Source organism: Thioalkalivibrio sp. K90mix, assembly GCF_000025545.1.
GTDB lineage: Bacteria > Pseudomonadota > Gammaproteobacteria > Ectothiorhodospirales > Ectothiorhodospiraceae > Thioalkalivibrio.
The window spans coordinates 652,387-767,729 of the sequence record NC_013889.1 but is presented as its reverse complement, the minus strand read 5'-3'; the positions used below and the strand labels follow the sequence as shown (position 1 = coordinate 767,729).

101 protein-coding genes, 2 tRNA genes and 2 other RNA genes (2 of these 105 only partly in view) are annotated in these 115,343 nt (G+C 66.1%); 34 read left to right on the top strand and 71 right to left on the bottom strand.

What is annotated here, in order from left to right; translation table 11 throughout:
- The 14 genes from nuoG to rlmE form a co-directional block, all read right to left on the bottom strand.
- Positions 1 to 2,357, bottom strand: partial view of an NADH-quinone oxidoreductase subunit NuoG gene (gene nuoG, locus TK90_RS03595; RefSeq protein WP_012982127.1) — the 5' portion only. The gene continues 40 nt to the left of window position 1, outside the view; 2,357 of the gene's 2,397 nt are visible here — the first part of the coding sequence; it begins with the start codon at positions 2,355 to 2,357; its stop codon lies off the left edge, out of view.
- 32 nt (positions 2,358 to 2,389) lie between these two features.
- Entirely contained in the window at positions 2,390 to 3,670 is a 1,281-nt protein-coding gene (gene nuoF, locus TK90_RS03590) for an NADH-quinone oxidoreductase subunit NuoF (protein ID WP_012982126.1), read from the bottom strand.
- Position 3,671: 1 nt separating this feature from the next.
- The gene (nuoE, locus tag TK90_RS03585; protein WP_012982125.1) at positions 3,672 to 4,202 is read right to left on the bottom strand and encodes an NAD(P)H-dependent oxidoreductase subunit E; all 531 of its coding nucleotides are present in this window, start codon (positions 4,200 to 4,202) and stop codon (positions 3,672 to 3,674) included.
- Positions 4,202 to 5,455 (bottom strand): NADH-quinone oxidoreductase subunit D, encoded by a 1,254-nt coding sequence (locus TK90_RS03580; RefSeq protein WP_012982124.1) that lies wholly within the window; start codon positions 5,453 to 5,455, stop codon positions 4,202 to 4,204. Before TK90_RS03580 ends, nuoE begins: the two co-directional genes overlap by 1 nt.
- Entirely contained in the window at positions 5,448 to 6,167 is a 720-nt protein-coding gene (locus TK90_RS03575) for an NADH-quinone oxidoreductase subunit C (protein WP_012982123.1), read from the bottom strand. The genes TK90_RS03580 and TK90_RS03575 overlap by 8 nt, the downstream gene beginning before the upstream one ends.
- A 17-nt stretch (positions 6,168 to 6,184) precedes the next feature.
- Positions 6,185 to 6,661, bottom strand: coding sequence for an NADH-quinone oxidoreductase subunit B family protein (locus tag TK90_RS03570; RefSeq protein WP_012982122.1), 477 nt, complete (start codon positions 6,659 to 6,661; stop codon positions 6,185 to 6,187).
- Entirely contained in the window at positions 6,652 to 7,008 is a 357-nt protein-coding gene (locus TK90_RS03565) for an NADH-quinone oxidoreductase subunit A (RefSeq protein ID WP_012982121.1), read from the bottom strand. The genes TK90_RS03570 and TK90_RS03565 overlap by 10 nt, the downstream gene beginning before the upstream one ends.
- A gap of 264 nt (positions 7,009 to 7,272) precedes the next feature.
- Positions 7,273 to 7,357 (bottom strand) — tRNA-Leu (locus TK90_RS03560).
- 26 nt (positions 7,358 to 7,383) lie between these two features.
- Entirely contained in the window at positions 7,384 to 7,764 is a 381-nt protein-coding gene (gene secG / locus TK90_RS03555) for a preprotein translocase subunit SecG (RefSeq protein WP_012982120.1), read from the bottom strand.
- Complete coding sequence (gene tpiA / locus TK90_RS03550) at positions 7,761 to 8,528, bottom strand: triose-phosphate isomerase (RefSeq protein WP_012982119.1); 768 nt, start codon at positions 8,526 to 8,528, stop codon at positions 7,761 to 7,763. Before tpiA ends, secG begins: the two co-directional genes overlap by 4 nt.
- Positions 8,529 to 8,711: 183 nt before the next feature.
- Positions 8,712 to 10,052, bottom strand: a complete 1,341-nt coding sequence (glmM, locus tag TK90_RS03545) for a phosphoglucosamine mutase (RefSeq protein WP_012982118.1) — start codon at positions 10,050 to 10,052, stop codon at positions 8,712 to 8,714.
- A 33-nt stretch (positions 10,053 to 10,085) separates the two neighbouring features.
- Entirely contained in the window at positions 10,086 to 10,979 is an 894-nt protein-coding gene (gene folP, locus TK90_RS03540; protein ID WP_012982117.1) for a dihydropteroate synthase, read from the bottom strand.
- Positions 10,980 to 11,070: 91 nt separating this feature from the next.
- Positions 11,071 to 13,023 carry an ATP-dependent zinc metalloprotease FtsH gene (ftsH, locus tag TK90_RS03535; RefSeq protein WP_012982116.1) on the bottom strand — a complete coding sequence of 651 codons (1,953 nt, stop codon included), beginning with the start codon at positions 13,021 to 13,023 and terminating at the stop codon, positions 11,071 to 11,073.
- A gap of 45 nt (positions 13,024 to 13,068) precedes the next feature.
- Positions 13,069 to 13,695, bottom strand: a complete 627-nt coding sequence (gene rlmE / locus TK90_RS03530; RefSeq protein ID WP_012982115.1) for a 23S rRNA (uridine(2552)-2'-O)-methyltransferase RlmE — start codon at positions 13,693 to 13,695, stop codon at positions 13,069 to 13,071.
- Positions 13,696 to 13,768: 73 nt separating this feature from the next.
- Between rlmE and yhbY the strand changes: the two genes are divergently transcribed.
- On the top strand, positions 13,769 to 14,068 hold the full coding sequence (gene yhbY, locus TK90_RS03525; RefSeq protein WP_012982114.1) for a ribosome assembly RNA-binding protein YhbY: 300 nt from the start codon (positions 13,769 to 13,771) through the stop codon (positions 14,066 to 14,068).
- Positions 14,069 to 14,082: 14 nt separating this feature from the next.
- On the opposite strand, the gene greA is transcribed toward yhbY, so the two are convergent.
- The 7 genes from greA to TK90_RS03500 all read right to left on the bottom strand — a co-directional run bounded on the left by greA (position 14,083) and on the right by TK90_RS03500 (position 20,377).
- Positions 14,083 to 14,562, bottom strand: coding sequence for a transcription elongation factor GreA (greA, locus tag TK90_RS03520; RefSeq protein ID WP_012982113.1), 480 nt, complete (start codon positions 14,560 to 14,562; stop codon positions 14,083 to 14,085).
- The gene (gene carB / locus TK90_RS03515) at positions 14,559 to 17,792 is read right to left on the bottom strand and encodes a carbamoyl-phosphate synthase large subunit (RefSeq protein WP_012982112.1); all 3,234 of its coding nucleotides are present in this window, start codon (positions 17,790 to 17,792) and stop codon (positions 14,559 to 14,561) included. Before carB ends, greA begins: the two co-directional genes overlap by 4 nt.
- A 49-nt stretch (positions 17,793 to 17,841) precedes the next feature.
- Complete coding sequence (carA, locus tag TK90_RS03510; protein ID WP_012982111.1) at positions 17,842 to 18,975, bottom strand: glutamine-hydrolyzing carbamoyl-phosphate synthase small subunit; 1,134 nt, start codon at positions 18,973 to 18,975, stop codon at positions 17,842 to 17,844.
- A 506-nt stretch (positions 18,976 to 19,481) separates the two neighbouring features.
- A non-coding RNA gene (locus TK90_RS14605) (RtT sRNA) lies at positions 19,482 to 19,633 on the bottom strand.
- 33 nt (positions 19,634 to 19,666) lie between these two features.
- Positions 19,667 to 19,818: non-coding RNA, RtT sRNA (locus tag TK90_RS14600), on the bottom strand.
- Positions 19,819 to 19,851: 33 nt separating this feature from the next.
- Positions 19,852 to 19,942, bottom strand: a tRNA-Ser gene (locus TK90_RS03505).
- Positions 19,943 to 20,035: 93 nt separating this feature from the next.
- Positions 20,036 to 20,377, bottom strand: coding sequence for a DUF1820 family protein (locus TK90_RS03500; RefSeq protein ID WP_012982110.1), 342 nt, complete (start codon positions 20,375 to 20,377; stop codon positions 20,036 to 20,038).
- 119 nt (positions 20,378 to 20,496) lie between these two features.
- Between TK90_RS03500 and TK90_RS03495 the strand changes: the two genes are divergently transcribed.
- The 3 genes from TK90_RS03495 (at position 20,497) to TK90_RS03485 (ending at position 24,672) form a co-directional block, all read left to right on the top strand.
- Positions 20,497 to 21,357 carry a diiron oxygenase gene (locus TK90_RS03495; RefSeq protein WP_012982109.1) on the top strand — a complete coding sequence of 287 codons (861 nt, stop codon included), beginning with the start codon at positions 20,497 to 20,499 and terminating at the stop codon, positions 21,355 to 21,357.
- 342 nt (positions 21,358 to 21,699) lie between these two features.
- A complete protein-coding gene (gene mltF / locus TK90_RS03490) occupies positions 21,700 to 23,271 on the top strand; it encodes a membrane-bound lytic murein transglycosylase MltF (protein WP_012982108.1) in 1,572 nt (523 codons plus the stop codon).
- Between the two features lie 99 nt (positions 23,272 to 23,370).
- Positions 23,371 to 24,672: an NRAMP family divalent metal transporter gene (locus TK90_RS03485; RefSeq protein ID WP_012982107.1), complete on the top strand. Its 1,302-nt coding sequence runs from the start codon at positions 23,371 to 23,373 to the stop codon at positions 24,670 to 24,672.
- A 9-nt stretch (positions 24,673 to 24,681) separates the two neighbouring features.
- Here TK90_RS03485 and TK90_RS03480 read toward each other — a convergent pair whose 3' ends face one another.
- The gene (locus tag TK90_RS03480) at positions 24,682 to 25,599 is read right to left on the bottom strand and encodes an NAD(P)-dependent oxidoreductase (protein WP_012982106.1); all 918 of its coding nucleotides are present in this window, start codon (positions 25,597 to 25,599) and stop codon (positions 24,682 to 24,684) included.
- 493 nt (positions 25,600 to 26,092) lie between these two features.
- Here TK90_RS03480 and TK90_RS03475 point away from each other — a divergent pair, with 493 nt between their 5' ends.
- The 5 genes from TK90_RS03475 (at position 26,093) to rlmKL (ending at position 31,376) form a co-directional block, all read left to right on the top strand.
- Positions 26,093 to 26,536 (top strand): DsrE family protein, encoded by a 444-nt coding sequence (locus TK90_RS03475; RefSeq protein WP_012982105.1) that lies wholly within the window; start codon positions 26,093 to 26,095, stop codon positions 26,534 to 26,536.
- Between the two features lie 287 nt (positions 26,537 to 26,823).
- Positions 26,824 to 27,264, top strand: coding sequence for a DsrE family protein (locus TK90_RS03470; RefSeq protein ID WP_012982104.1), 441 nt, complete (start codon positions 26,824 to 26,826; stop codon positions 27,262 to 27,264).
- Between the two features lie 163 nt (positions 27,265 to 27,427).
- Positions 27,428 to 28,333: an ABC transporter ATP-binding protein gene (locus TK90_RS03465; protein WP_026148295.1), complete on the top strand. Its 906-nt coding sequence runs from the start codon at positions 27,428 to 27,430 to the stop codon at positions 28,331 to 28,333.
- The gene (locus tag TK90_RS03460) at positions 28,333 to 29,121 is read left to right on the top strand and encodes an ABC transporter permease (protein ID WP_012982102.1); all 789 of its coding nucleotides are present in this window, start codon (positions 28,333 to 28,335) and stop codon (positions 29,119 to 29,121) included. Before TK90_RS03465 ends, TK90_RS03460 begins: the two co-directional genes overlap by 1 nt.
- A 50-nt stretch (positions 29,122 to 29,171) precedes the next feature.
- Positions 29,172 to 31,376 carry a bifunctional 23S rRNA (guanine(2069)-N(7))-methyltransferase RlmK/23S rRNA (guanine(2445)-N(2))-methyltransferase RlmL gene (gene rlmKL, locus TK90_RS03455; RefSeq protein WP_012982101.1) on the top strand — a complete coding sequence of 735 codons (2,205 nt, stop codon included), beginning with the start codon at positions 29,172 to 29,174 and terminating at the stop codon, positions 31,374 to 31,376.
- Positions 31,377 to 31,535: 159 nt separating this feature from the next.
- Here rlmKL and TK90_RS03450 read toward each other — a convergent pair whose 3' ends face one another.
- Both TK90_RS03450 and TK90_RS03445 read right to left on the bottom strand, forming a co-directional pair.
- Entirely contained in the window at positions 31,536 to 31,859 is a 324-nt protein-coding gene (locus TK90_RS03450) for a cytochrome c (RefSeq protein WP_012982100.1), read from the bottom strand.
- Between the two features lie 61 nt (positions 31,860 to 31,920).
- Complete coding sequence (locus tag TK90_RS03445; RefSeq protein WP_012982099.1) at positions 31,921 to 33,282, bottom strand: sulfite oxidase; 1,362 nt, start codon at positions 33,280 to 33,282, stop codon at positions 31,921 to 31,923.
- A gap of 195 nt (positions 33,283 to 33,477) precedes the next feature.
- On the opposite strand from TK90_RS03445, the gene TK90_RS03440 reads away from it, so the two are divergent.
- From TK90_RS03440 to TK90_RS03430, 3 genes are all read left to right on the top strand, one after another.
- A complete protein-coding gene (locus tag TK90_RS03440) occupies positions 33,478 to 34,233 on the top strand; it encodes an FKBP-type peptidyl-prolyl cis-trans isomerase (RefSeq protein WP_012982098.1) in 756 nt (251 codons plus the stop codon).
- Positions 34,227 to 35,768, top strand: a complete 1,542-nt coding sequence (locus tag TK90_RS03435) for a S10 family peptidase (protein WP_012982097.1) — start codon at positions 34,227 to 34,229, stop codon at positions 35,766 to 35,768. The genes TK90_RS03440 and TK90_RS03435 overlap by 7 nt, the downstream gene beginning before the upstream one ends.
- Positions 35,769 to 35,831: 63 nt before the next feature.
- Complete coding sequence (locus TK90_RS03430; RefSeq protein ID WP_012982096.1) at positions 35,832 to 36,884, top strand: GTP-binding protein; 1,053 nt, start codon at positions 35,832 to 35,834, stop codon at positions 36,882 to 36,884.
- 71 nt (positions 36,885 to 36,955) lie between these two features.
- On the opposite strand, the gene TK90_RS03425 is transcribed toward TK90_RS03430, so the two are convergent.
- The 5 genes from TK90_RS03425 to TK90_RS03405 all read right to left on the bottom strand — a co-directional run bounded on the left by TK90_RS03425 (position 36,956) and on the right by TK90_RS03405 (position 45,243).
- Positions 36,956 to 37,735 carry a sulfite exporter TauE/SafE family protein gene (locus TK90_RS03425; RefSeq protein WP_012982095.1) on the bottom strand — a complete coding sequence of 260 codons (780 nt, stop codon included), beginning with the start codon at positions 37,733 to 37,735 and terminating at the stop codon, positions 36,956 to 36,958.
- A gap of 6 nt (positions 37,736 to 37,741) precedes the next feature.
- Positions 37,742 to 38,722: a M14 family metallopeptidase gene (locus tag TK90_RS03420; protein WP_012982094.1), complete on the bottom strand. Its 981-nt coding sequence runs from the start codon at positions 38,720 to 38,722 to the stop codon at positions 37,742 to 37,744.
- 76 nt (positions 38,723 to 38,798) lie between these two features.
- Positions 38,799 to 42,704: an EAL domain-containing protein gene (locus tag TK90_RS03415; protein WP_012982093.1), complete on the bottom strand. Its 3,906-nt coding sequence runs from the start codon at positions 42,702 to 42,704 to the stop codon at positions 38,799 to 38,801.
- Between the two features lie 20 nt (positions 42,705 to 42,724).
- Positions 42,725 to 43,159, bottom strand: a complete 435-nt coding sequence (locus TK90_RS03410) for a response regulator (protein WP_012982092.1) — start codon at positions 43,157 to 43,159, stop codon at positions 42,725 to 42,727.
- Positions 43,156 to 45,243 carry a PAS domain S-box protein gene (locus tag TK90_RS03405; protein WP_041444302.1) on the bottom strand — a complete coding sequence of 696 codons (2,088 nt, stop codon included), beginning with the start codon at positions 45,241 to 45,243 and terminating at the stop codon, positions 43,156 to 43,158. The genes TK90_RS03410 and TK90_RS03405 overlap by 4 nt, the downstream gene beginning before the upstream one ends.
- 267 nt (positions 45,244 to 45,510) lie before the next feature.
- Between TK90_RS03405 and hisI the strand changes: the two genes are divergently transcribed.
- From hisI to TK90_RS03380, 5 genes are all read left to right on the top strand, one after another.
- The gene (hisI, locus tag TK90_RS03400; protein WP_026148265.1) at positions 45,511 to 45,954 is read left to right on the top strand and encodes a phosphoribosyl-AMP cyclohydrolase; all 444 of its coding nucleotides are present in this window, start codon (positions 45,511 to 45,513) and stop codon (positions 45,952 to 45,954) included.
- Positions 45,951 to 47,375 (top strand): cysteine--tRNA ligase, encoded by a 1,425-nt coding sequence (gene cysS, locus TK90_RS03395; protein WP_012982089.1) that lies wholly within the window; start codon positions 45,951 to 45,953, stop codon positions 47,373 to 47,375. Before hisI ends, cysS begins: the two co-directional genes overlap by 4 nt.
- 2 nt (positions 47,376 to 47,377) lie before the next feature.
- Positions 47,378 to 48,034, top strand: a complete 657-nt coding sequence (locus TK90_RS03390; RefSeq protein ID WP_012982088.1) for a DUF1007 family protein — start codon at positions 47,378 to 47,380, stop codon at positions 48,032 to 48,034.
- A 70-nt stretch (positions 48,035 to 48,104) separates the two neighbouring features.
- Positions 48,105 to 49,223 carry a nickel/cobalt transporter gene (locus tag TK90_RS03385; protein WP_012982087.1) on the top strand — a complete coding sequence of 373 codons (1,119 nt, stop codon included), beginning with the start codon at positions 48,105 to 48,107 and terminating at the stop codon, positions 49,221 to 49,223.
- Positions 49,224 to 49,303: 80 nt separating this feature from the next.
- Positions 49,304 to 51,112, top strand: a complete 1,809-nt coding sequence (locus TK90_RS03380; protein ID WP_012982086.1) for a long-chain fatty acid--CoA ligase — start codon at positions 49,304 to 49,306, stop codon at positions 51,110 to 51,112.
- Positions 51,113 to 51,133: 21 nt separating this feature from the next.
- On the opposite strand, the gene TK90_RS03375 is transcribed toward TK90_RS03380, so the two are convergent.
- From TK90_RS03375 to TK90_RS03305, 15 genes are all read right to left on the bottom strand, one after another.
- Entirely contained in the window at positions 51,134 to 51,988 is an 855-nt protein-coding gene (locus tag TK90_RS03375; RefSeq protein ID WP_012982085.1) for a uroporphyrinogen-III synthase, read from the bottom strand.
- Positions 51,985 to 53,433: a siroheme synthase CysG gene (cysG, locus tag TK90_RS03370; protein WP_012982084.1), complete on the bottom strand. Its 1,449-nt coding sequence runs from the start codon at positions 53,431 to 53,433 to the stop codon at positions 51,985 to 51,987. The genes TK90_RS03375 and cysG overlap by 4 nt, the downstream gene beginning before the upstream one ends.
- 2 nt (positions 53,434 to 53,435) lie before the next feature.
- On the bottom strand, positions 53,436 to 56,126 hold the full coding sequence (locus tag TK90_RS03365; protein ID WP_012982083.1) for a nitrate reductase: 2,691 nt from the start codon (positions 56,124 to 56,126) through the stop codon (positions 53,436 to 53,438).
- Between the two features lies 1 nt (position 56,127).
- Positions 56,128 to 56,499 (bottom strand): nitrite reductase small subunit NirD, encoded by a 372-nt coding sequence (gene nirD / locus TK90_RS03360; protein WP_012982082.1) that lies wholly within the window; start codon positions 56,497 to 56,499, stop codon positions 56,128 to 56,130.
- On the bottom strand, positions 56,496 to 58,976 hold the full coding sequence (nirB, locus tag TK90_RS03355; protein WP_012982081.1) for a nitrite reductase large subunit NirB: 2,481 nt from the start codon (positions 58,974 to 58,976) through the stop codon (positions 56,496 to 56,498). Before nirB ends, nirD begins: the two co-directional genes overlap by 4 nt.
- A complete protein-coding gene (locus TK90_RS03350; protein WP_012982080.1) occupies positions 58,976 to 59,776 on the bottom strand; it encodes an ABC transporter ATP-binding protein in 801 nt (266 codons plus the stop codon). The genes nirB and TK90_RS03350 overlap by 1 nt, the downstream gene beginning before the upstream one ends.
- A gap of 25 nt (positions 59,777 to 59,801) precedes the next feature.
- The gene (ntrB, locus tag TK90_RS03345; protein ID WP_012982079.1) at positions 59,802 to 60,737 is read right to left on the bottom strand and encodes a nitrate ABC transporter permease; all 936 of its coding nucleotides are present in this window, start codon (positions 60,735 to 60,737) and stop codon (positions 59,802 to 59,804) included.
- Between the two features lie 48 nt (positions 60,738 to 60,785).
- Positions 60,786 to 62,090, bottom strand: coding sequence for a CmpA/NrtA family ABC transporter substrate-binding protein (locus TK90_RS03340; RefSeq protein ID WP_041444180.1), 1,305 nt, complete (start codon positions 62,088 to 62,090; stop codon positions 60,786 to 60,788).
- A gap of 488 nt (positions 62,091 to 62,578) precedes the next feature.
- Positions 62,579 to 63,904 carry a nitrate regulatory protein gene (locus tag TK90_RS03335; RefSeq protein ID WP_012982077.1) on the bottom strand — a complete coding sequence of 442 codons (1,326 nt, stop codon included), beginning with the start codon at positions 63,902 to 63,904 and terminating at the stop codon, positions 62,579 to 62,581.
- 126 nt (positions 63,905 to 64,030) lie between these two features.
- Positions 64,031 to 64,387, bottom strand: a complete 357-nt coding sequence (locus TK90_RS03330) for a DsrE family protein (RefSeq protein ID WP_012982076.1) — start codon at positions 64,385 to 64,387, stop codon at positions 64,031 to 64,033.
- A 91-nt stretch (positions 64,388 to 64,478) separates the two neighbouring features.
- A complete protein-coding gene (locus TK90_RS03325) occupies positions 64,479 to 64,721 on the bottom strand; it encodes a hypothetical protein (protein ID WP_012982075.1) in 243 nt (80 codons plus the stop codon).
- A 10-nt stretch (positions 64,722 to 64,731) separates the two neighbouring features.
- On the bottom strand, positions 64,732 to 65,418 hold the full coding sequence (locus tag TK90_RS03320; RefSeq protein ID WP_026296494.1) for a TIGR04282 family arsenosugar biosynthesis glycosyltransferase: 687 nt from the start codon (positions 65,416 to 65,418) through the stop codon (positions 64,732 to 64,734).
- Complete coding sequence (locus tag TK90_RS03315; RefSeq protein ID WP_012982073.1) at positions 65,411 to 66,115, bottom strand: TIGR04283 family arsenosugar biosynthesis glycosyltransferase; 705 nt, start codon at positions 66,113 to 66,115, stop codon at positions 65,411 to 65,413. The genes TK90_RS03320 and TK90_RS03315 overlap by 8 nt, the downstream gene beginning before the upstream one ends.
- 14 nt (positions 66,116 to 66,129) lie before the next feature.
- Positions 66,130 to 66,822 carry a TVP38/TMEM64 family protein gene (locus tag TK90_RS03310; RefSeq protein ID WP_012982072.1) on the bottom strand — a complete coding sequence of 231 codons (693 nt, stop codon included), beginning with the start codon at positions 66,820 to 66,822 and terminating at the stop codon, positions 66,130 to 66,132.
- Between the two features lie 6 nt (positions 66,823 to 66,828).
- Entirely contained in the window at positions 66,829 to 68,193 is a 1,365-nt protein-coding gene (locus TK90_RS03305; RefSeq protein WP_012982071.1) for a replication-associated recombination protein A, read from the bottom strand.
- Between the two features lie 133 nt (positions 68,194 to 68,326).
- On the opposite strand from TK90_RS03305, the gene TK90_RS03300 reads away from it, so the two are divergent.
- The 4 genes from TK90_RS03300 (at position 68,327) to TK90_RS03285 (ending at position 73,015) form a co-directional block, all read left to right on the top strand.
- Positions 68,327 to 69,562: a GTPase family protein gene (locus TK90_RS03300; RefSeq protein WP_012982070.1), complete on the top strand. Its 1,236-nt coding sequence runs from the start codon at positions 68,327 to 68,329 to the stop codon at positions 69,560 to 69,562.
- On the top strand, positions 69,559 to 71,097 hold the full coding sequence (locus TK90_RS03295) for a GTPase family protein (protein WP_012982069.1): 1,539 nt from the start codon (positions 69,559 to 69,561) through the stop codon (positions 71,095 to 71,097). Before TK90_RS03300 ends, TK90_RS03295 begins: the two co-directional genes overlap by 4 nt.
- On the top strand, positions 71,098 to 72,324 hold the full coding sequence (locus TK90_RS03290) for an MFS transporter (protein ID WP_012982068.1): 1,227 nt from the start codon (positions 71,098 to 71,100) through the stop codon (positions 72,322 to 72,324).
- A 130-nt stretch (positions 72,325 to 72,454) separates the two neighbouring features.
- A complete protein-coding gene (locus TK90_RS03285) occupies positions 72,455 to 73,015 on the top strand; it encodes an SRPBCC family protein (RefSeq protein WP_012982067.1) in 561 nt (186 codons plus the stop codon).
- Positions 73,016 to 73,027: 12 nt separating this feature from the next.
- Here the strand turns inward: TK90_RS03285 and TK90_RS03280 are convergent, their stop codons facing one another.
- The 3 genes from TK90_RS03280 to TK90_RS03270 are packed head-to-tail and all read right to left on the bottom strand — an operon-like array spanning position 73,028 to position 77,660.
- A complete protein-coding gene (locus TK90_RS03280) occupies positions 73,028 to 74,248 on the bottom strand; it encodes an acetoin utilization protein AcuC (protein WP_012982066.1) in 1,221 nt (406 codons plus the stop codon).
- Positions 74,245 to 76,803, bottom strand: coding sequence for a nitric oxide reductase activation protein NorD (locus tag TK90_RS03275; RefSeq protein WP_012982065.1), 2,559 nt, complete (start codon positions 76,801 to 76,803; stop codon positions 74,245 to 74,247). Before TK90_RS03275 ends, TK90_RS03280 begins: the two co-directional genes overlap by 4 nt.
- Positions 76,800 to 77,660, bottom strand: a complete 861-nt coding sequence (locus tag TK90_RS03270; protein ID WP_012982064.1) for a CbbQ/NirQ/NorQ/GpvN family protein — start codon at positions 77,658 to 77,660, stop codon at positions 76,800 to 76,802. Before TK90_RS03270 ends, TK90_RS03275 begins: the two co-directional genes overlap by 4 nt.
- 245 nt (positions 77,661 to 77,905) lie before the next feature.
- On the opposite strand from TK90_RS03270, the gene TK90_RS03265 reads away from it, so the two are divergent.
- Positions 77,906 to 78,223 (top strand): hypothetical protein, encoded by a 318-nt coding sequence (locus tag TK90_RS03265; RefSeq protein WP_012982063.1) that lies wholly within the window; start codon positions 77,906 to 77,908, stop codon positions 78,221 to 78,223.
- A 90-nt stretch (positions 78,224 to 78,313) separates the two neighbouring features.
- Here the strand turns inward: TK90_RS03265 and TK90_RS03260 are convergent, their stop codons facing one another.
- The 20 genes from TK90_RS03260 to TK90_RS03165 form a co-directional block, all read right to left on the bottom strand.
- Entirely contained in the window at positions 78,314 to 78,700 is a 387-nt protein-coding gene (locus TK90_RS03260) for a hypothetical protein (protein ID WP_012982062.1), read from the bottom strand.
- A 54-nt stretch (positions 78,701 to 78,754) separates the two neighbouring features.
- Positions 78,755 to 79,801, bottom strand: coding sequence for a lipoate--protein ligase family protein (locus TK90_RS03255; RefSeq protein WP_012982061.1), 1,047 nt, complete (start codon positions 79,799 to 79,801; stop codon positions 78,755 to 78,757).
- 3 nt (positions 79,802 to 79,804) lie between these two features.
- Complete coding sequence (locus TK90_RS03250) at positions 79,805 to 80,224, bottom strand: hypothetical protein (RefSeq protein WP_012982060.1); 420 nt, start codon at positions 80,222 to 80,224, stop codon at positions 79,805 to 79,807.
- Positions 80,225 to 80,366: 142 nt separating this feature from the next.
- Positions 80,367 to 81,338, bottom strand: a complete 972-nt coding sequence (locus tag TK90_RS03245; protein WP_012982059.1) for a hypothetical protein — start codon at positions 81,336 to 81,338, stop codon at positions 80,367 to 80,369.
- 209 nt (positions 81,339 to 81,547) lie between these two features.
- Entirely contained in the window at positions 81,548 to 82,864 is a 1,317-nt protein-coding gene (locus tag TK90_RS03240; protein ID WP_012982058.1) for an OmpP1/FadL family transporter, read from the bottom strand.
- Between the two features lie 250 nt (positions 82,865 to 83,114).
- Positions 83,115 to 84,287: a radical SAM protein gene (locus TK90_RS03235; protein WP_012982057.1), complete on the bottom strand. Its 1,173-nt coding sequence runs from the start codon at positions 84,285 to 84,287 to the stop codon at positions 83,115 to 83,117.
- Positions 84,288 to 84,337: 50 nt separating this feature from the next.
- Complete coding sequence (locus TK90_RS03230) at positions 84,338 to 85,420, bottom strand: NAD(P)/FAD-dependent oxidoreductase (RefSeq protein ID WP_012982056.1); 1,083 nt, start codon at positions 85,418 to 85,420, stop codon at positions 84,338 to 84,340.
- Between the two features lie 37 nt (positions 85,421 to 85,457).
- Positions 85,458 to 86,549: a biotin/lipoate A/B protein ligase family protein gene (locus tag TK90_RS03225; RefSeq protein WP_012982055.1), complete on the bottom strand. Its 1,092-nt coding sequence runs from the start codon at positions 86,547 to 86,549 to the stop codon at positions 85,458 to 85,460.
- Complete coding sequence (locus TK90_RS03220; protein WP_012982054.1) at positions 86,542 to 87,720, bottom strand: radical SAM protein; 1,179 nt, start codon at positions 87,718 to 87,720, stop codon at positions 86,542 to 86,544. The genes TK90_RS03225 and TK90_RS03220 overlap by 8 nt, the downstream gene beginning before the upstream one ends.
- A 77-nt stretch (positions 87,721 to 87,797) precedes the next feature.
- Positions 87,798 to 88,235 carry a glycine cleavage system protein H gene (locus TK90_RS03215; protein WP_012982053.1) on the bottom strand — a complete coding sequence of 146 codons (438 nt, stop codon included), beginning with the start codon at positions 88,233 to 88,235 and terminating at the stop codon, positions 87,798 to 87,800.
- A gap of 37 nt (positions 88,236 to 88,272) precedes the next feature.
- Positions 88,273 to 88,680, bottom strand: a complete 408-nt coding sequence (locus TK90_RS03210; protein ID WP_012982052.1) for a DsrE family protein — start codon at positions 88,678 to 88,680, stop codon at positions 88,273 to 88,275.
- 8 nt (positions 88,681 to 88,688) lie between these two features.
- Positions 88,689 to 89,135 carry a glycine cleavage system protein H gene (locus tag TK90_RS03205; protein WP_012982051.1) on the bottom strand — a complete coding sequence of 149 codons (447 nt, stop codon included), beginning with the start codon at positions 89,133 to 89,135 and terminating at the stop codon, positions 88,689 to 88,691.
- Positions 89,136 to 89,230: 95 nt separating this feature from the next.
- The gene (locus tag TK90_RS03200; RefSeq protein WP_012982050.1) at positions 89,231 to 90,142 is read right to left on the bottom strand and encodes a CoB--CoM heterodisulfide reductase iron-sulfur subunit B family protein; all 912 of its coding nucleotides are present in this window, start codon (positions 90,140 to 90,142) and stop codon (positions 89,231 to 89,233) included.
- Positions 90,135 to 90,851: a 4Fe-4S dicluster domain-containing protein gene (locus TK90_RS03195; RefSeq protein ID WP_012982049.1), complete on the bottom strand. Its 717-nt coding sequence runs from the start codon at positions 90,849 to 90,851 to the stop codon at positions 90,135 to 90,137. Before TK90_RS03195 ends, TK90_RS03200 begins: the two co-directional genes overlap by 8 nt.
- Before the next feature lie 49 nt (positions 90,852 to 90,900).
- Complete coding sequence (locus TK90_RS03190; RefSeq protein ID WP_210399562.1) at positions 90,901 to 91,773, bottom strand: hypothetical protein; 873 nt, start codon at positions 91,771 to 91,773, stop codon at positions 90,901 to 90,903.
- Positions 91,712 to 92,740 (bottom strand): FAD-dependent oxidoreductase, encoded by a 1,029-nt coding sequence (locus TK90_RS03185; RefSeq protein WP_017926707.1) that lies wholly within the window; start codon positions 92,738 to 92,740, stop codon positions 91,712 to 91,714. Before TK90_RS03185 ends, TK90_RS03190 begins: the two co-directional genes overlap by 62 nt.
- 23 nt (positions 92,741 to 92,763) lie before the next feature.
- Positions 92,764 to 94,170, bottom strand: coding sequence for a heterodisulfide reductase-related iron-sulfur binding cluster (locus tag TK90_RS03180; RefSeq protein WP_012982046.1), 1,407 nt, complete (start codon positions 94,168 to 94,170; stop codon positions 92,764 to 92,766).
- A 45-nt stretch (positions 94,171 to 94,215) separates the two neighbouring features.
- Positions 94,216 to 94,890 carry a 4Fe-4S dicluster domain-containing protein gene (locus TK90_RS03175; RefSeq protein ID WP_017941141.1) on the bottom strand — a complete coding sequence of 225 codons (675 nt, stop codon included), beginning with the start codon at positions 94,888 to 94,890 and terminating at the stop codon, positions 94,216 to 94,218.
- A 187-nt stretch (positions 94,891 to 95,077) separates the two neighbouring features.
- Positions 95,078 to 95,308 carry a sulfurtransferase TusA family protein gene (locus TK90_RS03170; protein ID WP_012982044.1) on the bottom strand — a complete coding sequence of 77 codons (231 nt, stop codon included), beginning with the start codon at positions 95,306 to 95,308 and terminating at the stop codon, positions 95,078 to 95,080.
- A gap of 140 nt (positions 95,309 to 95,448) precedes the next feature.
- Complete coding sequence (locus TK90_RS03165; RefSeq protein ID WP_012982043.1) at positions 95,449 to 95,778, bottom strand: rhodanese-like domain-containing protein; 330 nt, start codon at positions 95,776 to 95,778, stop codon at positions 95,449 to 95,451.
- Between the two features lie 268 nt (positions 95,779 to 96,046).
- Between TK90_RS03165 and TK90_RS03160 the strand changes: the two genes are divergently transcribed.
- From TK90_RS03160 to soxB, 3 genes are all read left to right on the top strand, one after another.
- Positions 96,047 to 96,358, top strand: a complete 312-nt coding sequence (locus tag TK90_RS03160; RefSeq protein ID WP_012982042.1) for a hypothetical protein — start codon at positions 96,047 to 96,049, stop codon at positions 96,356 to 96,358.
- A 58-nt stretch (positions 96,359 to 96,416) separates the two neighbouring features.
- Positions 96,417 to 97,859, top strand: a complete 1,443-nt coding sequence (locus TK90_RS03155) for a M48 family metalloprotease (RefSeq protein ID WP_012982041.1) — start codon at positions 96,417 to 96,419, stop codon at positions 97,857 to 97,859.
- Between the two features lie 253 nt (positions 97,860 to 98,112).
- Positions 98,113 to 99,924, top strand: coding sequence for a thiosulfohydrolase SoxB (soxB, locus tag TK90_RS03150; protein WP_012982040.1), 1,812 nt, complete (start codon positions 98,113 to 98,115; stop codon positions 99,922 to 99,924).
- Positions 99,925 to 99,992: 68 nt separating this feature from the next.
- On the opposite strand, the gene TK90_RS03145 is transcribed toward soxB, so the two are convergent.
- Positions 99,993 to 100,448, bottom strand: a complete 456-nt coding sequence (locus TK90_RS03145) for an RT0821/Lpp0805 family surface protein (protein WP_012982039.1) — start codon at positions 100,446 to 100,448, stop codon at positions 99,993 to 99,995.
- A 275-nt stretch (positions 100,449 to 100,723) separates the two neighbouring features.
- Here TK90_RS03145 and TK90_RS03140 point away from each other — a divergent pair, with 275 nt between their 5' ends.
- From TK90_RS03140 to TK90_RS03125, 4 genes are all read left to right on the top strand, one after another.
- Positions 100,724 to 101,032 carry a hypothetical protein gene (locus TK90_RS03140; RefSeq protein WP_012982038.1) on the top strand — a complete coding sequence of 103 codons (309 nt, stop codon included), beginning with the start codon at positions 100,724 to 100,726 and terminating at the stop codon, positions 101,030 to 101,032.
- 147 nt (positions 101,033 to 101,179) lie between these two features.
- Positions 101,180 to 101,719: a YjbF family lipoprotein gene (locus TK90_RS03135; protein WP_017925883.1), complete on the top strand. Its 540-nt coding sequence runs from the start codon at positions 101,180 to 101,182 to the stop codon at positions 101,717 to 101,719.
- Between the two features lie 38 nt (positions 101,720 to 101,757).
- Positions 101,758 to 102,501, top strand: a complete 744-nt coding sequence (locus TK90_RS03130; protein ID WP_017925882.1) for a capsule biosynthesis GfcC family protein — start codon at positions 101,758 to 101,760, stop codon at positions 102,499 to 102,501.
- A gap of 17 nt (positions 102,502 to 102,518) precedes the next feature.
- Positions 102,519 to 104,612, top strand: a complete 2,094-nt coding sequence (locus tag TK90_RS03125) for a YjbH domain-containing protein (RefSeq protein WP_041444179.1) — start codon at positions 102,519 to 102,521, stop codon at positions 104,610 to 104,612.
- Between the two features lie 694 nt (positions 104,613 to 105,306).
- On the opposite strand, the gene TK90_RS03120 is transcribed toward TK90_RS03125, so the two are convergent.
- Genes TK90_RS03120 through TK90_RS03110 form a run of 3 tightly spaced genes read right to left on the bottom strand, consistent with a single transcriptional unit; the run spans position 105,307 to position 109,086 of the window.
- A complete protein-coding gene (locus TK90_RS03120; protein WP_012982034.1) occupies positions 105,307 to 107,487 on the bottom strand; it encodes a polysaccharide biosynthesis tyrosine autokinase in 2,181 nt (726 codons plus the stop codon).
- A gap of 22 nt (positions 107,488 to 107,509) precedes the next feature.
- Positions 107,510 to 107,953, bottom strand: a complete 444-nt coding sequence (locus TK90_RS03115; protein WP_012982033.1) for a low molecular weight protein-tyrosine-phosphatase — start codon at positions 107,951 to 107,953, stop codon at positions 107,510 to 107,512.
- Positions 107,954 to 107,955: 2 nt separating this feature from the next.
- A complete protein-coding gene (locus tag TK90_RS03110) occupies positions 107,956 to 109,086 on the bottom strand; it encodes a polysaccharide export protein (RefSeq protein ID WP_012982032.1) in 1,131 nt (376 codons plus the stop codon).
- A gap of 390 nt (positions 109,087 to 109,476) precedes the next feature.
- On the opposite strand from TK90_RS03110, the gene TK90_RS03105 reads away from it, so the two are divergent.
- The 5 genes in view from TK90_RS03105 to TK90_RS03085 are tightly spaced (at most 34 nt apart) and all read left to right on the top strand, a layout consistent with a single transcriptional unit that may run on beyond the window.
- The gene (locus TK90_RS03105; protein ID WP_012982031.1) at positions 109,477 to 110,502 is read left to right on the top strand and encodes an NAD-dependent epimerase; all 1,026 of its coding nucleotides are present in this window, start codon (positions 109,477 to 109,479) and stop codon (positions 110,500 to 110,502) included.
- Positions 110,502 to 112,337, top strand: a complete 1,836-nt coding sequence (locus TK90_RS03100) for an ABC transporter ATP-binding protein (protein ID WP_012982030.1) — start codon at positions 110,502 to 110,504, stop codon at positions 112,335 to 112,337. The genes TK90_RS03105 and TK90_RS03100 overlap by 1 nt, the downstream gene beginning before the upstream one ends.
- 34 nt (positions 112,338 to 112,371) lie before the next feature.
- Positions 112,372 to 113,457: a sugar-transfer associated ATP-grasp domain-containing protein gene (locus tag TK90_RS03095; RefSeq protein WP_012982029.1), complete on the top strand. Its 1,086-nt coding sequence runs from the start codon at positions 112,372 to 112,374 to the stop codon at positions 113,455 to 113,457.
- Positions 113,458 to 113,483: 26 nt separating this feature from the next.
- Complete coding sequence (locus TK90_RS03090) at positions 113,484 to 114,203, top strand: hypothetical protein (RefSeq protein ID WP_012982028.1); 720 nt, start codon at positions 113,484 to 113,486, stop codon at positions 114,201 to 114,203.
- A gap of 12 nt (positions 114,204 to 114,215) precedes the next feature.
- Positions 114,216 to 115,343, top strand: partial view of a phenylacetate--CoA ligase family protein gene (locus TK90_RS03085; RefSeq protein WP_012982027.1) — the 5' portion only. The gene runs 210 nt beyond the window's last position; the window shows 1,128 of its 1,338 coding nt (coding positions 1-1,128); its start codon is at positions 114,216 to 114,218; the stop codon falls past the right edge of the window.

Here is a 115,343-nt window from a genome sequence, read left to right as displayed (position 1 = left end):
AACCGGCCCATGGCCGTCGAGCCCGCAAAGGTCACCGCCAGGCCCACCGGCACGGCGTCGTCCAGGATCAGGGTCAGCTCGGTCTCGGCGCCGGCCTGGCGCAGCTTCACGCGCGACCCGGTGTCAAGCCCGCCCGCGGACTCGGGATGCACGATGACGCACTCGGCCAGCTGGCCCTCGGGGCTGCTCTGGAGCGGCTCGGCGCGGCGCACGATGGCATCCGTGCTATAGAGCCCGGCCGCCTGCACGCGATACAGGTCGCCCTGCGCCGGCTCCGGAATGGAAATCTGCACCTTGTTCATGTTGACCGCGGTATCGAAATTGGCATCCGCCAGCAGCCCCTTCAGTTCGTCGCGCACCGCGCGCGAATCGAGGTAGTCCATGCCGCGCTGTTCCAGCAGGTTGCCCAGCACGCGCCAGACCTTCCAGCCGGGACGCACGTCTTCCGGCGCGCGGGCAGCGGCACGGTAACTCTGCCAGCGACCCTCGGCGTTCACGAAGGTCCCGGAATTCTCGAAGCTGGTGGCGACCGGTAGCAGTACATCGGCCACGGCTTCCAGATCGGCATTGGCATAGGCGCTCAGCGCCACTACGAAGCCAGCCTTCTCCAGCGCGGCGCGCAAGGCAACCGGATCGGCCCCGTCACGCCCAGGCTCGATGCCGGCGACCACGAAGGCGTCCCGGCCCTCGGCCAGCATCTCGGCGGCGTTCCGGCCGGCGGCCTCGACCTCGGCCCCGGCCGGGCCGCGGTGCGGCAGCACGCCGGCGAGCCAGGCACCCGCGGCACTGGCACCGGCCGGCAGGTACCCGAGACGGGCACCGGTGTGCTTGGCGATCCAGCCGGCCAGGGCCCGCAGGGTCGCAAAGGCCGGCCCATGGATCGCGACCTGGCCCAGCAGGACGTGGCCCTGCTCGGCACCCAGCAGCGACTTGGCAATGTGTTCGAACGCCGCGCGTGCATCGGCGTCATCGGCCTCGGCGGCCTTGACGATTTTTTCCAGCTTCTTGGGCAGCGACTTGCCGGCAGCGGCCAGTTGCCCGGCCACGCCCGCCAGGGCCATCACCTGATCGCGCTCGTGGCCGACCAGCTGGGCCTGCACGGGATAAGTCAGGTCCAGCAGCATGTCGTTGATCAGGCTGACCCGCGCGCCGCGCGAGGCCGCCTTGCGCAGACGGTGGGCGAGCAGCGGCTGTTCGCGGCGCGGATTGCAGCCCACGAGCAGCACGGCATCGGCCGTATCCAGGTCGCCGATGGCCGCGCCCAGGTACGGGAACAGCGGCGCGGCCGCCTCGTCGGAGAAGTCCACCTGATCGAGCCGGTGATCGATGTCGGTGACGCCCATGCCGCGCAGGACCTTCTGCGCCAGGTAGTGCTCTTCCACCGACAGCGACGGCGACAGCAGCGCGCCGATCCGCTCGGGGGCGGTCTCCTTCAGCCCCTCGACCGCATAGCTCAGCGCCGTCTCCCAGGAGACATCCTGCCACCGGCCATCCACCTTCATGCGCGGGCGAGTCAGGCGGTCCTCGGCGTACAGGCCGGTGTAGCTGAAGCGGTCGCGGTCGGAGATCCAGGTCTCGTTGACTGCCTCGTTGTCACGCGGCACCACGCGCATCGCGCGCCCATCGTGGGTATGCAGGTGGAGGTTGGAACCGACCGCGTCGTGCGGGGCGATGGTCGCGGCCTGCGACAGCTCCCAGGCGCGCGCGGTGTAGCGCGACGGCTTGGCGGTCAGTGCGCCCACCGGGCACAGGTCGATCACGTTGCCCGACAGCTCGTGGGCCACAGTCTTCTCGACATAGGTGCCGATGCGCATATGCTCGCCGCGCCCGGTCGCGCCCAGTTCACGCACGCCGGCGATCTCCTCGCCGAAGCGCACGCAGCGGGTGCAGTGGATACAGCGGGTCATCTCGGTCTCGATCAGCGGACCGATATCCTTGTCCTTCACCACGCGCTTGGCTTCGGTGTACTTGGAGACACTGTCGCCGTAGCCCATGGCCACGTCCTGCAGCTCGCACTCGCCACCCTGGTCACAGATCGGGCAGTCCAGCGGGTGGTTGATCAGCAGGAACTCCATGGTCCCCTTCTGCGCGCGCAGCGCCAGCGGAGACTGGGTGTAGACCTTCATCCCGTCCATGACCGGGGTCGCGCAGGCGGGCAGCGGCTTGGGCGCCTTCTCGACCTCGACCAGGCACATACGGCAGTTCGCCGCCACCGACAGCTTCTTGTGGTAGCAAAACCGCGGAATGCGGATATCGGCATCGTCCGCCACGTCGATCAACATCGCGCCCTTGGGCGCCTCGATCGTGCGGCCGTCAATCTCGATGCTGACCAGATCCTGCTTCTGATCCTGACTCATGCTCGATTCCTGCTGCGGATGCGCGGGGGGCGTCAGGCGGCGTCTGCCACCGGGCTCCGACCGTGCTGGATGTAGTATTCGAATTCGTGGCGGAAGTGCTTGATGAAGCTGCGCACCGGCATCGCGGCGGCATCACCCAGGGCGCAGATGGTGTGCCCCTCGATCTTGCTGGCCACGTCGTCCAGGCGTTCCAGATCCTCGGGACGGCCCTGCCCTTCCACGATGCGGGTCAGCATGCGGTAGAGCCAGCCGGTCCCCTCGCGGCAGGGCGTGCACTGCCCGCAGGACTCGGAGAAGTAGAACCGCGAGATGCGCTGCAGGGCCTTGACCATGTCGGCGGTCTCGTCCATCACGATCACCGCGCCGGAGCCCAGCATGGACCCGGCCTGGGCGATGGAGTCGAAGTCCATGTTGGCCTTCAGCATCACGTCGCCCGGGACCACCGGCACCGACGAGCCACCGGGGATCACGGCCTTCAGCTTGCGCCCGTTCAGTACGCCACCCGACATCTCCAGGAGGTCCTTGAACGGCGTGCCCAGCGGAATCTCGTAGTTCCCCGGCTTGTTCACATGGCCCGAGACGGAGAACAGCTTCTCGCCACCGGACTTGGGTACACCCAGATCGGCGAACCACTGCCCGCCGTTACGGATGATGGCCGGGATCGAGGCCAGCGACTCGGTGTTATTGATCGTGGTCGGCTTGCCGTACAGACCGTAGTTGGCCGGAAACGGCGGCTTGAAGCGCGGCTGGCCTTTCTTGCCCTCCAGGGACTCCAGCAGCGCCGTCTCCTCGCCGCAGATGTAGGCCCCGGCACCCAGCGACGGGTAGAGATCGAAATCGACCCCGGACCCGAAGATGTCCTTGCCGAGATAACCGGCGTCGTAGGCCTCTTTCAGGGCCGCCGTAAAGCGCGTGTTCACCTCGTCCATGAACTCGCCGCGCATGTAGTTGTAGCCCACCGTCGCGCCGATCGCGTAGCCGGCGATCGCCATGCCCTCGATCAGGGCATGCGGGTTGTACATCAGGATCTCGCGGTCCTTGCAGGTGCCCGGCTCGGATTCGTCCGAGTTGCACACGATGTACTTCTGCCCGGGGGTGTTGCGCGGCATGAACGACCACTTGAGCCCGGTGGGGAATCCCGCCCCGCCGCGACCGCGCAGGTTGGAGGTCTTGACCTCCTCGATCACGTCCTCGGGGGCCATCTTGCCCTTGTAGACCTTCTCCAGCGCCTGGTAGCCGCCAACGCTCTTGTAGGTCTCGAGCGAGGCGGGATCGTCCAGGTAGCGGGTCGCAAAGCAGATCTGGTTGGCCATGCTACTTCTCCAGACCGTCGAGAATCTCGTCCACCTTCTCGGGGGTGAGATTCTCGTAGTAGACGTGATCCACCTGCATCATCGGGGCACCACAGCAGGCTGCCAGGCACTCCTCTTCCATCTTCAGGTAGAACTTGCCGTCCGGCGTGCTCTCGCCAAGCTTGATGCCGAGCCGGTTCTCCAGGTGCTCGATGATCTGTTCCGAGCCGCGCAGCATGCAGGAGATGTTGTTGCACACCATGATGGTGTGCTTGCCGACCGGCTCCAGCTCGTACATCGAATAGAACGAGCCCACCTCGTAGACCGCGATCGCCGGCAGGCCGAGGTATTCGGCCACCGCGTCCATCTTGGCGGTGGAGAGATAGCCGTCCTCGTGCTGCACTGCACGCAGGGCGCCGAGCACCGCGGAGCGCTTCTGGTCTTCGGGATAGCGCGCCAGCCAGGCGTCGATCTCTTCGCGCTCGTGGTCGCTGAGTTCCACCTTCTTGCCGGCGGGCTTGTGGAAGGCGACGGTTTTCTGTTCGGCAGCCATCAGCGGTCGATCTCCCCGAATACGATGTCCTGGGTCCCGATGATGGCGACCACATCGGCCAGCATGTGGCCGCGCGCCATCTCGTCCAGCGCGGACAGGTGCACAAAGCCCGGTGGACGGACCTTCAGGCGATAGGGCTTGTTGGAACCATCCGAGACCAGATACACCCCGAACTCGCCCTTCGGATGCTCCACCGCGGCATAGGCCTCGCCTTCCGGCAGGCACATGCCCTCGGTGAACAGCTTGAAGTGGTGGATCAGGGCCTCCATGTCGGCCTTCATCTCCTCGCGCTTGGGCGGGGTGATCTTGTGATCCTCCAGCAGCACCGGGCCCGGGTTCTGGCGCAGCCAGTCCACACACTGGCGAATAATGCGGTTGGACTGGCGCATTTCCTCGATGCGTACCAGGTAGCGGTCGTAACAGTCGCCGTTGACGCCCACGGGGATATCGAAATCAAGCCGGTCATAGACCTCGTAGGGCTGCTTCTTGCGCAGGTCCCACTCGATGCCGGAGCCGCGCAGCATCGGGCCGGTAAAGCCCAGCTGCATGGCGCGTTCGGGATCGACCACGCCGATGCCCACGGTGCGCTGTTTCCAGATACGGTTGTCGGTCAGCAGGGTCTCGTACTCGTCGACGCAGCCCGGGAAGCGTTCGGTAAAGGCCTCGATGAAGTCCAGCAGCGAGCCCTGACGAATCCTGTTCAGGTCATCCACGACGTCCTGCGACTTCCACGAAGACGGCTGGTACTGCGGCATCGTGCCCGGCAGGTCGCGCGCAACACCGCCCGGACGGTAGTAGGTGGCGTGCATGCGCGCCCCCGAGACCGCCTCGTAGCAGTCCATCAGGTCTTCGCGCTCGCGGAAGGCATACAGGAACACCGCCATCGCACCGATATCCAGCGCGTGTGCGCCCAGCCACATCAGGTGATTCAGGATGCGGGTGATCTCGTCGAACATCACCCGGATGTACTGCGCGCGCAGCGGGGCCTCGATCTGGAGCAGCTTTTCCATCGCGAGCACATAGCCGTGCTCGTTGGCCATCATCGACACGTAGTCGAGGCGGTCCATGTAGCCGATCGACTGGTTGTACGGCTTGCTCTCGGCGAGCTTCTCGGTGCCGCGGTGCAGCAGACCGATATGCGGGTCGGCGCGCTGCACCACCTCGCCGTCCATCTCCAGCACCAGCCGCAGCACGCCATGGGCGGACGGATGCTGCGGTCCGAAGTTCAGGGTGAAGTTGCGAATCTCAGGCATTCTCGGCTCCTTCGCCCGGCTTCTCGCCCTCGCTGTAGCGATGGTCGTCGCGGATCACCTTGGGCACCAGCACGCGCGGCTCGATGGTCACCGGCTGGTACACCACGCGCGCCTGCTCGGCGTCGTAGCGCATCTCGACATGGCCGATCAGCGGGAAGTCCTTGCGGAACGGGTGGCCGACAAAGCCGTAGTCGGTGAGGATGCGGCGCAGGTCCGGATGTCCGGAGAACAGGATCCCGAACAGGTCGAAGGCCTCGCGCTCGAACCAGTTGGCCGAGGCCCAGACCTCCACCAGCGACTCGACCTCGGGGAATTCGTCATCCGCCAGCCAGGCGCGCATACGCAGGCGGCGATTGTGCTGGATCGACAGCAGCTGCACAGCCACGGTAAAGCGCGGCCCGTCCCAGAGGCTGTCTTCCGGGGCGTCATCGAAGGTGAATCGCCCGGAGGTGGCCGGCTCGACCCCGCGGGAGAAACCCGTGTTCGTCGCGGACTCTGTGCCCCACTCGTCCTGGCCGTATTCGAGATAGTCCACCCCACACAGGTCGATCAGCATCTCGAAGCCGAACGCATCACGCAGTTTCTCGGCGGCCTCGCGCCAGGCTTGCGGCCGGATATCGACGGTGACCTCGTCATAGGCCTCGGTGACCGTCTCCAGGGCGTCGCCCAGTTCCGCCCGCAGGGCGTCGATCCAGTTGTCTTGTTCAGCCATCTGAAACCCCGGGTGCGTTAGCGCGCGATGGTGTTCGTGCGCCGGATCTTGTTCTGCAGCTGGATGATGCCGTAGAGCAGGGCCTCGGCCGTGGGCGGACAGCCCGGCACGTAGACATCCACCGGCACGATGCGGTCACACCCGCGCACCACGGCATAGGAGTAGTGGTAGTAGCCGCCGCCGTTGGCGCAGGAGCCCATGGAGATCACCCAGCGCGGCTCGGGCATCTGGTCGTACACCTTGCGCAGCGCCGGCGCCATCTTGTTGACCAGCGTGCCGGCCACGATCATCACGTCGGACTGACGCGGACTCGGCCGGAAGATGATCCCGAAGCGGTCGAGGTCATAGCGCGCGGCACCGGCGTGCATCATCTCCACCGCGCAGCAGGCCAGACCGAAGGTCATCGGCCACAACGAGCCCGTACGGGCCCAGTTGATGAGCTTGTCAGCCGAGGTGGTGACGAAGCCCTTTTCAAGAACGCCTTCTATTCCCATTCCAGCGCCCCCTTCTTCCACTCGTAAATGAACCCAACCACCAGAATGAGCAAAAACACGGCCATCGCAAGAAGCCCGAACAGGCCAATGGCATCCAGCGATACCGCCCACGGGAAGAGAAATGCGATCTCGAGATCGAAGATGATGAAGAGGATCGCAACCAGGTAGAAGCGCACATCGAACTTCAGCCGCGAGTCCTCAAAGGCCTCAAAGCCACACTCGTAGGGCGAGTTCTTCGCGGCGTCGGGCTTGCGCGGCCCGACGGCCATCCCGACCACCAGCGGCACGATGCCAATCACGATCCCCACTGCGATGAACAGCAGGATGGGTAGATAACCTTCCAGCATGTCTCTCTCCCGTACACCGCCCTCGGGCGGGTCGGTTCGCAGGGTGCCGCGTGGATCCGGCGCGTCCGCGAGCCGTTCTAGCGTTGCTGGTTGAATGCACCGGTTGGTGGCCACCTCGATGGACGAGGCCGGGGCGCATACCGGGCACGGAGTCTAGGTGAACCGTGAAAACGGTGTCAAGTCTTTGTGATTTTATAAGTTACTGATTTTATTTTGTTTTGACTCCAAGCGCCGATTCTCGAACGTCGCCAGGGGCCTTTGAAATGGTGCAGATGGTGGGACTCGAACCCACACGGCTTTCGCCACTACCCCCTCAAGATAGCGTGTCTACCAATTCCACCACATCTGCCTGTCTAGGAGGCCGCGGTCGCCGGCCTATTCGGGTACGTCGGCCGGGCGATCCGAGGCCGGGGCGTCCGATTCGTCGTCCCGGGGTACTGTACCGGGAATGCCTTCCGGAATATCGCCCTCCTCGCGCATCTCTTCCGCCTCGAGCTGATCCATCAGGCTTTCGGCCTGGGGTGTCGAGGAGGCGAGATAGGCCAGCGTCAGGCTGTTCACGAAGAACACCACAGCCAGAAACGCGGTCGAGCGGCTCAGAAAGTTGGCTGAACCGCGCGCACCGAACACGGTCGCGGACGCACCACTGCCAAAGGCCGCACCCGCGTCGGCACCCTTGCCATGCTGCATCAGCACGAGGGCGATCAGGGCGATCGAGACCGCGACCTGAACGACCAGGAGCAACCCGTAGATCATGCCGCGACCCGCTCGGCCGCCGCACGGGCGATCGCGGCAAAGGCATCGGCGTCCAGCGAGGCGCCACCGATCAGCCCGCCGTCGATGTCTTCCAGCGCCAGCAGGCCCGCGGCGTTGTCCGCCTTCATGCTGCCGCCGTAGAGGACGCGCAGATCCGCAGCGATGCGCGGATCACGACCCGCCACCCGGTTGCGGATAAAGGCATGCACTTCCTGCGCCTGCTCGGGCGTGGCGGTCAGACCGGTGCCGATCGCCCAGACGGGCTCGTAGGCAATCACGGCGCGATCGAAGGCCTCGACGCCGGCGGCATCCAGTACCGCATCCAGCTGCTCGGCCACCACGGATTCGGTGCGTCCGCCTTCGCGGTCACTCTTCTGCTCGCCGACACACAGGATCGGCGTCAGCCCGGCGGCCTGGGCGGCGATGAACTTGGCTGCCACCCACTCGCTGGACTCGTTCTGGCGCTCGCGGCGCTCGGAGTGGCCAACGATCACGTAACGACAGCCCGCCTCGGCCAGCATGGAACCGGCCAATTCACCGGTATAGGCGCCCTTTTCCTGATCCGAGCAGTCCTGCGCACCGACCTCGATCACGCTGCCCGACAGGGTCTCGGCGATCTCGGACAGGTAGACGGCGGGCGGACACACCGCAACGTCGACATCCTGCAGGTCGCCCAGACTGTCCTTCAGGGCCGACAGGAGGGCGCGGTTCGCCTCGCGCGAACCGTTCATCTTCCAGTTACCGGCGACCAGCGGCTTGCGCATGCGGATCTTCCTCCTGCGAGAACGGTCGGACCCGCGCGGATACACGGAGTCCGATCATGATGATTGGAGCGGCGGGATGTTACCGGCGCACCCGGTGCAAATCAACCGAGCCCGACACTGGGCAAACGGGCGGCCAATCCCCTGAGGAACGACCAATGGGCCGGTATCGCCCCCAGACCGGGATCAAACAGCCGCGCGGATGCTGTCGGCGATGCGCTCGGCGGCCTGGCGGGTAATGACTTCGTCCTGGGCCTCGACCATCACGCGGACCAGGGGCTCGGTACCGGACGGGCGTAGCAGGACACGTCCGTGCACACCCAGCTCGGCCTCGACCGCGGCGACCTCGGAGCGCACGGCAGGTGCCTCCAGACAGCCATTGGCCTTGCCCGAGATCGGGACGTTCACGAGGCACTGCGGCAGCTTCGGGATCTTCGCCGCGAGCTCCGCGAGCGAGCAGCCTGTGCGGTGCATCAGGTGGGCGACCTGCAGTGCCGCAACGGTCCCGTCGCCGGTCGTCGTGTGCTCCAAACATACGATATGCCCGGATCCTTCTCCGCCCAGCATCCAGTCGCGCTGACGCAGCTCCTCGAGGACATAGCGGTCGCCGACCTTCGCCCGCACGAACGGGATTCCGTGCTCACTCAGGGCATTCTCGAGCCCAAGGTTGGTCATCAGGGTACCGACCACCCCACCCTGGAGCAGACCCGAGTGCTGGCGATCCAGGGCGAGAATCCCCAGAATCTGGTCACCATCGACCACATGGCCGTTCGCATCCGCCAGGATCACGCGGTCGCCGTCACCATCGAGGGCGATGCCGAGGTCGGCCCCGGAGGCCTTCACCTGCTCGGCCACGACCTCCGGGTACAGCGCACCCACGCCGGCGTTGATGTTGTAGCCATCCGGTCGGGCACCCAGCACCTCCACCTCTGCCCCCAGCTCTTCGAATACCGGCGGGGCGACGTTGTAGGTCGCGCCGTGAGCGCAATCGACCACGACGCGCAGGCCACGCAACTCGGAGCGCGCCGGGATGGCGCTCTTGCAGAACTCGATATAACGGCCGGCGGCATCGGCGATACGCACGGCCTTGCCCAAGTGCGCTCCGTCCACCGAACGCTGCGGCTCCTCCAGACGCGCCTCGATGGCCTCTTCCACCGCATCCGCGAGTTTGTCGCCCTCCGGGGTGAAGAACTTGAAACCGTTATCGTGGAACGGGTTGTGCGAGGCGCTGATCACGACCCCGGCGGTCGCACGGAAGGTCCGCGTGAGATAGGCTACCGCGGGCGTCGGCATCGGCCCCAGCAGGGCCACATCCAGGCCTGCGGCCGACAACCCGGCCTGTAGCGCCGACTCGAACATGTAGCCCGAGACCCGGGTGTCCTTCCCCACGAGCACCGGACCCTGACGCTTGGACCGCGCGCCCAGCACCTCGCCCACCGCATACCCCAGACGCAGCGCGAACTCGGGCGTCATCGGCCAGTCGCCTGTACGCCCACGAATCCCGTCGGTGCCGAAATAACGCCCCATGCCGCTTGCTTCTCCCTTGATACAGAAAACGGATCACGGCTGGCGGGAGCCCCGCCATGCCTGTAGTGTCAGTGCAAAGTATAGCGCCAGCGCATCGTGTGTCCCTGCGACATCGTGCACACGCAGGACACGCGCGCCGGCCTGCGCCGCCAGTAACGCCGCAATCGCGGAACCGGTGTCACGTTCCTGGACCGGACGATCCCCCAGCAGGGCACCGATCATCGACTTGCGCGAGACCCCCACCAGCAGCGGCGACCCCAAATCGGCCAGCGCGGGCAGCGCATGGAAAAGTGCCAGGTTGTGCTCCAGCGTCTTGCCAAATCCGAAGCCCGGGTCCAGCAGCAACTGCTCGGCTGGCACGCCTTCGCGCGCAAACGCCTCGCGCCGATCACGCAGGAACGCGCCCACCTCCCGTGCGACGTCGTCGTAGTGCGGGGCCTGCTGCATGGACTGCGGCTCCCCCTGCATGTGCATCGCGCACAGGGCCACACCCTGCTCGCGGGCGGCAGTAACGGCGGCTTCCCAGGCCCCCTCGGCGCGAAACCCGTTGACGTCATTCAGCAGCGTGGCCCCCGCCGCCACGGCCTCGCGCATCAGCTCAGGCTTCATCGTGTCCACCGACAGCGGGACCTCCAGTTCCGCGGCAAGGGCCTCGATCACGGGCAACACCCGCCGCCGTTCCTCCTCCAGTGCGACTGGCTCAGCCCCCGGACGCGTCGACTCGCCCCCGATATCGATCAGGTCGGCGCCCTGCTCCACCATCCTGCGGGCGTGCTCCAGGGCCTGTTCCACACGCTGATGCGAGCCACCGTCGGAGAACGAATCGGGCGTGACATTCAGGATGCCCATGATTCGGGGGCGATCCAGCGCCAGCCGGTGCCTTCCGCAGCGCAGGACCGCAGTCGCGCCTTCCGTATCCATGCCCATGCTTTTGTGTCCTCCCCGCCAAATGAAAAGGCCGCCAGAGAAACCCTGGCGGCCCATGGCGGCCTGTCGCCACCCTGTTGAGATACCCCGGTCAGGACTGCGGGGCAGGCCCGCCGACAACACCCTTGCTGTCGTCGTCCTCGCGGCCGTCGTCGGAATCGGCGGCGGGCTCGTCGCCCGCCTGCGCCGATCCACCGGAACCACTGTCGCTGTCCCAATCCGCCGGCTCACGCGGTTCGCGCCCGGCCATGATGTCCTCGATTTGCTTGTCGTCGATGGTCTCGTACTTCATCAACGCCTTGGCCATCGCGTGCAGCTTGTCGAGGTTGTCCAGCAGGATCTGCTTGGCGTGCTGGTAGTTCGTGTCGATGATCCGACGCACCTCGGCGTCGATCTGGCGCGCGGTCTCGTCGGACATCGGCTTGGACTTCGCCCCCATCTGCCCGCCAAGGAACGGGTGCCCTTCCTCTTCGCCGTAGTCCAGCGGGCCCAGCTTCTCGGAAAGACCCCACTTGGTCACCATGTTGCGAGCGATCTGGGTGGCACGCTCGATGTCGTTGGAAGCGCCAGTGGTCACCTTGTCGTCGCCGAAGATGATTTCTTCCGCCAGACGCCCCCCAAACAGGCTCGCCAACTGGCTCTCCAGCCGGGTCTTGGAGTGGCTGTAGCGATCTTCCTCGGGCAGGAACATGGTCACGCCCAGGGCCCGTCCACGCGGGATGATGCTGACCTTGTAGACCGGGTCGTGCTCGGGGACCGTGAGCCCGACGATCGCGTGCCCCGCCTCGTGGTAGGCCGTCAGCTTCTTCTCGTCCTCGGACATCACCATGGACTTGCGCTCGGCGCCCATCATGATCTTGTCCTTGGCGCGCTCGAAGTCGCTCATGTCGACCAGGCGCTTGCCGGCCCGGGCCGCAAACAGAGCCGCCTCGTTGACCAGGTTCGCCAGGTCCGCACCGGAGAAGCCCGGCGTGCCGCGCGCGATCAGGTCCGGACGCACGTCGTCGGCGATCGGCGTCTTCTTCATGTGGACCTTGAGGATCTGCTCGCGGCCACGCACGTCCGGCGGCGGGACCACCACCTGGCGGTCAAAACGGCCCGGACGCAGCAGCGCCGGGTCGAGCACGTCCGGGCGGTTGGTCGCGGCGATCACAATGATGCCCTCGGTGCCCTCGAAGCCGTCCATCTCGACCAGCAGCTGGTTCAGGGTCTGCTCGCGCTCGTCGTGACCGCCACCCATGCCGGCGCCACGCTGGCGACCGACCGCATCGATCTCGTCGATAAAGATGATGCAGGGGGCGTGCTTCTTGGCCTCGGAGAACATGTCACGTACACGCGAGGCGCCCACACCCACGAACATCTCCACGAAGTCGGAACCGGAGATACTGAAGAACGGCACCTTGGCCTCGCCGGCAATGGCCTTGGCCAGCAGGGTCTTGCCGGTACCCGGCGAGCCGACCATCAGCACGCCACGCGGGATCTGGCCACCCAGCTTCTGGAACTTGGACGGGTCGCGCAGGAAGTCGACCAGCTCGGAGACCTCTTCCTTCGCTTCGTCGCAGCCGGCCACGTCACCGAAGGTGACCTTCACCTGGTCCTCGGACATCAGCTTGGCCTTGGACTTGCCGAAGGACATCGCCCCGCGTCCAGCGCCACCGCCACCCTGCATCTGGCGCATGAAATAGATCCACACGGCGATCAGCAGCAGCATCGGGAACCAGGAGATCAGGATGCTCATCAGCAGCGAGCGCTCGGCATCCTCCTGCGCATTGATCTCCACATTGTTCTGCAGCAGATCACCGATCAGGCCGGTGTCATTGGGATTGACCGTGGTGAAGCGCTGACCCTCAATGGTCTGGCCGCGGATCTTGTCGCCCTCGATGGTGACGCTGTCGATACGGCCGCCCTGCACATCCCGGATGAACTCGGAATAGGTAATACTCCGCACATCCTGCTGCTGTTGCGGGCTGAAGTTGTTGAATACCGACATCAGGACGATCGCGATGACCGCCCAGATGATCAAATTCTTGGCCAGACCGTTCAAAACGCCACCTCGAAAAACTTTTACCTACGTGGATTCTCGCGAGCTTTACACATCCCGAGGGCCACGCGCCAATACGTACACTTCGCGTGACCGTGGGCGCGAGGCTTGCGGTTTGCGCACCTGCACCTTCTCGAACCGGCGCCGCACCTCGGCCAGATAGGCGTCCGATCCCTCGCCCTGAAACAACTTGACCAGCATCGCACCCCGAGGGTTCAGCACATCGCAGGCCAACTCCAGCGCCAGCTCGCACAGATGGATCGAGCGCGGCTGATCGATCGCATCCGTACCCGTAAGGTTGGGGGCCATATCGGAAAGCACAAGGTCGGCGCGCTGCCCGTCCAGCGCCTCCAGGATCGCCTGCAGGACTGCATCCTCGCGAAAGTCGCCGGTAATGATCGTGGCACCGGGCACAGGATCCATCGGCAGGATATCGGAGGCCACGAGCCCCCCCTTGCGACCGATCTTCTGTGCGGCGTACTGCGTCCAGCCACCCGGCGCCGCCCCCAGATCGACCACGCGCATGCCCGGTTTGAGCAGCCGGTCACGTTCGTCGATCTCCTGCAGCTTGTAGACAGCGCGACCACGATAGCCCTCCTGCTGCGCCCGCTGCACGTACGGATCGTCGAAGTGCTCCTTCAGCCAGCGCTGACTGGAACGGCTACGCTTGGGCACCGTGGTTCTCCTGGCTCAGGCACGCGATCCGCGTGCTACAATTTGCGTGTTCCAATACCGAATCAAATCCCACGTGAATCTGACCGACGCGCAACGCCGCCACCTGCGCAGCCTCGCCCACCCGCGCAAGCCCATCGTGACCATCGGCCGCAATGGCCTGACGGACGCCGTGGTCAAGGAGCTGGAACAGGCACTGGCGCATCACGAGCTGGTCAAGATCAAGGTCAATATCGGCGACCGCGAGGCCCGCAATGGTACGGTCGAGGACCTGTGCGAACGCACGGGTGGGGCCCTGGTCCAGCGAATCGGCTACGTGGCGACCCTGTTCCGGCGCAATCCGGACGAGCCCAAGGTTACCCTCGACCCGGCCTGATCCCGCCCGCTACGTCAGTTGACGTAGCGCACCTCGAGGATCTCGTATTCCGTCTCGCCACCCGGCGCCTGGACGGTCACGACATCGCCCTCTTCCTTGCCAATCAGCGCGCGCGCAATCGGCGAGGACACCGAGATCATGTTCTGCTTGATGTCGGCCTCGTCCTCGCCCACGATCTTGTAGGTCACCTGGCGCCCGTCTTCGGTCGCCTCGAGCACCACGGTCACACCGAACACGACCTTGCCCGTCTGTGGCAGGGCTGTGACGTCGATGATCTGGGCGTTGGAGAGCTTGCCCTCCAGCTCGCGGATGCGCCCCTCGATAAAGCTCTGCTGCTCGCGCGCAGCGTGGTATTCGGCGTTTTCCTTCAGATCGCCGTGTTCGCGCGCCTCGGCAATCGCATTCACCACCCGCGGGCGATCCTCGCCTTTCAGCTTCTTCAGCTCCGCCTTCATCTTCTCGGCGCCGGTTACGGTCAGCGGGGTCTTGTTCATGCGCTTTTCCCTCCGAGATTCTCCTGATGGAGGTCCTGCAGCCGGAACACGTCGTTCGCCCCCAGGTGATCCAGGGCCTGCACCGTGGCACGGGCGCCGGCGATGGTCGTGGTGTACCCCACCTTGTGCATCAGCGCCTCGCGGCGAATGGTGTAGGAGTCGGAGGTCGACTGCTTGCCCTCCACCGTGTTGATAATGAAGCTGATCTCGTCGTTCTTGATCATGTCGACGATGTGCGGGCGACCCTCGGTCACCTTATTCACACGCGTGACCGCGATGTCGGCCTCATCCAGGATCTTCGCCGTACCGCGCGTCGCCAGGACCTCGAAGCCCAGCTCGACCAGACGCCGGGCCACCTCGGCCACATGCGGCTTGTCGATCTCGCGCACGGACACGAAGGCCTTGCCGGTGGACGGCAGCAGCACGCCCGCCCCCAGCTGGCTCTTGGCGAAGGCCTCGGCGAAGCTGCGCCCGACCCCCATCACCTCGCCGGTGGACTTCATCTCCGGCCCCAGGATCGGATCCACGCCCTGGAACTTGGCAAACGGGAACACGGATTCCTTCACCGAGTAGTACTCGGGGTACACCGCATCGCCCACACCCTGTTCGGCCAGGGTCTGGCCGGCCATGCAGCGCGCGGCGATCTTGGCCAGCGGACGCCCGACGGCCTTGGACACGTACGGCACCGTGCGCGAGGCGCGCGGATTCACCTCCAGCACGTAGATGTCGTCGCCCTTGATCGCGAACTGGGTATTCATCAGGCCCACGACCTTGAGCCCCAGCGCCATCTTGCGCACCTGCTCGACCATCGCGTCCTGCAGTTCAAGGGACAGCGAGAACGGCGGCAGCGAGCAGGCCGAGTCGCCCGAGTGCACGCCGGCCTGCTCGATGTGCTCCATGATCCCGCCGATAATCACGTTCTCGCCATCACAGATGGCATCCACATCGACCTCGATCGCGTCGTCCAGGAAGCGGTCCAGCAGCACCGGCGCATCATTGGAGACGGACACCGCGTTCTGCATGTAGCTGCGCAGATCCTCGCGGTCACGCACGATCTCCATCGCACGGCCACCGAGCACGTAGGACGGGCGCACCACCAGGGGGTAGCCGATCTCGTCGGCCAGCTTCTCCGCCTCTTCCTCGCTGCGCGCGGTGCGGTTGGGCGGCTGTTTGAGACCCAGCTTGTGCAACAGGGCCTGGAAGCGCTCGCGGTCCTCGGCCAGATCGATCGAGTCCGGGCTGGTGCCAATGATCGGCACACCGGCCGCCTCGAGATCCCGCGCGAGCTTGAGCGGTGTCTGGCCGCCGTACTGCACGATCACGCCCACCGGCTTCTCGGTCTCGACGACTTCCAGCACGTCCTCCAGGGTCAGCGGCTCGAAATAAAGCCGGTCGGAGGTGTCGTAGTCAGTGGAGACGGTCTCCGGGTTGCAGTTGACCATGATGGTCTCGTACTTGTCCTCACGCATGGCCAGTGCGGCGTGTACGCAGCAGTAGTCGAATTCGATACCCTGGCCAATACGGTTCGGCCCGCCGCCGAGGACCATGATCTTCTGCTTGTCGGTCGGCTCCGCCTCGTTTTCCTCCTCGTAGGAGGAATACATATAGGCCGTGGTGGTCGCGAACTCGGCCGCGCAGGTATCCACCCGCTTGTACACGGGGCGCACGCCCAGCTTGTGGCGGTGCTTGCGCACGGCCTTCTCGGTCTCGTTGAGAAGCTTCGCCAGGCGCAGGTCGGAGAAACCGCGCTGCTTCAGGCGATACATCTCCTCGGCGGCGATGTCGCCCAGGATGCGATCCTTCAGGCCCTTCTCGACATCCACCAGCTCCTGGATCTGCGCCAGAAACCAGGGATCGATCGCGGTCAGGTCGAAGATGTCCTTGATCGAGAAGCCGGCACGGAAGGCATCGGCCACGTACAGCACCTGGTCGGGACTGGGGTTGGCGAGCTTCGTGCGCAATTGATCGACGACATCTTCGGCCGCCAGGTCGATCCGCTCGTCGAGGCCGTCCATGCCCGTTTCCATCGAGCGCAGCGCCTTCTGGAACGACTCCTGGAAGGTGCGGCCGATGGCCATCGCTTCGCCCACGGCCTTCATCTGCGTGGTCAGCCGCGCCTCCGCCTGCGGGAACTTCTCGAAGGTGAAGCGCGGGATCTTGGTGACCACGTAGTCGATGGACGGCTCGAACGAAGCCGGGGTCAGCCCGCCGGTGATCTCGTTCTTCAGTTCGTCCAGGGTGTAGCCCACCGCCAGCTTGGCCGCGACCTTGGCGATCGGGAAGCCGGTCGCCTTGGAGGCCAGCGCGGAGGAACGCGACACCCGCGGGTTCATCTCGATCACGATCATGCGCCCGTTCTCCGGGTTGATCGCGAACTGCACGTTGGAGCCGCCGGTCTCCACACCGATCTTGCGCAGCACCGCCAGCGAGGCGTCGCGCATGATCTGGTATTCCTTGTCGGTCAGGGTCTGCGCCGGGGCCACGGTGATCGAGTCCCCGGTGTGGATGCCCATCGGGTCCAGGTTTTCGATGGAGCAGATGATGATGCAGTTGTCCGCCTTGTCGCGGACCACCTCCATCTCGAACTCCTTCCAGCCGAGCGCGGATTCCTCCAGCAGCACCTGGTTCACCGGCGAGAGATCGAGCCCGTTCTTGACGATGTATTCGAACTCCTCGCGGTTGTAGGCGATGCCGCCGCCCGAACCGCCGAGGGTGAACGACGGCCGGATGATCACCGGGAAGCCGATCTTCGGCTGGATCTCCTGCGCCTCCTCCCAGGAGTGCGCGAGCATCGCGGTCGGTGTATCCAGGCCGATGTCGGCCATCGCCGCCTTGAAGTGGTCGCGGTCCTCGGCCATGTCGATCGCCGCCTCGTTGGCGCCGATCATCTCCACGCCATACTTCTCGAGCACGCCCTCGCGCGACAGGTCCAGCGCACAGTTCAGCGCCGTCTGCCCGCCCATGGTCGGCAGCACCGCATCCGGGCGCTCCTTCTCGATGATCTTGGCGACCGTCTCCCACTCCACCGGCTCGATGTAGGTGGCATCCGCCATCTCCGGGTCGGTCATGATGGTCGCCGGGTTGGAGTTCACCAGGATCACCCGGTAACCCTCCTCGCGCAGGGCCTTGCAGGCCTGGGCGCCGGAGTAGTCGAACTCGCAGGCCTGACCGATCACGATCGGGCCGGCCCCGAGGATCAGGATGCTCTGGATGTCGGTACGCTTGGGCATGTGACGGCTCTCGCAGGCTGTCGAAATCGGGAAATCGGTAGGAGGGGCTTTAGCGACGCGCGGCGCGCATCATCTCGACGAAGTCGTCGAACGCCGGGGACACATCGTGCGGGCCCGGACTGGCCTCCGGATGCCCCTGCAGGCTGAAGGCCGGGCAGTCGGTGCGCGCGATCCCCTGCAGCGTGCCATCGAACAGCGACCGGTAGGTCGGCGTCAGGGTGTCGGGCAGGTTGTCCTCGTCGATCGCAAAACCGTGGTTCTGTGACGAGATCATCACGCGCCCGCTGGCCTCGTGCCGGATCGGGTGGTTCGCCCCGTGGTGGCCGAACTTCATCTTCACGCTCTTGCCGCCGCTGGCGATGCCCAGCAGCTGATGCCCCAGGCAGATCCCGAACAGCGGCAGTTTGCGCTCGCAGAAGTCGCGGATCGCGTCGATCGCGTAGGTGCAGGGCTCGGGGTCGCCCGGGCCGTTGGACAGGAACACACCGTCGGGCTTGAGCTCCATCACCTCGTCCACCGGCGTCTCGGCCGGGACCACGGTCACGCGGCAGCCACGATCCGCCAGCATGCGCAGGATGTTCTGCTTCATGCCAAAGTCGTAGGCCACCACGTGGAATTCGGCCTGCTCCGGGTCCACCCGGGCCGACTCTTCGCCCAGCTGCCAGGTCCCTTCCAGCCACTCGTAGCGGTTGCGCGTGGTGACCTCGCGCGCCAGATCCATCCCCTTGATGCCGGGGAACTCGCGCGCCGCGGCCAGGGCCGCTTGCTCGTCCACCTCACCGGCCTGGATGCAGCCGTTCAGCGCACCCTTCTCGCGCAGGATGCGGGTCAGCTTGCGGGTATCGATCCCGCTGATCGCCACGATGCCGTGGCGCAGCAAGTAATCCGGCAGCGACTCGCGCGAGCGCCAGTTGGACACCAGCGGCGGCAGGTCGCGGATGATCAGACCGGCGGCATGGGCGCGCGCGGACTCATCGTCCTCCGGAGTGGTCCCGGTATTGCCGATATGCGGATAAGTCAGCGTGACCATCTGCCGGTGGTAGGAGGGATCCGTCAGGATCTCCTGATAACCGGTCATCGCGGTGTTGAACACCACCTCGCCGACCGTCTGGCCCTGGGCGCCAATCGCCTGACCATGAAACACAGTGCCATCTTCCAGGACGAGCAGAGCGGGCGCGGACACAGGGGACCTCCGGATGGTCTGGGTCGAAGCCGCCAGGCCATATGCCGGCGGCGATACTGCGATACATTCGGGATCTTTGACCCGACCTCGCCCGCACCGTCTACCGGGGCTGGACCCCGCATTCGGACAACGGTTCGGCGGCTGAGTGACGGGTGCGGTTACGCCTGCAAGTGTACGCGAGCGCCGCGCACGACGTCCAACGAGCATGGCCACTGCGCCCTCGTGGAACACCTTCAAATGCGGCCCTGCCGGGGAGCATCAGATCACACCATCTCGGGGCCAGACATGCGAAAGGGGCCCACTCGGGCCCCTTTACTGAATCTGGCGGAGAGGAAGGGATGACTCGGCGCGCGCGCCTCGCCCTTCGGGCCGTCGCCTGCGGCGACGTTCGGGTGCCGCTGCGCGTCACCCGTCGAACCCGGCTTTCTCATGTATCGAGGGTTCGAATCCCTGTGTCTCCGGGGCCGTACATGCGAAAGGGGCCACTCGAGCCCCTTTGCTAAATCTGGCGGAGAGGGAGGGATTACGCGGCACTGCGTGCCTCGCCCTTCGGGTCGTCGCCTGCGGCGACGTTCGGGTGCCGCTGCGCGTCACCCGTCGAACCCGGCTTTCTCATGTATCGAGGGTTCGAATCCCTGTGTCTCCGGGGCCGTACATGCGAAAGGGGCCACTCGAGCCCCTTTGCTGAATCTGGCGGAGAGGGAGGGATTACGCGGCACTGCGTGCCTCGCCCTTCGGGTCGTCGCCTGCGGCGACGTTCGGGTGCCGCTGCGCGTCACCCGTCGAACCCGGCTTTCTCATGTATCGAGGGTTCGAATCCCTGTGTCTCCGGGGCCGTACATGCGAAAGGGGCCACTCGAGCCCCTTTGCTGAATCTGGCGGAGAGGGAGGGATTCGAACCCTCGATACGGGGTTACCGTATACACACTTTCCAGGCGTGCGCCTTCGACCGCTCGGCCACCTCTCCGGTTTGTCCCGCGAAGGCACTGGCCGACGCGAAGCGCGAAAGGTTAAACCAGCGGCGATCGGTTAGCAATGCAGAACCCTGCCGCGGGCACCATCAGCTGTCCGAGGGCCTGCCCGGGCCGCGGCCTGGCAGCGACGGGAAGGCGTGGACATTACCACTGTCCTGACTGGCATCGCGGATGCGCGGGGTGCCCACAGCGGCCACTTCGTCAATCCGGATCAGCGCGTGCATCGGCACATGGAAGCGCTCAACCCCCTCGAACTCGGTACGCAGGCGCTCCTCGGAGGGGTCGACAACGACCTGCGAGCGCTCGCCAAACAGCAGGCCCTCGACGGTGACAAAGCCGTAGAGCTCGTCCTGATAGACCTCACGGGCAAAGATCTCGTAGACCTTGCCCTGGTTGAGGAAGCTGACGCGATAGCGTGTGGTGGGCATATTCACTTGACTCATATTGGGGTAGCAACCGCAGATTGCAACGGGTTGGCGTTGGTCCGGACCGACAATGCCGGTATGATTCGGTCGTTTAACCGCCCAGCGCCTTCGGTACGCCTTCGATGAATTCCTCGCAGGAGCTGCTCGATCACTTGAGCCGCAACAGCCAGCCGTACGAGGACCCGCTCACTCACGTGCGCTGGGATGCGCTGTCGCTGGACGATTTCTGGATCCCGGAGGAGGCCGTATCACTCTTCGGCACCCCGGAATACTCGGCGCTGGACGATGCCCGCAAACGGCGTCTGTCGCAATACGAGTTTCTGTATTTCATCAGCGGGGCGCTGTGGCTGGAAGGCCTGTTCATGGAGCGCATCTCGCGGATCTCCATGCACTCGACCGGTCGCCTGGACCGGCTGAATTATCGCCTGCACGAGCTGCGCGAGGAAGCCGGCCACAGCCTGATGTTTATCGAGTTCATGCGCCGCAGCGGGCTGCCCCTGCCGGAGCGCCGTTTCCCCAAGCCGAAGCTGGCCACCCTGGTCGGGCGTTTCTCGCCGTTTGAATCCTCGATCTTCTGGATCGCGGTGATGATCGGCGAGGAGGTCCCGGACCGCATGAACCGGCTGATCCGCCAGCACAAGGACTCGATCAGCCCGACGGTAGACGACATCGTGACCCGGCACATGATCGACGAGGCCCGCCACATGGCGCATGCCCGCGACACGCTGGAGTCCTGTCTCGACACGCTCCCGTCCTGGCAGAAATGGGCCTATCGCCCGCTGATGCGGCGCGTATTCCGCCAGTTCGTGCATGCGTTTTACTACCCCACCCGCGACATCTACGAACTGGCCGGCCTGCCCGAGGGGCCAGACTATCGCCGCATCGCCCGCGAAAACCCGCGCCGTGCCTCCTTCATCGACACCTGCGTCGACCCCGCGCTCAAGATCCTGCGCGACCAGGGTCTGGTGCTGAACTGGCGCTAGGAAACACGGATGAATGTACACACTCGCGTTGGCACCCCAGGTTTTCCGAGACCAGGCGCGTCGTGCAGCGGGTAGTGGTTCTACCCGCCCGTTTTTGATCGATTCGGGGCGCAACGCCGGATCGGGGAACCTGGGGTGCCAACCCCGAAGGGGCTCGGCCGCCCGTTGTGATCAAAAATGGGCATGCGCACGGCATTGCGGCTCCCTTGTGCAGAATGACTGCACGGCAGTCGCCGCGCCTTGTTCGCACGCAAAAGCTTTGAGGCAGCGAGCGGGTACATTCATCCGTGTTTCCCTACCATCCCCGGTGACCACCGGGGCAATTGGATATGATCCAGTGCCATGGGCACGCATCTGAAACTCCGCCCCCCGAGCAGCACCTGGCGCCAGATCGAACTGGGGCTCTTCATCGTGTTGCTGACCGCCATCGTGCTGCGGGTGTACTACAACCCGCCAGCGGCACTGGAGCAGCTCACCTTCCGTGACGAGCTGCGAGTGGCCCTGGTCGAGAGCCCCCTGGGCCGCTCCGAGCTCGCCTCCACTGCGGGGCAAGACCAACTCGAGCTGGAGTTGCTGCACGGTCTGGCCGAGGAACTCGGCACGCGCCTGCGCGTGACCCGCGTGGACGACGCCGCCACAGCCCATCGCCTTCTGCGCCAACGCCGCATCGACATCGCCGCCGGCCTGCTCGTACCGCCACACGACCCGTTGATTGAAGCCGGTCCGGAAATCCTGAACGTGAAGCACGTCTTGGTCTTCTGGAACGAAAACGAGCGGGCATCTCCGTTGCTCTCGCTGACCGACGTACCGGCCGGGGCGCGCGTCGGCATGACCGCTCAGGCTCCCGTACCCGAAAGCCTGAGCCAGCCCTTGCTGGCCGAGGTCAGCATGGAACCGGAAACCCCACCGGATGCGGCAACCGAGGCCGAGCCAGCGCCCGAGGAGGGGCCGGTCGACCTGATTTCGACACCCCCGGACCGCGAAGCCGAACCGGATCCGAACAATGGCGAACTCATCCTCTACGCCAATGCCGAGGCCCTGCGCGAAGCCCTGGAGCGTGGCGAGATCGACTACGCAGTGATGAATTCCCTGGAGTACCGTCGCCTGCGGCGCATACACCCGAACCTGCGCCAGGCACACGAGCTGGAACGCAGCGCCGAGGTCCGCTGGCTATTCCCGGCAGGCTTTGATCGTAGCCTGATTGACGCAGCGGAAGCGTATATCGCGCGGCTGCGTGACAACCGCGAGCTGGAGTTGCTGCTCGATCGCTACCTCGGCCATCTGGAGACCCACGATCTGGTCGATGCCCTGACCTTCGCGCGCCGCGTCGAGCATCGCCTGGAACAGTTCCGCCCGCTGTTCGAGGAGGCCGGAGAGACCTACGATCTCGACTGGCGGTTCATCGCCGCGGTGGCCTACCAGGAATCGCACTGGAATCCCGATGCGGTTTCCCCCACCGGCGTGCGCGGACTGATGATGCTGACCCAGGTAACCGCCGAAGGACTGGGCGTCGACGACCGCACCGACCCGGCAGCCAGCGTGGACGGTGGCACGCGCTACCTGATCGACCTGCGCGAGCGGCTGCCGGATTCCATTCCCGAGCCCGACCGCACCTGGATGACGCTGGCCGCCTACAACGTGGGGCTCGGGCACCTCCACGACGCTCGGCGCCTGACGGCTGCCAACGGCGACGACCCGGATCGCTGGCTGGATGTGATGCAATGGCTGCCGCGTCTGGCCCAGTCTGAATGGTACGAACAGACCCGCTACGGCTACGCCCGCGGTTGGGAGCCGGTCCACTACGTGCGGAACATCCGCAGTTACTACGACAAGCTGGTGCAGCGCTTCCCGGAATCCGAAGAACTCAAGCCACCCGCCCCCGAGCTCTACCGCCGCACCCCGCTGGCGCTGTAACGACGTAACAGCGGGCTCACGGGCATGGCCTCTGCCGGATGGCGGACGCGGGCTATTCCCCTATAATCGCGGGCCGAATTCCCGATGAAAGGAATCTGGATGAGTCCGTCCACTCGCGCCTCGCTGCGGGCCGCCATCGGCCCGGGGCTGCTGATGGCCGGTGCGGCCGTCGGGGTCTCACATCTGGTCCAGGCCACGCGGGGCGGGGCGGAGTACGGGCTTCTGCTGATCCCGATCGTACTGCTGGCCTGCCTGTTCAAGTACCCGTTTCTGGAGTTCGGCCCGCGCTATGCCGCCGCCACCGGGCATCACCTGCTGACCGGCTACCACCGCCTCGGCAACTGGGCCCTGGGCCTGTACATCGCGGTGACCGTAGGAACGCTGTTCACCATACAGGCGGTGGTCACACTGACCACCGCCGGGCTGGTCACGCTGGTGTTCGACCTGGATCTCTCGGTCACACTGGTCTCGGCGCTGGTGCTCGCCGCCTGCATCGCCTTCCTGATGATCGGCGCCTACCGCGGCCTGGACCTCGGCATGAAGATCATCATGGCCGCGCTGAGTGTATCCACCGTGGCCGCGGTCGCGCTGGCCTTTCGCGAGGCCCCGGACCTGGCCACCCTGTCCGGGGCCCAGGAGTGGTCGAACCTCTGGACGCTGGCCGGCTTCGCCTTCATCCTCGCGCTTCTGGGCTGGATGCCCATCCCGCTGGACGTCGCCGCCTGGCACTCGATCTGGACCCAGGAGCGCGCCCGCCAGACCGGTCACGCCCCGACCGTTCGCGAGGCCATCTTCGACTTCCGCCTGGGGTATCTGGGGGCGGTAGTCATTGCCGTGGCGTTCATGCTGCTGGGTGCGGTCCTGATGTACGGCAGCGGCATTGGCTTTGCCGCCGGGGCCGCCGCATTCTCGGCCCAGCTGGTGGACCTGTACGCCCAGAGCCTGGGCGAATGGAGCCGCACCCTGATCGCCGTGGCGGCCCTGACCACGATGTTCTCGACCACCCTGGCCGTCACCGATGCCTATCCCCGCGTGATCGTGGCGATCATCCGTACCCTGCGCGAGGACGGCCACGCGCCGCAGACCATGGACCCGTCGCGCAAGGGCGAGCGTGGACTGGAGTGGTGGGGCTACCGGATTGCGTTGCTGGCCGTCGCCAGTGGTGCGCTGCTGCTGATCTCGCAGGCCGGGGAGCACTTCACACGGCTGGTGGATATCGCCACGCTGTTGTCCTTCCTATCAGCGCCGGTGCTGGCATGGATCACCTTCAAGGTGGTCATGTCACCGGACATGCCGGAGGCGGCCCGCCCGGGGCGTGGCCTGCGCGGTCTGGCCTGGGCCGGTATCGCGTTCAGCCTGGTCTTTTCGCTGCTGTATATCCTCTGGCGTCTGTTCGGCTGACCTCGCGCGTCAATCCCTGGTGCCCTCGCCGCGGGCATGGAGGCAGAAACGCGCCAGGATCGCGACATCGTGGTCAGCCTGCCCGGCCTCCAGCGCCTTGCCTACCGCGTGCCGCACCGGCTCCAACCCGCGCAGGCTCAGGCCCACCTGCTCGCCCAGACCGGCCACGATGCCCAGATCCTTGTGGTAGAGCCCAGCCTGAAACCCGGGCTCGAAGTCGCCATCCAGCAGGCGTTGACCGTGCACCTCGAGGATGCGCGAGGCGGCGAAGCCACCCATCAGCGCCTCGCGCAGCCGCGCCGGATCAACCCCGGTCTGCTCCGCCAGCGCGAAGGCCTCGCCAATAGCGACCAGGGTCTCGCCGACCACCAGCTGGTTACAGGCCTTGGTGATCTGACCGGCCCCACTGGCCCCGACATGCGTCAGTGTCGAACCCACGATGTCGAAGATCGGCCGCAGCCGATCGACTGCCTCCTCCGGACCACCAACCATCAGGCTGAGCGTGCCGCTGCGCGCCCCCGGCTCTCCGCCGGACACAGGCGCATCCACAAAGGTCACCTCCCGCTCCGCTGCCGCCTGCGCAATCGCGCGCGTGCGGATCGGGTCGATCGTACTGTGATCGATCACCAGCAGCCCCGGGCGGGCATGTTCGAGAACCCCGTCCGGGCCCAGCATCAGCTGCTCCACATCCGGGGTATCGGAGACGTTGAGTACCAGCACGCGCACGCTGGGGACCAACTCCGCCAGACTGGAGGCAGCCCCGGCCCCCTCCGCCACCAGGGCCTCGGCCGCCTCCGGCCGACGTGCCCAGACCCGGATATCCGCCCCGGCACGCAGCAGATTGCGGGTCATCGGGGCCCCCATGATACCCAGGCCCACGCAGCCGATCGGCTGCAGTGCTTCGGGGAGGTTGGATGCAGTGGTCATGGCGAGGGCTCCTGGCGAGGGACGTGTATCGAACATCCGTCCCGTTGATTTAAAAACCCCACACTCTAGCAATCCACACCGCGAGAGGGTGAGGACGCGACCGATCGCAAACGCCAGCCGGATCGGCTCGCCCCTGGCGCTATCAGCGTCATCGCGGGGTCTCGCCTTTGCCCAGCAGACTCACATCGACCGCACTCCGCCTCGTCTTTGCGCCCTACCTCCGCCACACCGTTGCGACCTCCCGGAAACGAAAATCCCCGCCATATGGCCCCACCGAAATCAACGAATACAGTTAATCATAATGTTGTTATTTACCGTATTTCGTAATTCAATTATCTCTATTTGGATCGGAATAATTACCCCGCGTTCCCGTCCTACCCACAACTGGATTCAAAAAGCCACGGAAGAAAAAGAGTCCAGTGTGCTTCCTGGAAGCGCGGCATACGCCATACCGCATATTTCAAAGAACATAAAAACCGCGAGGAGCCAATCAATGAAGAAAGCCTTTATCCTGCCTCTGGCCCTGACCGCCGCCGCCATGCTCACCCTTCCCGGCGCCGCCATGGCCGACTACGGCGAACAAAAAGTCGTCTATCACGTGAACTACAACGACATGGACCGCCACATGGCCGCCATGGGCAACATCCAGAACCACATCAATGCCGTGGGCGCGGAAAACATGGAGATCCGCGTGGTCATGCATGGCCCGGGTCTGCACCTTCTGCGTAACGCCAAGGAGAACGAAGACCTGGCCGCCCGCATCGAAGAACTGAAAATGCAAGACGTTGATTTCAATATCTGCAATGTCACCGTCACCCGGGGCAACGTGGACATCTCGGAAGAGCTGTTCGATGCCACCGAAGACGACCTGGTACCCAGCGGGGTCGGCGAGATCGGCCACCTTCAGACGCAGGGCTTCGTCTACCTGCGCCCGTAAGTACCACATTTCCTCCAGGCCACCGAGTGTTCTCCCTGTGGCCCTTTGGGCTCAGCCTTGGCCGGGCCCTTTTTCTTGAGCGGAACCCGGTTTCCCGAAGGAAATACGCAACCAAAGTTCCAGTCTTTATTTGAATATAGAACTACTCACAAAAATCAGCCGGATCAGCCGGAATAAGCACCCCGTTAACGCGTCATATCAAAGGGGCCAAGCAGCCCCAAAGGGCAGCACCGGCTGCAAAATAAAAGGAAAATCCCAACCGGGACCTTGAACGAGGAAAACGCGTCATGAAGCACCTGCATATTATCGCGCTGGCACTGGTCTCCTTCCTGCTGATCGCCCCGGCGACCGCGCTGGCGGAATACGGCGACCAGAAGGTGGTCTATCACGTGAACTACAACGACATGGACCGCCACATGGCTGCCATGGGCAACATCCAGAACCACATCAATGCCGTGGGCGCCGACAAGATGGACATCCGCGTGGTCATGCATGGCCCCGGCCTGGGCCTTCTGCGCAATGCCAAGGAGAATGATGACCTGGCCGGCCGCATCGACGAACTGAAGCTGCAGGGGGTTGATTTCAACATCTGCAACGTCACCGTCACCCGCGGCAACATCAGCATCGCCGACGAGCTCTACGATGCCTCCGAGGACGACATCGTCCCCAGCGGGGTGGCCGAGATCGCCCATCTGCAGCACAAGGGCTTCGTCTACCTTCGCCCGTAAAACGACACCTGCCATCACACGCACGTTTGTCGTCAGAAGGCCCGGCAGCTCTGCCGGGCCTTTTTTGTGCCCACGCCAGAACCCCGGCGTACGCGCGAATCATATTGGGCTATCCGCGGCAAACCGGTAAGGTATGCACTCCTTTCTTCCGCGAGCCGCCTGCTTGCCCGCAATCCGCATCCAGTCCCTGTGCAAACGATACGATGGCACAGCCGTTGTCGATGGCGTGAACCTGGAGATCCCGCGCGGTGAATTCTTCGGGCTGCTGGGACCCAACGGCGCAGGCAAGACGACGACCCTGCGCATGTTGCTGGGATTGACCCCGATCGACAGCGGTCAGGTGGAGGTACTGGGCCTGCCGATGCCGGAGGGCGAGCGCGAGGTACGCAAGCGCTTGGGCATCGTGCCGCAATTCGACACGCTGGACCCGGACTTCACCGTGATCGAGAACATGCGCACCTATGCCGCGTATTTCGGTCTTTCCGGCGCTATGGTCCAGGCGCGCATCGATCACCTGCTGGAGCAGGTCAACCTGAACGACAAGCGCGGTGCGCGCATCAATGCCCTGTCCGGTGGCATGAAGCGCCGGCTGACCCTCGCACGCGCCCTGATCAACGAACCCGAGGTCGTCGTCCTCGACGAGCCGACCACCGGGCTGGACCCACAGGCGCGCCACCACCTCTGGCGCCAACTCCGGCAGCTGCGCGCCTCCGGCGTCACCCTGGTGCTGACCACGCATTACATGGAAGAGGCCCAGGAGCTGTGCGATCGCATCGCGATCATCGACCACGGCCGCATCATCGCCTGTGACCGACCCAGCCGCCTGATTGCCGAGCACATCGAACCCTGGGTAGTCACTGTCGGTGGTTCCGAGGCCGGCACCGCGATCGAACAGGAAATCGGCCCCCGGGATCGCGCCCATCAGGTGGCGGATACCTGGCTGGTGTACACGGCCGAGCCGGACCGGCTGCGCGAACGCCTGCGCGCACGGGGCCTCGAACCCACGCTGCGCGAGGCGGACCTGGAAGACGTGTTCTTGAAACTCACCGGCCACGAGCTGCGCGACTGATGCCCGACCCGACCTCGACCTGGCTCCCCCGCCCCAGCCTGCGCTGTGTCGCGGTCTGGCGGCGCAACCTGCTGGTCTGGCGCAAGCTGCTGGTGCCATCGATGCTCGGCAACTTCGGCGAACCCATCCTCTACCTGCTCGCGTTCGGCTACGGCTTCGGCCGTCTGGTGGGCGACCTCGACGGCATGAGCTACATGGTGTTCATCGCCTCCGGGATCATCTGCTCCTCGGCGATGTTCACCGCCAGCTTCGAGGGCATGTATTCCGCCTACACGCGCATGGCGGAGCAGAACACCTGGCTCGGGATGCTGGCCACACCGCTGACGCTGGACGACATCGTGTTCGCCGAGGCGATCTGGGCCGCCAGCAAGGGCCTGATCAGCGCCACCACCATCCTCGTCGTCGCCTCCGTCCTGGGGCTGGTGAGCGACGCTCGCGCCCTGCTCGCCTTGCCGGTGATCTTTCTCGCCGCGTTCACCTTCGGCGCGCTGGCCCTGGTCATCACCGCGCTGGCGCGCAGCTACGACTTCTTCCTGTACTACTTCACCCTCGCGGTGACCCCGATGCTCCTGCTCTCCGGGGTGTTCTTCCCGCTGCAGGAGCTGCCCGACTGGGTGCAGACCCTGGCGCTGGCCCTGCCGCTGGCACACGTGGTCGAGATCGTGCGCCCGCTGATGACCGGCAGCTGGCCGACCAGCGTCTGGCCACACCTGGCCGTGATCGTGGGCTACGGCGCGGCCGCCATCATCCTGGCGACCGCGCTGATCCGGCGCCGCCTGCTGCGCTGACCCCAACGGCGGCTGTGGCAAGATAGGCCCCCGTCCCAGGAAGACACCGCATGGCCACGCCCGAGAACGAACCCAGCACCCCGCAGGAATACCGCGCCACCGTCGCCCGCGGGCTCGGCCCCCTGCTGGCCGAGGAACTGGCCACACTCGGCGCCACCGACGCGCGCGAAGAAGGTGGCGCGGTGCATTTCTCGGCCGATCTCGAGATGCTGTACCGCGTACTGCTGGGCAGCCGCATCGCCAGCCGTATCCTGCTGCCGCTGGCGCGCTTTGATCAGCCCGACGGCGACGGCTGCTACACCGCCGCCCGCGCGATCGACTGGCCCGCGCTGCTGGACCCCGGCGCGACCTTCGCGGTCGAGGTCGGCGGCAAGAGCCACCACATCCGCCACACCCACTTCGCCGGGGTTCGCATCAAGGACGCGGTGGCCGACGCCTTCCGCGAGGCGACCGGCGCCCGCCCGGACGTGGACCCGAAACACCCGGATGTGCGCATCCTGCTGCAGTTGCAGGGCGATCACGCCCGCCTCTCCGTGGATATCGGCAATGGCGGCCTGCACCGGCGCGGCTACCGCGGCGCCGGCGGGGCCGCCCCGCTGCGCGAGAACCTCGCCGCGGCCCTGCTCGCCCGCGCCGGCTGGCCCGCGCGCGTCGAGGGCGACCCGCAACAGGCACAGCTGCTGGACCCGTTCTGCGGCAGCGGCACCGTGGTGATCGAGGCCGCCCTGATCGCCACGCGGACCGCGCCCGGACTGCTGCGCCACGACTTCCGCCCGCAGGGCTGGGCCGGGCACGACGCCGCCCTGTGGCAGCGCTGTGTGGACACAGCCCGGGCGGCGGTTCGCCCCTGGCAAGGCCCGACGCTGCTGGGGTCGGATCGCGACCCGCGCGCGGTGCAAGCCGCTCGCCAGGCGGCCCGGACGGCCGGGGTCGCCGCCTGCACCCGGTTCGAGGTCGCGGACGTACTGACCCTGACACCCCCCGCACCGAATGGGCTCCTGATCAGCAACCCGCCTTACGGCGAGCGCATCGGCGACCAGCCTGAACTGATCAAGCTCTACAGCCTGCTGGGCGAACACCTGAAACAGGCCTTTGGCGGCTGGCAGGTGGCCCTGCTGGTCGCGGACACGACTGACTCGCGCCGCCTCGGGCTGAGGGCCACGCGCAAATACCGCGTGCACAACGGCCCGATTGACTGCCAGCTGCTGGAGTTCGACATCCATGCCCGCGAGGGGCAGGCCGAGGCGGCACCCCCGGCACCCGAGTTCGCCAACCGCCTGCGCAAGAACCTGAAGCACCTGGATCGCTGGGCGCGGCGCCAGGGGGTCACCTGCTACCGCATCTACAGCGCCGACCTGGACGAATACCCACTACTGATCGACCGCTACCAGGCCACCGATGGCTCCGTGCACCTGCACCTGCAGGAGTTCGCGGCTCCGGCGTCGGTCGAACCCGCACGCGCCGAGGCGCGCCTGCGCGGGGCGCTGGCCGCGACCCTGGAAGTCACCGGCGTCGCGCCCGCCCACCTGCACTACAAGCAGCGGCGCGCCCAGAAAGGTCGCTCGCAGTATCAGCGTGCCGAGACCGCACAACCCGCCCCCTTCTGGGTTGAGGAACATGGCTGCCGGCTCAAGGTGGAGCTGGATGCCTACCTGGACAGCGGACTGTTCCTGGATCACCGCCCGATGCGGCGCCGCCTGCAGGAAGAATGCCGCGGGCTACGATTGCTGAACCTGTTCTGCTACACCGCCGCGGTCAGTGCCCATGCCGCCGTGGGGGGTGCCCGCCAGACCGTCTCGGTGGACCTGTCCAATACCTACCTCGACTGGGCCGCCGACAACCTCGCGGCCAACGGTTTCGAGGCCACCGTGCGCGACGGGCGCAGTCGGCGCCGACCGGATACCCACGCCCTGCTGCGCGCCGACTGCATCACCTGGGTGCGGGAGGCCGCCGACGACCCGGCGCTGCGCTTCGAACGGATCTTCCTCGATCCCCCGACCTTCTCGAACTCGAAACGCACCGAGGCGGACTTCGAGGTCCAGCGCGACCATGTCGAACTGATCCGGGATGCCGCGCGCCTGCTGACCGAGGACGGCATCCTGTACTTCTCGACCAACCGCCGCCGTTTCGAACTGGATACCGAGGCACTTGCGGGGCTCGAGGCCCGTGACATCACGCGCGATACGCTGGACGAGGACTTCCGCCGCCCACCGCCACCCCATCGCTGCTGGGCCATCTCGAACGCAACGGACTGATCCACCACGAGACCCGGCCACACCCACGGGTAATGTGCTGGCAACGGGCAGGCTCGTGAAGCGGACGCGGGTCGCCCGGCTACACCGGGGCGCCATAAAAAAGGCGCCCCGCAGGGCGCCTGAAGATACTGCTCCTGACAGCGGAGCATCCGCTACGGCCTAGTCGCCGTAGCCGTGGTTCTCCACCAGGTAGTCCACGATCTGATCCCGCTGTTCATCGGTCAGCCAGGTCATGCCGTAGTCTTCCATGTCGTCCATGACCCAGTTCCAATCGTCGCGTGACAGGTTCTGGTTGGTCGCCTGACGGATGCCGTGGCAGGCCGCACAGGTCTGTTCAAACAATTCCTTGGTCGCCGAGACCTCGTCGGCCTTCTCTTCCTGGGCTTGTTGTTCTTCCTCGGAAATCGCCTCCTCGGCAACAACGGGCGAAGCCAGGGCCGCGAACGCCAACCCCAGTAGCGACAGCATTACAAAACGCTTCATGCGTACTCCATTCTGTTCAAAAGAAACCCGGGGCAAATAATGCCCCGGGTATGGAGGTTTGTCACGCAGCGACGGTGACCGGGATCTTGTGGACGATGTTGCCGTCGTAGCCACGCGGGTTCCATGGCTGGACGATGGGCTGGGTATTGCCCTTGTCGTCCACGGCGCGGGCCCAGATCTCGTAGTAGCCGCGATTCTCGAAGGACAGCTCCTTCTCGAAGTGCACCCAAGCGTACTTGTTGACCGGGTCGCCCTTGAGGTCGGCCTTCTCCCAGTTGAGACCAAAGTCGGTGGAGATCCAGACTTCCGCGACCTCGTCCTCGCCCGCCCAGGCATGACCGGTGACTTTGACGGTCTCGCCACGCTCCAGACCGGTATCCTTCTTCGGACCGGTAATCACGGACTTGATCAGCCACGGGCCGCCGACCTTCATGTCCTCTTCCGGCGGACGCTCGCCCGGGGCCACCGGGTACTTCGGCATACGGTAGGAGTAGCCGGTCATGCCGCGGCCATCGTGTTCCTGATCACGCAGGGTGATGTTGGTCAGCCACTTGTGCGAGCAGGAGCCGTACCAGCCCGGCACGACCAGGCGCACCGGGAAGCCATGGGCGGCCGGGATGTCTTCGCCGTTCATCTGATACGCCACGATGGTGTGCTCTTCCATGGCCTTGTCGATTGGCACGCCACGGGAAAACGGGCCGCGATCGCCCAGGATCGGCTCGTAGCCCTCGTGCGCGGTGTACACGGCGCTGTCTTTCACACCGGCCCGCTCGAGGATGTCCTTCAGCGGCACGCCGGTCCACTTGGCGTTGCCCACTGCACCGCGGTCCCAGGGGTTGCCACGCGGCTGCGGGTCGAAGTTGGCGCGACCGTTGCCACCGCACTCGATGTGCAGGACCAGGTCCTTGCTGTCCATGCTCTTCAGGTCGTCGAGACCGATCTCGAGCTCTTCGTGCACTTCGCCGTCGATCTTCAGCGACCAGCCATTCGGGTCGCGATCCAGCGCCTGCTGCGGGATCAGGTCGTTGTTACGCACAAAATGGCGGCTGGCCGGGGTGACCTCGTCCACCAGCAGGTGCGGCGGGGTCTCAACGTTCAGCGGGCGATCGTTGTGCACGATCAGGCCGTCTTCCTTGCCGGAGTCGGACATCGCAGCCTTGGCCTGCTCGTCCTCAAGGCCGTTCGCCTCGTCCGCCCAGGCAGCCGGGATCAGGCCACGCCCAAACAGGCCGCGCATCGCCGCGTCAGTGCCAGCACCAAAGCCGAACAGCGTCAGGGCAGCGCCGCCCACGCCCATGCGGCCCATGAAACGACGCCGGGAGACGGCTTCGTCAAAGATCTCGAGGGTCTGAGGGTCCGCCCCGGCGTCTTCCGTTACGCCACGCAGTCGGTCCCAGAACTGGTTTTCTTGTTTCTTGGTCATTATTGCTCCTCCGTCGCACGGATCCTTGCGGTTAAGATCCCTTCAACAAGGCCTTGTCGAACCGGGATCCATCACCCTTTTAGACCAAGTTCAAATACATTTCAAAGCGTTTTTTAGGGAATTTTGGAAGCAATTTTCTGGTCCTGTAAAAGCCCTCCTGTAAAACAAAAACTTGCACTTTATAAGGATAAAATGATGAAAGCGTGGTTTCTGTTCGCCCTGTTCCTGTTCCCAGCCTTCGCACTGGCCGACAGCCTCGAGATTCGCGACATCGAGGAGGGCGAGGGCCCCGAACTCGTACGGCACGACACCGCCCTGGTCCACTACGTTGGACGGCTCGAGGAAGACGGCTCCGAGTTCGACTCCAGCCGCGGCGGCCAGCCCTTGTCCGTGACCATCGGCTCCGGCCAGACGATCCCCGGCTTCGAGCAGGCGGTCAAAGGTATGCGCGAGGGCGGCAAACGCGAGGCGATCATCCCGCCGGAGCTGGCCTACGGCGAGCGCGGCGCCGGCAACATCATCCCGCCGAACGCCACGCTGCGTTTTGAATTGGAGGTCGTCGAGGTCCAGCGCGCCCCGTTCATCGGCCTGGACAACGAGGAACTGGCCGAGAAGCTCGACGAGGGGGTTACCATCGTCGATATCCGCCGCCCGGACGAGTGGGCCGAGACGGGCGTGGTGGAAGGCAGCCATCGCATCACCGCGTTCGAGGAAGACGGCAGCCTCAACCCGGAGTTCGGCCGCCAGTTCACCGCGCTGGTCGACTCCGACGACGAGGTGATCCTGATCTGCCGCGTCGGTAACCGCACGAGCGCGCTCGCCCAGGCCCTGTCGGAGGGGCTCGGCTACGACAAGATCTACAACGTGACCGACGGGATCATGGAATGGCTGGACGATGACCGTGTCGTACGCCATGACTGCCCCGATCACGAGGAGACCGCTCAATGCTGATAACGGCGCCGCCACGACGCCCGCTCAAACCCGTACCTGTATCGCATACCGCCGCCAGCCCGCTCTACGGGCTGGCGTTCGGCCTGCTGATCGGCCCCGGGATGTCCGCCCCGCTGCTGGCGGACGAGACCGAACCGACGCCGCCCCTGCCCGACCCCGTGACCACCGAGCACTCGCTGGAATTGCTCGACGGCAACACGCTCGACTACCAGGCCACGGTCGGCTATGTCCCGCTGGGCGAGTCGATGGACGAACCCGACGCCCGGGTCTTTACCGTCAGCTACACGGTGGACAGCGACGAAGATCGTCCGGTCACCTTCATGGTCAACGGCGGCCCCGGCGCGGCCTCGGCCTACCTGAACGTGGGCGGCCTGGGCCCGCGGGTGCTGGAAACCGACGACCAGGGGCTCGCCGCCTCCACCCCGCCCCGGCTGGTCGACAACCCCAAGACCTGGCTCGCGTTCACCGATCTGGTCTTCATCGACCCGGTCGGGACCGGCTTCTCGCGCGTGATGGGTGGCGAAGCCGATCAGTACTACTCCCGTGACGGCGATCTGGCCGCGATGGAGGAGACACTGGAGCGCTGGCTGGACGAGTACGGCCGGCGTGGCGACCCGGTGTACCTGGCAGGCGAAAGCTACGGGGGCTACCGCGCCGCCGCGTTGCCGGCCCGCATCGCCAAGGGCTCCGGCATCAGCCTGAGCGGGACGGTGCTGATCTCGCCCGCGCTGGACTACGGCATGCTGGAACACGGTACTGCCCGCCCGATCGGCTGGGCCCTGAGCCTGCCGGCGATCACCGCCGCCGCGAAGGCACAAGGCCGCCTGGGCGACGATCCGCCCAGCCTGGACGAGGCCGAGGCCTTCGCCCTGGGCGACTACCTGCAGGGCCTGATCCACCCCGGGCAGATCGACGACGACTGGATCGACGAGGTGGCCCGCTTTACAGGACTGTCGCGCGACCGCCTGAAGGCCACGCGCGGGCGCATCACGCTGGACATGACCCAGCGCGGCCTGCTGATGGACGAAGGCCGACTGGTCAGCCTGTACGACGGCGGCATCGACAACCTCGACCCGGTACCCACGCACCTGCAGCCGCAAGCGGACGCCATCCTCGATGGCCTGACCGCCCCGCTTTCCACCGCGATGCTGGACCACCTGCGCAACACCCTGGACTGGGAACACGGGCACCAGTACCGCCTGCTCAGCCGCAACGTGTTCCGCGCCTGGGACTGGGAAGCCAGCGGCCGCGAGGGGCACTTCACCGCAATGGACGAACTGGCCACTGCCCTCTCACTCAACCGCGACTTCCGCATCTTCAGCGTGCACGGCGAGGCGGACCTGATCACGCCCTACTTCACCACCGAGTGGCTGCTGGGCCAGATCGCGTTCGCCGCCGGCGACGAGGCCGACTCGCGCATCATCCCGCGCGCCTACCCCGGCGGGCACATGCTGTACATGCGGGCGGACACCAACGAGGCCCTGTTCGACGATGCCGCGGCGTTCTATCAGGGCGAACTGCGCGCCGACGACTAAACCGAAACCGATCGCGTGGTGGACCCATGATCCGGGTCCGCCCGCCAACCAGGCCGACACCACATGACCACCCACCATGACATCCCCACCCACCTGGTGACTGGCTTTCTGGGGGTAGGCAAGACCACCACCATCCGCCAGTTGCTCGCGCTGCGCCCCGAGGGCGAGCACTGGGCCGTGCTGGTCAACGAGTTCGGCGAGATCGGGGTAGACGGCGGCCTGCTCGCGGATACCGGCGTCGCGCTGGAGGAGATCCCCGGCGGCTGTCTTTGCTGCGTCTCCGCGCAGATGTTCACCGTCGGCCTGAACCGGCTGATCCGCTCGCAGCACCCCGACCGCATCCTGATCGAGCCCACCGGGCTCGGGCACCCGGCCGAGATCATCCGCACCCTCACCCAGCCCCCCTACGATGGCGTGCTGGACCTGCGTGCCACGATCACGGTCATGGACGCCCGCCACCTGTCTTCGCCACGCCACCGCGAGCACCCGAACTGGAACGACCAGATCGCACTGGCCGATGTCCTGCTGGCCAACAAGGCCGACCTCTACAGCGAGGCGGATCGCGAGGCCCTGCAGGCGTTTGTGGCCGCTATGCCACCACCGCGACCGCTAGTGATCGAGACGACCCAGGGGCGCGTGGAATCGGCGTGGCTGGACCGCCCCCGGCTGGAACGCGGCGGGGCCCTGTTCCCGGAGGCCCGGGCCTTTCTGTCCACCGGTGACCAGCACGATCATGCCCACGATCACGACCATGGGCACGATCATGCGCCACACGAGCACGCGGACGAGCCCGTGACCATCGACACCCGGGGCGATGGCTATGTTGGCCGCAGCTGGCTGCTGCCCGAGGCACAGGCGCTCGATCACGCGGCGCTTGAGGCACTGGTGAGCGGCTTCACCGGGGAACGCCTCAAGGGCCTCGTGCGGACCGATCAGGGCTGGCAGCGCATCAACCGCGTGGACGACGATGGCGGTCTCGAAGCCATGGAAACGCCCGCCGCCGGGACCCGTCCCCGTATCGAGGCCATCCTTCCGGAGACCGATGCCCGGGCGCTGGATACCCTTGACCACGCCCTGCAACAGGCGCGCACCGGCCCTCAGCACACCACGCAATAAGCGTCCTCGGGGGTGGTCTGGTAAAACGATGCGATTCGCTATGCTCATTGCATCAACCCAACGCCAGAGAACTACCCCAGCCAGACCGGATCGACGAAGAAGAGCACCGTGGTACCGGCACCCACCAGCGTAACCAGGTGCCGATACCACGGTTCGGGCAGTACCCCCAGTAGCCCGATCCCGACCCGTGCACCGAGAATAGCCCCAGCCCCGACGGCCAATAGCCCGGTCGCAACCACCTGCCCGCCCGCCACAAACACCACGACGGCAATCAGCGTCAGCACCGTGGAGAGCAGGTTCTTCAGGGCATTGGCCTGCGCCAGATCGCTCATCCCCTGGCCCCGCAGGATCGCCAGCAGCAGGATGCCGACCCCGCCGTTGAAATAGCCACCGTAGACACAGCCGAGCCCCGCGCCCGCCACCCGGACCAGTGCCGGGTGGGCCACATGGGCCGCACGACGTTGCAGCCACGGACCCAGCGCGAACAGCAGTGTCGCCAGCAACAGCAGCCAGGGGACGAAGGCCCGAAAACGCGCGTCGCCCGTCAGCAGGAGCAGGGCCGCGCCCAGCGCCCCGCCTAGCGCACCCACGACCAGGAACAGCGCCAGCAGGCGCATGCCCAGATCCCGCCAGAGAATGCGCAGGCGCCGGTGATCGACGAGCAGGCTGGCCGCATACCCGGGCAGCAATGCGGCGGTCCCGGTGGCATTGGCCGCCACCGGCGGGACACCCACGGCCATCAGGGCCGGCAGCGTAAGAAAGCTGCCGCCCCCGGCCAGGGCATTCAAGGCACCGGCGAAAAACCCGGCCGCAAACAGTAGTGCAGCAACGCCGGAAAGGGCGAACTCCACGAAGCGTCAGACCACGCGACGGTCACTGAACTCGGCGCGATAGAACCACTCGTTACCCGGCAGAGAGCCGGGGTTGGGGAACACGATGAAGCCGTCGGCCGGCGCCTTCACCTCGGTCCCGTCCGCTCGAACACCGATCACATCACCCTCGTGCAGGGGATCGAAGCTCTTCCACTCGCGAACGAACCGGTCATCGGGGTGGTCGCGGTCGATCACCTCAACCAGGCGCAGGACCTCCGGATCGTCCTGCCCCGGCGTGGCCGGGGCCTCGATCATGCCGAGATGAGCCAGCGTATTGAGGATCGCGTTGTAGGCGATCACAGGGGCCTGCGGGTCGTCGTGCTGGCCGCATTCCAGCGTCACCCCGTAACCGCCCTGCGAACGCATGTACTCGGTGGTGCCGATGCCGTAGCTGGGATCGGTGGAGAGCATCTGTGCGCGGTGGCTGGCATTCGGGTTCTTCATGCGCCGGGCGACCCCGCGCGCGTAGGTATCCAGCCAGCCCTCGACCATGCGCCGCGGGCCCAGGCAGGCGGCCAGGGCTTCCTCCTCGCCGGCGCGGGTGAAACCCTCCAGCCCGCCCTCGTTGTTCCGCGGGCCGAGCATGATGAACGGCTGACCGCCGGTATGAAACGAGTGCAGATCCAGCAGGACGTCGTGGGCCGCGAGCAACGGGCACAGTACATTGGCAATGCGGTCCTCGAAGTCCTGCGGGTCCTCGGTCACGCGCAGGTTGCGGTTCAGGTTGCGTTCGCCCATGCGCTGCCCCAACTGGTAGGCCAGCGGGTTCGTACGCGGAACCAGCGTCAGCGTCCCGCACTGCAGGCGGCGCGCGCCGCTCTCCAGCTCGTCATGCAGCCGCTCGGCCGCCTGCGTGCCGCAGGTCTCGTTGCCATGCACCGCGCCCAGCACGATCAGTCGCGGCCCCGGGGTCAGGCCGTGGAAGGTCAGGGAACGCATGGCGGTAGGATGCGGTTGGGACGACATAACGACAGCTCCGGCGAACGGGGAAACAGCCCGCCATTGTACGCACGCACCCCGCGAGCGCGAGCCTGACGTCGCCTCAAACGGGCGAGGTCACTCGCCGTGCGGCCCACTCCAGCAGTTGCTCGGGCGGCAGTGCGGGGCTGTACAGGTAGCCCTGGCCGAACTCGCAGCCATGCTCGATTAGAAAGCGGGCCTGCGCCTCGTTCTCCACGCCCTCGGCGATGACCTCCAGCTGCAGGTTGCGCGCCATCGCGATGATGGTGGATGCAATCAGCCGATCGGTCCCCTCTTCGTCCATCCGATCCACACCGTCGACGAAACTGCGGTCAATCTTCAGCACATCCAGCGGGAAGGTCTGCAGCACGGCGAGCGACGAATACCCGGTACCAAAGTCATCGATGGCCACCCGCACGCCCAGCGACTTCAATGCCTTGAGTCGCGTGACGGCCTGATCCCCCTGCTGCATCAGACCGGTCTCGGTGATCTCGAACTCCAGCTGACGAGCAGGAAACCCTGTCTCCCCAAGTATCGCACGCACCTGTTCCACCAGGTTGCCGCGCCGCAACTGCACCGGGGACAGATTGACCGACATCACCAGGTCCGGACTCACCTGGTCGAGCAGTTCGCGACCCTGGCGGCAGGCCTCGCGCAGCACCCATTCGCCAAGCGGGACCACCAGCCCTGTCTCCTCCGCGATCGGAATAAAGCGATCCGGACGGATACTCTCGCCCGACCCGGTACGCCAGCGCACCAGGGCCTCCACCCCCGTGAATCGGCCATCGACCAGCCGGACCTGCGGCTGAAAATGCACCGCCAGCTCGTCATTCTCCTGGTTCAGGGCATGACGCAGGCGGTTCTCCAGATCCAGCCGCTCGGCCGCCGCCTGGGTCAGATCCTCGGTATAGAAACTCCAGGTCTCGCGGCCCAGTGCCTTGGCGTGGTACATCGCCGCGTCGGCATGCTGTATGAGATCCACCACCGTATCGCCATCCGCCGGGAAGCGGCTGACGCCGATACTGGCGTTGACATAAACCACCTGCCCATCGTCCAGAACGAAGGGGCGCTGCAGCACCTCAAGCAGTGCCCGGGCTCTTTCCTCTGCCAATTCGTGCGTGTCGGCGGACTCGAGGACGGCTAGAAACTCGTCCCCGCCCAGCCGTCCGAGCAGGTCCGGGCTTTCCAGCACATCGGCCAGGCGCCGCGCGACCTCCAGCAACACCCGGTCGCCGACCGAATGCCCGAGGCTGTCGTTCAGGGTCTTGAACCGGTCCAGGTCCAGACAGAGAACGGCCAGACCGCGGCGCTCCGCACGCGCCCGCTCGAGCGCTCGCCCCAGCAATGTCTGCAACTGGCTGCGGTTGGGCAGATCGGTCAGCGAGTCATGCTGGGCGAGATACTCCAGCTCGTTCTGAGAGCGCTTGAGCGCGGACAGGTCCGTCAGCACCCCCGCGTAGTACTGCGGCTCGCCCCCCTCGTCACGCACCACATCCAGACTCAGCCACTGCGGATGGGTCTCGCCGGTGTACCGGCGATTCCAGACCTCGCCCTGCCAGTGCCCGGTGGCCCCCAGGGTCGCCCACATCTCGCGGTAGAACTCGGCGTCGTGCCGCCCCGACTTCAGGAACCGCGGGTTTCGGCCCAGGGCGTCGTGCTCGGAAAAGCCGCTAATCTCGGTAAACGCGGGATTGACCGCGACGATGCGGGCCGACAGGTCAGTGATCAGGATCCCGTCGCGGGTACTCTGGAACACGGCCGCCAGACGGCGCAGCCCCGTCAGCGCACGCCGGCGTTCCAGCGCAGCCCCGAGGTTCGCAGCGACGATACGGGCCATGTGCTCGTCCGCCGCACCCCAGGTCCGTCCCTGGCGCACCCGGTCCAGCCCGACGAACCCCCGATACTCCCCGCGCACGTACAACGGCGCCAGGAGCAGCGCGCGGGTCTGGACCGACTCGAACAGTTCCCTCTCGCCATCCGGCAAGTCAGCGATCCGGGTCTGGATCACCTCCCCCGCCCGCAGGCGTTCATCCCAGTGTGGCAGCACGGACTCGAGGCTCAGGTGGCGCAGGCTGGGTGGACGGATCGGAGGCTCCCCCTCGGGGTTTACCCAGAAGAACCGGTGCTGCTCCAGGGTCTCACGCTCGGAATCAGGCCCGGCATCCATCAGCACGTAAGTGCGATCAGCGCCCGTGACCCGCCCCAGCTCGCCCAGCAAGCGATTCATCACAATGGCCGGGTTTTCATTGCGCAGCAGGTTCAGGCTCAGGCCCGCAGCCGCCTCCAGTGACCGCTCGCGCTGTTCCAGCGCCTGCCAGGCGCGCAGTTTCTGCACCGCCAGTGCCGCCAGACGCGCGAACTCCTCGAGCTGCTCGCGTTCCTCCGGACGCGGCAGTCGCGCATCAGCCAGGTAGACCGCAAACGTCCCCAGCACATGTCCGTCAGCGTCGCGAAAGGGGAACGACCAGCAGGCTCGAAACCCGGCCTGCGCCGTCGCCTCTTCCAGCCCGGACCAGTAGGGGTGTGACTGCGTATCCTCGACCAGCACCGGCTGGCCGGACCAGGCCGCCGTACCACAGGACCCGACCCCGTCGGCCACCGGAATCGGGCTGGTCACCGACCGCAGGGCCTCCGGTATGCGCGGGCCGGCCGCGCCCACCAGTTGGTCTCCATCTGCGTCCACCAGCATCACACAGCCATGCAGGTCCGGATTCAGGGACTCCAGCCCCAGCACCAGATCCTCCAGCAGTGCGGGATCACGCTCGCCCGTGGCGATCCGGTCCAGGATGTTCGCCCGGATCTCCTGAATACGCTGGTTGCGCACGCGTTCGGTAACGTCAATCAGGGTCCCGGTGAAAGGCCGCTGGTCCCGCTCGGACTGCCGGGCGCGCAGTCGCAGTTCGCACCAGCGAATCCCACCTTCACGACTTTGCAGACGCACCTCGCCAATGCCGCGTGTCTCGCCGGTCTCCAGTACCTCGCGAACAAGCTCGCCGACGCGTCCCCGGTCTTCCGCCACCACGAAATCGACCAGCGGCCGCCCGAGGGTCTGTTCCAGCACAAACCCGGTGATTTCGGACCAGGCGGGATTGGCAAAGACCCAGCGCCCCTGCTGATCCAGATGAAAAAAGACATTGCCCGCCTGATCAATCACCTCGCGGTAGCGGCGCTCACTCGCCGCCAGGGCGGCACGCTCGCGGCGCAGGCGGGCGTGTACATGGACCTGGTCGAGTACGGCGGGCAGGCCCTTGAGGTACCCCTCGCTTTTCAGCACGTAATCGTCCACGCCCATACGCAGGGCCCGGGCGGCCAGCTCCTCGGTGCCCTGCCCGGTCAGCAGCACGACGGGCAGATCCAGTCCGCGTTCATGGCGGACGATACGCGCCAGCTCCAGACCATCCATCGCGGGCAGACGATAGTCGACCAGCAGCAGGTCCAGCGCCAGGGGTTCCTCCGGCGAACTCGGCAGGACCTCCAGGGCGGCCTCCGCCGTACGTTGCACCGTGAGGTGGATATTCGGGGCGCGCCGCGCCAGCTCGCGACGCGCCAGGCCGATATCGAACTCGTTGTGCTCGACATACAGGACCGCCAGCGGCTCGCGCGCGTCCGCCACACGCAGATTTCGGTACGACCGCGCATCGACGATCCGCGCGGGAAGCCGTTCGAGATACCCTTCGGCCTTGGTCAGGTAGTCGTCCGCCCCGGAGCGGAAGGCCGCGATGACCGTCTCCTGCTCGCCATGCCCGGTCAGGACGATCACCGCCTCGGGGCGCCCCTGGTCGCGCAGCTCGGCCACCAGATCCAGCCCGTTGCCATCCGGCAGACGCAGGTCCACCAGCACACAATCGAACGTCTGGTCTGCCAGTGCTTCGCGCGCCCCTGCGAGGGTGTCCGCCACGGCGACCTGAGCCGAAGGGACGCCGCGCTCGATGGAACGGCGCTGCAGATCGGCATCGGCCGCCTGGTCTTCGACCACGAGTACATGCATAGGGGGATTCCGTCAGGGCGTCAGCGTGGGTGCTGGTTCAGCAGACACCAGTACAGTTCGACGTGTTCGGCGACCTCCATGAACTTTGTGAAGTCGACCGGCTTCACAATGTAGGAGTTGGCCCCGGCATCGTAGGCGGTATGGATATCGCGATCCTCACTGGACGAGGTCAGCATTACCACCGGGATACGCCCGAACTCCGGGTGTGCCCGCACCGCGCGCAACACCTCCAGGCCACTGATCTTCGGGAGCTTGATATCCAGCAGTATCACGGCGGGTGGTTCCTGCTCGCCGGACTCCCAGCGCTGCAGACAAGCCAGGGCCTCCTCGCCGTCGCGGGCGATCTCCAGCGGGTTGGCCAGGTTCCGGCGGTCAAAGGCCCGCTGCATCAGATCGATGTCCACGGGGTTGTCTTCGACCACCAGGATGGCCGGCTGACGGGCGTTCGGACTCATAGGGGAAGCTCCAGTCGGAAGGTGGCGCCGGCATCGGGGCGCCCTTCGCACTCGATGCGGCCCCCAAGACGCTGCAATGCCCGGCGCACCAGGGCCAGGCCCACCCCGGTACCCGGGTAGTCCTCGGCCCGGTTCAGGCGCTGGAAGATCTCGAAGATGCGTTCCTGAAATGCCATGTCGAATCCAATCCCGTTGTCGCTCACGGCCACGTGGAGCATCTCGCCCCGGGGTTCGGCCGTCACCGCAATGCGCGGATCTTCGCGCGGAGCGCTGAACTTCAGGGCATTGTCGATCAGGTTGCGCAAGGCCAGCGAAAGCCCGTCCGGATCGGTCTGCAGTTCGAGGTCCGGTGGCACATCGACGGCAATCTCGGCACGTTCACGCAGTGCGGGATCAAGGCCGTCGAGCACCTCCTCGATCAGCGGTTGCAGACGCACACCGCGTTGTTCCAGGGGACGGCGTTCCATCCTCGAGTAGTCGAGCAGGTCACCGATCAGCTCGTTCATCTGCGCGACCCCGGCCCGGATGTTGCGGATGAACATCTGGCCTTCCGCATCCAGCACATTGCCGTAATCGGACTCCAGCAGCTGGCTGTAGCCGTCGATGCCTCGCAGAGGTGCCTTGAGGTCGTGCGAGACGGCATAGGAAAACGATTCCAGCTCCTGGTTCGCTGCCTCCAGGGCTGCTGTACGCTCGCGTACCCGGGCCTCCAGCTCGGCATTGAACTGCCGCAGCTCGCCCTCCGCCTGCTGCAGGTCCGTGATGTCCAGCATGGTCCCCTGTACGGCGTGCAGACCATCGTCACGCTCGACCACGGAATCCACCGTCAGACTGAACCAGCACTCGCTCCCGCGCGAAGGGTGGCGGCGCAGCCGGAACCGCTGACCGGTGCCCTCGTGGCCCGGCGAAAGGTGACGCAGCACGTCCTGCAGCGGTTCCACGTCGCCGGCATCGGGGTCGAACTGTACCTCCCAGACATCGCCCAGGCTCGGCGTATAGCGTTGCGGGTCCAGGCCCATCAATTCATACAAATAATCGGACCACCACAACTGCCCGGTCTCGATGACGTAGTCCCAGGAACCCAGACCCGCATGGCGCTCGGCATGGGTCAGGCGGTCCATCTGCCGGTTCAGGGCCTGCTCGGCCTTCTTGCGCGGTTCGATGTTACGCAGGGTCACCAGCAGCAGGCGCTCGTCGGCGATCTCGGTCGCCTGCAGGTTCGCCTCCACCCAGAAAGCGTGGCCGTCGCGGTGGCGCGCGCGCCATTCGAACACGATCTGCTCGCCCCGCCGTGCACGGTCAATCAGGGCCTGCTGGCGCTCGACCTCGTATCCGGGCTCGCGGGCGCTGAGATCCGTGACGGTGCAGCGCAGGATCTCCTCACGCTCGTAGCCATACATGGCCAGCGCCGCGGCGTTCGCTCCGACAAAGGCGCCCGTCTCGAAGTCCTGCAGCAGGATGCCCTCCTGCACATTGTCGAAGATGGCGCGAAAGCGCTTCTCACTGTCGCGGAGATTGCGCTCGGCCTGCACCCGTTCGGTCACGTCCATCAGCAGGCCGTGAAAGCGGCGAACCTCGCCAGTCGGATCTCGCTCCAGCCAGGTCCGGTCCTCGACCCAGATCCAGTGCCCACCGCCCACATCCAGGCGGTAGTACTGCAGATACTCGTCCGGCCCGCGCTCCATGTGCCGGGACACGTCCTCGACGATGGCCTCGCGGTCTTCGGGATGAATCCTCTGGGAATAGTCGGCCGCACCGGACAATAGCGCCTCCGGCTCGATCCCCCAGCGCCGCACGTTCGGGGAGACATACACCACGGGCCAGCCCGGACGCGCAGCCCACTCGATGGTGACCACCGGCGAGCGATTGACCACCTCGGTCAGATAGCGCGCTTCGGCCGAGGCCCGGTCACGGGCCGCGAGCACCCAGTACAGCAGCAGGAACAGCACGACCGCGGTCACGCTGACATAGAGAAAACCCTTGACCGTCTGCAGCCAGCCCAGCATCTGGACGTCATCCACCAGCCACAACAACGCCTGATCGGACAGCCCGATCCAGAGCAGTCCGGCCGCCAGATAGACCAGCGCCACCCAGCTGGCCGTGCGCCAGGCGCTGAGCGCCTTGCCGGTGGATGGGCCCCTATCCCGTGCCTCGCGCTCCAACCCATTCCCCTGCCCGCGCGGAAACCCGCTTGTGTATTGCTACTTTAGTCTGAGAATCCGCCACCCGCGCCGGGGTTGCAAGAACGATCGACGCACGCGCCTGACGGGCCCTTTCACCACGCGCGTTGATGTGCTCATCACGAGCGCAGGATGGTACCCTTGGCGCTGGTTTCCGCTATGCCGGCGTACATGTTCAAGACACTGGAAAAAGCCTCGCTCAACACCCGCCAGCCAGCCGCCGAGGTGCTGGAAAACCTCAAGCTGAATCCGGACGGCCTGATCCCCGCGATCGCCCAGCAGTTCGACAGCGGCGAGGTCCTGATGATGGCCTGGATGAACCGCGAGGCGCTGGACGAGACCCTGCGCACCGGGCGCGTGTGCTACTACTCGCGCTCGCGCCAGGCGCTGTGGCGCAAGGGCGAGCAGTCGGGTCAGGTGCAGCAGCTGCAGTCCCTGCACCTGGACTGCGACGGCGACACCATCCTGCTGAAGGTCGACCAGACCGGTCCCGCTTGCCATACCGGCCGGCGCAGCTGCTTCTACGTGCAGGTGGACAACGACGAGGTCGTGATCACCAGCGACCCGGAGATCGCCCCCGAGACCCTGTACGGCCACAAGGACGACCCGCAATGAGCACCACCCCCGGTCGCGAGCTGATCCTGCACAACACGCTCGGCGGGCGTGACGAGCCCTTTCGTCCGCAGGACCCCGAGCGCGTCACGCTCTATGTCTGCGGCCCTACCGTCTACAACCGGGTGCACGTGGGCAATGGCCGCCCGGTGGTGGTGTTCGACGTGCTCTTTCGCGTACTGCGCGAGCTCTACGGCCCGGAGCACGTAATTTACGCGCGCAACATCACCGACGTCGACGACAAGATCAACAAGGCCGCGGCGGAGAACGGCGAGCCGATCGCCGCGCTGACCGAACGCTACACCCGGGCCTTTCACGAGGACATCGCCGAGCTGGGCACGCTGCCACCGACCCTCGAGCCGCGCGCCACCGATCACATCCAGCCGATGATCGAGCTGATCGAACGGCTGATCGAGCGCGGCCATGCCTACCCGGCCGAGGGACACGTGCTGTTCGACGTCACCTCCTACCCGGACTATGGCGCGCTGTCCGGGCGCACGCTGGAAGACATGCAGGCCGGCGCCCGGGTCGAGGTCGCCCGCTACAAGCGCCACCCCGGCGACTTCGTGCTGTGGAAGCCGGCCGCCGAGGGCGAACCGGGCTGGGACAGCCTTTGGGGCTATGGCCGCCCCGGCTGGCACCTCGAATGCACCGCGATGATCCGCAGCCACCTGGGCGCAATGATCGACATCCACGGCGGCGGGCACGATCTCGTGTTCCCCCACCACGAGAACGAGATCGCCCAGGGCTGCGCGGCGGAGGGCTGCACCGAGCACGGCACGTACTACGCCCGTTACTGGGTGCACAACGGGCACGTGACCATCGACGGCGAGAAGATGTCCAAGTCGCTGGGCAACTTCCAGCTGCTGCATGACCTGCTGCAGGCCTGGCCAGGCGAAGTACTGCGCATGGCGCTGCTGTCGCGCCACTACCGCGCGCCACTGAATTTCTCCGAAGACACCCTGACCCAGTCGCGCAATGCCCTGAACGGGCTCTATCGCGTCCTGCGCGATCACGCCGATGTCGAACCAGCACCCGTAAACGCCGCCGACACGCCGGTGTTCACCGCCCTGCTCGACGACCTGAACACCCCCGGGGGCATCACCGCCCTGCACCGCCTGGCCGATGCCCTGGCCGCGGCCGGCGACCCGGCCGAACGCGCCCGCCTGAAAGGCGAACTGACAGCCGGCGCCGGGCTTCTCGGGTTGCTGCAGCAGGACCCGACGGCCTGGTTCCAGGGGGATGGCGAGGACCCCGGGCTTGCCGCCTGGGTGGAGGAACGCATCGCCGCGCGGCAGGCCGCGCGCAAGAACCGCGACTTTGCCACCGCCGACGCCATCCGCGACGAGCTCACCGCCCGCGGGATCGAACTCGAGGACACCCCGGAGGGGACACGCTGGCAGCGCAGCGGGAGCGTCGCCTGAACATGGGCCGCCGCCTCATCCGGCGACTCCTGCTGGGCCTGGCACTGCTGATCCCGGGCCTTGCCCTGGCACACCCCCACGCCTGGATCGACCTGCGCGTGGGGCTGGTGTTCGACGACAACGGCCAGCTGGAGCGCATGCAGCAAGCCTGGCTGATCGATCCGACCTACAGCCACATGCTGCTGGAAGAGATGACCCGGGACCTGGAAGGTGATATCGGGATCGAGGAGGCGCTGGATCGGGTGGCCGAGCGCATGCTGGAAAACCTGGCTGCCTACGACTACTTCACCGAACTGCACCACGACGACGCGGAGATCGCGGTCCCCCGGGCGGAAAACGCCCGGCTCTCGCTGGAGGATCGACGGCTTTATCTGCGCTTCGACCTGCCGCTGGCCGAACATGACCTGGAAGACGCCAACGGCTTCACGTATCGCGTGTTCGACCCGACCTACTGGATCGAGGTCCTGCATGATGCGGACGACGTGGTGCATATCGAAAATCGCCAGGGCTGCGAGGTGCAGATCGAAGAGGCGCGCCCGGACCCGCAGTTGATGCGCTATGCCGCCACCCTGGAACGCCAGGACCGCAGTCCTGTCGACAATCTCGGACGCTACTTCGCCGAGACCGCCACCCTGCAATGCCGGAACCGCTCGGACTGAGCGCGACCACACAGGATTAGAACGAAAAACCGTTCGATGAATCCGCAGGACAGCGTTATAGTGTAACGATATGATCGTCGCCCCCGCCCATCGACTGAACGGCCTCGCTGCTGCCCTGATTCTCCTGACCCTGGGGCTCTCCCTGTTGCTGGGTGCTTTCAGCGCCCACGCCGGCGAATCGGCCCATCCGCTGGGTGGCGGCGCCCCCGCGGGCGAGGCCGAGGAAAGCCCGTCCCCGCCGGATGCCACCACCGGACCCATGCCCGAAACGCTGGCCAAGCCCCCCGGAGCGCTCGAGCGCGTCACCGCCTGGATGCTCCAGACCCAGCGCCAGTTGCATCGCGACCTGACCCAGGGACTGCATGCCCTGCGCGACGCCCCCACCGCCCAGACGGCCGGCGCCCTGATCCTGATCAGCCTGCTGTACGGCATCTTCCACGCGGCCGGCCCGGGACATGGCAAGGCCGTGATCAGCGCCTATCTGCTGACCCAACCCCAGAACCTGAAGCGCGGCATCCTTCTCTCCACCGTCTCGGCGCTGGCCCAGGGGGTCACGGCCATCGTGCTGGTCGGGGTGCTAATCGGCCTGCTCGGCTGGCTGGCACGCGATACGCTGGGCCAGGTGCGCACCCTGGAGATCGCCAGTTTTGCGCTGGTCGCCCTGCTGGGCATCTGGCTGATGCTGCGCGCCCTGCGCCATGCCTGGCGCCTGCACAAGGCCCATGCCCAGGCCCGCGCTGAGGCCCGGCACAACCACGGGCACACAGACCACCACCATGATCACCATCACACTCACGACGACCACTGCGGTTGCGGCACCCCGCATCATGTCGACCCGAACCACAGCGGGACCTGGTGGGGCACGGTCGCGGCCGTGGGCATCCGCCCCTGTTCCGGCGCGGTGCTGATCATGGCGGTCTCGGCGGCCCTGGGCCTGGCCTGGGCCGGCGTGCTGGCCGTACTCGCCATGTCGCTGGGGACCGCAGCCACGGTATCCGTTCTGGCCACGCTGGCCGTCTCCGCACGCGACTGGACCCGCCGCTGGCTGGGCCCGACCCGCGTCGGCCGCCTGACCTACGTGGGCCCGGCCTTCGGGCTCGCCGGCGGCGGCATCATCGCACTGATCGGCATCAGCCTGGTGATCGGGGCCGCCGCCTACCGGCCCGCCGCCCACCCGCTGGGACTGTAGAACGCCACAGACGCCAAGGTTGCCGCACGGGTCCGGGTCCTCTAACGTCCCGAACATACTCCAAGCTGCGAGACGCGCCGATGTCCGATTCCGCGATCCGTCCCGACCAGGCCCCGACCCTCCCCTCGCTGTTCCGTGTCCGTGTCGAACAGACACCGGATGCCCCGGCCTACCGCCACTACAACACCGCGCGCGAGGCGTGGCAGCAGACCTCCTGGCGCGAGATGGGCGCGATGGTGGATCGCTGGCAGGCCGCACTGGCCGCGGAGGGCCTCAAGCCCGGCGAGCGTGTCGCATTGATGCTCGGCAACTCGCGCGAGTGGGTCGCGTTCGACCAGGCGGCGATGGGGCTGGGGCTGGTCCCGGTCCCGCTGTACACCGACGATCGTCCGGACAACGTCGCCTACATCATCGGCCAGACGCAGGCACGCATCCTGCTGCTGGGCGAGAGCGCCCACAGCCGCCGGCTGTCCGAGCACTTCGAGAACATGCCGTCGCTGCGGCGCATCGTGAACATCGGCGGCGAGGACACGGAGCCGGACGACGACCGCGTGACCGAGCTGGAAGACTGGCTCACGCGGCACGAAGCCACCGAATTCCACCACCCGGACCTCGATCCGGAGGCCATGGCCACGATCGTCTATACGTCCGGCACCACCGGGCGCCCCAAGGGCGTAATCCTCTCGCACCGCAACATCCTGGAGAACGCCTGGGCCTCCTCGCAGGCCGGCCCGCTGTCGCCCGCCGACCGGTTTCTGTCGTTCCTGCCGCTGTCGCACATGCTGGAACGCACCGCCGGGCTGTACATGCCCATGCTGATCGGTGCCGAGGTCGCCTTCGCGCGCTCCATTCAGGCCCTGGGAGAGGACCTGGTCAACGTGCGCCCCACCGTGCTGATCTCGGTGCCGCGCATCTACGAACGCGTACATGGCCGCATCCAGGCGGGGCTAAAACAGAAATCGGGCCTCGGCCGCGCCCTGTTCAAGGCAACCGTCAGCATCGGCTGGAAGCGCTTCGAGCACCAGCAGGGCCGGGGCGGCTGGTCCCCCGGTTTCCTGCTCTGGCCCGTACTGGAGCGCATTGTCGCGCGCAAGGTGCTGGACCGCCTGGGCGGCGAGCTACGCTTCGCGGTCTGCGGCGGCGCTCCCCTGCCCCCACCAATCGCCCAGTTCTTCATCGGCCTGGGCCTGCCGGTACTGCACGGATACGGAATGACCGAGGCCAGCCCGGTGGTCACCGTGAACACCCCGGACGACAACCTCCCCGCCTCGATCGGCAAGCCGCTGCCCGGAGTGGAAATCAGGATCGGCGAGATGGACGAACTGCTCACCCGCAGCCCTTGCGTGATGCTCGGCTACTGGAAGAACGAGGAGGCCACCCGCGAGACCATCGACGAAGACGGCTGGCTGCACAGTGGCGACCAGGCCCGCATCGACGACAGCGGGCATGTATTCATCACCGGGCGCATCAAGGACATCCTGGTGCTGACCAACGGCGAGAAGGTCCCGCCGGCCGACATGGAGATGGCGATCGCGCTGGATGCGCTGTTCGACCAGGTGATGATCGTGGGCGACAACCGCTCCTTCCTGACCGCGCTGGTCGTGCCGGAGCCGGAGGCCTGGGCCTCTTTTGCCAGCGACCATGACCTCGACGCCGAGACCGAGGGCCGGCTGCCACGCAAGGCCGAACGCGCCCTGCTGCAGCGCATCCAGTATCAGCTACGCGACTTCCCCGGCTACGCCAAGATCCGCCATGTGCATGTGACCCACGAGGCCTGGTCCGTGGACAACGGCATGCTGACCCCGACCATGAAGCTCAAGCGCCCGGTGATCGTCGAGCACTACAGCGAGGCCATCGAGGCGATGTACGCCGGCCACGACGGTCGCTAAGACCCGCGTCGGGCTCGTGATTCAGCGGCCATGTGCATCCAGGTGGCGCGCGAGCGCCGAGACCAGGGGTTTCATGAAGTACTGACTGTCGGGGACCACCGTCGGATGCACCCCGTGGGCGCGCAGCTCGTCGGCCACCACCGGGCCGATCGCGGCGACGACGGTGCGGCCGAGCGCCGCCAGCAGCGAATCCTGATACCCCGAGTCACGGGCAACGCGCAGCAGGCGCCGCACCTGGGCCTGGCTGGTGAAGGCGATCGCATCCACATCCCCCGCGATCATGGCCTCGATCAATCCAGTCACTCGCCCGGCCTCGGCGGCATCCGCATAGCGATAGGGCCAGACGGGAAAGTCCTCGGCACCGGCCTGCTCCAGAAACCCGAGCAGGCGCCGGTTGGGCTCCGCGCCGTAGAGCTGTAGCCCGATACGCCGCCCGGCCAGATCCTGTCCAGAAAGGGTTTCGATAATGCCCTCGGTCGTCGGGGCCACCGCGACCGCATCCGGCCGCACGCCGAAGGGCTTCATCACCCGCCCCGGCTTGGGGCCGCGCACCAGGGTCGGCGTCCGCCTCACGGCCGCCAGCCAGTCGTCCTCGCATCCGGCACGCTGCGCAAAGCCGGTCAGGCGGGTGAAGCCCTCGCCGGTCAGGAAGATCAGGCAATCGAACGGCGCCGCGATGGCCTTGTCCAGCCAGGTCTCGATCGCCACGCGGTCGGGGCTGTCGTGGATCGCGATCAGCGGGCAGCGCCAGACCTCGGCCCCGCGCCGCTCCAGCAGGCCGGCGAAGACCTCCAGCGCCCGGCTCTCCGGGAGCGCGACCCGGCAGCCGGCAAGCTCGCCGGAGACCGCACGCGCACGGATCGCCGGTCCGCTCACGCCGCGCTCGCGGACGCGGACCCCGGCATCGGCTGCGGGAACGTCGCAGCGGCACCGGCATCCGGCCGGAACCAGGCCAGGCGCTGATGACAGGCGGCGACCTCGCCGATCACGACCAGACTGGGCGAACCGACCTGTTCGCGTTCGGCCCGGGCCGCCAGGGTGTCCAGCGTGCCGGTCACGACGCGCTGATGCGCGGTGGTGCCGTTCTCGATGATCGCGGCCGGGGTCCGCCCGGCCCGGCCCGCACCCTTGAGCCCGCGGCAGATCTCCCCCAGCCCCTTGCGGCCCATATAGAACACCAGCGTCTCGCGGGTGTTCGTCAACTGCGACCAGTCCACGTCCAGCCGGCCCTCGCGGGTATGGCCGGTAATGAAGCGCACGGACTGGGCATGATCACGGTGGGTTAGCGGGATGCCCGAATAGGCGGAACAGCCACTGGCCGCGGTGATGCCGGGCACCACCTGGTAGGCCACGCCGTCGCGGGCGAGCACGTCCAGCTCCTCGCCGCCGCGGCCGAACACAAACGGGTCGCCGCCCTTCAGCCGTGCCACGCGCTTGCCCTCGCGCGCCAGCCGGGAGAGCAGCGCGCTGATCGCCTCCTGCGGCACGCAGTGGTGGTCACGCTCCTTGCCGACATAGAAGCGCTCGGCCTCGCGCCGGGCCAGGTTCACCACCTCGGAGGACACCAGGCGATCGTAGACGACCACGTCGGCCTGCTGCAGCAGACGCAACGCGCGGAAGGTCAGCAGGTCCGGATCACCCGGACCGGCACCGATCAGGTAGACCTCGCCCGGCGTGGCGGCATCCGCTTCATTCAATTCTTGCTCCAAGCGCTCTGCCGCCGCGTCCATGCGCCCGGCCAGGGCCAGCTCGGTGGCCGGCCCGGCAAAGGCCCGCTCCCAGAAGGCGCGCCGCGCGTTCACACTGTCGAAATGGGCGCGCACCCGGTCGCGCAGGCAACCGGCGAGATCCGCCAGGCGCCCGTAGCCGGTCGGGATCAGGCTCTCGATCTTCGCGCGCAGCAGACGCACCAGCACCGGTGCCCGGCCACCGGAGCCGATCGCGATGGTCAGCGGGCCGCGCTCGACGATGGCCGGCAGGATGAAGCTGCAAAGCTCCGGCTGGTCGGCCACGTTCACCGGGATCGCACGCGCGATGCAGTCCTCGGAGACCTGGCGGTTCACCGCCGCGTCATCGGTGGCGGCGATCACGATCGCCGCTTCACCCAGGCATTCGGTGTCATAGATACCCGGCTCGCGGGTGATCGGCTCCGGGTGCTCGCGCAGCAGACGCTCGGCGGCCTCGCTGTACGCAGGGGCCCGAAGGCGCACCCGCGCCCCGGCCTCCAGCAGCAGCGCTGCCTTGCGCGTTGCCACCGGGCCGGCCCCGACCACCAGGGCCTCACGGCCGTGCAACTGCATATAGATCGGCAGGTGTTCCATGCTCATCCCTCCCGCGCCACGGGATCCGTGGGCGCCTCGGATTCTTCATTCAACAGGGTCTGGATCTCGGGGCGGCAGGAGCCGCAGTTGGTACCGGCCTCGAGACAGGCACCCACGGCCTCGCAGGTCGCCAGCCCCTGCTCACGGATCGCCGTGCGGATGCGCGTCTCGTCCACGCCGAAGCAGGCGCAGACCAGGCGCCCGCGCGCGACCTGGCCGTTCGGCGGACGCCCCGTGAGCAGGGCCATGCGTTCGTCATCCGTGATCGACTCGGCTGCGAACAGACCGCCCAGCCATTCGCGCTCGGGCAGGCCCCGATCGGGCCCCGCGAACAGCACGCAGGCGAGCCGGCCCCCATGAATGCGCGCGACGCGGTAGCGACCACCCGCCGGGTCGGCGAACTCCAGCCACTCGCCGGGGCCATCCAGCCGTGCCCGCCAGTCGGCGATCTCGGGTGGCGCGCCACGTCCGGCCAGTTCGACGCGCAGATGCCGCGGGCCGCGCGCGGTCACCGCGTAGTCGGCCTCCGGCAGGGCCACGGGTTCGCGGCTCAGTACGAAGCCGTGCCAGTCCATCGCCGCCGGGCGCACCGAGACGGCGGTGTGCTTGAACGCCGGCTGCCCGGAGACCGGATCGACATGCGCGGGCACCAGGGCATCCACCCGCGCCAGCCGCGCGATCGGGCGGCTCCAGTGCATCGGCACAAACACGCTGCCGGGGCGTTGCTCACGGCTCACCTGCACCCGCGCCAGCAAACGCCCATGTCGGCTGGTCACCTCGGCCAGATCGCCCGCCTGCACACGGAACAGGCCGGCATCCACCGGATGGATCTCGACGAACGGTTCCGGCTGATGGGCACTCAGGCGCGGGGTACTCGCAGTGCGGGTCATGCTGTGCCACTGGTCACGGATGCGGCCGGTGTTCAGGCGCAGCGGGTACTCGGCATCGACTGGATCGGTTGGCGATTGCGGACTGACCGCCGCGAGCCGCGCACGACCGTTGGCCGTAAAGAAGCGGCCATCGGCGTAGAGCTGCGCCGTACCCGCCTCGGCTCCGGCGGGCAGCGGCCACTGCACCGGTTCGAGGGCCTCAAAGGCGGCCGCGTCGGTCGTGGCCAGTGCGCCGATGTCGAAGTCGCGCGTGCCGTCGTTTTCGAACGCGGACAGGGCCGCATGCTCGCGGAAAATCTCCACCGGCTGCGTATAGGGGAAGGCCTCGGCAAAGCCCAGGCGGCGGGCGACCTCGGCCAGCGCCCACCAGTCGTGACGCGCCTCGCCCGGGGGTTCCCGGAACGGGCGCTGGCGCGAGATGCGCCGCTCGGAATTGGTCACCGTGCCGTCCTTCTCGCCCCAGGTGGTCGCTGGCAACAGCACGTCGGCCACGCGGGTTGTCTCGGTCTCGCGCACGCAGTCGGAGACCACGACCAGCGGGCAGTCGCGCAGGGCCCGCTCGAAGCGTTCGGCTTCGGGCAGGCTGAACAAGGGATTGGTGCCGATAATCCAGATCGCCTTCACCTGCCCCGACTCGACCGCGCGGAACAGATCCAGCGCCTTGAGCCCCGGCTTGCGGGCGAGATTCGGTGCATTCCAGAAGCGACTTACGCGATCCAAAGACACTTCGTCGAAGCCCATGTGCGCGGCCAACTGGCTGGCCAGTCCGCCGACCTCGCGCCCACCCATCGCATTGGGCTGACCGGTCAGCGAGAACGGGCCCATGCCCGGGCGGCCGATGCGGCCGGTGGCCAGGTGCACGTTGAGGATCGTCCCGGCCTTGTCCACACCGCTGTCGGACTGGTTGATGCCCTGACAGAACGCGGTCACGGCCCGCTCCGTTCGAGCAAACCAACGGAAGAAGGTGGCCACCGCTTCGGGGTCCAGTTCGCAGGTCTCGGCGGTCACGGCAATCGACGGGCTGGAGGCGCGGGCCGCCGCCAGGGCGTCGGCAAAGCCGTCGACATGGCGTTCCAGGAATGCCGGGTCCAGGGCATCCTCGCGGCGCAGGTGATCCAGCAGGCCGTTGAACAACCAGGCATCCGTGCCCGGCGCCAGCGGCAGGTGCAGATCGGCCGCCTGGGCGGTGGCCGTGCGCCGCGGGTCGATCACCACCAGCTTCATCTCCGGGCGCGCCGCGCGGGCGGCCTGCAGGCACTGGAACAGGACCGGGTGCGCCCAGGCCATGTTGGAGCCCGTCACCACGACCAGATCGGCCTGCTCGAGATCGGTATAGCTCCCCGGCACGCCGTCCACGCCGAAGGCACGGGTATGGGCGGCCACGGCCGTGGACATGCAAAGCCGGGAGTTGGTGTCGATATTGGCCGAGCCGACAAAGCCCTTCATCAGCTTGTTGGCGACGTAGTAATCCTCGGTCAGGATCTGCCCGGAGACATACAGGGCAACCGCATCCGGCCCGTGCACCGCGATGGTCTCGCGAAAGCCGTCCGCCACATGATCCAGCGCGGTCTCCCAATCGACACGCCGCCCGCCGATCTCCGGGTGCAGCAGCCGGGCCTCGTCGCCGAGGGTCTCGGCCAGTGCCGCGCCCTTGGAGCACAGGCGCCCGGCATTCGCCGGATGGGCGGGGTCGCCGCGCACCGCGACCGGAAACTCGCCGTCCGGCGTCGCGGTCACCGCCACGCCGCAGCCCACTCCGCAATAGGGGCAGGTGGTGCGGGTCACCGACTCGGGCGCGGCCATCTCAGCCCGCCTCGCGGCAGGCGACCGGCACCTCAGCGGTATCATCCGCGGCGTCGCCCGTGGCGCCGGAGAAATCCAGCCACACCTGACCGTCGGTCACCCGTATCGGGAAGGCATGGGTACAGCCACTGTCCGCCCCGGTGGCCTCGCCGGACTGCAGGTCGATCACCCAGTTGTGCAGCGGGCAGGTCACGCGCTCGCCGTGGACGATGCCCTGCGACAGCGGCCCGCCCTTGTGCGGGCACTGGTCGCGCAGGGCAAACACGCGGTCATCCGCGGCGCGGAACACGGCGATGTCGCCGTTCGGACTCGCCACTACGCGCGCACCCAGCGGCGGGATGTCCTCGAGCGGACAGATCGCAAGCCAGCTCATGCCGACACCCCCTGGCGCGGGGGCGCGTCCACCGGCGTGATCGGAATGAACTCGTGCGCCGCATGCCCGGCGGCCCGCTCGGCCCAGGGGTCCACCTGCGCCACCTCCTGCGACTCCAGGAAGCGGGCGTACAGTGCCGCGCGGTTCTCGGCGTCGTCCACCAGGCGTTCCTTCACCCGGGTCAGCCCGACGCGCTCGATCCACGGGGCGGTGCGTTCCAGGTAGCGCGCGTCTTCGCGGTAGAACTGCATGAAGGCCCCGGCATATTCCAGCACCTCGGCCTCGGTCTCCACCTTGCAGAGGAAGTCGGTGGCGCGCACCTTCACCCCGCCGTTGCCGCCCACGTGCAGCTCGTAGCCCGAGTCCACGCAGACCACGCCCAGGTCCTTGATCGTGGCCTCGGCGCAGTTACGCGGACAGCCAGAGACCGCCATCTTGAACTTGTGCGGGGTCCAGGAGCCCCAGCTCATCCGTTCCAGCTGGATGCCGAGTCCGGTCGAGTCCTGGGTGCCAAAGCGGCACCACTCGGAGCCGACACAGGTCTTCACCGTACGCAGGGCCTTGCCGTAGGCATGGCCGGAGACAAACCCGGCGTCGCCGAGATCGCGCCACATCGCCGGCAGGTCGGCCTTCTTCACCCCCAGCAGGTCGATGCGCTGGCCGCCGGTGAACTTGACCGTGGGCACCTGGTAGCGCTCGGCCACCTCGGCGATCGCGCGCAGCTCGGCCGGGGTGGTCACCCCGCCCCAGATGCGCGGCACGACGGAATAGGTACCGTCCTTCTGGATGTTGCCGTGGGCGCGCTCGTTGATGAAGCGCGACTGGGCGTCGTCCTGGTAGTCCTTCGGCCAGGCCGCCAGCAGGTAGTAGTTGAGCGCCGGACGGCAGACATGGCAGCCGTTCGGGGTCTTCCAGTCGAGGGCCTCGAACACCGCGTCCATGGTCTTCAGGCCGTCGCGGGTGATCGCCGCGCGAACCTCGTCGTGACTGTGATCGGTGCAGGCGCAGACGGGCTTTTTCGCCGGGGCATCGGAGTAGTCACCGCCCAGCGTGGTCGCCAGCAGCGACTCGACCAGTCCGGTGCAGGAACCGCAGGAGTTCGAGGCCTTGGTGTGGGCACGCACGTCCTCCAGCGTGAACAGCTTGTGCTCGCTGATCGCCTGGACGATCTCGCCCTTGCACACGCCATTGCAGCCGCAGATCTCGGCGTTGTCCGGCATCGCCGCCACGCGCGAGGCCTCGTCGCCATGACCGGAGTCGCCGATATGCGCCTGGCCGAACAGCAGGTTCTCGCGGATGTCGGCCACTGGCGTTCCGTCCCGCATCAGCTGGAAGTACCAGGAGCCGTCCAGGGTATCGCCGTACAGCACGGCCCCCTGGATGCGGTTGTCCTTCAGCACCAGGCGCTTGTAGACGCCGCGCGCGGCATCCTTGAACACCAGGTCCTCGGTGGTCTCGTCGCCGGTGAAGTCGCCGGCGGAGAACAGGTCGATCCCGGTCACCTTCAGCTTGGTGGAGGTCATCGAGCCCTCGTAGCGCCCAATGCCGTACTCGGCCAGGTGGTTGGCGCAGACCTTCGCCTGCTCCCACAGGGGCGCGACCAGGCCGTAGGTGGCGCCGCGGTGCTGCACACACTCGCCGACCGCGTAGATCGACGGGTCATAGGTCTGCATCGTGTCGTTCACCACCACGCCGCGCTCGCAGTGCAGCCCGGCGGACTCGGCCAGCGCGGTGTTCGGACGGATGCCGACCGCCATCACCACCAGATCCGCCTCGACCTCGCTGCCGTCGGTGAAGCGCACGCCGGTGACGCGGTCCTCGCCCAGGATCGCCTCGGTCTGGTGCGCCATGCGAAAACGCATGCCGCGCTCCTCCAGCGAGCCGCGCAGCATCCCGGCGGCCTCGGCATCCAGCTGGCGCTCCATCAGGTGATCCATCAGGTGCACCACGGTGACCTCCATGCCCTGGCGCATCAGGCCGTTGGCAGCCTCCAGGCCCAGCAGGCCGCCGCCGATCACCACCGCATGCTGGTGTGCGCGGCTGGCCGCGAGCATCGCGTCCACGTCGTGGATGTCGCGGAAGGCAACCACGCCCTCCAGTTCGTGCCCCGGCACCGGGATCATCACCGGGTCGGAGCCGGTCGCCAGCAGCAGGCGGTCATAGGGCGCCTCGGTGCCGTCCTCGGCGATCACCCGCCGGTTCACGCGGTCGATCCGCTCGATGCGTCGGCCCTTGTGCAGGGTGATGCCGCGTTCGGCATACCAGGCATCGTCGTTCAGCATGATCTCGTCGACGGTCTTCTCCGAGGCCAGCACCGGCGAGAGCATGATGCGGTTGTAGTTGCCCCAGGGCTCGGCGCCGAACACGGTGATGTCGTACATGTCCGGCGTGAGCTTCAAGAGCTCCTCGACCGTGCGCATGCCGGCCATGCCGTTGCCGATCAGGACCAGCCGCGGCTTGTCGTTCGCGGTATCCATCACGCGGCCTCCGACTCGGGGTTCTTGTGGCGCTCGTGGAGAAAGCGCAGCACCTCGGCCCGGTAGTGGTTGTACTGGGGGTTGTCGGCCATCACCAGGCGCTCGCGCGGCTTCGGCAGGTCGATCTCCAGGATCTCGCCGATGGTCGCCGCCGGGCCGTTGGTCATCATCACGATGCGGTCGGACAGCAGCACCGCCTCGTCCACGTCGTGGGTGACCATCAGCACGGTGTTGCCCAGCTCCGACTGGATGCGCATCACCTCGTCCTGCAGGTGCGCCCGGGTCAACGCATCCAGCGCGCCGAAGGGCTCGTCCATCAGCAGGACCTTCGGCTCCATCGCCAGCGCCCGGGCGATGCCCACGCGCTGCTTCATGCCGCCGGAGATCTCGTCCGGGCGCTTGTCCAGCGCGTGGCTCATGCCGACCATATCCAGCGTCTGCAGGATCCACTCGCGGCGCTCGGCGGCGGATTTCTTGCCCTTGAAGGTCTTGTCCACCGCCAGTGCCACGTTGTCGCGCACGGTCAGCCAGGGCAGCAGGGAGTGGTTCTGGAACACGACGCTGCGATCCGGACCCGGCTTGCTGACCTCCTTGCCGTCCAGGATCACCGCGCCGGTGCTGGTCTCCAGCAGCCCGGCGACGATGTTGAGCACCGTCGACTTGCCGCAGCCGGAGTGGCCGATAATGGAGAGGAACTCGCCGCGGTCCACGTGCAGGTCGACGTCGCGCAGCACCTCGCTGGCCGTCGGTCCTTCGCCAAAGGTCTTGTGGACGTGTTCGATGGAGAGATAGCTGGTCATGATGATTCTCCTGTGAGGGGCCGGATCAGCCGGCCTGCGTGCCGCGGGTGACCCATTTGCCGACGGTCGCGACCAGACGGTCGAGGAAGAACCCGACCAGGCCGACGTAGACCAGGGCCAGCACGATGTCGCTGAGCATGGAGGCGTTCCAGGCATCCCAGATAAAGAAGCCGATGCCGACCCCGCCGATCAGCATCTCGGCGGCGACGATCGCCAGCCAGGCGAGGCCGATGCCGATGCGCAGACCGGAGAAGACATACGGCGCGGCGGCCGGGAGCATGATCTTGGTGAAGTACTCGAAGCCGTTCAGGCGCAGCACGCGGGCCACGTTCACGTAGTCCTGCGAGATATTCCGGATGCCGACCGAGGTGTTGATGATGATCGGCCAGATCGCGGTGATGAAGATCACGAAGATGGCCGACGGGTTGCTCGCCTGGAACGCGGCCAGGGAGATCGGCAGCCAGGCCAGCGGCGGCACGGTGCGCAGCACCTGGAACAGCGGGTCCAGCCCGCGCATCGCCCAGGTGGACTGGCCGACCAGCACGCCGAGACCGATCCCGGCGACCACCGCCAGGGCGTAGCCGTAGGCCACGCGTTCCAGGCTGGCGAGCAGCTGCCAGGCCATGCCCACGTCGTTGCCGCCGTAGTCATAGAACGGGTTGACGATCAGTTCCCAGGTGTCGGTGATCACCTGACTCGGGCCGGGCAGTACGGCTCCCTGGGAGGACGTCATCATTTCCCAAAGGAGCAAAAAAATCGCGGTCACGATCACCGGGGGCAGGACCACGGTAGCCGCGTTGCGCATACGCCGGGCCCAGGCCCCGGGGTCGGGCGGCGGGGCACCGCCGGACCGGGCCGACGGCGCCGCCGGCCGGGCCACCGCGGCCGTGGAGGTCTCCGCGGCCGCCGGGCGTTCGCGCCCGGCGCCGAAGGTCATGTTGCGATCGAGAATGGCACTCATCGTCGAATCCTCTTGAATCGTCTGTGCAGGGGGCGTCGGGCCGTCGCGTCAGGACGCGAGCGCCTTGATCTCCAGGCTGTCGAGATAGGCCTGTGGGTCTTCCGGGTCGAAGACCTTGCCGTCGAAGAACTCTTCCTTGCCGCGCGAGGTGGACTCGGGGATGTCGGCCGAATCGATGCCGAGCGTGTCGGCCGCCTCGCGCCAGATGTCCTCGCGGTTGACCTCGTCCACCAGGGCCTGCATGTCGAGATCCGGCGGCAGGTAGCCCCAGCGGATGTCCTCGGTGAGGAACCACAGGTCGTGGCTCTTGAAGGGATAGGAGGCCTGGTCGTTCCAGTAGCGCATGCGGTCGGGATGGTCCTCGACCACGCGGCCGGTGCCGTAGTCGAAGTGCCCCTGCATGCGGTCGATGATGTCGCCGTACGGGGCATGGATGTAGCGCCGGCGCGAGCAGATCTCGGCGACCTCCTCGATATTCGCCGGGTCCTCGCAGTACATCTGCGCCTCCATCACCGCCATGGTCAGGGCGCGGGCCGCGTTCGGGTTCGCCTCCACCCAGTCCGCGCGCATGCCCAGCGCCTTCTCGGGATGGTTGTGCCAGAGCTCGCCGGTGGTGTTCGCGGTATAGCCGATGCCCTGGTTGATCAGCTGCATGTTCCAGGGCTCGCAGACACAGAAGGTGTCCATGGACCCGACGCGCATGTTGGCGACCATCTGCGCCGGCGGCACGACGATGGTGGAGATGTCGCGGTTCGGGTCGATCCCGCCGGCCGCCATCCAGTAGCGAATCCACAGGTCATGGGTGCCGCCGGGGAAGGTCATCGCCGCGCGTACCTCGTCGCCGCCGGCGCGCTTCTCCGCCAGCGCCTCCTTGAACTCCCCGGTCTCCAGGCCGACCTTCAGATCGGCGTATTCATCGCCCACCGAGATACACTGTCCGGCCAGGTTCAGCCGCGCGAGGATGCTCATCGGCGTACCGCGACGATGGATCAGGTAGGGCATCGGCGTCAGAATGTGCGAGCCGTCGATGCCGCCGCGGCGCGAGCCCAGTTCCAGGTTGTCGCGCACCGTGCCCCAGGAGGACTGCTTCAGCACCTGTACGTCCGGCATGCCGTGGGCGGCGAAGAACCCCTTCTCCAGCGCGACGAACAGCGGTGCGGCATCCGTCAGGGCAATAAAGCCCAGCTTCGCCTCGGTGGTCTCCGGCTTGCCGTTGCCGGCCTTCGCATACCCCCAGGGCGCGGCCCCGGAAACGCCCAGCGCGGTCGCGCCGATCCCGGCGGCCATGCCGCCCAGGAAACGCCGGCGCGACAGGCCGGGGGTCTTCTTCGTGTCGTTCGTGTGATCGGTCATTGCGGGTTCACTCCCCTTGTCAGGCAACTCGTCCAAAAACGAAAAAAGGCGTCGCATCAGCCCGGCCGCTTGTGCAGCCGGGTGATGGACGCCTTTGTCCAGTCCCGTGGGAGGCCCGGTCATCGGGTCTCCCTGTTGTCAGGCGACGAACCGCCATTGGCTCGTCTTGCCGATACTCCTGCAGGAGGTGTGCCAATTAGCCGTTGCTAATCGACCTCGCCGGAAACAATCGCGCCATGGCGCGGGAAAATCGGATGGTTCGCCGTATGGAGTTGAACGCTGTCGGAAAACCCGGCGTCCGGGAGACGATCCGCAAGGCACCAGACTGGGGCGCGCTTGCGGTGCAGATGAACCGCGCTGGTGCACAACCTGTAGGAGCCGCCTTGGCGGCGAAGCCCCTGCCAGTGGCAGACACTGGCAGGGGCTTCGCGGGCAAGCCCGCGCCCACAGAGGCGCCGCCCACCGGCATCCCTTTCCCGGGGAATGGGCTACAGACCGCCCTTGCCCAGCAGGTCGGACATCGCGACGGTCGCCTCGGCGACCTCGGCCAGGCGCCGGTTCTGGTTCATCGCGGTCTGGCGCAGGAGCTTGTAGGCCTGATCCTCGCTGAGGCCGCGGTGCTGGATCAGCAGCGCCTTGGCGCGCTCGATGGTCTTGCGTTCGTCCAGGGCCTGGCGTGCCGCATGCAATTCGTCCTCCACCGACTGCAGCCGGGTCGCCTGGCGCTGCACCAGGTCCATCACCGAGTGCCCGACGATCGGGACGTTGAGTACGGTCTCGCCCTCCTCCTGCGTGCTCTCCAGGCCCTCCGGCGCGCCGAAAAACACCGCATACGGCACGCTGTCGCGCAGCTCCGACTCGGCGAGTTGCTCCACCCGATCACGCACAGCGCCCAGGTCCGCGCGATCCGCCGTGATGCGTGCCGAACAGCACTCGTTCAGGTGCATCTCCAGCAGGTCCTCGATCTCCTTCATCGCGTCGATGCGCGCGGTGGTGCAGGCAAACCAGGTCTCGGCGCGGGCCGGGTCCGGCAGGGGATCGCCCCGGAGATCGCCGTGGGTACAGGCCTGACGGCGCAGCCGCTCGACCTCCGCCGCGAAGCCCGCGCCCTGCAGTTCCTGCCAGGCCGCGCAGGCGGGCTTCGGGGCAAACTCGGAGAAGATCCGAAACGAGCGTTCCTGGGCATCGATCCGGTGCAACAGGGACTGGCGCAGTTCGCCATCGAACACGCCCTGACCAAAGCCGGCGGCCCCGATCGCGCGTTCCTGGCCCGCCAGCTCCTTGCCCTGCATGAAGTTCAGCAGGGCCACCAGGGCCCGCGAGACCTCCGGGTCCGTGGCGGAGTCAGCGGCCTCGAACACCACTGCCAGCAGCGACCGGATCAGCTCGCTGAAGCCGCGCATCGCCTCCATCGGCGAGAGCGTGCGTTCGCTGACCTCCGCCCGCAGGCTGGGCAGACCCGACAGGCCATGCAGCGCCAGCGCCATGCGCCCCAGCAGACGGCTGCGCGCGTGGGCACAGGCCCCGGGCTCCAGCCAGCCATCAAGGTGTTCACGAAACGCCTGTGCGGTGGTGTCGGATTCAGCTCGGTACTGCGCTAGTTCGTCCGCATAGCGCTGGCCACCGGAGCCGATCCAGAGGCTGGAGGCACCGCGTTCGCGCTGGAGCTGATGCACCAGCGCGCGGATGCGCCCGACCAGCTGTACCGCCTCCAGCAGGCGCTCCAGGCTCACCACCTCGCACTTGCGCGAGGCGACCAGGAAGTCGCCAATGGCCTCTTCGAAGGAAAAACTCGGGGATGGGGTCTGGGTCATGCTCGTCGTCCGTGGATCACTCCCGGAACAAACAAGCATGCGATGTGCCAGTTCGAGGGGCTGACACAGGAGACACGGGCAAAACGGGCGGGGGATCACACCCCACCCGCGGACCGGCCCGCTCGATCAGAAGCTCATGGAGCGGTCGAAATCGGCAACGGCCTGGACGTACTGACCCATGCCGGCCATCTCGGCGTTCGGCAGGAAGTTGTGCTCGCCGACGTCGCGGCCCTTGGCGCAGGCCTCGCAGGCCCAGAACGGGACGCCTTCCTCGACCAGCGAATCCACGATGTCCTTCATCGCCGGCATGTTGTGGCCGACGATCTTGTCGTAGACATTCCGGTTGGCGATGTTCACGGCCTCGCCCTGCAGCCAGACGGTCACGTCATGGCCCTGCTGCTTGGCCACGTTCGCGGCAATCATGCCGAGAGTGGCGCGGGTCGGGTCGTCAGTACCGGCGGTAACAGCAACAATAAAACGCATGGGACTCTCCTTGGTCACGTCAAAGTGGCAGGCACCGTAGCGACCCAAGTCGGGACCGTCGAGTTCCCACAAGCCTCAAGGAGACGCCGAGTCAGGAAGCGCCTTTCGACGTAATGCTCATGCGATAGAGCTTGAAGGCCATCAGCAGCCAGGGAATGGCGTGCATGATCAGGTCGAGGATATCGATCGGACGGGTCAGCTCGCCCTGGAAGAGCCAGCGGATCTTCTCGACGATGTGCGGTTCGGGGACATAGGGCGACAGCCCCAGGGTGGCCACGAACAGTGCAAACAACCACAGTGGGGAACGGTCGACCCAGGCAACAAAGGCTTTCATGGCGCGCATCCTACCCGAAGCCTGGGCCGACTTGCGACTGCTCTGGGATCGGGGACTCTCGAGGTGCCCCAATGCCACGCAGGAGCACCGGCGGACAGTGCACCAGGTCCTCCGGTCGGTCGATGTCCGCCCGCGCTTCCAGCTCCGCCCAGACAAGACCCTGCGCCTGGGCCCGCTCACGGGTCTGTTCCAGCACCCGATCGCTGCCCCACTCGACGGCCTCGAACAGCCCGGGGACGGGCCGCGCGGCGGCCAGCAGCACATAGCCACCATCCAGCGCCGGGATCAGTGCCACATCCGCCCCTTCAGCCAGCGCCTTACGTGCAGCGACCAGGTCCCCGACACCCAGCGTCGGGGCATCGGACCCCATCACCAGTGCCGGAAACGGCCCCACCTCCAGTGCATGGCGCATGCGGGCCCCGAGGTCATCACCCACCTGGCTGTGCAGGGAACAGCCAAAGCGTTCCGCACAACGCTCGAGGAACGGATGATCGGTATCCGGGGTGCACCACAGCTCCACATGGTCCGGTGCCACCTGACGGGCCACGTCCAGCGCGTGCTCCAGCAGCCGTTCGTGCAGCCGTGCGGCGCCCTTGGCACCCAGCGCGGGAATCAGCCGCGTCTTGGTCCGGCCCGGCTCGGGCGCGCGGGCAAAGACCAGCACGCGCGGCGCATCCGTCGGCCGACGTTCAGGCATCACCACGATAAAGTCGCGCCAGCCCGTCCGGGTTTGCACCCAGCCAGTAGGCCAGGCGCAACCGCCACATCAGCCAGATCGTGCGCCAAGCGCCCTGCCGCTCCCAGCGCCGGGACGACGTGACCAGCCACGTGCGCAGGCACCTTGGGCGCCCCACCGATCGCTTCAGCCGCCGCGAGAGCTCGATGTCCTCCATCAGCGGCTGGTCCGGCCAGCCGCCTACGGCATCGAACGCCGAGCGTGTAATGAATATGCCCTGATCCCCGGTCGCGATCCCGCTCAGACGCGAGCGCAGGTTCATCATCGCGGCGATCAGCGCGAATATTCCGCGACCGCCCGACAGGCGGACGTCGAAACGTCCCCAGGCGCGATCGTCCCGGGCCACCGCGTCGCGCAGGGCATGCACCGCCACCCCGGCTCCGTCCGGAAACGTGGTGTCGGCATGCAGAAACCAGAGCGCCTCGCCTCGGGCGCGCTCGGCGCCGGCATTCATCTGCCGTGCGCGCCCCGGGGCGCTGGACAGCACACTCACACCGCATTGCCCTGCCTGCTGGACAGTCCCGTCCGTGCTCCCGCCGTCGACCACGATCACCTCGCAGTCGAGGATCTCGCCCAGGGTATCCAGCAAGGGCGGGAGAGATTCGGCTTCGTTCAGTACCGGGATGATCACGGACAGGAAGGGTGACTCCCGCGACATGGTTGCTACGGGACTCAGGCTGGCGACTGGACGGCTTTCTGCCCCTGCCAGATCCGGCGCAACAGCCGAGGCAGCAACAGCAGCAGGGCCAGCACGGCGAGAATCGCCAGCCCCAGCTGGACCCGGTTGTCCGTATCACCCGCCACCATCTCGCGCGTAGCGTGGCCCAGCCAGGCATAGGCGAACAGGCTGGGGATCAATGCGACCAGGGTCGTGATCGTGAACACGGTCAGCGGCATACGCACCAGGCCCAGGGCGTAGTTGGTCGGGGCGAACGGGAAGACCGGCACCAGCCGTGTCAGTGCGACCACGCGCCAGCCCTCGGCCTCCACATCCTCGCGCAGCCGTGCGCTGCGCGGACCCAGACGCGGTTCCAGCCAGGGTTGCAGCAGGGTGCGCGCCAGCATGAACGCGATAATCGCAGCGATGGTCGCCGCCAGCAGGCTCAGGGCCCCGCCGGTGAACGGCCCGAACAGCGCCCCTCCCAGCAGGATCCAGAAGGTGCTGGGCAACGGAAACAGCGCAAGGACGACAAAGGCCAGCACAAACATCATGTAGGCGCCCATCCCCCAGCTGGCGAGCCACGCCTCGACGTCCTGCAGCGGCAGCAGATCAGGCCACTCGGTGGTCAGTGCTACCCAGACCAGCGACCCTGCCAGCAGGACCGCGGCCAACAGCCACCAGCGTTCGGGATGATGTATCTGCATATGTCTCTATTCTTTGCCGTCGCCGCGCAGTCGCTCCAGCCGTTCGGCCAGCGCGCGCTCCGTGCCCTCGCGTTTCGCCCGATAGAAGCGCTGGTCCTCGAGCCCCTCGGGCAGATAGACCTGTCCGCGCGCGAAACCGTCCGGTTCATCATGATCATAGCGATATCCGGCGCCGAACCCCTCCTCGCGCATCAACTCCGTGGGGGCATTGCGAAGATGCAGGGGCACGCCGGGGCTGCCCGTCTCCCGGATGCTGGCGCGGACCTCGTTCAACGCGGTGTAGGCGCTGTTGCTCTTGGGGGCGGCGGCCAGCTCGATCGCCGCCTGGATCAGCGCGAGATCGCCTTCCGGCCGCCCAAGCCGCTCCATCGTCTGCCAGGCCGCCAGCACCCGAGCACCCAGCCCTACGGCCGCCAGCCCGATGTCCTCGTAGGCCATGCGCAGCAGGCGCCGGCCGAGATAATCCGGGTCACAGCCGGCATCCAGCATGCGCGTCAGCCAGTACACCGCCGCACCAGGATCGGATCCGCGCACCGACTTGTGCAGGGCGGAGATCTGGTCATAGAAGGCATCGCCCTGGCGATCGAAGGCCAGGCTCTGCGCCCCCATCACCGCGCGCAGGGCGTCGGCGGTGATCTCGCCGTCACGTGCCAGATCCGAGGCGGTCTCCAGCCAGTTCAGTGCCCGCCGGGCATCGCCGTCCGCCGCACGGGCCACCCGCTGGCGTTCGGTGGGCTCCAGCCGCAGCCCGCGCCCCCCGAGTCCGCGCTCGGGATCGCTCAGCGCCCGGTCAATCAGCGCCTCGATCGCCTCGGCGCCGACGGACTCCATGCGATAGACACGCGCCCGCGACAGCAACGCACTGTTGAGCGCAAATGAGGGGTTCTCGGTCGTGGCCCCCACGAAGGTCAGTGTCCCGTCCTCGATGTGCGGCAGCAGGGCATCCTGCTGCCCCTTGTTGAAGCGATGGATCTCGTCGATGAACAGCAGCGTGCCGACCCCGTTGCGTCGCCGGGCCTTGGCCGCGTCCACCACCGCGCGCACGTCCTTGACCCCGGCCAGCACCGCCGACAGCGTCACCAGACGCTGTGCCCCGGCCGCCGCCACCAGGCGGGCCAGCGTGGTCTTGCCGCAACCCGGCGGGCCCCACAGGATCATCGACGGGGTCTGCCCCTGCTCGATCGCCTGGCGCAGGGCGGCATCCGGGCCGACCAGGTGATCCTGGCCCACCATCTCGTCCAGCCGCGCCGGGCGCATGCGCTCGGCCAGCGGTGCATTCGGGTCCGGGCCCTGTGCGGCCGGTTCGGGCTCGGGGGGCAGTCCACCCGCATCCGGGCCGAACAGGTCGCCTTCGGAGATATCGCTCATCATTTCAGTGTACCGCGCCCGCCGCGAACATTGGCCGAGACATGGCACACTGAGCGGCGGGCTGGCTCACAAGCCCTGCACAGTTGCGCCTTCTTCACTGATGAAAGGTTTCCATGCCGCGAAACGGAATCACAGCATGAAGCTGCCCTGGCAATCCCTGCGCCTGCCGAAGGGCCTCGGCTGGCGCAAAGTCATGCAGGCCGTCCTGCGACCCGAGGCCGAGGCACCCGACGCCGACATCGTGGCCGAGCGAGCGCGCGAGCAGGCCCCCGTGCTGTGGCTGCTGGGCAAGGTGCAGTCCGGCAAGAGCACGCTGGTGCGCGCGATCACCGGCGACTCCGACGTGGCGATCGGGACCGGTTTCAGGAGCTGCACCCGGACGGCACGCGCCTATGACTTCCCGGCCGAAGCGCCGGTGCTGCGCTTTCTGGACACGCGGGGACTGGGCGAGGTCGCCTACGACCCCAGCGAGGATCTCGCCGAGCTCGCGGGCCACGCGCACATGGTGGTCGCCGTGGCGCGCGCGATGGATCTGCAGCAGGAACCCGTGCTGAATGCCCTGCGGGACATTCGCCGCCGGCATCCGAACTGGCCGGTCCTGCTGGTCCAGACCTGCCTGCACGACGGCTATCCCGACGGGCGCGATCATCCGCCCTACGCCGAACTGGACCGCAGCCCCGGGCTGGAGGAACTGGCCCGCGCGCGGCGTACCCAGGCCGAGGCCTTTCGCAACCTGCCCGGGACCGGCCCGGTGCAGGTCGTGCCCGTCGATATCACGCCCGAGGACGAGGGCTTCACCCCGACCCACTACGGCCTGGACGCCCTGCTCGATGCCCTGGAGAAGCTGGCTCCGGAACGCATGGGGGTGATCCTGCAGGGGCTGCGCCAGTCCGCAGGCGGTGATGCCCGTCGGCTGCGCGCCCGATCACACATCCTCGGCTACGCCAGCGTCGCCGCGACCACCGATGCCGTCCCCCTGCTGGGCCTGTTCTCCGTTCCGGCGGTCCAGGGGAAACTGCTGCACAGTCTGGCCAGCATCTACGGGGTCACCTGGGATTCTCGCAGTATGAGCGAGTTCTCCGCGGCGCTCGGTTCCAGCACCCTGCTCGGCCTCGGCCTCAGCCACGGGGCCCGGCAGGTCGGCAAGCTGGTCCCCGTCTACGGTCAGACTGCAGGTGCTGCAGCGGCGGCCGCCACCAGCTTTGCCACCACCTATGCGCTGGGCTATGCCGCACGCCACTACCTGGCCCGGCGACATGACGGGCGCGAGGCCACGGCCGGGGTGGAGCAGGCCTATCGCGACGCCCTGCGCGAGGCCCTGAACCTCGCCCGGCACCGCCAGACCGAGCCCTCGGGGAACGACACGCGATGAAACGCCGCTGGCTCACCCGTCTGCAGGTCACGGGCGTGACCTTCGCTGCGTTCCTGCTGCTGTCGCCCTTTGTGGTGGCCTTCGTCCTGGGTCTGCTCTGGCTCTACGAACACAATGCCCTGCTGATCTGGATCGCCGCGGCCGCCATCGCCGCCGGAAGCGTATGGGGCATGACGCTGTGGGCGCGCCACCGGATCAAGGTCCACACCCGCGAACGGACGACCGAGCCCGTGCGCCCCGCCGATGGCGACTGGGCGCCACTGGAACACGCCGCCTGGGCCGAGGTGATGCGCCTGAGCGAGCAGGCCAGCGGCGAGATCGTCACCGACTACGACCGCCTGCGGGAAGCGGGCGAAGAGACCCTGCGTACCGTGGCCGCGCACTATCACCCGGAACAGGAAGACCCCACCTGGGAGTTCACCGTGCCCGAGGCCCTGCTGCTCAGCGAGCGGGTCAGCGCCCGGCTGCGCAAGATCCTGCTGGAGGAGGTACCGCTGTCGGATCGCCTGCGCATGGGCCAGATCCTGCGCGTCTGGGGCTACCGGCCCATGGTGGCATCGGGGCTGTCCTACGGGCGCACGGCCTACAAGGCCTACCGTATCGCGCGCCTGGCCAATCCCCTCCACGCCCTGGCCGCGGAGCTGCGTGATCGCTTCTTCAACGAGCTCTCCGGCAGCGCACGCGAATACCTGCTGCGACGGGTCGCACGCATCTGGATCGAGGAAGTCGGCCGCGCCGCGATCGAGCTCTACTCCGGCCGCCTGCAGCACGATGCCGACGCCCTGGCCGAGATCGCCGACCAGGAAGCACAGGCGAGCGGCCCCACGGAGGAGGCATTCCCGGGCCGGCCGAAGATACTGGTCGTGGGCCAGCCACAGGCCGGGAAATCCACGCTGGTCAACGCGCTGCTGGGGGAATACCGCGCAGCCACGGACGTGCTGCCGCTGACCGCCGAGCAGGAGGGCTACCTGCTGACCCTCGCGGACGGCCAGGAACTGCTTTTGGTGGACACCCCGGGGCTTGGTGACCGCATGGACGTGGATACCCTGGTTGATGCCGCCCAGACGGCGGATCTGGTGCTATGGGTCGCGCCGGCGCACCAGGCCGACCGCTCCCCGGACCACGAGGCGCTGCAAGCCGTACGGCGCTTCTTTGCAGAGCGCCCGGATCGACGCCAGCCGCCCATTCGCATCGTGGCCAGCCACATCGATCGCCTGTCGCCCGCCCGCGAATGGGAGCCGCCGTATACGCTCGACCCGCCGGAAGAACGGCCCAAGGCGCAGAACATCGCCGCCGCCCGCCAGGCGATCGCCGCGGACTTCGGCCTGCCCGAACAGGAGGTGATTCCCGCCCGGCTCGATGGCGCAACGCCCTACAACATCGACGCCCTGACGGCCGAACTGGAGACGCTGATCCCGGCCATGCAGCAAACCCGCAAGACCCGGCTGCTGCGCCACCCGTCATCCCGAAGCCTGCGCCAGATCTGGCGTCAGACCCGCAAGGGGGCCGGTCGCCTGCTGGGTCGACCGCGCTAGATGACCCTGCGTCCACGCCAGCACCAGGACGCCCCCTCCCTGGACTCCCCGACCGCCTGGCTCGCCTGCGGGCTCTCCCTTGTGGCGCTGTTCGTGGCCTTTGGCATCGCGTACAGCTACGGGGCGTTCTTCTCCTCCATGGCGCAGGAGTTCGGTACACGGCACGGCGGGTCCGCGCTGTTCTTTTCCGCCACCGCTCTGTTGTTCTTCGGCCTGAGCGGTGTGACCGGCCCCCTGTCCGACCGCATCGGCCCAGGGCCGCTGCTCGTTGCGGGTGGCCTGTTCATCGCGGCGGGGCTGGTCGGGACGGCGCGTGCCGGCGAACTCTGGCAGGCCTACCTGGCCTATGGCCTGGGCGTGGGTATCGGGGCGAGCTGCGTATTCGTGCCCGTCGTGGCCGCGGTCGGGCGCTGGTTTGCCCGCAGACGCTCCATGGCCCTGGGCATCGCGGTATCCGGGATCGGGTTGGGCGTACTTGGCTTCGCGCCGCTGTCCGCCTGGCTGATCGAGCTCCACGGCTGGCGCTCGACGTACTATTTCTACGCGCTCGCGGCAGCCGTCATCCTGCCGCTCGCCGGCATCCTGTTTCCACGGCCCGGGCGCGCCCCGGATGGCACCCACGCCACCACCACCCGCTGGGGTGGACGCCGCTTCGCCCAGCTTTATCTGGCGACCTTTCTGCTGAATACGATCCTGTACGTACCGTTCGTCCACCTGCCGCCCGCGGCCGAGGCGGGCGGCATCGATCCGCTGCGCGCGGCGGGCCTGGTCGGGATTATCGGGCTGGCGAGCGTGGTCGGGCGGCTGGCGATCGGCATGCTGGGCGATCGCTATTCCCTGATGCATCTCTATCGCGGGTGCTTCGCCCTGATCACGCTGAGCTTTCTGATCTGGGGCACCGCAGGCAGCTACGCCGCCCTTATGCTGTTCGCGGTGGTACTTGGTTTCGGGTACGGCGGGTACATCGCCCTGACACCGGCGATCCTGGCCCGCCTGTTCGGCCTGTACAGCCTGGGCCGCCTGCTGGGCATGACCTACACCGCCGTGGCCCTCGGCGCCGCGCTGGGTCCGGTCCTCACCGGCCTCGGGGTCGACCTGACAGGCGGCTATCTCATGATCCTGATCGCGCTCCACCTCGTCGGCCTTCTGGCCGTTCTCGCCACCCTGCCGATCCGCGACGAGCCCGTCACGGGGACCACGCATCCCCAGCGCGACAGTGACCCCTGAGGTCTTTGTCTATCATCACAGTCCAACCGCCCGTCGTAGGGCAACCTGAACCCCGGCCGCATCCGGGGATCGAATTCTTCATAAAGCTGCAGCAGCCAGGCCCCGAACCGAAGCCCAGGAGGTACCCGCGATGCGAACGTTGCCCGCCCTCCTCCTGGCTGCCTTGGTCGGCTGGGCCCCCGGTGCCGCACTCGCGGTGGAGGTGGTCGAGCGGCATTTTGATACCGACGGTGACCAGCACGAGCTGGAGGTGACCTTCCGGGTCGAAGTCCCACCCGAGGCCCTGTGGTCATACCTGACCGATTACGAGGCGCTGAACCGTTACTCGGAATCCATCCGCGAGAGCCGGATCGTCTCCCGATCGGATGACGAGGTGGAGGTCGCAAGCGTCGTGCACAGCTGCGTGTTCGTGTTCTGCCGGACCATCCGCAGGCACGAACGGGTGACCGAGTACTACCCCGAACGCATTGATGCCGAGGTCGATCCGGAGCACAGCAATCTGCGTGCAGGCTCGACCCGCTGGGAGCTGCAGCCCGATGCCGGCGGCACGCACCTGACGATCCAGATGCATGTGGAACCGGACTTCTGGGTACCCGGCTTTATCGGCAAGACCCGCATCCAGCGCGCGACCCTGCGAGAGACGACCGAGCTGCTGCGCTACATCGAACGCGACTACCGCGCCAGCCGCTGACGCTCAGGCTCTCTACGAGCAACTGAACAACGGGTGCCCTGCCAGCAGCCGTTCAAGGCGATTGCGCAGTTCGTCGCGCACCGGACCGGCGCGATCCGCATCGAGACGGGAGGTAAAGAGGGACTCGTACCATTCCTCTTCTTCGTCCATGTCCCAGTCAACCTCGCGCAGCAGGGCCTGGCCGGCCTCCGGGATCGCAGCGGGGAGCTCGCGACCGGTCAGCAGGGCCCAGACCCCGGTCCAGCAGCGTGCCAGCGCCAGCGGGTGATAGCCGCCACCGCCCAGGACCAGCAGCCTCGGTGTGCCGTCGGCGTGCCGCGGGCTGGTCTCGATCACGTCGTCGACGCAGGCGAGGAAGCACTGGGTGGAGATGCCGAACTTGCCGAGCGGGTCCGGCAGCAGCGCATCGGTACCGGCCTGAACGACGACCGCATCCGGCTGCCAGCGGGTGCGCACGGCCTCCCAGACGGCCGCGAAGGCGGCGCGAAACTCGCTGTCGTTGGTCTCCTTGGGCAGCGGCAGGTTCACGGCGTTGCCAAGCGGTCCGGTGTCCTCGATGCGCCCGCCCTCGAAGGGGTAGCCGTACTCGGTGTCCATGTGCAGGGAGACGGTGAGCACGTCCGGGTCGTCGCTGAACGCGGCCTCGACCCCGTCGCCATGGTGGGCGTCGATATCCAGATAGAGCACGCGCTGCCCGGCCTGACGCAGGCGCAGGATCGCCAGCGCCGGGTCGTTGAAGTAGCAGAATCCACGGGCCTGGTCGGGGGCGGCGTGGTGCATGCCACCGGCCGGGTTGAAGGCCATGCGCCCGTCCAGCACCACCTCGGCGCCCTGGATGGAGCCCCAGGTGGCGGTCGCCGGGGTCGCGAAGAACCCGGCGAAGAACGGGTTCTCGAAGTTGCCGATGTTGTGGCGGTCGCGGTAGCGCTGGAAGACCTTGCCCAGCGCCTCGGCGCGCTGCATCGCGGCCACGTACTCGCGGGTGTGGAACCACTCGAGCTCGGCCGGCTGTGCCTTGCGCGATACGGCCATCTCCTGCGGCGTGATCGCGTCATAGGCCTCGATCAGGTCGATGGTCAGCGAGACGCGCGGGATCCCGAGCGGGTGGTTGTCGCCGTAGCTGTGCCCGCGATAGCGCGGGGCATGCAGCAGCGTGGCATGTCGGCGGGCCGGCTCCGGGTGCCGGTCCGCGGCCCCGGTGGAGGCATCGATGGCTTCGGGGGTGGCACTCACTGGCGCAGCCTCAGATAGATCTCGGGCAGACGGCGCGGCAGCTCGTCCACGTGGTCGATGATGGTGTAGTGACCGGGACCGAAGATCGCCGGCAGGTATTCCGAACCGGACGGGTCCAGGGTGATGCAGAACGGGTGCACGCCGGCGTCCACCGCCTCCTTCATCGCCATGCGCGTGTCCTCGTGCAGGTAGCGCTGGTCACCGCCGTCGTCGTAGTCGGCCGGGCGGCCGTCGGACAGGATCAGCAGCAGCCGGCGCTGGGCCGAACAGCGCTTGAATGCCTCCAGCGAGTGGCGGATGCCCGCGCCCATACGCGAGGCCAGGCGCCCGGAGACCCCGGCGATGCGGGCGCGGACGGTGTCGTTCAGGTCCTCGTTGAAATCCTTCAGCCAGTAGTAGTTGACCTGGTCGCGCTGCTTGGAGGCGAAGCCGGAGATCGCGTAGGGATCGCCGACCTTCTCGATCGCCTCGGCGAACAGCATCATCCCCTCGCGCACGCGGTCGACGATCTTGCCCTGCCCGCCCGGGTGACGCGCCATGATCGAGGTAGACATGTCCGCCAGCATCATGACGCCGGTATCGCGGTGCTGCACCGCACGGCGGCGGTAGATGAAGGCCTTCGGCGACAGCCCCGCCTTCTTGTCGGCGATGAAGTCGATCACCGCCTCGGTGTCGAGCTCGTCGCCGTCCATCTGCTTGCGCTGCGGCGCCAGGCGCATCGGGCGCTGCATCTCCAGGCCGCGGGTCAGGCGCTTCAGGGTGTCGGCGTTCTCCGACAGGATCGTGGCCGCCAGCTCCGGGTTTTCGTCGTCCAGCACGCGCTCGTAGAGATTCACCCAGTCGGAGATATAGCGCTGCTCGCGGTAGTCCCACTCGGGATACGGGATGCCGTCCTTCTTCGGGGTGTAGGGAGCGGCGCGCTTGGCCACCTGGGCCGGCTGCGGGATACCCGTGCCGATGCGCCCGCCGGTGCCAGAGGTCTCCTGCTGCGGGGTCTGGATGTCGGCGTCCGGGTCTTTCTGCGCCTGCTCCGGGGCCTGCTGCGGCTGCTCTTCCTGCTTCTCGCGCTCGAACTTGTGTTCGTCGTGCGCCTCGTGGTCGCGGAAGTCGGCCAGGCTGCCGTCGCGTTTGCGCTGCGGATACACCGGCAGCGACTGGTTCAGCGACAGCCCGGGCAGATAGGCCTCGGCGCGCTCCTCGATGGTGATCTCGGGGAAGGCCTCGTCGGCGAACAGCTCCTCGCCGATGGCCCAGGCGGTGACCACATCCGCGTCCGGCTCCAGCACGCGCGCCAGACGCGGGTCCTGCGCCTCGTCGCGCAGCAGGGCCTGGTGGGCCTTCAGCGCGAAATCGAAGTAGACGCCGGCCGCGCCCTCCGGGCGCTCATGGTCCTCGGCCAGCGCCACCAGGCGCGGCAGGAAGTTCGGGATGCGCGGGGCCAGGCGCGCGTTCACGCGCAGGTCCTCGGCCAGGTCGAACAGCACCTGGAAGCGGAACATGCGCGCCTCGAATGGCGCGAACAGCGGGCGCCAGGTGATGCGCGAGCGGTCATCCAGCGGCGGGTGCTCGACCCCGGCACGCTCGAACAGCCGCTCGACATCGGACTGCGCATACGTATCGAAGGCCAGATGCGCGGCCGCGTGCTGGGTGGCGACGATCGCCTCCTCGCGCGAGTCCATCACCGCCGGCATAAACAGCCGCCGGCCGTCGGTCTCGAGCATCGGGCGGCCCTCGCCCGGCTTCCAGCTGGAATCGGCCAGCGGGATATCGGCATCCAGCCAGGCCAGCAGCACCAGGCGCAGGAAGCGCCCGTGCATGCGCGGGCGAAAGCCCGGCAGCGCCTCCAGGAGCAGCTTCAGGCTCTCGTCGCTCTCCAGGCGAAAATAGGCCTCACCGCGCGAGCGCCCGGCCTTCAGCAGGTCCGCTCCGCGCCGGGCCCAGGACAGCAGGCCCTGGTCGCCGACCAGGTTGCGGGCGATCGGGGCACCCTCAAGATAGGCATCCAGGGTCAGGCCGCGTTCGTCGAACAGCGTCTCGGCCGGCTCGATCAGCGCGCGCAGGCCCTCGATACCTCGGCCGGCGGAGAGCTTGTCGAACGGCGTCTCGAAATAGGCGCGGGCATCGGGCAGGCTGCGTTCGCACCAGCGCAGGCCGATCTCGGCCCAATCGCGCTCGCCGGCCTCGCCCCAGGCGTCATACACGCGATCAGCCTGGGCCATGAAGCCCTCCAGCGCATCGGCCGAGTTGACCCACTGCTTGAACTGCGCGGCCTGCTCCAGCCACAGGTCCACCGTCTGCATATGCTCCGCGAGCCGCGCGGAATTGCGCATGAAGCTCTTGCCGGCCTCGCGGTCGTGGAAGAACAGCTCGCGTACGGTCTCGATCCAGCGCCGCGCGGTGGCGGCACCGAACGCGCGGATGGCCGGGAGGGCTTCCTTGGTGTCGCGGTGGGCGACGAAGCTGATGTCCTCGAGATGCTGGAGGACCTCCTCGATCTCGACGAGATCTTCGGCTTCCGTGTTCGCCCCGCCGCTGTTGCGGGCCTGGTCGCTCACGCGGCTTCGGACTCGGGGAAGTGGGCGTCGAAGATCTCTTCCAGCGCCTGGATCAGCTCGGGGTCATCGGTGATCGGGGCGATCATCGCGGCGCGGCAGGCCACGCGCGGGCTCAGACCCGCCTGCATCAGCTCGCCGGCATAGGCGAGCGCCCGGGTGGAGGTCGCCTCTTCCAGTCCGTGGTCCTTCAGGGCCCGCGCCTTGCGCCCGGCAGCCACCAGCTTCTCGACGCGATCGGCATCCAGGCCGCCGGATTCCTTGGCCACGATCTCGCGCTCGACATCCTCGGCCGGATAGTCGAAGTGGATACCGACAAAGCGCTGCTTGGTCGAGGGCTTCAGGTCCTTCAGCACCGTTTGGTAGCCGGGGTTGTAGGAGATCACCAGCATGAAGTCCTCGTGCGCATCGATGATCTGGGACTTCTTGTCCAGCGGCAGCTGGCGACGGTGGTCGGTCAGCGGGTGAATGACCACGGTGGTGTCGGTACGCGCCTCGACGATCTCGTCGAGGTAGCAGATCGCGCCCTCCTTGACCGAACGGGTCAGCGGGCCGTCCTGCCAGACGGTTTCCTCGCCCTCCAGCAGGAAGCGGCCGACCAGGTCCGAGCTGGTCAGGTCCTCGTGGCAGGATACGGTGACCAGCGGCTGGCCGAGGGTGTGCGCGACATGTTCCAGGAAGCGGGTCTTGCCGCAGCCGGTCGGGCCCTTGAGCATCACCGGCAGGCGCTTCGAGTACGCGGCCTGAAAGATCTCGATCTCGTCGCCCTGGGCCTTGTAGAACGGGGCATCACCCGCGTCACCGGGCTTCTCAATCACGTCGCGTTCCACGCCGCGGATACGGTTAATCAGGTTCTTCATGGGGTCTCCGATGCCGACCGCGGGGGCCGGGACTGGTGTATGCGCGGGAGCGGCGTTACCCTCCGCCGGGCTGGCGGCATGCCCCGTGGCATCCCGTCGTGTTCCCGCAGGCTTTGTTGTATCATTGGCTGTTTATATTCTATCGAACCTGCGCACTTCCATGAACCAAACGCCCTTCCCGGTACGGGATCGGGCAGGTGAAGGCGCCCGCAACTCGGATTCAGCGCGTCAATAGAGGACCCGGTATGAAACTTGTCAAACTCGTCAAGCTGAACAACCTGCAGTACAACCCGAATCGCGATCCGGAAGTCTACCGGCGCCCGATCAACGAGGAATTCCGGGTGCAGGCCCTGCTGAACGGCTCCGGCACCGCCCAGTGCAAGTTCTCGGTGGAAGGCGAGGCCCTGTGCGAGAGCAGCGTGTCCCTGCCGGGCACCTTCGACTGCAAATTCAGCTTTGATACCGCCGGCACCCGCGTGGGCGACCTGGTGATCGAGGCCAACGGCGAGACCTACCACGAGAAGATCCGCATCGACGTGCTGGAGCACGCCTGGATCGGCTAAGGCCGTGCGATGCCCCGCGATCCGCATCATGCGGATCCGCGAATCAAAAAGGCCCCGTGGCTAACGCCCGGGGCCTTTTTGATGGGGCGCTCAGCCCCAGTCGTACATGCGGATGAACTCGGGGAGCTTTTCGACCATCTCCTCGCGATTGAAGAAGCGATCGGCCCGCGCCAGGCGCATCTCGTCGCGGATGTCCTGGTCCCCGCCAAAACAGAACACGGGCAGGTTTATCTGATACTCCATGCGCAGGATGCGGATTACGTCCAGCGGGTCGAACACCTCGATCTCGTCCAGATCCAGCAGCAGGAAGCGGTAGAGCAGCACCTCGTTCCAGGCGCCCAATTCTTCCAGATCGGTCACCGGGTGCAGATGCCAGTCATCCGGCAATGCGGTGCGAATCTGCTCGATCATCGCCTGATCCTGGCTCATCAGGATCAGGCGTTTCTCCAGCCGGCGCTGAATGGTCGGTTCGGACATCGGTTCGCCTCGTAAAGCTTTTTGGGGAAGTATCCAGCGGCGTGCAAAGCAGGATCAGGCGGCGGCGATCCCTCGGTAGAGACCGTCGATGCGCGCGCTGACCTCGTCGACGATCACCGCGTCGAGCTGGCCGTTCAGGCGCGAGCGCACACGCAGGCGCTCCGGCGACTCGCCCACCAGGGTCTCGCGCAGCACGCGATCCACGCTCGGGTCCTCGCACCAAATGCGTGCAATGTGTGTCCCGGCGATATGCAAGCGCAGGCGGCCACAGTGGCCGCGCGTCTCGAAGACATGGTTCTCCCGATTCACACGGATACCGTCGCGCACGGCCGGCCCGCCCTGGCTGTCGGCCAGGTCGGCGAGTTCCTCGCGCCCGGCCGCCAGCCACTCGTCCCATTCTGCGGAACTCGGACGGTAACACCGCGCGGGGGTACTGAAGCGGCGCTCCAGCACCTCGCTCAGGGCCGCCTCCAGACGTTCCGGCGTCGGCGCCGCCTCGGGGCACTGCTCCGCACAATCGGTCATGCCCTCTTCCAGTGCCGGGCGCAGCCATTCGCGGTAGCCGTCGCTTGGGGCATTTACACACGATAGAAAGCGTTCCACCGGGAAGCGGCGCAGGAAGCTAGCGCCGAACACACAACCCTCGTTCAGCGTGGCCGCACCAGTACCCATGATCTTGCGCCCCTGAACCCAGACGTCCTGACCGCGCGCCTCGACGCCTTCCAGCCCCAGCTCGCGCAGCACATCCATCGCGATGCCCAGCCCCAGCGCGAACAGGTGGCGATGGCCACGGGCGAGGACCTGGCGGGGCTGAATCAGGAAGAAACAGGCCTGGTCGGCATCCACCCAGACGGAGCCGCCCCCGAGCGGGCGGCGCACGACCGGCACGCTATTGGCCTTGCAGGCGACCAGGTCCAGATCCATGGCCGGGTCCTGGCTGGCGCCCACGGAGATGTGCGCCTCTCGCGAATGCACCCACAGCACGCGCAACGGCGATTCCGGCGGCGTGCTGCTCGCCAGACCGGTATAGAGGGCGTGGAGTTCTTCCGCGGAGCGGGCCCCGGCATCAATCCATTCCGGGGTGACCGTGGATGCGACCAAGGATCAGTCCTCGGGTTTGTCCTGCTCGGACGGGGCCTCGTCGTCCTTGCCGGGCTTGTAGAAGTAGCGGAAGTAGAAGTCGCTGCGCGAGAGGTCCTCGTACAGCTTGGCACGTTCCTCGACACCCCCGCGCATGATCTCGACCATGGCCATGGCCTGCTCGCCGTCGATGATGTGGATCCCGCCGGTCAGCTCCTGATCGGTGTTCAGGAAATGCGCGGCCAGCTCTTCCGGCTCCTGGATATACACCAGGAACGACTGGCAATCGGGGTCCTCGAGATCCAGGGGCTGCATCACGATCTTGCCCAGCCAGGCCAGGCGCGCGACCTGGTTGAACTGGTGAATATCGAGCTTCTTGCCCTTCTTGTACTTGTTGAGTTCGTTACGGATCTCGCCGATGTTGGCGATCTTCATCGATTTCATGGGGCGTGCGTCCTGCCGCGAATGAACCGGGAGCATAAACAAGTCCAGCCCCCGGCCGTAAAAAAACCCCGGCGGACCGGGGTTCTTGAGTGGAACCCGGGGCTATTGCCCGGGCCCGTTCGCCATCCCTGGCGTTGTGTTTCTACCAGTCGAAACCGTCGTCTTCGGGCTCCTCAAAGCCGGCCACCTCGCGCAGCGTCTCTTCCAGCGCCCCGGGCACGCGACGCAGCTGCATGAAGCTGTGGTCGCCAAGCATGCGCAGGTCCGGCCAGTGCAATGCCGCCCGGAAACGCATGTGCAACGCCTCGATATCGCCCCCCTCCACCAGGATCTCGTACGGCACGTAGGCGGTGTGGCGCCGTTCACGCACGTCGATCGTTTCCAGCGTGTTGAGGTCCGTGGCCTCGGACTCGGCCCCATCATCGGCGCGGATCGCGACACCGATCAGCGTGGCGTCCGTACCGGGGATATCCAGCCGATAGATCTCCGATACCCCGGCACGACGTTCATCCAGCCCGCGATCGAGTTCGGCCAGGGCCGCATCGCGCGAGGTATGGCTGCCCAGGTCGTACGGGGCATTGAAACGCTCCATGCCGAAGGTGTAACGGTAGCGCTGTAGCTCCCGCGGCGTCATGCCGTCTTCCGAGCCAAAGTGCTGCTCGTCGCCCAGCACATCGGCCAGCCGCGTGCTGACATCGCTCACGGAGGCGTCGATACGATAGGCATGCCGGAAGTACTCGAGGTTATTGTAGCTGACCTGCACCTCGCCGTTGGTCGCGGTCAGGGCTACCCGGATGGGTGCGATGTACGCCGCCCGATCCTGGGAGCCCGCCACGGCCAACAGGTCATCGTGGGTCACCACGATCACATGCCGGCCGTCACTGACCGGATACTCGCCCAGGGTCTGGAACTCGGCTTCTTCCAGACGCTCGCGGACGGCCTCCGCTTCACTGCGTACATCGGAGCCGGACGTGGTGTAGGCCAGTACCAGCGGCCGATAGACATCGTCCGCCACTGCCGTGGCGGCCGTGCCCAGGGTCAACAGACACGCGCCGAAAAACGCGAGAACGGCAGGCACGCGAATGCCTCCGCGCAATGCGTGGATTGCTCGCATGGGATCCTCCTTTGGATTTTGCTGGTTCGAGCACAGGCTCGATCAGTATGCCTTCCGACGAAAGGGCCCGGCCCCACCCCCCGATGGGTCCCGGTGTCCGACACCGTCCGCCTTCCCTGGCGGTACCGGCCCCTCCAGGGCCGGCAGCTCATCCCGAAGCCCGCGCCGGGCACCAGTGCGGCCGACAATGGCCGGCCGGGCCCAACCGATCAGAAGCGGTACGCGTACCCGATCTCGAGCTCGTACTGGCGCATTTCGATCTCGATATCCTGACCCGCCATACCCGTAATATCCTGACCACGCACACGTTGAGTCGGCGCATACATCGCCGCGAAGTTGATCTCGTGCTGGCCGAACTCGCGGGTGAAACCGGCAGTGAAGTGATCGGTCATTACGGCCGGAGCCAGGATGTTCAACATCACATCTTCAGAACTGATCGGGTTTTCGCCACGGTTATAACCGACCCGCCAGGTCCAGCCGTTGCCCCCATCGATCTGGGCACCGAACTTGAAGATGTTCACGTCGTCCCAGCCAAATCCGGGACCACCATCAGCCCCAAACTGAGCCTGATTGGTACTAGGATTCGCAATCGCATCAATCTCCGAGTATCGAATCTTCTGATAATCGGCAGAGAGTGTCACACGGGGACTAACATCCACCGAGAAGCCGAGGCCATAGGTCGATGGGATATCGAACTCACCTCCGTTGGCGAACAAACCCGAGTAACGATCGAAGTCACCGGCACGGATCTTCGAACGATAACTCGCACCCACGCGCGCCCCTTCCGCTAGCTCGGCCTGAAAGCCAATCTGGGCCCCGTATCCCCAGCTCGAATCAGTACGACCGCTGGTAACGTTACCGGGATCTGCGGACATCATTTCGTTATCGAACGCATCCAGGCCCTCGGCGCTAAAACGCTGATAGCTGATAATCGGGCTGAACCCAACGCTCACGCGACCATCGGCGAACTTCTGGGCATAGGTGGGAATGATAGCAAGCTGCTCGAGGTTCACGCCGGCAGTGCCGCCACAAAAGGCTCCACCCTGGTTCCCTTGGCCCATCATTGCGCATTGCTCGCGACCGTAAGCCGGGTAATCCGTATTCATGCCCCCGTTCCCAAGCAATGCGAGCCCCCAGGAACGGTTTTCATCGATCTGCTGGACGAATGCCAGAGAAGGGATAAAGAAGTTCTCACTGTCACTATCCACGCTACCTGGATTCACAGCTGGGGCACCCGCTACAACCGCGGCCGGGTTGCTGGGCATGCCGGCCTCGAATGATCGTTCCGGGCGGAAGTAGGTGAGCGAGCCATCAATGCGGGATTCCATGCCGGCGATACCGGCGGGGTTGATTCCGGGCGCGTAGGCGTCCTGGGAGATGGCCATGCCGACCCCACCCATGCCCTTGGCCTTGGTGCCATAGCCGTGCGCGAAATAGCCGTTGGTGGCATTGGCGACGCCGGCGCTGCCCATTGCAAGGCCGACCGCGACCGTCACCAGACTGCGGCGAATGATGCGTGCTTCCATGTTGTTCTCCTTTGGTGGTCTTCTTGTTGTATGGCCCGGCACCTCCGGCTACCTGCGGCCCCCTTGTCTGCCGCCGGTCCGGTTATGTGGTGCAGTGACCGCTCGCGGGTGGACGACCCATCCCCCCGGGAGTTCTTTCGGCGGGGCCCCTGAAATATCCCCGCTCGAAACCTGAATATTCAAAACGTCTAATCAACCCCCCTGACGCGCGAAAGCCCCGGAGACCGGGGCTTTCAGACTACATCGAGTTTTATGCGGACTTCTCGTCCTCAGCCTCGTCGGCGTCAAAGTCGAAGGTGCCGACATCCTCCCCGGCCATTTGCCGCTGGACGAACCCGACGTCCGTCGAGTTGAGGGCGAACGGGAAGGAAAGGATGTCCGTCGGGCTGGAGTCGCCGTAGGGGCGGTTACAGGCCGATACTTCCTCGTCCGACTTGCCGGGGCAGCCGGAGGTCTGGAACGGTTTGCCTGAAGCGATCAGCTCGTCGACCTCGGACTGCGGCAGACCGAAGTCCACCACCTGGCCGTCGGCGTTGAACTTCATGTCGTCGATGCGGCCACCGGCGTAGTCGATCACGAAGCGGCCCAGCTGCACACGGCGCCACTGGTCGCGCGGGACCGGGTTCCAGTCTTCCATCAGCGAGCCCTCTTCCGGGAAGAAGGCAAACATGTGGTTGTGCCCGCCCAGGTCGCGGATGCGCTGGCAGACCTGCAGGATCTCTTCCTCGGTCTCGCCCATGCCGCAGATCAGGTGGGCACCGAACTTCTCCGGGCCAAATATTTCGGCGGCCCATTCGATGGCCTGCCAGTACTTGTCCCAGCTATGCGGGCTTTCGACGGACTTGCCACGTGTGCGCTCGAAGATCTCCGGGGTCACCGCGTCCAGCGCGACGGTGAAGATGTCCGCGCCCTTGTCGCGCAGGAGCTGGAGATCTTCATAGCTCATGGTAGTCGGGTTGGACAGGATCGACACCGGGATGTGGTTGACCTCGGCGACCCAGCGCTCCAGTAGCTCGACGGTATCGGCGTCGGAGTTCGGGTGCGTGATCATGGAGATGCACATGCGCTCGAACTGGCCGCCGTCGGCGTGGTTCTTGACGCGCTCGATCACCTCGTCGTACTTGGCGGTCGGCCAGTCGACGCGGATGAAGTTGCGGTCGGCGTAGTCACGCGACTCCTCGCGGTGGCGCGCCAGGCCGCAGTAGGAGCAGTTCGCGCGACAGCCTTCCGGATACGTGACCAGCAGGTTCAGGCAGTGGGTGCAGGCGGTACGGTGCATGGTGCCCGGCACCAGGCCCAGCGTGATCGCGGCCGCCGTGGACATCTGCACGTACTCCGGCGAACGCATGTCCGGGGTCTTGATGTGATAGTCGGGCCGATAAAAGTTGATCGGCGCGACCATCTCCTCTGCACTTGCACTCATGGAATTCCTCCAGCGTTGTTCACCGGGTGCGGGGCACCCGCCAACCGGGCCTACGCGGCCTGGTCACCATCGTTGAAATACTCGGAAAAAGCAATCCATCCGCGGCGCTGCGTGGCGTCTTCCTGCGCCCGCGGCGTCCGCCAGTGTTCATTCAGGAACGCGCGGCGCTTGCAGGCGCGCTCCAGGGCCGGACCGTACTGATCGCGCATGTCCTCATCGTAATCGTCAAAGGCCTCGGCGTCACCCTCGAGATGGCCAATCGCGGCCTCCCCTGCCGCCTCGCCCGACACCACCGCCGCGGCAATCCCGGCCCCGGTGATTGGATGGGTAAACCCACCGGCATCGCCCACGAACAGGACATCGCCCTGGTACAGCGAGTCGCGCAGGCCACCGACCGGGATCGCGCCGCCTGTGCGGTGACGGATCTCCTCGCCCAGCAGCCCCTGCTCGACGAGCTGGACATGCAAGGATTCCAGCGGGGTCTTCATATCGTTGTCGATGCGCTTGTCCGCGCCCAGTCCCAGGTTCGCCCACTCCCCCTTGGGGAACAGCCAGGCGTATCCACCCGGGTAATCGTCCGACAGCCAGACATCGGTCGCGGTATACGGCTTTTTCAGCGGCACCGTGTACTGCCGCGTCTGTACGACCGGCAACGCGGGCAGGCCCAGGGACTCGGCCACCGGGGAATGCGGGCCATCGGCGGCGATCAGCACACGGTACTCGACCCTGTGCTCCTGTCCCTGGTGCTTCACGGTCGCCACATGCCGCTCGGCATCCACACGTTGCAGCGGGGTCGAAGTCACCAGCTGCGCGCCATTGGCCTGCGCGGCCTGGATGATCGCCCGGTCGAATTCCCCACGATCCACCATCAGGCCGGGGAAATCGGAATGCTCCACGGTGCCGGAGGGCAGGAAGCTCTGCATCGAGTCGATGCGCTGCAGCAAGACCCCCTCCGCCCGGGCATAGGCGCCCATCGGGTTCGGGATGAACTCGGCACACTGTACCGGCTCGCCGAAGGCCTTGTTACGCTCGACCGCCAGGACCGACAGGCCGGCCGCCGCGCATACACGCGCCGCCGAGGCACCGCCCGGCCCCAGACCGACGACCAAGACATCGACCTTCTCGGGGAGCATTACTGCTGCCTCCCGGCAAGCACCGCGCAAAGGGCCTTCATCCCGCTGATTCCTCGGTCTCGGCCATGGCCAGAGCCGACTGAATCGCCGCGATCACGTCATCGACCGTCAACTGCAGCATCTCGACGTCGCGTTCGGCAAAGAAAGCCCGCACGCGCTCTTCCATCTCGGCCTGCGGCGTGTCGCGCAGGGCCGCTTCCAGATCGGCGATGGTACGCGCAGGCTTCACGAAGATGTCGCCCGTCAGCCAGAGCTGCTTCAGACGCTTGCGCTCCGGGTCCAGGGCCACACCGACGCGCATCAGACCGCCGTCAGACTTGAAGATGCTTTCGAACATCGGGGCATCGGTGGCCGGGCGGTTGCGCTGGTACACCCATTCTTCGGTGTCGATCTCGGCCAGGGCCTGTTCGAAGGACTTCTGCTCCTCGGGCAGCAGATCCGATGGGGCCAGCTCGACCGCAAACTCTTCCGCGAAGGCCTCGGCAATCGCATCCTTCACATGGTCCAGATTGGGTCGTTCGCCCAGCAGGGTCGCCAGGTTGACCACGCGATCGCGGGCCGACTCGATCGCCTTGTTGGAGAGCTTCTCGGCCGGAATCCGCAGAATGCGCAACATGTCCTCGACATCGAACTCGATCAGCAGCGTGCCCTGATACATGATCGAGTCGCCGTCGAATGCGCCACCCGTGCCGGAGATCTTGCGGCCTTCGACCTCGATGTCGTTGCGCGGGCGGAACTGCGCGTCGACGCCCAGCGTGCGAATCCCGGCGGCCGCGGCATTGCAGATGCGCGCGGCGATCTGCCCCATGTCGGCCGTACCGAGGAAGCGCTTGTCGAGGTACAGCTCCCAGCCGAGCTGGGTGGAATCAAAGTAGATCGCGCCGCCGCCGGTAATCCGGCGCTGAATCGCGATACCGTGTTCCTTGCAGTACTCGGTGTTGATCTCCTGGTCCACGTTCTGGTGAAAGCCCACCAGCGCGCAGGGCTCGAACTGCAGGAAACGCAGGGTGTGCGGCGATACGCCTTCCTGGTGGCACTCGAGCAGGGCCCGGTTGAAGGCCATGTTCTCCGCCGCCGGCCGCAGCCCGGTGTCCAGGACGCGCAGCGTCTTCTGATCGCGTTCAGACATGGCAGCCGCCTCCGGCTGCGACATTGCCCTCGGTCACGATGCGGATGCCACCCAGGCCCTGGCGCGCCTTGCGTTCCTGCTCGCGACGCCGGGCCTCCTCGGCCACGATCGTATCCAGGTCGATCTCGACACCGCTCTCGACCGCCGTACCGTCCGCCATCACCTCGTCGCCCACCGCGATCGAGCAACAGGCCGGTGTCACGCGGACCTTCTTGCCCAGGCGCGCGGCGAGTTCGACCACGCCCTCCGCCGGGTGCGCAATCCCGGACAGGCCGGCCATCACCGCATAGCTGTCGATCTGGCTCTTGGCCTCGCCCGGTGGACGCGCGCAACCGAGCAGCAGCGGGGTATCACCCAGGCGCTCGCGGGCGTCGTGGAAGAAGCGCCCGACCGCATGCACGTCCGGGGTCTCGAAGGGGCGACTGGCCGGGGCGTAAAACGGCATCACGACCACCAGCACCACGGCATCGGGCAGGTGGCGCGCAAGCATCTCCAGCGCGTTCCACTCACCCAGCAGCTTGCCGTAGTGCAGTCCGATCACGATGTGCGGGACCACCTTCATATTGGTGTTCACCAGGCTCTCGAGGGTCTGCTCGAAGTCCTCCACGCTGCGGCGCAGATGGTAGACCTGCGTGATCGTGTCCTGGGCACCGATCACGTCCATCATCGCTGCGTCGATGCCGGCCTGCTCCATCGACGTCGCGATGTTGTCATCGACCAGCGCCGTGTGCAGCGCAATGCGAAATTCGGGGAATTCGTCCTTGATGCGACGAATCGTGGAGTAGTACGGGTCGTACTCAACCTCGTTACGGTGGTTCGAGCCACCGGTCAGGAGCATGCCCTGGGCACCGGACTCGATCACGTTGTTCACCTGAGCCCAGAGGTCCTCCGGCGTACGCACCGGGATCATCGGGTCCAGGATCTTCGCCTTGCAATGGTCACAGGCGAGTTTGCAGTCGCCACCGGTGATCGACATCGCCGGCCAGGCGCTCTTGCCGCAGTCCGCCAGTTCGCTGGACTGGTACGACTTGAACGTCGGGGTATAGAAATGCACCGATCCTGGATCGGAGCCCCGCTGAACGCTGTGCTGAAGGTCATTCACCAACGCCGCATCGACAGCGATGTCTTCCAGGGGTTCCACCCGCTGGATCACCTCGTTCCAGGTCGTCATCAGCTTGCTCCGGATACCACAGAATCAAAAAAGGCCGCCGAACACTGGGGAACGGCGGCCCGAGGCTCGGTAGGGGCTTAGCAGCCGCCGAAACCGTCCGCTTCCATCTTGGCCTCGAACGCCGCCAGGGCGTCGGAGCCGGTCTTCAGGTCGCCAACTTCGCCGTCCCAGTCTTCCGGCTTCAGCTTGATCAGCCAGCCTTCACCGTAGGGGTCTTCGTTGATCAGACCCGGGTTGGCCGCGACCTTGTCGTTGGTTTCGGTCACTTCACCGGTCACCGGGGTCTTCGCCGGACCCACCCACTTGCCGGATTCGACGGTGGTGCAGGACTTGTCCTTCTTGACGGTCTTGCCGACTTTCTTGGGGGTGTAGGACACGATGGTGCCGGCCAGCGAGCACGCGTAGGAGGTCAGGCCCACGGTCGCGGTGCCGTCGCTTTCCTTGCGCACCCACACGTTGTTTTCAACGTTGTACATCAGATCTTCCGGAATATCACAACCCCGTACTGCGCCCATGTTTTCCTCCAAGCGTGAAAGTAATAATGCGGGAAAATTAAAACGTTATCGTTTTATCGCTACGCAGAATCAGGTCCGCCAGCTCGCTCGCCCGATTCACTTCATCGACCTCGTCGATGAGATCCGAAGACGCGTCGATTCTATACCCCGGCAAAGCGGGCTGGCAAACGTGCAGGCGCACGCCTGCGCGTTTTGCGTCCTGGATAAAATCCTTGATCAGCTTGCCATCTTCCATGGCTCGCAGGTCGTCGGCTACCCCCTTCTCCATCAGGCGAACGCCCTCCATGGTGAAGAAGATATAGACGTCTACATCCATCGAGGCCATCACCGCCCCAAGATAGAACGGCGTCGCACAACGATGCGGCGTCGACGGACCCGAGGTCATGATGATCACGACCGTCTGCTCGTCGTTGTCCAGATAGTAATCGTTGCCCAGTTCAGCCATCGTTCTCTCTATCGCAGCTTGCGCTGACACTCGATGTCTTCATCTTTGGCGCGCTTGCAGTAGCCTTCTTCAGCCTTGTCGCCGGTCAGAAACTGCTCCAGCGCCGCGTCGACACCGTCGGTGGCTTCGACGCGCGCAATCCATGCATTATAGGGATCCGAGTTCAGCAGCACCGGGTTTTCCAGCACTTCCTCGTTGCCCTCCACGATCTTGCAGTCGATGAAGTTCGGGATCGGTCCGGCCCATTTCCCGCTCTCGATCGTGGCGACCGGCTTCCCGGGCGGACGACGGGTACCCGGGCGACGCACTCGTACGTGAATGATCTTTCCCGCGATAGTCTGCGAAAGGTCGGTCATCCCCACGGTCAGGGTGTCGTCATCCTCGCGGCGCAGCCAGATCTGAAACTCGTCGTCGTAGAACAGTTCGGGATGAAACTCGCAACCGTTGCAGTCCATGTTTCGCCTCGTTCCTGGCATCGACACAAAAAACGGGCGCCTGGCGCCCGTTTTTCGAAGATACTACTGGGCCATTCGGGCCTCGAATCAGGGGATCAGATGACCCCCTTCTCCTTCAGAAGCCCGATGGAGTCACTCACGTTCTCGTGGATACCCAGCTTGCGCGGGGACAGCCCCATTGCCAGACCCAGCAGCTGCGTGAAGTACAGGACCTTCACGTCAGTCTTGATGCCGAACTCGGTTTCGGCACGGACCTGGTGCATCTCCAGACCGGAATGGCAGGTCGGGCACTCGGTGGCGATCACCTCGGCACCGGAATCTTCCGCCGACTGCAGCAGGTTCAGCACCAGCTGGGTCGAGGTGTCGGAATCCGACAGCGTATGCGCACCACCGCAGCAGGAGGTCTTCAGCGGAAAGTCCACATTAACCGCACCGGCGGCACCCAGCAGGTCATCCATGAAGTGCGGCTGATAGCTGGAATCCGAACCCGGGCCGTTGTCCTTCTCGGGAAAGATCTGGCGGGGACGGGTGTACATGCAGCCGTAGTAGTTGGCGATCTTGATGCCGTTCAGGCTCTTGGTCATCTTCTGCTTGATGCCCTCGGGCCCCAGCTCTTCCATCAGCCACTCGAGCAGATGCAGGGTGCGGACGTCACCGGTGTAGACCGGGTCGTCGGACTTGCGCGCCAGATCCTGGACGGTGTCCATGGCATCCTGGGAGGTCGCGGTCTCGTACTCGGCCTTCTTCAGGTTGTGGTAACAGCCGTTGCACGGCGCCATCACAGTGTCCATGCCCATCTGCTCGGAGGCAATGGCCATGTTCCGCGCGGACAGGTAGGTCTGCAGCATCGGGTGGACGTTCTTCACTTCCATCGCGCCGCAGCAGTTGTAGTCGCGCAGGTTTTCCATCTCGAGCCCAAGCGCCTTCACCAGCACGCGGGTGGAGCGGTCGTACGGCCCACCGGAGCCCTCGAGCGCGCAGCCCGGATAGTAAGCAACCTTAGCCATGAGCGGCCTCCTTCTGTTCGCGCACGTAGTTCTTCAGCACGTCCCCGGTCTTGCCCCAGGACTTGGTGCGCGGCGTATGTACGGTGTTGATGCCCATCCGCATCAGGTGCTTCACCGGCAGGTGCTTCATCATGCGGAAGATGAACACCTTCAGCCACTCCTGCAGCAGCGGCTGGCCGGTCTTCTTGAAAAAGTTCTGTGCGACCTTGCCGTCTTCGATACGGCCGGTTTTGTAGATCTGGTCGGCGAACTCTTCATCGAAGATGGTGGACGGGGACTTCTCGGTAATCCCTTCCACTTCCATCCAGTGCGCCAGTGCCTTCATCACGCCTTCCGGCTTCACGTCCTTCGGACAGATGTTGGTGCACTTGTTGCACGAGACGCACTGCCAGATGATGTCCTGGTCCTTGACCAGCTCTTCCTTCATGCCGAGCCGGGTCAGGTAGATCCAGTAGCGCGGATTGAACTGCACGTTCTGCGCGTACATGGTGCAGGAGTTGGTGCAGGACCCGCACTGCCAGCAGCGGTGCACGTACTCGCCACCCGCAAAGCTCTGAATCTTCGCTTCGAAATCGTCGTCGTAGTCGCGGACCGTGCGCGGGGCGATCATGGTGTTCCAGTGACCGGACACATCCACCCCGTCGACCACCAGCTCGTCGTGCTGCTGCAGTCGTTCGTCCTCGATCAGTGCCTTTTCATGTATTGCCATGACGTCTCTCCGAAAACCTGTGTAGCCAGGCTCAAGTTCGTTCCGTTATTCAATGCAGCGACGCATCGTGACCTTTCAGGCGGCCTTCCGAAGAATCGATCCCCAGAAGCTTCACCCCCAACTCCAGCGGGTCCTGCTTGGCCCCGAACTGGTTGTCGATCATGCCCAGACTCATCGACAGGGAACGCGCGTAATCCGAGTAGGCCTGCACCCAGACCAGATCCGTCACGAACGGCAGGTCGCGGTAAAAGCCTTCCTCGGCCAGCGCCTCATAGAACCAGCGTCTGGCCCCCTCGATCGCTCCGACGGTCTCGCCAATCGGAATCGACCGCAGGGTGTCGTTGCCACGGATAAACTCGCGCAACGCCCCAGTCGTCGTCCCCGTATCCCAGACCCAGCGCGTCGCCAGCGGGACCGTCTCGGGATCGGCGAAATGCAGGATCTCGGCACCGAAGTCCCAGATCCCGCGTCGCAGCTTCTTGTCGTCCCCGGCCAGATCGGCAAATGCCGTCAGCCGTGAGGCCAGATCCGTATCCGGGCGCACCAGTGCGCGCATCCCGTCTACCAGCGCGCCCTGGCGTTCAGCCATCACCCCCGCCAGCTTGCGGCGAACCGCGAAGACCAACCCCCCCAGGATGCGCAGATCCTCGGCATCCATCTCGTCGCCCTTGGCGACGGTCGCGGCGAAGACTTCATGCTTCGCCCGCAATGCCTCGATGAAGGTTTCCAGCCCATCGACCCCGCCGGCTTCGGCGATGGCCTCGTTCAGACTGTTGAGCTTCGTCGCGAGGATCTCCTGATCAAAGGTCACCTGTAGCGGCTCCGGGTTCACACCCGAAGCCGCCTCGTCGCTGACGACCTCAGCCGGCTTTCGAAACCAGCGCATGCAGGTCCGCAACCGCGCGGCCACCGGCAGCGGCACCCTGCGCGATCGAGTCATCGATCGTCTCGGGGCCATAGGCCGCACCGCAGGAGTAGATGCCCTTGCGGGTGGTGCCACAGGTGTTGGTGTACTGCTCGGCCTTCTCAATGAAGCCGTGCTTCTCGAGGCCGACACCGAAGACCTGGGAGATTTCCGGGTTGTCGGCGTTCGGATCCATGCCGATGGCGTGCACGACGATATCGAACGGGATCACGATCGGGCGCTTGACCAGGGTGTCCTCACCCTTGACCAGCAGACGACCATCGCCGGAGGCCGTCACTTCCGCGATACGGGCCTTGACGAACTTGGTTTTGAACTCTTCCTGGGACTTCCAGTAGAACTTGTCTTCGTACAGGCCGAAGGTACGGATGTCCATGTAGTAGATGAACACATCCGTTTCCGGCGACAGTTCCTTGATCTCCATGGCCAGGTTGGCGGAGACGGTGCAGCAGATCTTGGAGCACCACTCACGACCGATCTGGCGATCACGCGAACCCACGCACAGCAGGATGCAGACCCGTTCCGGCACGCGGCCGTCGGACGGGCAGGCGATCTTGCCAGAGGCGACCATCTGTTCCATCTGGGTGGTGGTCAGCACGTCTTCGTACGTACCAAAGCCCCACTCCGGCTTGTTGATGGAATCGAAATGGGTGAAGCCCGTGGCCAGCACGACGGCACCGGCCTGGACGGATTCGCCGTTGGTCAGCGTGGCAGTGAAGTTACCGGCCTCGCCTTCCAGCTTCTCGACCTTCGCACCCTTGTGCACCGTCGAGTTGGAATCGTCTTCTACGCGCTTGACCATGCGGCCAATGGCGTCCTTTGCCCACTCGCCGGAGGGGACCAGCTTGGCGTAACCCGACAGGATCGGGGCGCCACCCAGGACGTCTTCCTTCTCGACCATCACGGCCTTGAAACCGGCCGAGGTGACATTCGCGGCGGCGGCCAGCCCAGCCGGGCCCCCACCCACTACTAGAACAGTATCTTGCTGCATCAGACTTTGCCCCCGTAAGCGAGCTCAGGATTGTAGAGGTATTCGATATTGCCGGCCTCGACTTCCTTCAGGTATTCCTGGAAGGTCTTCTTGGCCTCGTCCCAGGAGATCCCCATCTTCTCGACCAGGTCTTCGCAGGGCGATGCGTGCCACTGCAGCTGGACGATCTTGAACGGATCCGCGCCGCAGGCCAGGGCCGCGAACTGGACTTCCGCCATGATCGGAATCTGGAAGTTCTGGTTGTGGGCCTTACCGATCCACTGGTTCTTGTCCATGGTCGTGACGCAGCCGGTGTCGTTGGCCAGCATCACGTCGGCGTTGGCTTCCTCGCGGGCCACGCGGATCTTGCGATCCATCGTGAACGAGCGGGTGAACTCGCGCTCGGAGATGATGTGGCGGAAGCCGAAGCCGCAGCAGTCGTACCACGTGGAGTAGTCGATCACCTGCGCACCCAGGGCCTGGGCGGTGGAGGTGATGATCGCGGTACGGTTGCCACCCAGCACGGACGGGTCGTACACCGCGTCCTCGTGCACCATCTTGTAGTAATGGCAGGCCACGTGGGCAGTGGTACGGATATTGGAGACGTCGATGGTCTGCAGCTCGGAGGCGATGCGGTTGCGCATCACGTGCACCCACTCGGAGTAGTGGATGACCTCTTCCGGGATGACCAGCTTGCCGTCGACCAGGCGACCCAGCTTGCCGAGGATCTTGGTGACCTTCTCGCGCAGCTCGGCGGACTCGACCAGATACTTGCGGATCTCCTTGTAGTTCCCGAAGGAGGTGCCGCAATGGACCAGCGGGTAGAAGTGACCCAGCTCATGGCCGTGCTGCTTGCCGGAGACGTAGGCCTGGTGGAAGTTGCGCAGGAACACCGCGGCCAGCGACTCGACGTTCCCGATACCGGAACCGTGGTAGTTCCACGCGGTGCAGGAGGTCTGGTCGGTCTCGTCGAGGTAGTCCTTGCCCGGCTCGAAGCCGAACTTGTTCATGAACCACAGCAGCGAGGTCGGGTAGCCCGGGATGTTCCCGCACTGGCCACAGGACTTGTGGTGCCAGAGCTGCTTGGTCGGGACCTTCTTGTCCCAGCCGAACAGGGTTTTCACCGACATCGGCTCGTGCTGGTCCTCGATGCGGTGGATGATGATCTGACCGTCTTTTTCGAGCTCGTACATGTGCTCGCGGACGTCGTCCATACGGTCACCAAGGTCGACCGTACGGCGGTCGACGTGCTTGCGCACCCAGTCGGTCGCCTTGATCGCGTCTTCCTTGGACAGGTCGGTCGCCTGGAAGAAGGAACCGTGACCGGCGATGCCCTGACCGTCGGTATTGTGGTAGCCGGGCTTCATGGTGCCGGCACCGGCACCTTCGCCGTTCTGGTTGTGATTGCCTGGGGTCTGTTCACTCATAACGCTTCTCCTGATGTCCTGGAGTGGAGTCGGAAACGGGACGACTTACTCGTCGTCTTCCTCTTCCTGCTCCTCGAGCCAGTCTTCGTAGTCCTCGCGCTTCTCGTCGATGAAGTCTTCGATCACGTCGAAGAGGTTCTCGTCCATCAGCTCGAGGGACTTGAGCACCCCGGTCATTTCCCAGATGGTGTACATCTCGACCGAGGTCTTCAGGGACACTTCCCAGGCGGTCTCGACCGTCTGCAGCGTCTTCACCGGAATCGCCTTGCGCAGGATGCGCAGGTCACCTTCCACCTTCTGGATGTTCGGGCCCCAGTCGGGGAAGTGGTCGGGCTGGATCATGTCGGGCGACAGCTGGTTACCCGTGGTGATCAGCTTCAGCATCACGCGACCGAACGGGCGGAGCACGTCCTTCGCGGATTGCATTTCGTGCTTGATGGCCACTTCGCGCATGATCGCGACCAGGCCACCAGGGGAATTCTTGAACGGGCAGCGAGCGGCACAGGTCATGCACTGAGCGCAGGCCCAGATCTTTTCCTGCATCGCGTCGTAGATCTGCTCGACGTTTTCGGTCCACAGCAGCTGGACGATCTCGCGCGGGGAGTAGTCGTAGAACTGAGCAGAGGGGCACGTTGCCGTGCAGATGCCGCAGTTCAGACAGCCGTTGAGTTCGTGGTCGTAGCGAAAATCTCCGCGGATGTCGTCGAAGATTTGCTGCATCTCAGCGTATGTCGCCATATGTCACCTCTTCGCTGTTGGCGATGCAGGTTTCTTGAGAACCTTGCTCAGCCAGCCTAGACCTCGTCCAGGCACCTATCCAGTTACCGCATGGCAACCGTCGTTTTTCAGGAATCGGGGCGGTCGATCCTTGCGGATCGCCGCCCCGTTTCAGGCACTTAGAGACGCCTTAGGACTTCTTCACGAGGAAGTAGAACTTGCCGCCTTCTTCCTTGTGCTCCATCAGCTCGTTGCCGGTCTGCTTGGCGAAGGCCTGGAAGTCCTTCACGGCACCCGGATCGGTGGCGATGATGTGCAGAACCTGACCGGATTCCATGGCCGCCAGGGCCTTCTTGGCGCGCAGGATCGGCAGCGGGCAGTTCAGGCCGGAAGCGTCGAGTTCTTGGTCAAAGTTGGCCATGGTGTGTCTCCTTTAGTGCGTTACCAAAATCAGTTGGGTGCTGAGGTACCAATCGGGGCGGTTTGGGGACCACAACGATCGAACCCTTGCCAGCCGAATTCACCCTTATAGGGGAAACGGGATCGGAATACAACCGAATTCTAATCCGGGGTGACGACCGATTTGCCGGCCTGAGCCCAGCCCACGATACCGCCGCGCAGGCTGTTCGCGGTCTCCAGCCCTTGTTGCGCAAGGAACGCGCAGGCCTGGGCGGAACGCGCGCCACTCTGGCAATACAAGACCAGCGGTATATCGCCTCCCAGGAACTCGTCCTTGCGCAATGGCAGGACCGTCAGCGGCACCAGCTCTGCACCGGGAATGACGCCGCGGGACGTCTCGCCGGGGGAGCGTACATCGACAAGCCGAAAGGCCTTGCCTTCCGTTCGCCACTGTTCGAGCTCGTCGGCGGTGATCTCCGAGAATCCGTACATGCGCTCCACTCCAAGTGTGCCGAACCGCACCTGCCTGCCTCGCTCGCGAGACTCCGAAACATGCCCCGGTCGCGAAGGATGGGCGCGGAGGATAGCGAAACAGGCCGCAAATGCAAACTTGTCCGCCCGTGAACGGTTGGTTTGTTCTCTCGCGGACAGAAGTCGTGCTATCGTTCCGAGTTGAAGGAAATACTGATGGACGCAACCGGCTCTCGGGCGGGCGCGTCCGGACGATCAACCCCCTGATTCATTCGCGGAGGACTTTGCGGTGGACAAGAGCGAATTCCAGGTCAACGGCCACTACGCCGTGACCATGAAGGACGAAAACGGCAAGCTGCGCCCGGCCAACATCTACGTGCACAGCATGGAAGACGAGTACATGATCGTGCGCCGCACCTCCGGTGGTGACGTGGGTCTCCTGTTCAAGCTGAAGTACGACGACGTGGTCAAGATCGTGCGCACCCACAAGGTGCTGGACCGCAAGAAGTTCATGATCCCGGAAGCGATGCTCAAGCCGAAGCTCTGGGAAACCCGTGACAGCATGCGCACCTACTCTTCGGCTCCGGGCCTCGGCAAGTAACCGACCCCACGATGCCAAGACCCTTCGGAGGCCGGCCCCAACGGCCGGCCTCCGTCGTATGAAGACACGGCTTCTCACGCTACTTTCAACCCTGCTCCTGGTACTCACGCTGGGGGCGCCAACGGTTTCGGCCTCCGGGACCGCCCTGCCCGACCTGGGCGAGGCCTCGGGTGGCGTACTGACCCCTGCGGAAGAGCGCGAGCTCGGTCGCTCCCTGCTTCGAGAGATCCGGCGGTCCCTGCCACTGGTCACCGACCCGGAGGTCTCCTTTTATGTCGACTCCCTCGGTCGGCAGCTGCTCGCCAACGCCCCCGACGCGGATGGCCCGTTCTATTTCCTGACCATCGACAACGGCCAGGTCAACGCCTTTGCGATGCCCGGCGGCATCATCGGGGTACACTCGGGATTGATACTCGAGGTCCGCGACGAGGCCGAACTGGCCGCCGTCATGGCCCACGAAATCGCGCACGTCACCCAACGCCACCTGGCCCGGATGTTCGCGCGCGGGCGCGAGGTCAACTTCACCACCGGGCTCGCCATTCTCGCCGGGGTCCTGGCATCGATGGCGGATCCCACCCTGGGCTCGGCCATCATCACGGGCGGTGTCGCGGGCGGCATCCAGCAGCAGATCAACTTTACCCGCGCCAACGAGGCCGAAGCCGACCGCGCCGGCATGCGTATCCTGGCCAGCGCGGACTTTGACCCGAATGCGATGGCGGATTTTTTCGAACGTCTGCAGGAGCTCTCGCGCGGCGTTGGCGACGCGGTACCCGAGTATTTGCGCACCCACCCGGTCACGCTCGACCGCATCACCGACGCCCGCAATCGCGCGGCCGGCATGCCGGCGGTGGATACGCGCAACCGGGGCCCCGAGTTCCAGTGGATGCAGGCCCGCACCCGGGCCCTGAAGGATCCGCGCCGTGCGATCGAGATCCATCGCGGGGCCTCGGACCCAGCGCCGCACCAGATCTACGGCGCCATGGTCGCACACCTGGAGCGCGGCGAACTGGACCGCGCCGCCGAGCGGCTGGAGGAAATCCCGGTCGAGGAGGCCCCCGGGATGACGCTGGAACTTGCGCGCGGCGCACTGGAGCGGGAACGTGGCAACCACGAAGCGGCCCTCGAGATCCTGAATGACCTGGACGCGGTCTACCCCGGACACCCGGTCATCCGCGAAGTGCTGGCCCGTGCGCACCGCGATCTCGACAACCCCGACCGCGCCATCCGCATCGTGAACGAAATGATCCGCAATGAACGCGCACCCAACCCCGAGTTGCTGCGACTGAAGGCAGACATCGCGGACGGGGCCGGCTATATTGCGATCAGCCGCGAGGCCATGGCGGAGTATTTTTTCCACCGCGCGCAGTACGAAGAATCGGTACGCCAGTTCGAGGCCGCCATCGACGCACGCGATGCCAGCGAACGCGATATCCAGCGGATCGAAGACAAGCGAGACACGGCCAAGGAAACCGCGCGGCAGGCGCGCGAACAGCGTCGCTAGGGAGACGCCGCGCCCCACGAAGACTCGGGGCACGTCCAAGGGCAGACATCAGCATCCGTCAAAGCCAGAACCCGGGGAATCCGGTTCTGGAGGCACTGCGGGCTGAATACGGCTTCAGACCAGCCAGGCGTCGCGCCAGTCGGCAAGGAAGCTCCGCACCCAGGGAATGTTCCACAAAGAAGCAGCGTCTAGATTGCTGCTTCGAGAAACCAAAAAATCACAATAAACGACAGTAGAGAGAGGTAGGACCCTCATGCATATCTCACGCCGCGAATTCATGCAGCTGCTGGCCGCCGCCAGCGTGGCCGGCTTCCCTCTGGCGGGCTGCGCCAAGGCCACCAATGGCAAGTACGGCACCTCGGGAGACCCGTACGACATGCTGGATCGTTTCGGCAATGTGCACCTGCTGCACTACACCGACTGCCATGCGCAGCTCAAGCCGATCTATTTCCGCGAGCCCAACGTGAACCTGGGCGTAGCCGATATGCGCAACCGCCCGCCGCACATCGTTGGCGAGCACTTCCTCAAGCACTATGACATCGAACGCGACAGCATCTTTGCCCACGCCTACACCAACCTGAACTTCATGGAGGCGGCCGAACAGTACGGTCGCGTCGGCGGCTTCCCGCAGCTGAAGACGCTGGTCAAGAAGCTGCGCGACTCGCGCCCCAACTCGCTGCTGCTGGACGGTGGCGACACCTGGGGTGGTGGCTCGGGTACCGCGCTGTGGACCAATGCCCAGGACATGGTCGATGCACAGAAGCTGCTGGGCATCGACATCATGACCGGCCACTGGGAATTCACCTACGGCGCCGACCGCGTGGAAGAGGTCGTCAACGGCGATTTCGCCGATGCCGGGATCGACTTCGTCGCCCAGAACGTGCGCGACGTGGACTGGGGCGACCTGATCTTCAAGCCGTACGTGATCCGCGAGTTGAATGGTGTCAACGTTGCCGTGATCGGCCAGGCCTTCCCCTACACCCCGATCGCCAACCCGCGCTGGATGATCGAGCAGTGGTCGTTTGGCATTCGCCCGGACGACATGCAGCAGCAGGTCAACGCCGCGCGCGAAGAGGGCGCGGAGATCGTGGTCGCGCTGTCGCATAACGGCATGGACGTGGACATCAAGATGGCCGGCATGGTCGAGGGTCTCGACGCGATCATGGGCGGTCACACGCACGATGCCGTCCCGCAGCCGCTGCCGGTGGAGCGCCCCGATGGCGGCACCTGCCTGGTCACCAACGCGGGCTCTAACGCCAAGTTCGTCGGTGTCCTGGATTTCGATTTCCGCGACGGCGAGATCAAGGACTGGGAATACCGCCTGGTCCCGGTGTTCGCCAACCTCTTGGACGAAGATCCCGAGATGGCCGAGTTCGTCGACAACATGCGCAGCCAGGACGTCACCTATGACGGCGACACCTTCAACATGGAGGAGAAGCTCTCCGAAGAGCTGGCCGTCGCCGAGGACCTGCTGTTCCGCCGTGGCAACTTCAACGGCACTTTCGACCAGCTAATCTGTGATGCGCTGATGGAGGTCCACGATGCCCAGATCGCGTTCTCGCCGGGCTTCCGCTGGGGCACGACCGTACTCCCGGGCATGCCGATCACCTTCGAGCACATCATGGACCAGACCGGCCTGACCTATCCGGAGACCACCCGCAACGCCATGACCGGTGCGCAGATCAAGGACATCCTGGAAGACGTCGCCGACAACCTGTTCAATGCCGACCCGTTCTACCAGCAGGGTGGCGACATGGTCCGCGTGGGCGGCCTTCGGTATGCGATCGATCCGGAAGCCGAGATCGGCAACCGAATCTCCGAGATGGAACTGGGCGGCGAGAAGGTCGACCCGGACAAGGAATACGTCGTCGCCGGCTGGGCCAGCGTCCAGCAGGAGCCGGCGGGCGGTACCGGCACGATGATCTGGGACAACGTCGCCGAGTACCTGCGCAACCAGTCCAATGGTGTTCGCATCAGCGAACTCAACGAGCCCAAGGTCAAGGGTATTGGCGAGGACAACCTCGGCTATGTCCCGACAACCGAGGACATGTACCGACCCTCCTGATCCTGCCGCAGGTCCAGGAACGAGAAAGCCCCGCGATTGCGGGGCTTTTTTGTAGGAGATGACCGTTCCTACTGATTGACCCAGCGTCCCTGCGCATCCCTGCAGGCCGTACCGTTTACTGTTTCCGGCTGGCCGTTCATCGTCGTCTGCACCTGGTACTCGCGGCAGTCCTGCCCGTGCGCCTGATAGGTACGCGTGGGGGTAGCCTGATACTGGTATCCGGTATTGGGGTTCTGCCAGGTGGATGCCCGGTGATCCGGGTTGTGCTCCAGGGTATGCGAAACCTGCTGGCGATCGACCTGGTCCATAGTGCGCCCAACGGAGCCGCCGATCGCTGCGCCGGCCAGCGTACCGGCGATGATCGCCGCGGTCCGCCCCCGGCCACCGCCGATCTGGGAACCGATGACCCCACCGGCCGCACCGCCAATCACCGCTCCGGTCTGCTGTTTGGTGGGCGGCGTCTGGCAACCGGCGAGCAGAAAGGCCACGCTCGCCACCGCCGCTAACAACACTGTCTTCTTCATCTCTGCCTCCGTTGCGCGGCCACGGGACCGCACTGCACAACTGCATCATTCAAGTTAGCGGCGAAGACCTGAACGTTGCGTGAAAATCCGGGGGCGCAAGGTTGCGCGGCTGAATGTGACCTCCAGGCCGCAAAACTTCCAAGCCGTTCAAAACACGTACGAGAAACCTCGTATTCATGTCTCAGAATTGCTCCCCTCCACTGTCACCTTCGGACATCACTTCCTAGACTGGCCTCCGGTAAAAGACACCCCCCGGTGAAGTGAGGAACGTGACCATGATCAAGAAGATATTCGCCACAGCCATTGTTGCCAGTGTGTTCGTAACCGGCCCGGTAATGGCGCAGTCCGCCGGCGCGGGCGCCACCGGTGGTGCCAGCGCAGGCGCCAGCGCCAGTGCCCCGCAGGGGAATCCCAGCTCGCCGGTCGCCGGCGGCACCCCCTCCGGTGGCATCTCCGCCGCCGCGCGTTCGGAACCGGGCGCGGTGTCGCGTATTGCGACCCGCTCCGGTCGCCTGGTGGGCCTGATTGCTTCCACCGGGACGACCCCGGGCACGGGTACCACCCCCGCTACGGGCACGCGGTAACGAGCACCCATGCGAACCAATTCGCACTTCCTTCGCGAAGGCCGCCTCCGGGCGGCTTTCGCATGTCTGGGCCTTGGGGTTTTCGTGAGCCTGGTCACGGGCTGCGGTAGCGGGGGTCCCACGCCGCTGGGGGCATCCCTGCAAAGCATGGTCACGGGCGGGCCGGAGGTGAGTTCCCGGGCAGAAGAGATTCCCTATGCCTCGCTCGCGGTTCGCACCGAGCACCATCAGGGGTTACTGATCCTCGGAGCCATCTCCGATGAACACACCTTCTGGCCGAGCGCCGAGGGCCTTTCGCTGCAACTGCGTGACGGGGGGCTGTTTGCCACGTCCGGTCTCGAACAGGACCTGCTGGGAACACACCATCCCGAAACCGATGCACCCCCCTGGCGCCAGGCAAGCCCCGACACCTACCGGGTCGAACGCCATGTCCGCGCACCCTCCGGCGCCATCGTCCGCCATGTCGGCGAGGGCACCCTGGACTGCGGGACAAGCACATCGCGGGACCTCCCACTCGCGACCCTGGAACTCGAGCGCTGCCGCGAGCGTATCGACTGGGAAGGTGCCGGAACGACTCGCGCCGACCTCTGGCGCGACCCCGAAACCCGCGATCTATGGGCATACGACGGCCAGGCCTGGCCGGATGGTCCCTCGATCGCCTGGCAGGTGGCTCGCCCCTGGTGGTAGCCCTCGCAGGAGGCCTGATGCAAAACCATTTTCGTCCCATGTGGCTGGCCCTGGGCTTGCTGGCCCTCGCCCCTGCGGTGGGCTCGACCGACGACACGCCGGTCGAACCCTCGCTCGCCGAGACCTGGGTGGCCTGGCAGGAAGAACTGTCCGAACCCATCGACTGGGCCTACAGCTTCGCCCTGCGCAGCCGCGATGTACGGCCCATCGACCACGAGCGCAGACGGCTCCTGGCCGAGATCGAACTGATCGGACAGACGATGGACATCGGCGGACGCCCCGAGGTAGCCCGGGCACTCGGTGTCTGGAGCGAGACCGTCGACGCGATGGAGAAGGCGCCCAATGTACGCAGCGCCGAGCGCCTCGACCTGCCCTGGCTTCTGGCCAATCTGCGCCAAGCGCCCGACCCGACCGGCATGGAGCACATCGGCTACTGCACCCCGCCTGACTGGGTGGAACTGTGGTCCCTGGATGGCGTGGACCGCCATGAATGGACCCCGGGGATGACCCTGCAGGACCTGCTGGCCAAGCCCTCGCGCGCCGCGTTGCGCGGGACCGACACGGCTGCCGTGGTTTCGCCGATCGGCGAGGTCCACGTATTCGGCGCCGCGCCCTGGAACCGCGAGGACACCGCGATCGCGCCCGGAACCCGGGTGATGACCCACCTCCATGTCCGTGACCTGGGGGGATCGGTAGAGGGCGATCTGCTCAACCAGCGCCTGCCCCGTTTTCTTGCGACCCGCTTGCCGGGCGACAACTGCACACTTCGGAAACTGCCATGAACGCTACACCTTTGCGCATGCGCCGCCGCAGCCTGGTGGTCGCCGTGCTCCTCGGCCTGGGCCTGCCCACGGCACAGGCCGAGGAGTTCGGACTCGGCCAGGGCCAGCGGGATACCGGCGGTATTGGTCTGATGCAGACCCCCACGGCCCGCACCGGTGATGCCGGTCACTTCGCCGCGGGCTGGAATCGCACCTACCCCTACCGCCGCTGGAGCGTCTTCGTACAGCCGCTCGACTGGATGGAGCTCGGCTTTCGCTATGTACAGGTCGAGAACCGGCCCTACCTGGCCGCCGGCGATGACGACCGTTACAACATCGACAAAGGCGCGGACATCAAACTCCGTCTGGTCGAGGAGAGCCGCTATATCCCGGAAGTGGCCGTCGGGTTCCAGGACCTGGGCGGCACTACCCTGTTCGGGGGCGAGTATCTGGTTGCCAGCAAGCGCTGGAACAACTTCGACTTTTCCCTGGGGCTGGGCTGGGGTTATCTCGGCAACCATGGCGATATCGAATCGCCGCTTGGCTGGATTGACGACAGTTTTGACGAACGGCCACGTTCCGCCGGCGGCGGTCAGGGCGGCGAAATCGCGACGCACCAGATGTTTCGTGGCCCGGCGGCCCTGTTCGGTGGGGTCGAGTACCAGACGCCCTGGGACCGCCTGCTGCTGCAGGTCGAGTACGAGGGCAACACCTATCAGCACGAGCCGCAGGACAACGCCCAGGAACAGGATTCCCGCTTCAATTTCGGGGCGCGCCTGAAACTGACCAACAGCATCGAACTGCATACCGGCTGGCAGCGCGGCAATACCGCGATGGTGGGCCTGCATTTCACGACCAACCTGGCACGGCTCTCGCAGCCCAAGGCCGACGACCCGCCTCCGGTAGACCCCGCCCATGTAGAGCGCCGCGACTGGGATGCGGTGGCCACGGACCTCAACACCAATGCCGGGATCTACGTGACCGAGATCCGCCAGGTCGGCGACACCATCGAGGTCACGGGCGAACCGGCTCGCTACCGCAACCTGAAGCAGTCCGAAGGGCGGGCCAACCGTCTGCTCGAGGCACAGGCCGATGCCGGCATCCACACCTTCCAGTACCGCTGGCAGACACTGGGCCTCGATCTGCGTGAGAGCCTGCATGATCGCGAGGCCTTCGGCCGCGCCCTGGCCTCCGCGGATCACGAGACCGACTACCGGCACAGTGTGCGGGTGCGCGATATCGAACCCACGACCAACCATGATCGTGGCGAGGTCCTCTACGAGGCCGAACCCCGGCGCTTCGAGTGGGGCGCGGGTCCTTCGCTGGAACAGAACTTTGGTGGCCCCGACGGCTATCTGTACCGGCTGTCCGCCTATCTTGACGCCAGCTATCACCTCGCCCAGGGCACCTGGATCTCGTCGATGCTATCGACGACCCTGGCGGACAACCTCGAGAACTACGAATACATCGCCGATTCCGACCTTCCTCGCGTGCGCACGCACATTGGCGACTACCTCGCCGAGACCAGCGTCGGCATCACCAACCTGCAGGCCACCCATACCAAGCGCCTGGGCAAGAACTGGTATGCGATGGGCTATGGCGGCATTCTTGAAACAATGTACGCAGGTGTCGGTGCCGAGGTCTTGTACCGCCCGTTCAACAGCCGCTGGGCCATCGGCGTGGATGCCAACTGGGTACGTCAGCGCGAGTTCAACCAGCAGTTCGGCCTGCGGGACTACGAGCAGGTGACCGGGCATGTGACCACTTACATCGACACCGGTGTACAGGACATCCATGCACGGGTAAGCGTGGGCCGCTATCTGGCCGGCGACCTCGGGACCACCCTCGACTTCTCGCGCGAGTTCGCCAATGGCGTGCGGGTCGGCGCCTGGTCGACCTTCACCGACGCCGGTGACGATTTCGGCGAAGGCAGCTTCGACAAGGGCCTGTACCTGTCGGTCCCCTACGACTCCTTCTTCTCCACCTCCAGCCGCAACCGGGCCAACATCGCCTGGCAGCCGCTGACCCGCGACGGTGGTGCCCGCCTGAACCGGCGTCATCAGCTGTTCGACATCACCGAAGAACGTCAGGTCGGCCGCTACTGGGACGAGCCCGACGCCACCTGGCGTTAATCCCCCGGTGTCCGGGGCATCGCGTCCCGGACACCCTTCCCTCCGGTTGACAAGACGCCGAGTCAGGCGCGTGTGCGTTCGCGTTCGCACTCGCGCCCCAGGCTTCCCTCCCCCTTGCCACCTCCGACGCAGTCGGGAAAATCCCGGCACACCGGCGCATACGCGCTGGTCGCGAATCCATGACAGGGCAGCCCGGCACCAGCCGCTCCTTCCAGGGAACACCAGGACTGTCGATGGCGACTTATTCGTTACGCTCTCTCGCCTCGGCGCCCCACCACCCTCCGCAGGCAGACGCGTGTGTTCTGATCGTCCGACGACCCTCAGTCACACCCGCCTGTTCGGTCTCCTGCCAGGCGAGGCGCTAATTGAATCGCGAGTCTGCGCTCGACTCGCGTTTGCGTGCGAACAAGCCGTGGTGACGGCCGTGCAGTCATTCTGCACAAGGGAGCCGCAACGCCGTGCCCGGGGGCACGGCGTTGCCTGCCCCAAACCGGACCGGCAACCGGCAACCGGCACCACCACGTTCGCTGTACTAGCTCCGCCGCGCCTGCGGCCATCGCGACCACGAACACCCAAGGCTCGCGATCCGCGCCGCATTCCCCGGTGGGCGATGTTCGACAAACAAAAAACCCCGGCAATCGCCGGGGCCACGGGGTAATCCATCGGGGCCGCCGCTTCGCGGCCCCGCGATCCGCTACTTGTAGGAGTAGTGATAATAACCGTAGCCGTAGCTGGTCGAGGCCTTGTACTCGATCGAGTTCAGGATACAGCCACGCACGTCGACTCCCGCCGCATCGAGACGGCGCCGTGCCGACTCGATCTCGCGCAGCGGGTTCAGCTGGAAGCGCACCACCATCAAGGTGGTCGAGCACTGGCGTGCGACCACGGCGGCATCGGTCACCGCCAGGATCGGCGGCGTGTCGATCAGCACCAGATCGTAGTCGCGGCTGAGCTGCTCCAGCATGCGGCTGAAACGGTCGCTCATCAGCAACTCCGACGGGTTCGGCGGCGCGCTGCCACGGGCGATGTAGTCCAGCCCCTGGATATCCGTGCGGCGCAGCACCCCTTCCAGGGATTCCTGGCCCGCCAGAAACTCCGAGAGTCCCCCGTCGCTGCGCTGACCGAAGGCGTGGTGGACATGCCCCTTGCGCAGGTCGGCGTCAATGATCAGCACGCGCTGTCCCGCCTGCGCACAAACGGTCGCCAGGTTAACCGAAACAAAACTCTTGCCCACATCCGGGCTCGGACCGGTAATCACCAGCCGGTTGTCCTCGGCCTCCAGCATCGCGAAATGCAGGCTGCTGCGCAGGCCACGCAGGGCCTCGATGGCGTCGTCGGCCGGGTCGATCGAGGCCAGTACATCCCCTGGAACGTCATGCCCCCGCGACTGGTGGCGCCGTTTCACCCGGCGCAGCAGATTCTCCTGCGCCCTGGAACGCGGCACGCTGGCATACACCGGGAGGTCGATCCCCTCGATCTCCTCCTGTGATTCCACCCCGCGGTTGAACATCCCGCGCACCAGCACCAGCGCAATCGCCAGGCCACCGCCAAATACCGTGGACAGCATCACGATCATGTTGCGCTGCGGTTCGACCGGGGACAGCCCCGCCTGGGCATCGTCCAGGATACGGACGTTGCCCACCGTACTGGCGCGGGCAATATCCATCTCCTGCATGCGATTGAGCAGCTGCACGTAGATGTCCTGGTTGACCTCCACATCCCGGTTGAGACGCAGGATCTGCTGCTGGGTCTCCGGCAGCGCGCTGACCTCCTGGTTCAGCCGGTTGCGCTCCTCCTGCAGCTTCTGGCGCTTGTCGATCAGGGCCGCATAGGTCGGATGGCTGGGCGTGTACCGCCGGGAGATCTCGGCCTCCTCGAACTCCAGCTCGTTGAGCTGACGTTCCAGGTTGACCAGGCGGTCCAGCACGGCACGGGTCTCCTGCGAGAGGTCCACGCTGTCGCGCTCTGTGCGGTACTCGTTCAGCGCATCCTCGGCCGTTTGCAGCTGATCGCGCACATCCGGCACCTTCTCCTCCAGGAATTCGAGGCTCTTCTCGGCTTCGGCGGCCTTGCGCTGGACGTTCTGGGTCAGATAGATCTGGCTGATGGTGTTCAGGATGCGCTGGGCTTGCTGCGGGTCCGGATCGGTCAGGGTCAGGCTGAACACGCCACTCTCGCGGCCCTGCTGCCCCGCCTCGAACTGACCACGCAAGCTGTTGATCGCCGCCAGGCGCGAGCGCCGCTGGATATCAAAACGCGCCCCCGGCCCCGCATCCATTTCGGCCACACGCAGGCGTACATCACCCTCAAAGAACTCCACGTCCTCGCCAATACGCCCCTCGCCCAGTTCATGATCCCCGTTGATCAGGCGATAACGATCGTCATCCAGAACCTCCAGCGTAAAGGTGCGCCCCTCGTAGGCTCGGGCCACCTGGAACTCGCCCACGTTGATCGATTCGCCCGCCCAGACACTGGACTGAGCAAAGGCGGGGCGCTCCACGCCCCGGCGAACGAGGTAATCGCCCACCACCGGCATACGGTGCGGGCGTACCACCAGATCCAGCGCCTCCTGATCGACCGTGCGGCCGAGGACCATGCGTGAACGCAGGATCTGCAGCTCGGCCTCGACGCGCGGCTCCTGCCCCAGCATCTCGCGCACACTGGACAACGGGCTGCTGAAGCGTCCCATGTCCTCCACCTGCACCAGCGCATCCGCCCGGTAGATCGGGGTGGACAGCGTCGCGTATACCGCGCCCGCAATAGCAAACAGCGCCGTGATAAAAATGATCAGCCACTTGTGGTCCAGCAACTGGCCAAGCAGTCGGCCAATATCCAGTTCGCCTTCCGGCACCCCGGGGGAATGGTTCTTTGTCATCGGGATTTACCTGTGTCGGAGATCATCGGTTCAGCCGCCGTGCCCAGGCATCGGCAGCCTCCACAAGTAGGGCATGAGCCTGCACGAAGACCTCGGGGCTCTTGCCATAGGGATCGGGGATGTCTCGGCCACGGCCACCTTCCAGCCAGTGGCCAAATCGCATCGTCTTGCCGAGCACCTCGGGGTGGCGCCCGCCGACGGCCTGGCGCTGGCCCTCGCTCATGACCAGCACCAGATCGGCGTGATGCAGCCAGTCCGCCTCGATCTGCCGGGCCTTGTGTGCCGAGACATCCAGACCATCGGCCTCGGCCAGACGCCGCGCCTCGGGGTGGACGCCCTCCCCGACCACAGCCCCAAGGCCCGCGGATTCCACGGAGCGATCAGGCAGGCGCTCGCGCAGCAGTGCCTCGCCCACGGGACTGCGGCAGATATTGCCGGTACAAACGACCAGAATCCGGTTAAACATGGCTAGAAGTCATCCGACAGGCGGCGCACGTCGCGCGTGGTACGGGAGGATTGGTAAACCGCGCTGACCGTGGGCAGCAGCTGACTGATCACGCGGTTCCAGCGGCCCAGCGACGTCGTCGTCACATACACGATGTCCAGCGGCTCCAGCTCGAACTCGGCCCCCAGCATCAGCGCTGCGGAATTGCGCGCATCCAGCTGGTAGACGGTCGCGAGCTTGTCGCTGTCCGGTGGTGCACGGCGGATCACGAAGATGCCGCTGGCGTCCGCCCGAGTCTCGTTAAACCCTCCGGCCTGGCTGAGCGCATCCATCAGCGTGAGCTGACCGCGGCCCAGGGGCAGCCGTTGCGGGTCGCCCACTTCGCCCATCACGTAGATCTGCTGGCCGGCAGTATCCGGGACGTGCAGCACGTCGCCATCGCGCAGGAGCCGGTTCTGCGACATGTCGCCGTAGCGCAACATGTCGTAGAGCGAGATCACGACCTCTTCGCCTTCCCGTGTCAGGATCACCTCGTGCCAGTTGGCATCGTCGGACAGCCCGCCCGCGTGGTGGATCGCATCGAGCACGGTCAGCGGCACATTGGTCACTGGCTGCACGCCGGGTTCGCGTACCGAGCCTGTCACCTGGACCTTCTGCGAGTTGAAGGCCGCCACGCGCACCTCGACCTGGGGCTCGTTCACGAAGGTCGCGAGATCGCGCGCGATCCGGTCACGCACCTGCGACACGGTGTACCCCTCGACTTCGACGCGCCCGATATAGGGATAAAAGATGGTCCCGTCGGGGTGCACGGTATTCCCCGATTCCACAGCGGACCGCTCGCTGCCGGCCGGAATGGTCAGCTCGGGGTGTTCGTACACGATGACCGCCAGCACGTCGCCGCGACCGATGCGGTAATCGTATTCATCGACGTCCTGTGCCATCTCGTCGCTTACACGGCGCAAGTCTGGCGGTACCGAGCGGGTCTCCTGGGCCCGGATCAGGCCAAAGGTTATGGGCTCGATATCGACCAGGTCCTCGACCGGGGCACTGGAGGTGCGTTCGGCAATGTGCCCGCCAGGGGCCCAGGCACACCCACCCAATATCACCAGCAGGCTCAGCAACAGGACCCAGCGTACGGGGGGGATCACGTTCATGGATCTTCCTCTTTTGCGCATGGCCGCAGCGCCCCTGGCGCCCACGGCCGCGTCGTCACCTTGCGATTCATCCTGGCGAGCCCCACCGGGTCCGCCTCAAGCGGGCCGACCATGTCACGAATAGGCCGGATCGTCGTCGAACTGGCGCAAAATATCGGCAGCCAACCCCCTGCGGGCAATGCCGCGATCCGAAACTTACGGGGCGAGTCACAGCTTCGACGGATCGACCTCACGTTTCCCGGAACCGGCGTTGCGGGGCCATTCCGGCCGATGCTTGAATCCATCGCGTTCACCCCATGAACGAGTGACCCGGACCCTCGTCACAACGCCCCTGGGCAAGCGAAACGTCCGGACACGTCAGTCCCATCCATCCGACAAGGAAGAGGCGACATGAAAGTCTTGATCACCGGCGCGGCAGGTTTTATCGGCTCCCATCTGGCCCTGCGCCTGCTGGAGCGTGGCGACACCGTGATCGGTGTCGACGACATGAACGACTACTACGACCCGAGCCTGAAGCGGGCCCGACTGGACCGCATCCGCGCCTTGCCGGCGTCCCGCCAGCGCTTCGTGTTCGAACACGAAGACATCGCCGACCGCGCCGAGATGGAGCGGGTGTTTCGCGAGCATCGCCCGGAGCGGGTGGTGAACCTGGCGGCCCAGGCCGGGGTGCGCTACTCGCTGGAGAACCCGGCGGCCTATGTCGACACCAACCTGGTCGGCTTCGGCAACATCCTGGAGGGCTGCCGGCACTTTGGTGTGGAGCACCTGGTCTACGCCAGCTCCAGCTCCGTCTACGGCGCCAACACCACGATGCCGTTCTCGGTGCACGACAACGTCGACCATCCGCTCTCCCTCTACGCCGCGAGCAAGAAGGCCAACGAGCTGATGGCGCATACCTATGCGCACCTGTACCAGCTCCCGGTGACGGGCCTGCGCTTCTTTACCGTCTACGGCCCCTGGGGCCGCCCGGACATGGCGCTGTTCCTGTTCACGAAGAAGATCCTGGCGGGCGAGCCGATCGACGTCTTCAACTATGGCCACCATCGGCGCGACTTCACCTACATCGACGACATCGTCGAGGGCGTGATTCGCACGCTGGACCGTCCGGCCCAGCCCAACCTCGACTGGACCGGCGCCGAGCCCGACTCGGCGACGAGTGCAGCGCCCTACCGGCTGTACAACATCGGGGCCCATCGTCCGGTGGAGTTGATGCACTACATCGAGGTGCTGGAAGACTGCCTGGGCTGCAAGGCGGAGAAGAACCTGCTGCCGCTGCAGCCGGGGGATGTGCCGGACACCTACGCCGACGTCGAGGCGCTGCGCACCGACACCGGCTACGAACCGACCACATCGGTCGAGGAGGGCGTCGCCCGCTTCGTCGATTGGTATCTGGGGTATTACCGGGCGGCCGCCTGATGGGGGTCTACCGCAAAACGCTGCAGTTGCTCACCCCGGCGGAGAAGCGCCGGGGTGCGCTCGTGCTGGGGATGATGATGATCATGGCGGTACTGGAGACCGCCGGGGTCGCATCGATCATGCCGTTCCTGTCCGTGCTGGGTAACCCGGAGCTGGTCAACACCAACCCGGTACTGAACCAGCTCTACACGGGGCTCGGCTTCAACTCGGTGGATCAGTTCATCTTTGCCCTGGGTGCGGCGGCCTTCGCGCTGATCCTGTTCTCGGCGGTATTTCGCACGCTCACGCACTACGCGATGAACCGCTTCATCGAGATGCGCCGCCACAGCCTCGGCAAGCGCCTGCTGGAGACCTACCTGCGCCAGCCGTATGCGTTCTTCCTGAACCGTCATAGCGGCGACATGGCGAAGAGCATCCTGTCCGAGGTCGACCAGCTGGTGCTGAATGTCTTCCGTCCCGGGATCACGATGATCGCCTACCTGGTCGTAACCATCGCCATCGTGGCACTGCTGATCTTTGTCGATCCGTGGCTCGCGCTGGGGGTCGCGGTCGTAATTGGCGGGGTATATGGCACGATCTTCGTGTTCGTGCGCGGCCTGCTCGGGAGCATCGGCCGTGATCGCTCGCTCGCCAACAAGGAACGCTTCACCGCCGCCGGCGAGGCCCTCGGCGGCATCAAGGACATCAAGCTGCTGGGTCGCGAGCATGCGTACCTGTCGCGCTTCGATGCCCCCTCCAAGCGCCAGGCCCGGCACCAGGCGACCAACCAGACCATCTCTCAGGTACCCAAATTTCTGATCGAGGCGATCGGCTTCGGCGGCATCATCGGGCTCACCCTGATCCTGCTGCATACCCAGGGCGGCACCGGTACGGATGCGCTGGGCGAGATCCTGCCGATCCTCGGGCTGTACGCCTTTGCCGGCTACCGCCTGCTGCCCGCCGCGCAGCACATCTACGCGGGCCTTGCGAAGCTTCGCTTCGGCGCCGCCGCCGTGGAGAGCGTGACCGAGGACCTGCGCGAACGCGAGGCCCTGGCGGAACTGCATCGCCAGGCCCCCCAGCCGCTGGTCCCGCAGAAGATCATCGCGCTCGAGGGCATCGAGTTCACCTATCCAGGCGGACACCGTCCCGCGCTGCAGGCCATCAACCTGGAGATCCCGGTCGGCACATCGGTCGGGATCATCGGGACCACCGGCTCCGGCAAGACCACGCTGGTCGACGTTCTGCTGGGTCTGTTGCGCCCGACCGAGGGCGCCATACTGGTGGATGGCCAGCCGGTCACCGATGCCAACCTGCGCGCCTGGCAACAGTCCCTGGGCTACGTCCCCCAGGACATCTTCCTGACCGACTCGACCGTGGCCGAAAACATCGCACTGGGGATTCCCGCCGCGCAGATCGACCACGATCGTGTCGAGCGCTGCGCGCGCATGGCACAGGTGCATGACTTCATCGTTCAGGACATGCCGGAGCAGTACGCCACGATGGTGGGCGAGCGTGGTGTGCGCCTGTCCGGGGGCCAGCGCCAGCGCATCGGGATCGCCCGCGCCCTCTACCACGACCCCGACGTCCTGGTGTTCGACGAGGCCACCAGTGCCCTGGACACCGCAACCGAGCGCGCCGTGATGGAGGCGATCGAGTCCCTGTCACGCAGCAAGACCATCATCCTGATCGCGCACCGCCTGAGTACCGTGCGCGCCTGCGATCAGGTCGCCCACCTGGAACGGGGATCGTTCGCCTCCGTTGGCCGCTTCGACGAGCTGGTCACTCACACCGAGGCCGATGCCCCCCAGGTCCAGTCCGTCCCCGGCCCTGCGGCCTCCGGCACCCATGGCTGAACCCGCCGTGTCGACACCACACGAGGAGTTGCCCGTGACGCACGTTCAATCCCAGCCGCTGCAGATCAAGAACAGCGGCCGCATCGCCCGCACCATTGCGCGCGCGGTCCATCTGCGCCATCTGCAAAAGTCGCGCAAGATTGCCATCCAGTGGCGCGAGAAACTCATCCGCGCCCACGGCGAATCCGCGGTCACGCGCCCGGTCCTGCAGCGGATCAAGCGCTATGCGACCGATACCTACGGGAGCGAGTCCTGGTGGCCATGGCTGGCCGCCTACACCGAGGTGCGGCGCGAGTTCGTCGAGGGGTGGATCGGCGACGATTACTACACCGAACACCTGAACCCGCTCTGGAACCGGCAGGACATCCGCCGCCTGAGCGGACTCAAGACCATGGATTCGCGCCTGTTCCCGGACAGCGTCGTGCCTCCGGTCTTCGTGCGCGTGGGTGGCCAGTACCTGGATGCCCAGGGGACGCCGGAGCCGCTGGAAACCGCCCTCTCCCGGCTCGAGGCCGGCAAGACCTATGTGATCAAGCCCGACGAGGGACGCCAGGGCCTCGGCGTGACTTTCACGACCACCGAGCAGGTGGCCGAAGAGCTCGGCAAGGTCCCCGGAAACTGCATCGTGCAGCCCCTGATCGAGCAGCATCCGGATATCGCGCGGATCAACGCCAGCTCGGTCAATACGCTGCGGGTTCTGACCTTCCTCGATCCGGAATCCGGGGAACTGCGCATCCTGAACCATTTCCTCCGCCTGGGCCGCGAGGGGCAGCGCACCGACAACGTCTCCACCGGTGGCTACTTCGTCGGTGTCGATGGCGAGGGCTGGCTGGACGGCCATCTGCGCGACCCGGTCTGCGTCAGCATCGGCTCGGTCCACCCCGACAGCGGCGTGGACGTAAAGGACTGCCGGATCCCCAACTTCGGCGCGGTACGCGAGCTGTGCCTGAACGCCCATCGCCGCATCCCCTATCTGCGCTTCATTGGCTGGGACGTCTGCATTCAGGCCAGCGGCGAGCCCGTCATCCTCGAGTGGAATGCGGAGCAGGTGGCCTGGTCGCGCAACGAGTCCTGCTTCGGACCCTTGCTGCCCTCGGTCCCGCGTGGCTATCCGCGCTGATCCGCCACTGCCATCAGGAGAACGACATGCACACCATCAAACTGCTGTGGACCGGTGGCTGGGACTCCAGCTACCGCCTGCTTGACCTGGCGCTTTATCGCAACCGCAAGGTACAGCCGATCTACGTGCTGGACCCGCGCCGGAAATCCTATGTGTACGAGCTGCGGGCCATGGCCAACATCCGTGCGGGCATCGAGGCGCGGGCGGAGGCCCGCGGGCGCGTGGCGCCGGTTCGTGTCTATCTGCGCAGCGACATCCTCGAGGACCCGAACATCACCGAGCTCTACCAGCGCCTGGCGAGCGAGGTGCATGTGGGTACCCAGTACGACTGGCTCGCCCGCCTGTGCGAACAGGAAGGCCTGCGCGACCTGGAACTGTCGCTCACCGGCCACGAGGCCGGCACCGAGTTGCAGGAACGTCTTTTCCGCAACCCGCAGTACGGGGACTTCCGCTTCCGCGAGGACGACTTCGCCTGGGAGCTGTTCCAGTACTACCGCTTCCCGTTGCTGTCGGTGACGAAGGAGGCGATGAAGTACGACGCCGAGGCCAAAGGCTTCCTGCCGCTGCTCGAACAGTCGTGGTTCTGTCATTCGCCGATCCTCGGCCAGCCCTGTGGTCACTGCCAGCCCTGCCGCTTCTCGCGCGAGTCGCGACGCACGATCCAGTATTCGCGTCTGGGGCCGCTGCTCGAGCTGGCCCGTCGGGCGCGCTCCAGCCTGCGCTCGATGCGCACCGCCAGCGCCTGAGGCACAAGCGTCATGTCCCTGGCCTTTGGTGCCCTCCTCCCCTGGCTCTCCGGCCCGCGCGAATATGCCGCGCTGCGCCGGGCGGAGCGGCTCCCCCTGCCCGCCCTGCAGCGCCTGCAGGCCGAGCGGCTCGCGCGCCTGCTGGTACACGCACGCGACGATGTGCCGTACTACCGCGAAATCCTGCCCGATGCGGACACCATCGCCGCCGATCCGCTGGCCACCCTGCTGTCGCTGCCCATCCTCGACAAGGACACCATCCGTCGCGAGGGCGAGCGCCTGTGCGCACAGCGACCTCGACCCGGGCTGCGGCGCAACACCTCGGGGGGATCCACCGGCGAGCCGGCCACGTTCTACCAGGACACCGCCTATCGCCGCTGGGGCCGCGCCACCAAGGCCCTGTTCGACGGCTGGACCGGCTACCGCCCGGGTCAGCCCAAGGCCGTGCTGTGGGCGGCTTCGCGCGACCTCACCGCACCCCGGGGCACCCGCCGCCTCGCCGAACGGCTGAAGAATCGCACCCTGCTGAACGCCTACCGCATGGACCCGGAGACGATGGATGCGCACCTCGAGCAGTTGCGCGCCGCGCCGCCCAGTCAGTTGCAGATCTACGCGGAGAGTGGCCACGAACTCGCCCGGCATGCCCTGCGCCGGGGAGTCCGTGTGCCGGGTATCGGCAGTGTGCTGAGTTCGGCCGGAACGCTCTTTCCCGACATGCGCGAGACCATCGAGAAGGCCTTCGATGCCCCCGTGTTCAACCGCTACGGCTCGCGCGAGGTGGGTGACATCGCCTGCGAATGCGAGCACCACCGCGGGCTGCACGTGAACCCGCTGACCCAGTACCTGGAGATCCTCGACGACGACGGCCGTCCGACGCCACCCGGCACCCCCGGGCGGGTCGTGGTCACCTCGCTGACGAACTACAGCATGCCCCTGCTGCGCTATGCGATCGGCGACCTGGCCAGCTGGTCCGGCGAGGCCTGCGACTGCGGGCGGGAATGGCCGCTGCTGGAGGGGGTATGGGGACGCGTGACCGACCATATCCGCGGCACCAGCGGTGCCGTGGTATTCGGCGGGTGGCTGCGCCAGTTGCTGTACCCGGAAGACTGGATCGGACAGTACCAGTGGGTCCAGCACGCG

Bases quoted from the DNA above. Each gene is read 5' to 3' on its own strand.
- cysG (WP_012982084.1), bottom strand. From the start codon at position 53,433: ATGGAACACCTGCCGATCTATATGCAGTTGCACGGCCGTGAGGCCCTG.
- TK90_RS03225 (WP_012982055.1), bottom strand. From the start codon at position 86,549: ATGTCTGAACGCGATCAGAAGACGCTGCGCGTCCTGGACACCGGGCTG.
- TK90_RS03230 (WP_012982056.1), bottom strand. From the start codon at position 85,420: ATGCTCCCCGAGAAGGTCGATGTCTTGGTCGTCGGTCTGGGGCCGGGC.
- TK90_RS03120 (WP_012982034.1), bottom strand. From the start codon at position 107,487: ATGACAAAGAACCATTCCCCCGGGGTGCCGGAAGGCGAACTGGATATT.
- TK90_RS03200 (WP_012982050.1), bottom strand. From the start codon at position 90,142: ATGGCTAAGGTTGCTTACTATCCGGGCTGCGCGCTCGAGGGCTCCGGT.
- TK90_RS03180 (WP_012982046.1), bottom strand. From the start codon at position 94,170: ATGAGTGAACAGACCCCAGGCAATCACAACCAGAACGGCGAAGGTGCC.
- TK90_RS03115 (WP_012982033.1), bottom strand. From the start codon at position 107,953: ATGTTTAACCGGATTCTGGTCGTTTGTACCGGCAATATCTGCCGCAGT.
- TK90_RS03265 (WP_012982063.1), top strand. From the start codon at position 77,906: ATGAAACTTGTCAAACTCGTCAAGCTGAACAACCTGCAGTACAACCCG.
- TK90_RS03570 (WP_012982122.1), bottom strand. From the start codon at position 6,661: ATGGGAATAGAAGGCGTTCTTGAAAAGGGCTTCGTCACCACCTCGGCT.
- TK90_RS03195 (WP_012982049.1), bottom strand. From the start codon at position 90,851: ATGGCAATACATGAAAAGGCACTGATCGAGGACGAACGACTGCAGCAG.
- TK90_RS03285 (WP_012982067.1), top strand. From the start codon at position 72,455: ATGCGAACGTTGCCCGCCCTCCTCCTGGCTGCCTTGGTCGGCTGGGCC.
- TK90_RS03475 (WP_012982105.1), top strand. From the start codon at position 26,093: ATGAAGAAAGCCTTTATCCTGCCTCTGGCCCTGACCGCCGCCGCCATG.
- TK90_RS03170 (WP_012982044.1), bottom strand. From the start codon at position 95,308: ATGGCCAACTTTGACCAAGAACTCGACGCTTCCGGCCTGAACTGCCCG.
- cysS (WP_012982089.1), top strand. From the start codon at position 45,951: ATGAGCACCACCCCCGGTCGCGAGCTGATCCTGCACAACACGCTCGGC.
- folP (WP_012982117.1), bottom strand. From the start codon at position 10,979: ATGGGCATGGATACGGAAGGCGCGACTGCGGTCCTGCGCTGCGGAAGG.
- TK90_RS03565 (WP_012982121.1), bottom strand. From the start codon at position 7,008: ATGCTGGAAGGTTATCTACCCATCCTGCTGTTCATCGCAGTGGGGATC.
- TK90_RS03440 (WP_012982098.1), top strand. From the start codon at position 33,478: ATGAAAGCGTGGTTTCTGTTCGCCCTGTTCCTGTTCCCAGCCTTCGCA.
- nuoE (WP_012982125.1), bottom strand. From the start codon at position 4,202: ATGGCTGCCGAACAGAAAACCGTCGCCTTCCACAAGCCCGCCGGCAAG.
- TK90_RS03365 (WP_012982083.1), bottom strand. From the start codon at position 56,126: ATGGCCGCGCCCGAGTCGGTGACCCGCACCACCTGCCCCTATTGCGGA.
- TK90_RS03105 (WP_012982031.1), top strand. From the start codon at position 109,477: ATGAAAGTCTTGATCACCGGCGCGGCAGGTTTTATCGGCTCCCATCTG.
- TK90_RS03460 (WP_012982102.1), top strand. From the start codon at position 28,333: ATGCCCGACCCGACCTCGACCTGGCTCCCCCGCCCCAGCCTGCGCTGT.
- glmM (WP_012982118.1), bottom strand. From the start codon at position 10,052: ATGGGGCGTTATTTCGGCACCGACGGGATTCGTGGGCGTACAGGCGAC.
- TK90_RS03290 (WP_012982068.1), top strand. From the start codon at position 71,098: ATGACCCTGCGTCCACGCCAGCACCAGGACGCCCCCTCCCTGGACTCC.
- secG (WP_012982120.1), bottom strand. From the start codon at position 7,764: ATGATCTACGGGTTGCTCCTGGTCGTTCAGGTCGCGGTCTCGATCGCC.
- TK90_RS03245 (WP_012982059.1), bottom strand. From the start codon at position 81,338: ATGCGAGCAATCCACGCATTGCGCGGAGGCATTCGCGTGCCTGCCGTT.
- nuoF (WP_012982126.1), bottom strand. From the start codon at position 3,670: ATGGCCAACCAGATCTGCTTTGCGACCCGCTACCTGGACGATCCCGCC.
- tpiA (WP_012982119.1), bottom strand. From the start codon at position 8,528: ATGCGCAAGCCGCTGGTCGCCGGTAACTGGAAGATGAACGGTTCGCGC.
- nirB (WP_012982081.1), bottom strand. From the start codon at position 58,976: ATGGATACCGCGAACGACAAGCCGCGGCTGGTCCTGATCGGCAACGGC.
- carB (WP_012982112.1), bottom strand. From the start codon at position 17,792: ATGCCCAAGCGTACCGACATCCAGAGCATCCTGATCCTCGGGGCCGGC.
- TK90_RS03450 (WP_012982100.1), bottom strand. From the start codon at position 31,859: ATGAAGCGTTTTGTAATGCTGTCGCTACTGGGGTTGGCGTTCGCGGCC.
- TK90_RS03330 (WP_012982076.1), bottom strand. From the start codon at position 64,387: ATGCGTTTTATTGTTGCTGTTACCGCCGGTACTGACGACCCGACCCGC.
- TK90_RS03430 (WP_012982096.1), top strand. From the start codon at position 35,832: ATGACCACCCACCATGACATCCCCACCCACCTGGTGACTGGCTTTCTG.
- greA (WP_012982113.1), bottom strand. From the start codon at position 14,562: ATGAACAAGACCCCGCTGACCGTAACCGGCGCCGAGAAGATGAAGGCG.
- soxB (WP_012982040.1), top strand. From the start codon at position 98,113: ATGCATATCTCACGCCGCGAATTCATGCAGCTGCTGGCCGCCGCCAGC.
- TK90_RS03435 (WP_012982097.1), top strand. From the start codon at position 34,227: ATGCTGATAACGGCGCCGCCACGACGCCCGCTCAAACCCGTACCTGTA.
- TK90_RS03325 (WP_012982075.1), bottom strand. From the start codon at position 64,721: ATGAAAGCCTTTGTTGCCTGGGTCGACCGTTCCCCACTGTGGTTGTTT.
- TK90_RS03135 (WP_017925883.1), top strand. From the start codon at position 101,180: ATGGTCACGGGCGGGCCGGAGGTGAGTTCCCGGGCAGAAGAGATTCCC.
- TK90_RS03210 (WP_012982052.1), bottom strand. From the start codon at position 88,680: ATGGCTGAACTGGGCAACGATTACTATCTGGACAACGACGAGCAGACG.
- TK90_RS03125 (WP_041444179.1), top strand. From the start codon at position 102,519: ATGCGCCGCCGCAGCCTGGTGGTCGCCGTGCTCCTCGGCCTGGGCCTG.
- TK90_RS03295 (WP_012982069.1), top strand. From the start codon at position 69,559: ATGAAACGCCGCTGGCTCACCCGTCTGCAGGTCACGGGCGTGACCTTC.
- nirD (WP_012982082.1), bottom strand. From the start codon at position 56,499: ATGAGCTGGCTTGCGATCTGTCCGCTCGAGGACATCCCGCCGCTGGGT.
- TK90_RS03580 (WP_012982124.1), bottom strand. From the start codon at position 5,455: ATGCCTGAGATTCGCAACTTCACCCTGAACTTCGGACCGCAGCATCCG.
- TK90_RS03090 (WP_012982028.1), top strand. From the start codon at position 113,484: ATGCACACCATCAAACTGCTGTGGACCGGTGGCTGGGACTCCAGCTAC.
- TK90_RS03575 (WP_012982123.1), bottom strand. From the start codon at position 6,167: ATGGCTGAACAAGACAACTGGATCGACGCCCTGCGGGCGGAACTGGGC.
- TK90_RS03100 (WP_012982030.1), top strand. From the start codon at position 110,502: ATGGGGGTCTACCGCAAAACGCTGCAGTTGCTCACCCCGGCGGAGAAG.
- mltF (WP_012982108.1), top strand. From the start codon at position 21,700: ATGGGCACGCATCTGAAACTCCGCCCCCCGAGCAGCACCTGGCGCCAG.
- TK90_RS03385 (WP_012982087.1), top strand. From the start codon at position 48,105: ATGATCGTCGCCCCCGCCCATCGACTGAACGGCCTCGCTGCTGCCCTG.
- TK90_RS03350 (WP_012982080.1), bottom strand. From the start codon at position 59,776: ATGACCAGCTATCTCTCCATCGAACACGTCCACAAGACCTTTGGCGAA.
- TK90_RS03155 (WP_012982041.1), top strand. From the start codon at position 96,417: ATGAAGACACGGCTTCTCACGCTACTTTCAACCCTGCTCCTGGTACTC.
- TK90_RS03205 (WP_012982051.1), bottom strand. From the start codon at position 89,135: ATGGACTGCAACGGTTGCGAGTTTCATCCCGAACTGTTCTACGACGAC.
- TK90_RS03220 (WP_012982054.1), bottom strand. From the start codon at position 87,720: ATGACGACCTGGAACGAGGTGATCCAGCGGGTGGAACCCCTGGAAGAC.
- TK90_RS03380 (WP_012982086.1), top strand. From the start codon at position 49,304: ATGTCCGATTCCGCGATCCGTCCCGACCAGGCCCCGACCCTCCCCTCG.
- TK90_RS03240 (WP_012982058.1), bottom strand. From the start codon at position 82,864: ATGGAAGCACGCATCATTCGCCGCAGTCTGGTGACGGTCGCGGTCGGC.
- TK90_RS03260 (WP_012982062.1), bottom strand. From the start codon at position 78,700: ATGTCCGAACCGACCATTCAGCGCCGGCTGGAGAAACGCCTGATCCTG.
- TK90_RS03130 (WP_017925882.1), top strand. From the start codon at position 101,758: ATGTGGCTGGCCCTGGGCTTGCTGGCCCTCGCCCCTGCGGTGGGCTCG.
- TK90_RS03320 (WP_026296494.1), bottom strand. From the start codon at position 65,418: ATGCCTGAACGTCGGCCGACGGATGCGCCGCGCGTGCTGGTCTTTGCC.
- TK90_RS03250 (WP_012982060.1), bottom strand. From the start codon at position 80,224: ATGAAATCGATGAAGATCGCCAACATCGGCGAGATCCGTAACGAACTC.
- TK90_RS03495 (WP_012982109.1), top strand. From the start codon at position 20,497: ATGAATTCCTCGCAGGAGCTGCTCGATCACTTGAGCCGCAACAGCCAG.
- TK90_RS03445 (WP_012982099.1), bottom strand. From the start codon at position 33,282: ATGACCAAGAAACAAGAAAACCAGTTCTGGGACCGACTGCGTGGCGTA.
- TK90_RS03235 (WP_012982057.1), bottom strand. From the start codon at position 84,287: ATGAGTGCAAGTGCAGAGGAGATGGTCGCGCCGATCAACTTTTATCGG.
- TK90_RS03340 (WP_041444180.1), bottom strand. From the start codon at position 62,090: ATGACCGATCACACGAACGACACGAAGAAGACCCCCGGCCTGTCGCGC.
- ntrB (WP_012982079.1), bottom strand. From the start codon at position 60,737: ATGAGTGCCATTCTCGATCGCAACATGACCTTCGGCGCCGGGCGCGAA.
- TK90_RS03300 (WP_012982070.1), top strand. From the start codon at position 68,327: ATGAAGCTGCCCTGGCAATCCCTGCGCCTGCCGAAGGGCCTCGGCTGG.
- TK90_RS03420 (WP_012982094.1), bottom strand. From the start codon at position 38,722: ATGTCGTCCCAACCGCATCCTACCGCCATGCGTTCCCTGACCTTCCAC.
- TK90_RS03485 (WP_012982107.1), top strand. From the start codon at position 23,371: ATGAGTCCGTCCACTCGCGCCTCGCTGCGGGCCGCCATCGGCCCGGGG.
- TK90_RS03215 (WP_012982053.1), bottom strand. From the start codon at position 88,235: ATGGGCGCAGTACGGGGTTGTGATATTCCGGAAGATCTGATGTACAAC.
- TK90_RS03110 (WP_012982032.1), bottom strand. From the start codon at position 109,086: ATGAACGTGATCCCCCCCGTACGCTGGGTCCTGTTGCTGAGCCTGCTG.
- TK90_RS03335 (WP_012982077.1), bottom strand. From the start codon at position 63,904: ATGACCCAGACCCCATCCCCGAGTTTTTCCTTCGAAGAGGCCATTGGC.
- TK90_RS03165 (WP_012982043.1), bottom strand. From the start codon at position 95,778: ATGTACGGATTCTCGGAGATCACCGCCGACGAGCTCGAACAGTGGCGA.
- TK90_RS03145 (WP_012982039.1), bottom strand. From the start codon at position 100,448: ATGAAGAAGACAGTGTTGTTAGCGGCGGTGGCGAGCGTGGCCTTTCTG.
- TK90_RS03470 (WP_012982104.1), top strand. From the start codon at position 26,824: ATGAAGCACCTGCATATTATCGCGCTGGCACTGGTCTCCTTCCTGCTG.
- TK90_RS03310 (WP_012982072.1), bottom strand. From the start codon at position 66,822: ATGCAGATACATCATCCCGAACGCTGGTGGCTGTTGGCCGCGGTCCTG.
- TK90_RS03480 (WP_012982106.1), bottom strand. From the start codon at position 25,599: ATGACCACTGCATCCAACCTCCCCGAAGCACTGCAGCCGATCGGCTGC.
- TK90_RS03415 (WP_012982093.1), bottom strand. From the start codon at position 42,704: ATGCATGTACTCGTGGTCGAAGACCAGGCGGCCGATGCCGATCTGCAG.
- TK90_RS03270 (WP_012982064.1), bottom strand. From the start codon at position 77,660: ATGAAGAACCTGATTAACCGTATCCGCGGCGTGGAACGCGACGTGATT.
- TK90_RS03175 (WP_017941141.1), bottom strand. From the start codon at position 94,890: ATGCAGCAAATCTTCGACGACATCCGCGGAGATTTTCGCTACGACCAC.
- TK90_RS03315 (WP_012982073.1), bottom strand. From the start codon at position 66,115: ATGTCGCGGGAGTCACCCTTCCTGTCCGTGATCATCCCGGTACTGAAC.
- TK90_RS03410 (WP_012982092.1), bottom strand. From the start codon at position 43,159: ATGAGTCCGAACGCCCGTCAGCCGGCCATCCTGGTGGTCGAAGACAAC.
- TK90_RS03390 (WP_012982088.1), top strand. From the start codon at position 47,378: ATGGGCCGCCGCCTCATCCGGCGACTCCTGCTGGGCCTGGCACTGCTG.
- TK90_RS03140 (WP_012982038.1), top strand. From the start codon at position 100,724: ATGATCAAGAAGATATTCGCCACAGCCATTGTTGCCAGTGTGTTCGTA.
- hisI (WP_026148265.1), top strand. From the start codon at position 45,511: ATGTTCAAGACACTGGAAAAAGCCTCGCTCAACACCCGCCAGCCAGCC.
- rlmKL (WP_012982101.1), top strand. From the start codon at position 29,172: ATGGCCACGCCCGAGAACGAACCCAGCACCCCGCAGGAATACCGCGCC.
- TK90_RS03305 (WP_012982071.1), bottom strand. From the start codon at position 68,193: ATGATGAGCGATATCTCCGAAGGCGACCTGTTCGGCCCGGATGCGGGT.
- TK90_RS03500 (WP_012982110.1), bottom strand. From the start codon at position 20,377: ATGCCCACCACACGCTATCGCGTCAGCTTCCTCAACCAGGGCAAGGTC.